General features: G+C 70.7%; 124 protein-coding genes and 5 pseudogenes (2 of these 129 running past the window's edge). 52 read left to right on the forward strand and 77 right to left on the reverse strand.

The window, feature by feature from the left end; genetic code table 11:
• Positions 1-632, forward strand: partial view of a DNA glycosylase AlkZ-like family protein gene (locus ACZ499_RS06885; RefSeq protein WP_468673319.1) — the 3' portion only. Its footprint begins 250 nt before the window's first position; the window shows 632 of its 882 coding nt (coding positions 251-882); its start codon lies off the left edge, out of view; the stop codon is at positions 630-632.
• Between the two features lie 68 nt (positions 633-700).
• Here ACZ499_RS06885 and ACZ499_RS06890 read toward each other — a convergent pair.
• A pseudogene (locus ACZ499_RS06890) lies at positions 701-1,310 on the reverse strand (diaminopimelate decarboxylase family protein); the annotation flags it as partial.
• A 49-nt stretch (positions 1,311-1,359) separates the two neighbouring features.
• Here ACZ499_RS06890 and ACZ499_RS06895 point away from each other — a divergent pair.
• The 3 genes and pseudogenes from ACZ499_RS06895 to ACZ499_RS06905 form a co-directional block, all read left to right on the forward strand.
• Positions 1,360-1,620, forward strand: a pseudogene (locus tag ACZ499_RS06895) (hypothetical protein); the annotation flags it as partial.
• Positions 1,621-1,823: 203 nt separating this feature from the next.
• Positions 1,824-3,512, forward strand: coding sequence for an AMP-binding protein (locus ACZ499_RS06900; protein ID WP_468673056.1), 1,689 nt, complete (start codon positions 1,824-1,826; stop codon positions 3,510-3,512).
• Positions 3,509-5,116 carry an AMP-binding protein gene (locus ACZ499_RS06905; protein ID WP_468673058.1) on the forward strand — a complete coding sequence of 536 codons (1,608 nt, stop codon included), beginning with the start codon at positions 3,509-3,511 and terminating at the stop codon, positions 5,114-5,116. The genes ACZ499_RS06900 and ACZ499_RS06905 overlap by 4 nt, the downstream gene beginning before the upstream one ends.
• Positions 5,117-5,184: 68 nt before the next feature.
• Here the strand turns inward: ACZ499_RS06905 and ACZ499_RS06910 are convergent, their stop codons facing one another.
• Positions 5,185-5,898 (reverse strand): hypothetical protein, encoded by a 714-nt coding sequence (locus tag ACZ499_RS06910; protein ID WP_468673320.1) that lies wholly within the window; start codon positions 5,896-5,898, stop codon positions 5,185-5,187.
• Positions 5,899-6,371: 473 nt separating this feature from the next.
• Here ACZ499_RS06910 and gcl point away from each other — a divergent pair, with 473 nt between their 5' ends.
• Entirely contained in the window at positions 6,372-8,153 is a 1,782-nt protein-coding gene (gene gcl / locus ACZ499_RS06915; RefSeq protein ID WP_468673060.1) for a glyoxylate carboligase, read from the forward strand.
• Positions 8,154-8,443: 290 nt separating this feature from the next.
• Entirely contained in the window at positions 8,444-8,665 is a 222-nt protein-coding gene (locus ACZ499_RS06920; RefSeq protein ID WP_361380240.1) for a hypothetical protein, read from the forward strand.
• A gap of 91 nt (positions 8,666-8,756) precedes the next feature.
• Here the strand turns inward: ACZ499_RS06920 and ACZ499_RS06925 are convergent, their stop codons facing one another.
• Positions 8,757-9,056, reverse strand: coding sequence for a DUF7848 domain-containing protein (locus ACZ499_RS06925; RefSeq protein WP_468673061.1), 300 nt, complete (start codon positions 9,054-9,056; stop codon positions 8,757-8,759).
• Positions 9,053-9,547, reverse strand: a complete 495-nt coding sequence (locus ACZ499_RS06930) for a hypothetical protein (RefSeq protein WP_468673062.1) — start codon at positions 9,545-9,547, stop codon at positions 9,053-9,055. Before ACZ499_RS06930 ends, ACZ499_RS06925 begins: the two co-directional genes overlap by 4 nt.
• An 82-nt stretch (positions 9,548-9,629) precedes the next feature.
• On the opposite strand from ACZ499_RS06930, the pseudogene ACZ499_RS06935 reads away from it, so the two are divergent.
• Together ACZ499_RS06935 and ACZ499_RS06940 are read left to right on the forward strand one after the other, a co-directional pair.
• Positions 9,630-9,838 (forward strand): annotated as a pseudogene (locus ACZ499_RS06935) (transcriptional regulator); the annotation flags it as partial.
• Positions 9,839-10,347: 509 nt separating this feature from the next.
• Complete coding sequence (locus ACZ499_RS06940) at positions 10,348-10,587, forward strand: helix-turn-helix domain-containing protein (protein ID WP_468673063.1); 240 nt, start codon at positions 10,348-10,350, stop codon at positions 10,585-10,587.
• Positions 10,588-10,930: 343 nt separating this feature from the next.
• On the opposite strand, the gene ACZ499_RS06945 is transcribed toward ACZ499_RS06940, so the two are convergent.
• From ACZ499_RS06945 to ACZ499_RS06955, 3 genes are all read right to left on the reverse strand, one after another.
• Entirely contained in the window at positions 10,931-11,143 is a 213-nt protein-coding gene (locus tag ACZ499_RS06945; protein WP_385824778.1) for a hypothetical protein, read from the reverse strand.
• A 180-nt stretch (positions 11,144-11,323) separates the two neighbouring features.
• Positions 11,324-11,524, reverse strand: coding sequence for a hypothetical protein (locus ACZ499_RS06950; RefSeq protein WP_468673064.1), 201 nt, complete (start codon positions 11,522-11,524; stop codon positions 11,324-11,326).
• Entirely contained in the window at positions 11,524-11,769 is a 246-nt protein-coding gene (locus ACZ499_RS06955; protein WP_468673065.1) for a hypothetical protein, read from the reverse strand. Before ACZ499_RS06955 ends, ACZ499_RS06950 begins: the two co-directional genes overlap by 1 nt.
• A 109-nt stretch (positions 11,770-11,878) precedes the next feature.
• Here ACZ499_RS06955 and ACZ499_RS06960 point away from each other — a divergent pair, with 109 nt between their 5' ends.
• Entirely contained in the window at positions 11,879-12,643 is a 765-nt protein-coding gene (locus ACZ499_RS06960) for a GntR family transcriptional regulator (RefSeq protein WP_468673066.1), read from the forward strand.
• Positions 12,644-13,354: 711 nt separating this feature from the next.
• Here the strand turns inward: ACZ499_RS06960 and ACZ499_RS06965 are convergent.
• From ACZ499_RS06965 to ACZ499_RS07075, 23 genes are all read right to left on the reverse strand, one after another.
• Positions 13,355-13,654, reverse strand: coding sequence for a hypothetical protein (locus ACZ499_RS06965; RefSeq protein ID WP_468673067.1), 300 nt, complete (start codon positions 13,652-13,654; stop codon positions 13,355-13,357).
• A gap of 16 nt (positions 13,655-13,670) precedes the next feature.
• Positions 13,671-13,937, reverse strand: a complete 267-nt coding sequence (locus ACZ499_RS06970) for a hypothetical protein (RefSeq protein WP_468673068.1) — start codon at positions 13,935-13,937, stop codon at positions 13,671-13,673.
• Between the two features lie 37 nt (positions 13,938-13,974).
• Complete coding sequence (locus tag ACZ499_RS06975) at positions 13,975-14,904, reverse strand: hypothetical protein (protein WP_468673069.1); 930 nt, start codon at positions 14,902-14,904, stop codon at positions 13,975-13,977.
• Between the two features lie 58 nt (positions 14,905-14,962).
• The gene (locus ACZ499_RS06980) at positions 14,963-15,688 is read right to left on the reverse strand and encodes a hypothetical protein (protein ID WP_468673070.1); all 726 of its coding nucleotides are present in this window, start codon (positions 15,686-15,688) and stop codon (positions 14,963-14,965) included.
• Positions 15,689-16,822 (reverse strand): hypothetical protein, encoded by a 1,134-nt coding sequence (locus ACZ499_RS06985; protein ID WP_468673071.1) that lies wholly within the window; start codon positions 16,820-16,822, stop codon positions 15,689-15,691. It lies immediately after the preceding gene.
• Positions 16,822-17,928 carry a hypothetical protein gene (locus ACZ499_RS06990; RefSeq protein ID WP_468673072.1) on the reverse strand — a complete coding sequence of 369 codons (1,107 nt, stop codon included), beginning with the start codon at positions 17,926-17,928 and terminating at the stop codon, positions 16,822-16,824. Before ACZ499_RS06990 ends, ACZ499_RS06985 begins: the two co-directional genes overlap by 1 nt.
• Before the next feature lie 9 nt (positions 17,929-17,937).
• Positions 17,938-18,723 (reverse strand): phage distal tail protein, encoded by a 786-nt coding sequence (locus ACZ499_RS06995; RefSeq protein ID WP_468673073.1) that lies wholly within the window; start codon positions 18,721-18,723, stop codon positions 17,938-17,940.
• 103 nt (positions 18,724-18,826) lie between these two features.
• Positions 18,827-22,858, reverse strand: a complete 4,032-nt coding sequence (locus ACZ499_RS07000; protein WP_468673074.1) for a phage tail tape measure protein — start codon at positions 22,856-22,858, stop codon at positions 18,827-18,829.
• Positions 22,859-22,875: 17 nt separating this feature from the next.
• Positions 22,876-23,157 carry a hypothetical protein gene (locus tag ACZ499_RS07005; protein WP_468673075.1) on the reverse strand — a complete coding sequence of 94 codons (282 nt, stop codon included), beginning with the start codon at positions 23,155-23,157 and terminating at the stop codon, positions 22,876-22,878.
• A gap of 20 nt (positions 23,158-23,177) precedes the next feature.
• Complete coding sequence (locus ACZ499_RS07010; RefSeq protein WP_468673076.1) at positions 23,178-23,696, reverse strand: hypothetical protein; 519 nt, start codon at positions 23,694-23,696, stop codon at positions 23,178-23,180.
• Position 23,697: 1 nt separating this feature from the next.
• Positions 23,698-24,177 carry a phage tail tube protein gene (locus ACZ499_RS07015; RefSeq protein WP_468673077.1) on the reverse strand — a complete coding sequence of 160 codons (480 nt, stop codon included), beginning with the start codon at positions 24,175-24,177 and terminating at the stop codon, positions 23,698-23,700.
• A 61-nt stretch (positions 24,178-24,238) separates the two neighbouring features.
• Positions 24,239-24,568: a hypothetical protein gene (locus tag ACZ499_RS07020; RefSeq protein ID WP_468673078.1), complete on the reverse strand. Its 330-nt coding sequence runs from the start codon at positions 24,566-24,568 to the stop codon at positions 24,239-24,241.
• Between the two features lie 18 nt (positions 24,569-24,586).
• Positions 24,587-24,997, reverse strand: coding sequence for a hypothetical protein (locus ACZ499_RS07025; RefSeq protein ID WP_468673079.1), 411 nt, complete (start codon positions 24,995-24,997; stop codon positions 24,587-24,589).
• 3 nt (positions 24,998-25,000) lie between these two features.
• Positions 25,001-25,402: a hypothetical protein gene (locus tag ACZ499_RS07030; protein WP_468673080.1), complete on the reverse strand. Its 402-nt coding sequence runs from the start codon at positions 25,400-25,402 to the stop codon at positions 25,001-25,003.
• Complete coding sequence (locus ACZ499_RS07035; protein WP_468673081.1) at positions 25,399-25,806, reverse strand: DUF6093 family protein; 408 nt, start codon at positions 25,804-25,806, stop codon at positions 25,399-25,401. Before ACZ499_RS07035 ends, ACZ499_RS07030 begins: the two co-directional genes overlap by 4 nt.
• The gene (locus ACZ499_RS07040; RefSeq protein WP_468673082.1) at positions 25,803-26,162 is read right to left on the reverse strand and encodes a hypothetical protein; all 360 of its coding nucleotides are present in this window, start codon (positions 26,160-26,162) and stop codon (positions 25,803-25,805) included. The genes ACZ499_RS07035 and ACZ499_RS07040 overlap by 4 nt, the downstream gene beginning before the upstream one ends.
• Before the next feature lie 12 nt (positions 26,163-26,174).
• A complete protein-coding gene (locus tag ACZ499_RS07045) occupies positions 26,175-27,365 on the reverse strand; it encodes an SU10 major capsid protein (protein ID WP_468673083.1) in 1,191 nt (396 codons plus the stop codon).
• A 50-nt stretch (positions 27,366-27,415) separates the two neighbouring features.
• Positions 27,416-28,069, reverse strand: a complete 654-nt coding sequence (locus ACZ499_RS07050; RefSeq protein WP_468673084.1) for a hypothetical protein — start codon at positions 28,067-28,069, stop codon at positions 27,416-27,418.
• A gap of 46 nt (positions 28,070-28,115) precedes the next feature.
• Positions 28,116-29,123 carry a VG15 protein gene (locus ACZ499_RS07055; RefSeq protein WP_468673085.1) on the reverse strand — a complete coding sequence of 336 codons (1,008 nt, stop codon included), beginning with the start codon at positions 29,121-29,123 and terminating at the stop codon, positions 28,116-28,118.
• A gap of 3 nt (positions 29,124-29,126) precedes the next feature.
• Positions 29,127-30,530 (reverse strand): phage portal protein, encoded by a 1,404-nt coding sequence (locus ACZ499_RS07060; RefSeq protein ID WP_468673086.1) that lies wholly within the window; start codon positions 30,528-30,530, stop codon positions 29,127-29,129.
• A gap of 16 nt (positions 30,531-30,546) precedes the next feature.
• Positions 30,547-32,178: a hypothetical protein gene (locus ACZ499_RS07065; RefSeq protein WP_468673087.1), complete on the reverse strand. Its 1,632-nt coding sequence runs from the start codon at positions 32,176-32,178 to the stop codon at positions 30,547-30,549.
• Positions 32,165-32,632, reverse strand: a complete 468-nt coding sequence (locus ACZ499_RS07070) for a hypothetical protein (RefSeq protein WP_468673088.1) — start codon at positions 32,630-32,632, stop codon at positions 32,165-32,167. Before ACZ499_RS07070 ends, ACZ499_RS07065 begins: the two co-directional genes overlap by 14 nt.
• A gap of 169 nt (positions 32,633-32,801) precedes the next feature.
• A complete protein-coding gene (locus tag ACZ499_RS07075; RefSeq protein WP_468673089.1) occupies positions 32,802-33,077 on the reverse strand; it encodes a hypothetical protein in 276 nt (91 codons plus the stop codon).
• A 32-nt stretch (positions 33,078-33,109) separates the two neighbouring features.
• Here ACZ499_RS07075 and ACZ499_RS07080 point away from each other — a divergent pair, with 32 nt between their 5' ends.
• Together ACZ499_RS07080 and ACZ499_RS07085 are read left to right on the forward strand one after the other, a co-directional pair.
• A complete protein-coding gene (locus ACZ499_RS07080) occupies positions 33,110-33,241 on the forward strand; it encodes a hypothetical protein (protein WP_468673090.1) in 132 nt (43 codons plus the stop codon).
• A gap of 268 nt (positions 33,242-33,509) precedes the next feature.
• A complete protein-coding gene (locus ACZ499_RS07085; protein ID WP_468673091.1) occupies positions 33,510-33,737 on the forward strand; it encodes a hypothetical protein in 228 nt (75 codons plus the stop codon).
• Between the two features lie 90 nt (positions 33,738-33,827).
• Here ACZ499_RS07085 and ACZ499_RS07090 read toward each other — a convergent pair whose 3' ends face one another.
• From ACZ499_RS07090 to ACZ499_RS07120, 7 genes are all read right to left on the reverse strand, one after another.
• A complete protein-coding gene (locus ACZ499_RS07090) occupies positions 33,828-33,965 on the reverse strand; it encodes a hypothetical protein (protein ID WP_468673092.1) in 138 nt (45 codons plus the stop codon).
• Positions 33,966-34,041: 76 nt separating this feature from the next.
• Complete coding sequence (locus ACZ499_RS07095; protein ID WP_468673093.1) at positions 34,042-34,302, reverse strand: hypothetical protein; 261 nt, start codon at positions 34,300-34,302, stop codon at positions 34,042-34,044.
• Positions 34,289-35,089, reverse strand: a complete 801-nt coding sequence (locus ACZ499_RS07100; protein ID WP_468673094.1) for a hypothetical protein — start codon at positions 35,087-35,089, stop codon at positions 34,289-34,291. The genes ACZ499_RS07095 and ACZ499_RS07100 overlap by 14 nt, the downstream gene beginning before the upstream one ends.
• The gene (locus tag ACZ499_RS07105) at positions 35,086-35,586 is read right to left on the reverse strand and encodes a hypothetical protein (protein WP_468673095.1); all 501 of its coding nucleotides are present in this window, start codon (positions 35,584-35,586) and stop codon (positions 35,086-35,088) included. Before ACZ499_RS07105 ends, ACZ499_RS07100 begins: the two co-directional genes overlap by 4 nt.
• Complete coding sequence (locus ACZ499_RS07110; protein ID WP_468673096.1) at positions 35,583-36,125, reverse strand: hypothetical protein; 543 nt, start codon at positions 36,123-36,125, stop codon at positions 35,583-35,585. Before ACZ499_RS07110 ends, ACZ499_RS07105 begins: the two co-directional genes overlap by 4 nt.
• On the reverse strand, positions 36,125-36,877 hold the full coding sequence (locus ACZ499_RS07115; protein ID WP_468673097.1) for a DUF2637 domain-containing protein: 753 nt from the start codon (positions 36,875-36,877) through the stop codon (positions 36,125-36,127). Before ACZ499_RS07115 ends, ACZ499_RS07110 begins: the two co-directional genes overlap by 1 nt.
• A gap of 88 nt (positions 36,878-36,965) precedes the next feature.
• Positions 36,966-37,259 (reverse strand): hypothetical protein, encoded by a 294-nt coding sequence (locus ACZ499_RS07120; RefSeq protein WP_468673098.1) that lies wholly within the window; start codon positions 37,257-37,259, stop codon positions 36,966-36,968.
• Positions 37,260-37,426: 167 nt separating this feature from the next.
• Here ACZ499_RS07120 and ACZ499_RS07125 point away from each other — a divergent pair, with 167 nt between their 5' ends.
• On the forward strand, positions 37,427-37,657 hold the full coding sequence (locus ACZ499_RS07125) for a hypothetical protein (protein ID WP_468673099.1): 231 nt from the start codon (positions 37,427-37,429) through the stop codon (positions 37,655-37,657).
• Positions 37,658-37,708: 51 nt separating this feature from the next.
• On the opposite strand, the gene ACZ499_RS07130 is transcribed toward ACZ499_RS07125, so the two are convergent.
• From ACZ499_RS07130 to ACZ499_RS07225, 20 genes are all read right to left on the reverse strand, one after another.
• Positions 37,709-38,395: a hypothetical protein gene (locus tag ACZ499_RS07130; RefSeq protein ID WP_468673100.1), complete on the reverse strand. Its 687-nt coding sequence runs from the start codon at positions 38,393-38,395 to the stop codon at positions 37,709-37,711.
• 288 nt (positions 38,396-38,683) lie between these two features.
• Positions 38,684-39,157 (reverse strand): hypothetical protein, encoded by a 474-nt coding sequence (locus tag ACZ499_RS07135; protein ID WP_468673101.1) that lies wholly within the window; start codon positions 39,155-39,157, stop codon positions 38,684-38,686.
• On the reverse strand, positions 39,154-39,306 hold the full coding sequence (locus ACZ499_RS07140) for a hypothetical protein (protein ID WP_468673102.1): 153 nt from the start codon (positions 39,304-39,306) through the stop codon (positions 39,154-39,156). The genes ACZ499_RS07135 and ACZ499_RS07140 overlap by 4 nt, the downstream gene beginning before the upstream one ends.
• Complete coding sequence (locus tag ACZ499_RS07145) at positions 39,303-39,584, reverse strand: hypothetical protein (RefSeq protein ID WP_468673103.1); 282 nt, start codon at positions 39,582-39,584, stop codon at positions 39,303-39,305. The genes ACZ499_RS07140 and ACZ499_RS07145 overlap by 4 nt, the downstream gene beginning before the upstream one ends.
• Positions 39,581-39,742 carry a hypothetical protein gene (locus ACZ499_RS07150; protein ID WP_468673104.1) on the reverse strand — a complete coding sequence of 54 codons (162 nt, stop codon included), beginning with the start codon at positions 39,740-39,742 and terminating at the stop codon, positions 39,581-39,583. The genes ACZ499_RS07145 and ACZ499_RS07150 overlap by 4 nt, the downstream gene beginning before the upstream one ends.
• Positions 39,743-39,869: 127 nt before the next feature.
• Complete coding sequence (locus ACZ499_RS07155) at positions 39,870-40,820, reverse strand: DNA-methyltransferase (RefSeq protein ID WP_468673105.1); 951 nt, start codon at positions 40,818-40,820, stop codon at positions 39,870-39,872.
• A 63-nt stretch (positions 40,821-40,883) separates the two neighbouring features.
• On the reverse strand, positions 40,884-41,375 hold the full coding sequence (locus tag ACZ499_RS07160; RefSeq protein ID WP_468673106.1) for a hypothetical protein: 492 nt from the start codon (positions 41,373-41,375) through the stop codon (positions 40,884-40,886).
• A complete protein-coding gene (locus ACZ499_RS07165) occupies positions 41,372-41,629 on the reverse strand; it encodes a WhiB family transcriptional regulator (protein ID WP_468673107.1) in 258 nt (85 codons plus the stop codon). Before ACZ499_RS07165 ends, ACZ499_RS07160 begins: the two co-directional genes overlap by 4 nt.
• Entirely contained in the window at positions 41,626-42,177 is a 552-nt protein-coding gene (locus ACZ499_RS07170) for a hypothetical protein (RefSeq protein ID WP_468673331.1), read from the reverse strand. The genes ACZ499_RS07165 and ACZ499_RS07170 overlap by 4 nt, the downstream gene beginning before the upstream one ends.
• The gene (locus ACZ499_RS07175; RefSeq protein WP_468673332.1) at positions 42,174-42,494 is read right to left on the reverse strand and encodes a hypothetical protein; all 321 of its coding nucleotides are present in this window, start codon (positions 42,492-42,494) and stop codon (positions 42,174-42,176) included. Before ACZ499_RS07175 ends, ACZ499_RS07170 begins: the two co-directional genes overlap by 4 nt.
• A gap of 286 nt (positions 42,495-42,780) precedes the next feature.
• A complete protein-coding gene (locus ACZ499_RS07180) occupies positions 42,781-45,318 on the reverse strand; it encodes a phage/plasmid primase, P4 family (RefSeq protein WP_468673108.1) in 2,538 nt (845 codons plus the stop codon).
• Between the two features lie 93 nt (positions 45,319-45,411).
• Positions 45,412-46,236: a phiSA1p31-related protein gene (locus ACZ499_RS07185; protein ID WP_468673109.1), complete on the reverse strand. Its 825-nt coding sequence runs from the start codon at positions 46,234-46,236 to the stop codon at positions 45,412-45,414.
• 127 nt (positions 46,237-46,363) lie between these two features.
• Complete coding sequence (locus ACZ499_RS07190) at positions 46,364-46,951, reverse strand: hypothetical protein (RefSeq protein ID WP_468673110.1); 588 nt, start codon at positions 46,949-46,951, stop codon at positions 46,364-46,366.
• A 9-nt stretch (positions 46,952-46,960) separates the two neighbouring features.
• A complete protein-coding gene (locus ACZ499_RS07195; RefSeq protein WP_468673111.1) occupies positions 46,961-47,767 on the reverse strand; it encodes a hypothetical protein in 807 nt (268 codons plus the stop codon).
• A complete protein-coding gene (locus ACZ499_RS07200) occupies positions 47,764-48,030 on the reverse strand; it encodes a hypothetical protein (RefSeq protein WP_468673112.1) in 267 nt (88 codons plus the stop codon). Before ACZ499_RS07200 ends, ACZ499_RS07195 begins: the two co-directional genes overlap by 4 nt.
• Positions 48,030-48,434, reverse strand: a complete 405-nt coding sequence (locus ACZ499_RS07205) for a hypothetical protein (RefSeq protein ID WP_468673113.1) — start codon at positions 48,432-48,434, stop codon at positions 48,030-48,032. Before ACZ499_RS07205 ends, ACZ499_RS07200 begins: the two co-directional genes overlap by 1 nt.
• Positions 48,431-48,673 (reverse strand): hypothetical protein, encoded by a 243-nt coding sequence (locus tag ACZ499_RS07210; RefSeq protein ID WP_468673114.1) that lies wholly within the window; start codon positions 48,671-48,673, stop codon positions 48,431-48,433. Before ACZ499_RS07210 ends, ACZ499_RS07205 begins: the two co-directional genes overlap by 4 nt.
• Positions 48,670-49,734, reverse strand: coding sequence for a hypothetical protein (locus ACZ499_RS07215; RefSeq protein WP_468673115.1), 1,065 nt, complete (start codon positions 49,732-49,734; stop codon positions 48,670-48,672). The genes ACZ499_RS07210 and ACZ499_RS07215 overlap by 4 nt, the downstream gene beginning before the upstream one ends.
• Positions 49,731-50,123 carry a hypothetical protein gene (locus ACZ499_RS07220; protein ID WP_468673116.1) on the reverse strand — a complete coding sequence of 131 codons (393 nt, stop codon included), beginning with the start codon at positions 50,121-50,123 and terminating at the stop codon, positions 49,731-49,733. The genes ACZ499_RS07215 and ACZ499_RS07220 overlap by 4 nt, the downstream gene beginning before the upstream one ends.
• An 82-nt stretch (positions 50,124-50,205) precedes the next feature.
• Positions 50,206-50,475: a helix-turn-helix domain-containing protein gene (locus ACZ499_RS07225; RefSeq protein WP_468673117.1), complete on the reverse strand. Its 270-nt coding sequence runs from the start codon at positions 50,473-50,475 to the stop codon at positions 50,206-50,208.
• A 563-nt stretch (positions 50,476-51,038) separates the two neighbouring features.
• Here ACZ499_RS07225 and ACZ499_RS07230 point away from each other — a divergent pair.
• Together ACZ499_RS07230 and ACZ499_RS07235 are read left to right on the forward strand one after the other, a co-directional pair.
• Positions 51,039-51,422: an XRE family transcriptional regulator gene (locus ACZ499_RS07230; RefSeq protein ID WP_468673118.1), complete on the forward strand. Its 384-nt coding sequence runs from the start codon at positions 51,039-51,041 to the stop codon at positions 51,420-51,422.
• Between the two features lie 153 nt (positions 51,423-51,575).
• Positions 51,576-51,842: a hypothetical protein gene (locus tag ACZ499_RS07235; RefSeq protein ID WP_468673119.1), complete on the forward strand. Its 267-nt coding sequence runs from the start codon at positions 51,576-51,578 to the stop codon at positions 51,840-51,842.
• 12 nt (positions 51,843-51,854) lie between these two features.
• Here the strand turns inward: ACZ499_RS07235 and ACZ499_RS07240 are convergent, their stop codons facing one another.
• The 4 genes from ACZ499_RS07240 to ACZ499_RS07255 all read right to left on the reverse strand — a co-directional run bounded on the left by ACZ499_RS07240 (position 51,855) and on the right by ACZ499_RS07255 (position 57,112).
• Positions 51,855-53,099 (reverse strand): tyrosine-type recombinase/integrase, encoded by a 1,245-nt coding sequence (locus ACZ499_RS07240; protein ID WP_468673120.1) that lies wholly within the window; start codon positions 53,097-53,099, stop codon positions 51,855-51,857.
• Positions 53,100-53,609: 510 nt separating this feature from the next.
• Positions 53,610-55,067, reverse strand: coding sequence for a catalase (locus tag ACZ499_RS07245; protein WP_468673121.1), 1,458 nt, complete (start codon positions 55,065-55,067; stop codon positions 53,610-53,612).
• 203 nt (positions 55,068-55,270) lie between these two features.
• Positions 55,271-56,185, reverse strand: coding sequence for a 2-hydroxy-3-oxopropionate reductase (locus ACZ499_RS07250; RefSeq protein WP_468673122.1), 915 nt, complete (start codon positions 56,183-56,185; stop codon positions 55,271-55,273).
• Positions 56,186-56,257: 72 nt separating this feature from the next.
• On the reverse strand, positions 56,258-57,112 hold the full coding sequence (locus ACZ499_RS07255; RefSeq protein ID WP_468673123.1) for a TIM barrel protein: 855 nt from the start codon (positions 57,110-57,112) through the stop codon (positions 56,258-56,260).
• 136 nt (positions 57,113-57,248) lie between these two features.
• On the opposite strand from ACZ499_RS07255, the gene ACZ499_RS07260 reads away from it, so the two are divergent.
• The 7 genes from ACZ499_RS07260 to ACZ499_RS07290 all read left to right on the forward strand — a co-directional run bounded on the left by ACZ499_RS07260 (position 57,249) and on the right by ACZ499_RS07290 (position 63,130).
• A complete protein-coding gene (locus tag ACZ499_RS07260) occupies positions 57,249-57,500 on the forward strand; it encodes a hypothetical protein (RefSeq protein ID WP_101392679.1) in 252 nt (83 codons plus the stop codon).
• 26 nt (positions 57,501-57,526) lie between these two features.
• On the forward strand, positions 57,527-57,874 hold the full coding sequence (locus ACZ499_RS07265) for a helix-turn-helix domain-containing protein (protein WP_468673321.1): 348 nt from the start codon (positions 57,527-57,529) through the stop codon (positions 57,872-57,874).
• Positions 57,875-58,031: 157 nt separating this feature from the next.
• Positions 58,032-58,556 carry a 2-oxo-4-hydroxy-4-carboxy-5-ureidoimidazoline decarboxylase gene (gene uraD, locus ACZ499_RS07270; RefSeq protein WP_468407546.1) on the forward strand — a complete coding sequence of 175 codons (525 nt, stop codon included), beginning with the start codon at positions 58,032-58,034 and terminating at the stop codon, positions 58,554-58,556.
• Positions 58,556-58,963, forward strand: coding sequence for a hydroxyisourate hydrolase (uraH, locus tag ACZ499_RS07275; protein ID WP_468673124.1), 408 nt, complete (start codon positions 58,556-58,558; stop codon positions 58,961-58,963). Before uraD ends, uraH begins: the two co-directional genes overlap by 1 nt.
• 5 nt (positions 58,964-58,968) lie before the next feature.
• Positions 58,969-59,892: a factor-independent urate hydroxylase gene (gene pucL / locus ACZ499_RS07280; RefSeq protein ID WP_468673125.1), complete on the forward strand. Its 924-nt coding sequence runs from the start codon at positions 58,969-58,971 to the stop codon at positions 59,890-59,892.
• A gap of 140 nt (positions 59,893-60,032) precedes the next feature.
• Entirely contained in the window at positions 60,033-61,418 is a 1,386-nt protein-coding gene (locus ACZ499_RS07285; protein WP_468673126.1) for an 8-oxoguanine deaminase, read from the forward strand.
• Positions 61,419-61,726: 308 nt separating this feature from the next.
• Entirely contained in the window at positions 61,727-63,130 is a 1,404-nt protein-coding gene (locus tag ACZ499_RS07290; protein ID WP_468673127.1) for a nucleobase:cation symporter-2 family protein, read from the forward strand.
• A gap of 84 nt (positions 63,131-63,214) precedes the next feature.
• Here ACZ499_RS07290 and ACZ499_RS07295 read toward each other — a convergent pair whose 3' ends face one another.
• Entirely contained in the window at positions 63,215-64,063 is an 849-nt protein-coding gene (locus ACZ499_RS07295) for a chitosanase (protein ID WP_468673128.1), read from the reverse strand.
• A 132-nt stretch (positions 64,064-64,195) separates the two neighbouring features.
• Between ACZ499_RS07295 and ACZ499_RS07300 the strand changes: the two genes are divergently transcribed.
• The gene (locus tag ACZ499_RS07300; RefSeq protein ID WP_468673129.1) at positions 64,196-64,813 is read left to right on the forward strand and encodes a TMEM175 family protein; all 618 of its coding nucleotides are present in this window, start codon (positions 64,196-64,198) and stop codon (positions 64,811-64,813) included.
• On the opposite strand, the gene ACZ499_RS07305 is transcribed toward ACZ499_RS07300, so the two are convergent.
• Both ACZ499_RS07305 and ACZ499_RS07310 read right to left on the reverse strand, forming a co-directional pair.
• Entirely contained in the window at positions 64,785-65,174 is a 390-nt protein-coding gene (locus ACZ499_RS07305) for an Lrp/AsnC family transcriptional regulator (RefSeq protein ID WP_468673130.1), read from the reverse strand. The two genes, ACZ499_RS07300 and ACZ499_RS07305, sit on opposite strands and share 29 nt — an antisense overlap.
• Positions 65,175-65,348: 174 nt before the next feature.
• On the reverse strand, positions 65,349-65,945 hold the full coding sequence (locus ACZ499_RS07310) for a TIGR03086 family metal-binding protein (protein ID WP_468673131.1): 597 nt from the start codon (positions 65,943-65,945) through the stop codon (positions 65,349-65,351).
• A gap of 153 nt (positions 65,946-66,098) precedes the next feature.
• On the opposite strand from ACZ499_RS07310, the pseudogene ACZ499_RS07315 reads away from it, so the two are divergent.
• A pseudogene (locus ACZ499_RS07315) lies at positions 66,099-67,061 on the forward strand (fibronectin type III domain-containing protein); the annotation flags it as partial.
• Positions 67,062-67,073: 12 nt separating this feature from the next.
• On the opposite strand, the gene ACZ499_RS07320 reads toward ACZ499_RS07315, so the two are convergent.
• The 3 genes from ACZ499_RS07320 to ACZ499_RS07330 all read right to left on the reverse strand — a co-directional run bounded on the left by ACZ499_RS07320 (position 67,074) and on the right by ACZ499_RS07330 (position 70,831).
• Positions 67,074-68,285, reverse strand: coding sequence for an FAD-dependent monooxygenase (locus tag ACZ499_RS07320; protein ID WP_468673132.1), 1,212 nt, complete (start codon positions 68,283-68,285; stop codon positions 67,074-67,076).
• Positions 68,286-68,365: 80 nt separating this feature from the next.
• Positions 68,366-69,985, reverse strand: a complete 1,620-nt coding sequence (gene aceB / locus ACZ499_RS07325; protein WP_468673133.1) for a malate synthase A — start codon at positions 69,983-69,985, stop codon at positions 68,366-68,368.
• 237 nt (positions 69,986-70,222) lie between these two features.
• The gene (locus tag ACZ499_RS07330; RefSeq protein ID WP_468673134.1) at positions 70,223-70,831 is read right to left on the reverse strand and encodes a nucleotidyltransferase family protein; all 609 of its coding nucleotides are present in this window, start codon (positions 70,829-70,831) and stop codon (positions 70,223-70,225) included.
• Positions 70,832-70,983: 152 nt separating this feature from the next.
• Here ACZ499_RS07330 and ACZ499_RS07335 point away from each other — a divergent pair, with 152 nt between their 5' ends.
• Positions 70,984-71,295 carry a DUF5955 family protein gene (locus ACZ499_RS07335; protein WP_468673135.1) on the forward strand — a complete coding sequence of 104 codons (312 nt, stop codon included), beginning with the start codon at positions 70,984-70,986 and terminating at the stop codon, positions 71,293-71,295.
• Between the two features lie 217 nt (positions 71,296-71,512).
• Here ACZ499_RS07335 and ACZ499_RS07340 read toward each other — a convergent pair whose 3' ends face one another.
• Entirely contained in the window at positions 71,513-72,313 is an 801-nt protein-coding gene (locus tag ACZ499_RS07340) for an IclR family transcriptional regulator (protein ID WP_468673136.1), read from the reverse strand.
• Between the two features lie 298 nt (positions 72,314-72,611).
• Here ACZ499_RS07340 and allB point away from each other — a divergent pair, with 298 nt between their 5' ends.
• Positions 72,612-73,949: an allantoinase AllB gene (gene allB / locus ACZ499_RS07345; RefSeq protein WP_468673137.1), complete on the forward strand. Its 1,338-nt coding sequence runs from the start codon at positions 72,612-72,614 to the stop codon at positions 73,947-73,949.
• Between the two features lie 4 nt (positions 73,950-73,953).
• Positions 73,954-75,069 (forward strand): allantoicase, encoded by a 1,116-nt coding sequence (gene alc, locus ACZ499_RS07350; RefSeq protein WP_468407520.1) that lies wholly within the window; start codon positions 73,954-73,956, stop codon positions 75,067-75,069.
• A gap of 70 nt (positions 75,070-75,139) precedes the next feature.
• Here alc and ACZ499_RS07355 read toward each other — a convergent pair whose 3' ends face one another.
• A complete protein-coding gene (locus tag ACZ499_RS07355; protein ID WP_468673138.1) occupies positions 75,140-75,343 on the reverse strand; it encodes a hypothetical protein in 204 nt (67 codons plus the stop codon).
• 302 nt (positions 75,344-75,645) lie between these two features.
• Between ACZ499_RS07355 and ACZ499_RS07360 the strand changes: the two are divergent.
• Positions 75,646-75,963: pseudogene (locus ACZ499_RS07360) on the forward strand (response regulator transcription factor); the annotation flags it as partial.
• Between the two features lie 28 nt (positions 75,964-75,991).
• Entirely contained in the window at positions 75,992-77,209 is a 1,218-nt protein-coding gene (locus tag ACZ499_RS07365; protein WP_468673139.1) for a cytochrome P450 family protein, read from the forward strand.
• Positions 77,210-77,216: 7 nt separating this feature from the next.
• Here the strand turns inward: ACZ499_RS07365 and ACZ499_RS07370 are convergent, their stop codons facing one another.
• A complete protein-coding gene (locus tag ACZ499_RS07370; protein ID WP_468673140.1) occupies positions 77,217-77,993 on the reverse strand; it encodes a hypothetical protein in 777 nt (258 codons plus the stop codon).
• Positions 77,994-78,088: 95 nt separating this feature from the next.
• Here ACZ499_RS07370 and ACZ499_RS07375 point away from each other — a divergent pair, with 95 nt between their 5' ends.
• Positions 78,089-79,300, forward strand: coding sequence for a cytochrome P450 family protein (locus tag ACZ499_RS07375; protein ID WP_468673141.1), 1,212 nt, complete (start codon positions 78,089-78,091; stop codon positions 79,298-79,300).
• A gap of 18 nt (positions 79,301-79,318) precedes the next feature.
• Here ACZ499_RS07375 and ACZ499_RS07380 read toward each other — a convergent pair whose 3' ends face one another.
• Positions 79,319-80,317: a Gfo/Idh/MocA family protein gene (locus tag ACZ499_RS07380; RefSeq protein ID WP_468673142.1), complete on the reverse strand. Its 999-nt coding sequence runs from the start codon at positions 80,315-80,317 to the stop codon at positions 79,319-79,321.
• 155 nt (positions 80,318-80,472) lie between these two features.
• On the opposite strand from ACZ499_RS07380, the gene ACZ499_RS07385 reads away from it, so the two are divergent.
• The 15 genes from ACZ499_RS07385 to ACZ499_RS07455 all read left to right on the forward strand — a co-directional run bounded on the left by ACZ499_RS07385 (position 80,473) and on the right by ACZ499_RS07455 (position 94,110).
• Positions 80,473-81,192, forward strand: coding sequence for a GntR family transcriptional regulator (locus ACZ499_RS07385; protein WP_385546952.1), 720 nt, complete (start codon positions 80,473-80,475; stop codon positions 81,190-81,192).
• Positions 81,193-81,397: 205 nt separating this feature from the next.
• Positions 81,398-82,402, forward strand: a complete 1,005-nt coding sequence (locus ACZ499_RS07390; protein WP_468673143.1) for a sugar ABC transporter substrate-binding protein — start codon at positions 81,398-81,400, stop codon at positions 82,400-82,402.
• A 98-nt stretch (positions 82,403-82,500) separates the two neighbouring features.
• Positions 82,501-83,514, forward strand: a complete 1,014-nt coding sequence (locus ACZ499_RS07395; protein WP_468673144.1) for a sugar ABC transporter substrate-binding protein — start codon at positions 82,501-82,503, stop codon at positions 83,512-83,514.
• On the forward strand, positions 83,511-84,560 hold the full coding sequence (locus ACZ499_RS07400) for an ABC transporter permease (RefSeq protein WP_468673145.1): 1,050 nt from the start codon (positions 83,511-83,513) through the stop codon (positions 84,558-84,560). The genes ACZ499_RS07395 and ACZ499_RS07400 overlap by 4 nt, the downstream gene beginning before the upstream one ends.
• Positions 84,557-85,402, forward strand: coding sequence for an ATP-binding cassette domain-containing protein (locus tag ACZ499_RS07405; protein ID WP_468673146.1), 846 nt, complete (start codon positions 84,557-84,559; stop codon positions 85,400-85,402). Before ACZ499_RS07400 ends, ACZ499_RS07405 begins: the two co-directional genes overlap by 4 nt.
• 181 nt (positions 85,403-85,583) lie before the next feature.
• Positions 85,584-86,732: an ROK family glucokinase gene (locus ACZ499_RS07410; protein ID WP_468673147.1), complete on the forward strand. Its 1,149-nt coding sequence runs from the start codon at positions 85,584-85,586 to the stop codon at positions 86,730-86,732.
• Positions 86,732-87,322, forward strand: a complete 591-nt coding sequence (locus tag ACZ499_RS07415; RefSeq protein WP_468673148.1) for a hypothetical protein — start codon at positions 86,732-86,734, stop codon at positions 87,320-87,322. Before ACZ499_RS07410 ends, ACZ499_RS07415 begins: the two co-directional genes overlap by 1 nt.
• A 78-nt stretch (positions 87,323-87,400) precedes the next feature.
• Positions 87,401-88,768: a bifunctional 3-oxoadipate enol-lactonase/4-carboxymuconolactone decarboxylase PcaDC gene (pcaDC, locus tag ACZ499_RS07420; protein WP_468673149.1), complete on the forward strand. Its 1,368-nt coding sequence runs from the start codon at positions 87,401-87,403 to the stop codon at positions 88,766-88,768.
• Positions 88,769-88,810: 42 nt separating this feature from the next.
• Complete coding sequence (locus ACZ499_RS07425; RefSeq protein ID WP_468407493.1) at positions 88,811-89,449, forward strand: MBL fold metallo-hydrolase; 639 nt, start codon at positions 88,811-88,813, stop codon at positions 89,447-89,449.
• A 39-nt stretch (positions 89,450-89,488) separates the two neighbouring features.
• Positions 89,489-90,268, forward strand: a complete 780-nt coding sequence (locus tag ACZ499_RS07430) for an exodeoxyribonuclease III (RefSeq protein ID WP_385539468.1) — start codon at positions 89,489-89,491, stop codon at positions 90,266-90,268.
• A gap of 59 nt (positions 90,269-90,327) precedes the next feature.
• Positions 90,328-90,762 (forward strand): DUF6278 family protein, encoded by a 435-nt coding sequence (locus tag ACZ499_RS07435; protein WP_385539470.1) that lies wholly within the window; start codon positions 90,328-90,330, stop codon positions 90,760-90,762.
• Positions 90,763-90,919: 157 nt separating this feature from the next.
• The gene (locus tag ACZ499_RS07440; protein WP_468407489.1) at positions 90,920-91,663 is read left to right on the forward strand and encodes an amino acid ABC transporter ATP-binding protein; all 744 of its coding nucleotides are present in this window, start codon (positions 90,920-90,922) and stop codon (positions 91,661-91,663) included.
• A gap of 19 nt (positions 91,664-91,682) precedes the next feature.
• Positions 91,683-92,588: a glutamate ABC transporter substrate-binding protein gene (locus ACZ499_RS07445; protein WP_468673150.1), complete on the forward strand. Its 906-nt coding sequence runs from the start codon at positions 91,683-91,685 to the stop codon at positions 92,586-92,588.
• Positions 92,589-92,596: 8 nt separating this feature from the next.
• Complete coding sequence (locus tag ACZ499_RS07450; RefSeq protein WP_385539475.1) at positions 92,597-93,241, forward strand: amino acid ABC transporter permease; 645 nt, start codon at positions 92,597-92,599, stop codon at positions 93,239-93,241.
• Positions 93,238-94,110 (forward strand): amino acid ABC transporter permease, encoded by an 873-nt coding sequence (locus tag ACZ499_RS07455; protein WP_468673151.1) that lies wholly within the window; start codon positions 93,238-93,240, stop codon positions 94,108-94,110. Before ACZ499_RS07450 ends, ACZ499_RS07455 begins: the two co-directional genes overlap by 4 nt.
• 35 nt (positions 94,111-94,145) lie before the next feature.
• On the opposite strand, the gene ACZ499_RS07460 is transcribed toward ACZ499_RS07455, so the two are convergent.
• Positions 94,146-95,732, reverse strand: a complete 1,587-nt coding sequence (locus ACZ499_RS07460) for an alpha/beta fold hydrolase (protein ID WP_468673152.1) — start codon at positions 95,730-95,732, stop codon at positions 94,146-94,148.
• Positions 95,733-95,841: 109 nt separating this feature from the next.
• Positions 95,842-97,122 carry a L,D-transpeptidase gene (locus ACZ499_RS07465; RefSeq protein ID WP_468673153.1) on the reverse strand — a complete coding sequence of 427 codons (1,281 nt, stop codon included), beginning with the start codon at positions 97,120-97,122 and terminating at the stop codon, positions 95,842-95,844.
• A 191-nt stretch (positions 97,123-97,313) separates the two neighbouring features.
• On the opposite strand from ACZ499_RS07465, the gene ACZ499_RS07470 reads away from it, so the two are divergent.
• From ACZ499_RS07470 to ACZ499_RS07495, 6 genes are all read left to right on the forward strand, one after another.
• Entirely contained in the window at positions 97,314-98,471 is a 1,158-nt protein-coding gene (locus tag ACZ499_RS07470; RefSeq protein ID WP_468673154.1) for a lipid II:glycine glycyltransferase FemX, read from the forward strand.
• On the forward strand, positions 98,468-100,108 hold the full coding sequence (murJ, locus tag ACZ499_RS07475; RefSeq protein ID WP_468673155.1) for a murein biosynthesis integral membrane protein MurJ: 1,641 nt from the start codon (positions 98,468-98,470) through the stop codon (positions 100,106-100,108). Before ACZ499_RS07470 ends, murJ begins: the two co-directional genes overlap by 4 nt.
• A gap of 98 nt (positions 100,109-100,206) precedes the next feature.
• Positions 100,207-100,890 (forward strand): response regulator, encoded by a 684-nt coding sequence (locus ACZ499_RS07480; protein WP_468673156.1) that lies wholly within the window; start codon positions 100,207-100,209, stop codon positions 100,888-100,890.
• Positions 100,887-102,356 (forward strand): ATP-binding protein, encoded by a 1,470-nt coding sequence (locus tag ACZ499_RS07485; protein ID WP_468673157.1) that lies wholly within the window; start codon positions 100,887-100,889, stop codon positions 102,354-102,356. The genes ACZ499_RS07480 and ACZ499_RS07485 overlap by 4 nt, the downstream gene beginning before the upstream one ends.
• Complete coding sequence (locus ACZ499_RS07490; RefSeq protein ID WP_468673158.1) at positions 102,353-102,844, forward strand: GerMN domain-containing protein; 492 nt, start codon at positions 102,353-102,355, stop codon at positions 102,842-102,844. Before ACZ499_RS07485 ends, ACZ499_RS07490 begins: the two co-directional genes overlap by 4 nt.
• 66 nt (positions 102,845-102,910) lie before the next feature.
• Positions 102,911-104,167, forward strand: a complete 1,257-nt coding sequence (locus ACZ499_RS07495; protein WP_468407469.1) for a cytochrome P450 — start codon at positions 102,911-102,913, stop codon at positions 104,165-104,167.
• Here the strand turns inward: ACZ499_RS07495 and ACZ499_RS07500 are convergent.
• A complete protein-coding gene (locus ACZ499_RS07500) occupies positions 104,106-104,849 on the reverse strand; it encodes a hypothetical protein (RefSeq protein ID WP_468673159.1) in 744 nt (247 codons plus the stop codon). The two genes, ACZ499_RS07495 and ACZ499_RS07500, sit on opposite strands and share 62 nt — an antisense overlap.
• Before the next feature lie 104 nt (positions 104,850-104,953).
• Here ACZ499_RS07500 and ggt point away from each other — a divergent pair, with 104 nt between their 5' ends.
• Both ggt and ACZ499_RS07510 read left to right on the forward strand, forming a co-directional pair.
• Positions 104,954-106,750 carry a gamma-glutamyltransferase gene (gene ggt / locus ACZ499_RS07505; RefSeq protein ID WP_468673160.1) on the forward strand — a complete coding sequence of 599 codons (1,797 nt, stop codon included), beginning with the start codon at positions 104,954-104,956 and terminating at the stop codon, positions 106,748-106,750.
• 168 nt (positions 106,751-106,918) lie between these two features.
• Entirely contained in the window at positions 106,919-107,626 is a 708-nt protein-coding gene (locus ACZ499_RS07510; protein ID WP_468673161.1) for a glycoside hydrolase family 75 protein, read from the forward strand.
• 59 nt (positions 107,627-107,685) lie between these two features.
• Here ACZ499_RS07510 and ACZ499_RS07515 read toward each other — a convergent pair whose 3' ends face one another.
• The 3 genes from ACZ499_RS07515 to ACZ499_RS07525 form a co-directional block, all read right to left on the reverse strand.
• Complete coding sequence (locus ACZ499_RS07515) at positions 107,686-108,360, reverse strand: DUF4360 domain-containing protein (protein WP_468673162.1); 675 nt, start codon at positions 108,358-108,360, stop codon at positions 107,686-107,688.
• A gap of 181 nt (positions 108,361-108,541) precedes the next feature.
• Positions 108,542-109,309 carry a type I methionyl aminopeptidase gene (map, locus tag ACZ499_RS07520; RefSeq protein WP_468673163.1) on the reverse strand — a complete coding sequence of 256 codons (768 nt, stop codon included), beginning with the start codon at positions 109,307-109,309 and terminating at the stop codon, positions 108,542-108,544.
• A gap of 71 nt (positions 109,310-109,380) precedes the next feature.
• Positions 109,381-110,433 carry the 3' portion of a thiolase family protein gene (locus tag ACZ499_RS07525; protein WP_468673164.1) on the reverse strand. The gene runs 117 nt beyond the window's last position, so the window shows 1,053 of its 1,170 coding nt (coding positions 118-1,170); its start codon lies beyond the right edge, outside the window — the gene reads right to left on this strand; its stop codon occupies positions 109,381-109,383.

Raw genomic sequence — 110,433 nt, forward strand, 5'->3', positions numbered from 1 at the left:
CGTGGGGGGGGGGGGGGGGGGGGGGGGGGGGGGGGGGGGGGGGGGGGGGGGGGGAGGGAGGGGGGGGGGGGGGGGGGGGGGGGGGGGGGGGGGGGCGCCCCCCCCCCCCCCCCCCCGACACCGTGCTGCGTTACCTCGGCGCGTTCGGGCCCGCCTCCGTCAAGGACATGCAGACCTGGGCGGGACTGACCCGGCTGGGTGAGGTCTTCGAGCGGCTGCGGCCCGGACTCGTCACCTTCCGTGACGAGAACGGGGTCGAGCTCTTCGACCTGCCGGACGCGCCCCGCCCCGACGAGGACACCCCGGCGCCGCCCCGCTTCCTGCCCGAGTTCGACAACCTGCTGCTGTCCCACGCCGACCGCACCCGGGTGATCCCGGCCGAGCACTGGGGCCGCACCTGGAAGGGCAGCCAGGCCTTCTGCACCCTCCTCGTGGACGGCTTCCTCGCCGGGGTGTGGCGCCTGGAGGAGGGGAAGGGGGCGGGGGAGGGGCGCGCTGTCCTCACCGTTCAGCCGTTCGGGGACCTCGGCCGGGCCCGGCGCGAGGAGGTGGCCGCCGAGGGCGAGCGGCTGCTCGCCGAGATGACCTCGGCCACCTCGTACGACGTCCGGTTCGGGGACGTCTTGGGGTGAGCCCCCCCCGGATCCCCGCAAGGGGTCGTGCCGGAAGGGACCGTCACACCCCCGCTGCCTGGAGGCCGTCACACCCCCACATCCCGCGCCCGCTGGTCCTCGAACGTCTCCCGTCGCAGCAGCAGTCGCGACCGTCCCCTGCGACCGCCACCACGGGCGGGCGGCCGGTCATGTGGTAGCCGGACGCCATCGAGACCTGGTACGCCCCGGACGCCGGTACGGCGAAGACGTTCCCGGGGCGTACGTCGTCCGGCAGTTCGACGTCCTCCGCCAGGATGTCGCCCGCCTCGCAGTGCCGCCCGACCACCGTCGTGGCGCGCATCGGCGACGTCGTACGGCCGACCATGCGGACCGTGTACCGGGCTCCGTACAGCGCCGGACGCGGGTTGCCGCTCATCCCGCCGTCGACCCGCGACGAAGACCTGCGCGCCGGTGCGCTTCACCGAAAGCGCGCGGTACAGCGCGACCCCGGCCGGAGCCGTGATCGAGCGGCCCGGCTCCACCGCGAGCCGGGGCAGTGGAAACGCCAACTCCGTACAGGATCGGGTCAGTTCCCCGGTGATCCGGCGTCCGTACGCGGCCGGGGACGGACGCCGGGTCGCCCGGCAGGTACGCCGCCGCGAAGCCGCCACCGAGGTCCGGCTCGGGGAGGGTGACGCCGTGCCGGTCGCGGGCTCGGCGAGCCGGATCCAGCTCTGGTCGGGCCCGAAAACTGATCGCTGTCGTCGTGGTCTGCTTCTTGGTCGGCGTACCCCGATGGGATGGACTGAGGTCACGCCGGCGAGCGGCCCGGGAGAACCGGGAAGCCGCCACTGACAAGGGAGTCGACCGTCATGCCGATCGTCACCATTCGGCAGGGTCCGCGCGACATCGACCTCAAGCGGGAGCTCGTGAAGGGGGTCCCCCCTGCTCCTCAAGAGCTTGGGCGAGGGTCACGGACGCGTTCGTCGATGCGTACCGGATCCCGGCGGAGACCGTACAGGTCTGGATCCACGAGACCCCCGCCGACAGCTGGGGCGCCGCGGGGAAGCTCACCGCGGACAAGCAGGGGGTGCCTCTCCTCCTGGGCGCCTCCCCCAGGGGGCGGGGGAGTCCGCCGCGCGGACTTCCCCCGCACCCCCCTACGGGGGTAAAGAGGCCTGGTCACGCACCGCAGGGTGGTAGAGAGTGGCCAGGCAACGAGGAGGGCACATGGACGCACGTGACGCCACACAGGAGTTCCGGGCCGGACGGGACTTCCTGCTGGAGCACCGGGAGGACTACGCGACGGCCTGCCAGGGGTTCACCTGGCCCCGCCCCGAGCGGTTCAACTGGGCGCTCGACTGGTTCGACGTCATCGCCGAGGGCAACAACGCCACCGCGCTGCACATCGTCGAGGAGGACGGCCGCGAGATCACCCTCTCGTACGCCGAGATGTCCCTGCGCTCGGACCGGGTCGCCAACTGGCTGCGCGCCCAAGGGGTACGGGCCGGGGACCGCGTCCTCGTCATGCTCGGCAACCAGCAGGAACTGTGGATGACCGCGCTGGCAGCGATGAAGCTGCGGGCGGTCGTCATCCCCGCGACCCCGCTGCTCGGCCCGGCCGACCTGCGGGACCGGATCGAGCGCGGGCGCGCCCGGCACGTGATCGTGCGGGCCGAGGACGCGGCCAAGTTCGCGGACGTGCCGGGGGAGTACACCCGGATCGCCGTCAATCCGCAGGGCGCCGACCCCGTTCCCGGGTGGCTGGACTTCGACGGGGCGTTCGGGGCGGACGCGCGGTTCGAGCCGGACGGTGTCACCCGGGCCGACGACCCGCTGATGCTCTACTTCACCTCCGGCACCACGGCCCGCCCCAAGCTCGTCGAGCACACCCATGTGTCGTATCCCGTCGGGCACTTGGCGACGATGTACTGGATCGGGCTCAGGCCCGGTGACGTGCATCTGAACATCTCCTCGCCCGGCTGGGCCAAGCACGCCTGGTCGAACCTCTTCGCCCCGTGGAACGCCGAGGCCACCGTCTTCATCTACAACTACACACGCTTCGACGCCGCCCGGCTCATGTCCGCGATGGACGCGGCGGGCGTCACCAGCTTCTGCGCGCCGCCCACGGTGTGGCGGATGCTGATCCAGGCGGACCTGAGCGCGCTGCGGAACCCGCCCCGCGAGGTCGTCGCGGCCGGTGAGCCGCTCAACCCGGAGGTCATCGAGACGGTCCGGCGGGAGTGGGGCCGGGTCATCCGGGACGGCTTCGGGCAGACCGAGACCGCCGTCCAAGTAGCCAACACCCCCGGCCAGTTGCTCAAGACGGGATCGATGGGACGACCGAGCCCCGGCTACAAGGTGGAGCTCCTGGACCCGGTGTCGGGCGAGCCGGGCGCGGCGGAGGGCGAGATCGCCCTCGACCTCTCGGCCCGGCCGGTCGGCCTGATGACCGGCTACCACGGCGACCCGGAGCGTATGGCCGAGTCGATGGCGGGCGGCTACTACCGCACCGGCGACATCGGGTCCCGCGACGAGGACGGCTACATCACCTATGTGGGCCGGGCCGACGACGTCTTCAAGGCCTCCGACTACAAGATCTCGCCGTTCGAGCTGGAGAGCGCGCTCCTGGAGCACGAGGCGGTGGCCGAGGCGGCCGTCGTTCCCGCGCCCGATCCGCTGCGGCTCGCCGTGCCCAAGGCGTACATCGTGCTCGCGGCGGGCTGGGAGCCCGGCCCGGACACCGCGAAGGTGCTGTTCGAGCACTCGCGCGCGGTCCTCGCCCCGTACAAGCGCATCCGCCGGATCGAGTTCGGCGAACTCCCCAAGACGGTCTCCGGGAAGATCCGCCGCATCGAGCTGCGCGAGGCGACGGCGGCGGGTTCGAAGGCCGAGTACGACGAGGGGGACCTGCGGTGACGGACCTGTCGTACGCCCACGGCACCAGCGGCACGCCGCTGCTCGGCGACACCATCGGGGCCAACCTGGACCGGGCGGTCGCCGCCTGGCCGGACCGCGAGGCGCTGGTGGACGTGGAGTCCGGGCGGCGTTGGACGTACACGCAGTTCGCTGCGGACGTCGACGACCTGGCCCGCGCGCTGATCGGCAGCGGGGTCCGCAAGGGCGACCGGGTCGGCATCTGGGCGGTGAACTGCCCGGAGTGGGTGCTCGTGCAGTACGCCACGGCCCGGATCGGCGCGGTCATGGTGAACATCAACCCGGCGTACCGGGCGCACGAGCTCGCGTACGTACTGAAGCAGGCCGGGATCTCGCTGCTGGTCGCCTCGCGGACGCACCGGACGAGCGACTACCGGGCGCTGGTGGAGCAGGCGCGTCCGCAGTGCCCGGAGCTGCGGGCGGTGCACTACATCGGGGACGCGTCCTGGGAGGCGCTCCTGGTGGCGGGCACTTCTGTGACATCCAATCAACTGGCCTTGGCGCAGGCCGAGTTGTCGTGCGACGACCCGGTCAACATCCAGTACACCTCGGGGACCACCGGCTTCCCCAAGGGGGCGACGCTCTCCCACCACAACATCCTCAACAACGGCTATTTCGTGGGGGAGTCGATCTCCTACACCGAGCGGGACCGGATCTGTGTGCCGGTGCCGTTCTACCACTGCTTCGGCATGGTCATGGGCAACCTCGCGGCCACCTCGCACGGGGCCTGCGTGGTGATCCCGGCGCCGTCCTTCGACGCGGCGGCGACCCTGCGGGCGGTGGACCGGGAGCGGTGCACCTCGCTGTACGGGGTGCCGACGATGTTCATCGCCGAGCTGAACCTGCCGGACTTCGGCTCGTACGACCTGTCCTCGCTGCGTACCGGGATCATGGCGGGGTCGCCGTGTCCGGTCGAGGTGATGAAGCGGGTCGTCGCCGAGATGAACATGGCCGAGGTGTCCATCTGCTACGGCATGACAGAGACGTCCCCCGTCTCCACGCAGACGCGCGTCGAGGACGACCTGGAGCGCAGGACCGGCACGGTGGGGCGGGTGCTGCCGCACATCGAGGTGAAGGTGGTGGACCCGGCCACGGGCGTCACACTGCCGCGCGGCGAGGCGGGCGAACTGTGCACCCGCGGCTACAGCGTGATGCTCGGCTACTGGGACGAGCCGGAGCGGACCGCCGAGGCGATCGACGCGGGGCGCTGGATGCACACGGGCGATCTGGCGGTGCTGCGCGAGGACGGTTACGTCCAGATCGCCGGCCGGATCAAGGACATGATCATCCGGGGCGGCGAGAACGTCTATCCGCGCGAGATCGAGGAGTTCCTCTACGCCCACCCGAAGATCGCGGACGTCCAGGTGGTGGGCGTGCCCGACGAGAAGTACGGCGAGGAGATTCTGGCCTGCGTGATCCCGCGCGACCCCGAGGACCCGCCCACGCCGGAGGACGTCGCCGCGTTCTGCCGCGACCGCCTGGCGCACTACAAGGTGCCGCGACGGCTGCGGATCCTGACGGAGTTCCCGATGACGGTGAGCGGGAAGGTGCGGAAGGTGGAGCTGAGGGAGGGGTACGGGGAGTAGGGGGCGGGGCCTGGGCGCGGGGGTGCGGTGGGCCCCCGGCTCAGGGGTCCCGGCTTACGGGCTGCGGCTTACGGGCCGGTGGCGACCAGCTCGTCCGCCGCGTCGTTGACCGGCTGGGGCGCGCCCGTCAGGTCCATCACGAACAGCGGTATGGACAGTTCGTCGGCGCGGGCCCGGGCGTCCTTGGTGTACCCGGCGAGTGAGAAGTAGACGCCGACGGCCGAGCTGCTGAGCGCGTTCAGCCACAGGCACTCCACCGCGCGCAGCGACGCCGGGCGCGTCGTCGGGTCGACCTGGGCGACCAGCCCGGGGCCGCGCAGATCGATCCCGGGGGAGGGGCGCGCCTCGGACTGCAGGACATCGCGGAAGCCGAGCCACTTCAGATAGAGCGCCGCGGCGGTCACCGCGTCCCGGGCGGTACGGATGGTCACCGGCCGGAACGCCGGGCGCGGGGGCGCGGCGGTCGGCGGAACCGGGATGTGGACCGGCAGCCGGGCGGGCGGCGCCGGGACCGGCCGGACCGGAATCCGCAGCACCGTGCCGCACGAGCACCCCAGCTCCGGCTGCGGCCACTGGTCCTGCCGCCCGCACGCGTCGCAGCGCACGACGACCCAGTCCTCGGTCCAGGTGCGATGGGTGATCGGCTCGGGAGCGCCCCCGCGCTGCAGCGGCGGCGCGAGCGGGGCGCCGCAGGGGCAGGGGTAGGTGGTCGCGGCGTACCGGTGCTCACGCCGGCACACCGGGCACCGCACGACGAGAGTCTCCCGCCCGAGCCCGGCCATGGGGTACGCGGGTCCGGTGCGGTGGCTGGGGCCGCCCGGGTATCCGGCCCCGCCTGAGCGTCCAGGGCCGTCGGCGTCATCGTGGTGCCCGGCTCCGCTGTGGTGCCCGGGGTTGCCGGGGTATCCGGCGCCGCCGGGACTGTCGGCCCCGCCCGGGTGCCAGGCCCCGCCGAGCCCGCCACCGGGCACCCCGCCGCGCCACTCCGGCCCGCCGGGTCCCTGCGTTCCGCCATTGCCGCCGGCTCCGCCGGTCCCGTCGATGCCCATGTCGTCCACCCCGTGCTCGCCGCCCGTACGGTCCATCGTCCCCCACCCGCGCTCGCCCGGGAGGCGTCTTCGGGGATCCCTTGACGCGCCTGCGTACGCCCCCTATGTTTCTTCCATATAGCAGAACTAAACTTCCGCATTACGGAATCACGGCTCTCAGGTGGCGCGACAGAGCCCGATCCGCCAGGCCGAAGCAGGAGCACTCCATGCCTCGTATGACCGCTGCCCGAGCGGCAGTTGAGATCCTCAAGCGCGAAGGCGTCACCAACGCGTTCGGCGTGCCGGGCGCGGCGATCAACCCCTTCTACGCGGCCCTCAAGGCCGGTGGCGGCGTCAAGCACACGCTGGCCCGCCACGTCGAGGGCGCGTCCCACATGGCCGAGGGGTACACCCGGGCCAATGCGGGGAACATCGGCGTCTGCATCGGTACGTCCGGCCCCGCCGGCACCGACATGATCACCGGCCTGTACTCCGCGATCGCCGACTCGATCCCGATCCTCTGCATCACGGGCCAGGCGCCGGTCGCCAAGCTCCACAAGGAGGACTTCCAGGCGGTCGACATCGCCTCGATCGCCAAGCCGGTGACGAAGGCGGCGACCACGGTCCTGGAGGCCGCGCAGGTCCCCGGCGTCTTCCAGCAGGCGTTCCACCTGATGCGCTCCGGCCGCCCCGGCCCCGTCCTCATCGACCTGCCGATCGACGTCCAGCTCACCGAGATCGACTTCGACCCGGACACGTACGCGCCCCTGCCGGTCTACAAGCCGTCCGCGACCCGCGCCCAGGTCGAGAAGGCGCTCGGCTTCCTCCTGGGGTCCGAGCGCCCGCTGATCGTCGCGGGCGGCGGCGTCATCAACGCCGACGCGTCCGAACTGCTCGTGGAATTCGCCGAGTTGACGGGTGTTCCGGTCATCCCGACCCTGATGGGCTGGGGCATCCTCGCCGACGACCACGAGCTGAACGCCGGAATGGTCGGCCTGCAGACCTCGCACCGCTACGGCAACGCGAACTTCCTGGAGTCGGACTTCGTCCTCGGCATCGGCAACCGCTGGGCCAACCGCCACACCGGCGAGCTGGACGTCTACACCAAGGGCCGCAAGTTCGTCCACGTCGACATCGAGCCGACCCAGATCGGCAGGATCTTCGCGCCGGACTACGGCATCGCCTCCGACGCCAAGGCCGCGCTCACGCTCTTCGTCGAGGTGGCGAAGGAGCTGAAGGCCGCGGGCGAGCTGCCCGACCGCAGCGCGTGGGCGGCCTCGACCCAGGAGCGCAAGGCGCAGCTCCAGCGGCGTACGCACTTCGACAACGTCCCGCTGAAGCCGCAGCGCGTCTACCAGGAGATGAACCGCGCCTTCGGCCCGGAGACGCGGTACGTCACCACCATCGGCCTCTCCCAGATCGCGGGCGCGCAGATGCTGCACGTCTACAAGCCGCGCCACTGGATCAACTGCGGCCAGGCGGGCCCGCTCGGCTGGACCATCCCGGCCGCGCTCGGCGCCGCCACGGCGGACCCGGGGACCCCGGTCGTCGCGCTCTCCGGCGACTACGACTTCCAGTTCATGCTGGAGGAGCTGGCCGTCGGCGCGCAGCACAACATCCCGTACGTCCACGTCCTCGTGAACAACTCCTACCTGGGCCTGATCCGCCAGGCCCAGCGAGGCCTGGACATCGACTTCCAGGTCAACCTGGAGTTCGAGAACATCAACTCCCCGGAGCTGGGCGTCTACGGCGTCGACCACGTCAAGGTCGTCGAGGGCCTCGGCTGCAGGGCGATCCGCGTGACCGAGCCGGACCAGCTGCTGCCGGCCTTCGAGGAGGCCAAGAAGCTGGCCGCCGAGTACCGCGTCCCGGTCGTCGTCGAGGCGATCCTGGAGCGGATCACCAACATCTCGATGGGCGCCAAGATCGACGCGATCAACGAGTTCGAGGAGCTGGCGACGGAGCCGGGGCACGCGCCGACGGCGATCCGCCCGCTGCAGACGTCGTAGGAACCTGTCGTAGGAATCCGTACGACCCGCCCCTGGACTCGCCCCAGGACCGTACGACGCCGCTGAGCGAGCCCGCTGGACCGACGGCTCCGGCGCTTCCCGTGGGGGTGGCGCCGGAGCCGTTGCCGTTCACTCGTTCGAGTCACTCGTACGAGTTCATCCGAGGGCGTTTCTGACGGCCTTCGGACGGCGTTCCGGCAGCGTTCCGACGGGCTCGCGGGGCAATCGTGTCGAATCCGAGACGAGGAGAGGCGGTGCAATGGGCGAGGACGGCGCATACTGGAAAGACCATGACGCAGCCGTCCGCGCCGAGGCGCCACCTGCCCACCAGTCCCTTCAAAGCTCCGGTCGACCCGCAGGCCAAGACCTTCGCCTTGGGCGACCGGGTCTCCCACGACCAGTTCGGCCTGGGCAGGATCGTCGGCGTCGAGGACGGAGTCGCGATGCTCGTCGACTTCGGCTCCCGCCGCGCCCGCATCCTGAGCCCCTACACCCGCATGCACCGTCTCTGACCCAGAGCCGCACGTCCCCACCAAGGCCCTGTCCCGCGCCGAGCGGACGGGGCCTTGATCATGCCTGGCGTGGCGGGACGGGAATGGTCGACTACTGCAAGGAGTCGGCGGCACCTCGGGACGCCGACTCCGTGTACAACTTGTACAAGGAGTTGCCCGGGGCCGGGGTGACCCGGGCGAACGAGGTCACCAGGGCCCGGAAGCCGCCGTGGTCGTGATGCCGGGCGGTGTGCTTGATCACCCAGCCCTCCGGTCCGTCGCTGGTGTCGGAGGGCGGGGAGGCGTCGAGGCACGTCGTGCACTCCATCAGGCAGATCGGGCCGGACACGCCCGGGGCCGTGTCCGTGCCGAGCACCCATTCCGCGTAACGGATCACCGAGCGGGGGCTCACGGCGTCCGCTCCGCCGTCGGCGTCCGCCGCAGCCTGGCCTGCCCGAGCGCCGTCAGGTCGGCCACGCCCCGCGCAGAGCACACGCTGCCCACCGTGCTCGGCGGCAGTGCCCGGTACGGGCCGGGCCGGGCGGTCAGGTCGACGCGCGGCACCCCCAGGCACGTCCCCGGCGCCAGACACTCGACGCCGGGCACCCGCCAGTCGGCGTACGTGTCCGGCGGGACGAGCGCGTAGTACCAGACGCCGACCCCGTACGCGTCGTGGATGACCGCTCCGTCCTCCAGGACCTCGACGAGGAACACGGCGACGGCGTCCGGGTCGTTGCTGCCCGCTGCGGCGTGGACGACGTCGGCGGGCAGGCGAATCGCGTCGAACTTGGTGCCGGTCGGCACGAGCGCGATACCCACATCGAACTCCCGCCGGGCCTGCGCCGGCACGCCGTGCGCGGAGGCGAGCCAGTCCGTGATGGCACTTGCTGCCCGGTCGATCACGGCGAGATCACCCCGGTCCCGGCCGCCTCGGCGCAGTCGGCGTGCGCGTAGCTGGTGTGGTCGCCGCCGTAGTCGGCGACGAACATGCGACCGCCTTCTGTGGCCACAGGAGCTGTTCCACGTCTACGACGACACCCTTGTGTCAGTGGAGCTGTTGTCCGCTCGCGTCCGCGTCACCCAGCCCAGCGAGATCGTTCTGTACCTCAAAGCCTTCGAGCAGCTTCAAAGCATGGCTGTGTACGGAGCTGAAGCGCGCGCCTTGATTGTGCGGCCATCGATGCGCTGCACTGATCCCGAGTTGCGCACGACCCTGTTCCCGCACTGTTCCCACTCCCCGAAACAGATCAAGGCCCCACCTGAAAGCACAGGCAGGGCCTTGATCATCGAGCGCTCGATTCGGGACCGTAACCAGATAATTGACCCCCGTTTGACCTGCGGCGATGCCCAAAACCCGGACAGATGGGTGTAGTTCGGTGACGCTCGATGCGCCCCGATGTCGCTGGATTCCCCGTTCTGTTCCCATGGGAACAGGGGCTCTGAAGATCGTGCAGCCAGGCGCGCTGATGAGTGCAGTCAGGGGCATCCGCACCGATGGGAACATGACGGCGCCCCTCCCGGAGGAGGGGCGCCGCCGACCGCTCCCGGCAGCCTGGGGGGCCAAACCGGAAGGGTCGGTTCAGTGGGTTACTCGGCAGTCATGGGAACACAGATTCGATTGAAGGTACAAGTACTTCTAGATCACAAATCTATGTAGGGTCTGCCCTACATACAATTGATCATGCAGCCGCGAGCGTGGGCAGGTGCCACGCTCCACCCCACCGCCCGACTGGGTACTCACCCGCCGCCGGGCCATCGGGGACCGCATCCGAGCCGCACGGCTCCAACGGAACCTCACGCAGGAGCAGGTGGCCATGCGCACCGGCATCGACCGGGCCACATACAACCGCATCGAGCAGGGACACGCATCGCCCCTCCTCGACTCCCTGCTCCTCATCGCCGACGCGATCGGCGTCCCACTCGCCGAGCTCGTTGGGACGTAGCCCCGGCCGCGCCAGCGACTGGCAGCGACCGAGACAGGCCCATCAGTCCATGGCCCCGCAGTTACCGCTCTCGTCCGTGTTCACTGGGCGTCGCCTGCGGATCGCACGCGAGCAGGCAGTCCACCAGGCCGAGAGCACACTGCGCGGCGCGCCGCGCATGGTCGTACATCCGAGGCAGCACATGCGCATCCGGGATCTCGTCCAGGAAGAGCCGGGCGTCGGTGGTCAGGTACCGGGCGCGAGCCCCCAGTGGCCCCGGCCTGTCCGCGACGGGGACGTAGACAGACCGGGGCTCGGGCCCTGCCCGCACCCGCAGAACGGGGTACTGAGCGCGGGCAGGGGGCTAGCGGGTGCGCTGCCATACGGGCTCAAGGGCCCGTAGTGCGTCGCGCCGTTCCTTGACCCGGGCGAAGAACAGGTCCGGGTCGGAGTCGAACGCGGCGACCAGCTCGAGGTGCAGCCGGTGCGCGTCCTCGGAGATCTCGTATCCGCAGGCGCCGCACCGGTACCAGTCGGAGCCGACCGGGGCAAGCGGAGCAGTGCACTGCGGACACATCACGAATCCTTTATCCGGGCTGGCTGGTGTTGCACGGGTAGCAGATCCACCAGCCGTCTTGCGTCCTGGTCATCGTCTGGCCGCAGCTGGAACACTGCATGATGCCTCCCTCTGTGATGGATGGGTGGTGACCCGTCCCGGCCGGGTTTCCTGGCGAGGTGCTCCGGTCGGGACGGGGGCTCAATGGGCGGCCGTAGCCGCGTAGTCGTAGCGCGGGAAGCCCCAGCTGTCCGCCGGGTGCTGGTCAAGCGGCAGGAGCCGCCGTGACGCCTTGCACGGCGGGCAGGCGTACATGGTCCAGCCGGGGCCGGAGTTCGCGTGGGCGATGCCGATGGCGATCGCCTCGTCGGAGTCGTCGCCGCACCAGTTGCACGTCTGCATTACTGCTCTGCCCTCCGGTCGATCTCGGCCCACACGGTGTCGCCGTCGCCGGTGCGGTTGTGGCCGTACCGGTCGGCGGCGCCAAGGGTGGTGAGGATGGTGCCGCGGATGGTGTTGCTCATCGCGGCGGGGAGGTCGGCCTCGATGCGGATGTGGTCCGCGGTCTCCTCGATGCGCGGCTCGCTCTCGGTGGCAGCGGCGAGCATGCCCGCGAGGGCGACGGCATGTGGAGGCACGGCGGACATAGCTCTCCCCTGGTGATCAGCCTGTCACTTTTCGTGAGGCTGAGTATTCAGCTTTGACCTGATGGGTTAGCTTTGTCAATGTCGACGTACAACGCTCGGAGCTGCGCATATGCCACGCGAAACGCCCTTCCTGCAGGTGGCCGACGCTCTGCGTGACCGCATCAAGGCGGGCGAGTGGAGCGTGGGTGACAAGCTGCCCAGCCGCGCGCGCTTCGCCGAGGAGTACGGCGTCGGGCAGAGCGTCGCCCAGCGCGCCATGGAGCGGCTCATCATCGAGGGACTCCTCGAGGGCCGGGCAGGATCCGGCACCTACGTCCGCCGGCCACGCGAGCGGCTGCGCATGGTCCGCTCCCGGCACCGTGAACGCCGCGGCGGTAGCCCGTTCCGCGCGGACATGAAGGAGCAGGGCCGAGCCGGTACTTGGGAGTCCCGCAGCACCGCGCGGGTGCCCGCTCCGGAGCACATCGCCGAACGGCTCGCCATCGAACCGGGCGACCTCACTGTGCATACGCGCTATGAGTTCCTCGCCGACGGCATGCCGGTCCAACTCTCGGAGTCGTGGGAGCCGATGGCGGTCACGGATGGCACGCCGATCGTGCTGCCGGAGATGGGCCCGCACGCCGGGGCTGGTGTCGTCGAGCGGATGCGGTCCATCGGCGTCCGTATCGAGACGGCCGTCGAGGTGCCACGTCCTTCGAGGGCGACGCAGGAGCAGGCGAACCTGCTCGGCATCTCCGTCGGCGACCTGATCACGGAGATTGAGCGCACGTACTACGACGTGGAGGGGCGGCCGGTCGAGACGGCGGACATCACCGTGGCCGATGTGCGGTGGGAGATCGCCTATGAGATCGGCATTGAGCACCCCGACGACTGACTCCGGACGCACGAAAGCGCCCCCTCCCGCCCGAAGGCGAGAGGGGGCGTCTTCACACGTACTGCCTGCGGTACGGATCCAGACCCAGCGACAACAGGCCCTGCCGCTTCGGGGCGGGTGTCGACGGCGCCGCCGCGTCCCGGCGGCACACCAGCGCATCCGGATCCGACGGCGGCGGCTGGAGACTGTATCCATCCGGGCACGTCTGACCATCCCGGCCGGGAGCGCCGTCGGCGCCGTCGCGGCCATCCTGGCCGTCCGCCCCGGGAGGCCCCGCAGGGCCAGCCGGACCGGCAGGACCAGCCGGGCCCGCGGCACCGACGGCACCGTCCGCCCCGGGCTGTCCCGTCGCAGAGGTGCCCGCGGCGCCCGTCGCGCCGGCCTTTCCCACCAGACCGGGCGGGCCGGTCGCACCCACCGGCCCTGTCGGCCCGACCGGGCCTGGCTCGCCCTGCGGACCCGGCGGCCCCACCGCCCCCTCACCCGCCGGGCCACGACTCCCCGGAGGTCCCGCCACCGGATTCCCACCCATGTGCTGTACCTGCTGCGCCAGAGCGTCCCTGGCCTCGTTCGACGTGCGGAGCTCCGCCCGGAGTTGCACGATCGCCAGCAGAATGCCCCCCAGAACCATCCCCAGGAACAGAGCCCCAGCGACCGTCCAGACGTCGCCGCGCTGTCGCCGCCGCTCTTCGGTACGGATCGCAGACCGCATCACGACGACCCCGCTCCCAGAGTCAGCAACAGGATGACCGGCAACAGAATCCCGATCACAGGCACGATTACCGCGCCGATCAGCCAGCGGCGCGTCGCGACGATCCGCTCGGCGTCCTTCTCGCGGAGCGCTTCCAGCGTTGTCACGCGCGTGGCGAGGGCCTCGTGTCGGAGGTCGTAGACCCGCTGGTCGACTTTCTCGTCCATGCGGCGGCCGAGTTGCTGGATGTCTTCGCGGACGTCGGCGAGCCGGTCCTCGAAGCGTCGGGCGATCTCCCCGAGGGTTGGCTCGTCGGGCACGTGCTACTCCGATCGGTCAGACGCCCGGGAGCGTGCTCGCGCTGTTCTTGTCGCCGAACGCCCTCGCGAGCATCCCCTTCAGCAGCGACCCAGACGCGGCAATCCCCGCCGCGCCCATCGTCTGCCAGAAACTCGCGTGGAACATGTCGGCGGGCCCCGCGGCAATGCCGACGCCAGAGGCCGCGACGACGAAAGTGGCGGCGGTGCGCTCGGCGAGGTCGCGGGCGTACGTGGCGCCAGTGCGGACGATGGCGCCGGCGCCGGGGAACGAAGAGGTGGTCATGGGCAGATCCGTTCTGTGAGGGTGACCGCAGAGCCGGTCAGGCGGTGATGGCGGGCGGGGCGCCCTGGTCATTGGTGATGGCCGGGGTCGCGTCATGCACGGTCACGTCGACGTCGACAACCGCGTCCGCGATGGCCTTCTGCACGGCGGCGACGAGCGTCGCAGTGTCGACCCCGGAGTGCAGATCGCCGACGGCCTTCGTGAGCGCAGTGAGCGCCGCGCCCTGCGCGAGGGCCTGCCGGTACAGCGCATTCAGCAGCGCCCATGCGTCGAAGGCGCCGTCGCCCTTGTAGCCCCACGTCCCGAACTGAACGAGAGACCGGATCTCGGCGAGCATCTTGGCCTGCGCATCAGTCAGTGCCATGTCGTCCTCCTCGGACGTGGTGGTGAAGCCCGGCCACGAGCCGGGATCCTGGTGATCGTTTTCGGGCACGTGGGCGTGGGCGTACCAGCCGCCCTCGGACTCCCACGTCGACTCGCTGCGGTGCGAGGTGAAGTCGACCGGCCGCCCCATGGGCCACACGTCCGGCACGCCCCACGAGCGCACCCACGCGTGCAGCTCCGGCCAGCCCTTGCACGGGGTGTCGACGAGCCGCGGGTAGACCCGGCCGCCCCAGCGCGTGTACGGGAAGAACACAGCTTCGATCTGGATCACGACCTTGCCCGCCCGGTTCGTGCGGGTGCCGCCCGCCGTGTCGACGACGGACTTCGAGCGGGAGTCGGCCGGGACCAGCTGGGCGATCTGGCCCGTGAACGGGTCCCAGATGATGTGCGGGGCGCTACTCGCGCCGCTGCTGGTGAAGTAGTTGACCAGCGACTCGAAGCTGATGTGGTCGGCGGGGGCGGCTGCCGTGGCGTTCTTGTCCCAGGTGATGTGGGCGATCGCCTTCGGTGGATACCCCGAGTCGCAAGGGGCGTGGTCGCCGATGTCGTGGCGCTCGGCGCCCGGCATCCACAGGTCAGGCATGGTCGCCTCCAGGGCAGAGGAAAGCCCCGGCCAGAAACCGGCGCGGGGCGGGAGAGGGTTACGCCTCGGTGGCGTCGTAGGTGTTCGAGCCCCACACGCCGTGGCACCACGACGAGCAGGTGCCTGTGCCAGCAGTCCGCTGCACCTGCGCGAGGATCGAGATCTGGTCCGCGTGCTGGGTTGGCTCCAAGTCGGCACGCACCGCCCGGAAGTACGAGAACTGCTCGGTCGCCGTGGCGGTGACGGTCGGCCCCAGCTGTGTGAGCACCCCGCCAAGCCACGCCATGATCCGCATCTGTGCAGTCGTCGAAGCGGGCGCGGCCACACTGATCGCGAAATCCAACACGGCGTGCTGCCGCCACCACACCCCGGAATGCGTCGTCGACCAGGAGCTATTGGTGAACGCGATGCCCGCGTTCATCGGCACGGGGATGAACGGGCGGCCGAGGAAGTTGTCCGCGTACGCGTCGTCCATGACGATCACGTTGCCGCTGCGCGAGCGGACCCGGATCATGTCGTCGAAGTCAGGGCCCTGCCCGGACACGCTCATCGCGAGCGACCCGTCATGGCGGCGGAGCTCCAGCCCGTACTCCCCGTCCGGCCACTGGCCAACGCCAACGATCGTCGTGCCGTCGGGTTTCAAGACCCTGAACCTGCCGTTGGTGACGCTCGCCGACTCCAGACGCCGCGCGGCCCGCAGCTCCCGCAGCTCGCGCTCCAGCGCCGCCACCCGGCGTGCGAGACCACTCGTGCCGCCCGGCACCATGTCGCCTGCGGTCGGCATCTAGTCCTCCTCGACGAGGATCGGGCGGAGCATGTCCGCGCCAGGGTCCAGCTCCCACGACCACACCCGGGCCGTCACATCCACGCCCTGGGGATGCCGGGGCGAGCGCTCGATGGCCAGGCGGATCGTGTCCCCAATGCCCCAGTCCCGGCCGAGACGTGGCGCGCGCGAAGCGGTGGCCTCGACGGTCCACACCCGCGCCCCGGTCCGCATGAGGGCCAGTGCGGCCGCAGCGTGCGCGGTCAGCTGGTCCGGGTCGGTGATCCCGGACGCCGGGGTGAAGCGGTGCACCCAGCGCGGCCAGCCCGCCGCCTCCAGGTCCGCCGCGATCTGCTCGGCGCCGGACAGTCGCGCCAGGCCTTCGCCCTCCCCGCGCGCGAGCACGACGGTGGCGCCCTTCCCGGACTCGTAGGACTCGCGCAGCCGGTAGTCGGAGACGCTCCCGGGGAAGTCGAACACCGCCTCGGGCAGCGTGCTTTGGATCCCGACCTTCGGGCGGACGCGGACCGGCAGGGTGAATGCCGTGTGCGTGCTGTCCGACCAGGCGACGTCGACGAGCCACTCGGGGCCGCCGTCCATGCTCATGATCTCCTGCATCGCGGACAGCACGGTGCGGTCGTCGGAGTCGAGCGCGCTGAAGTTCATCGGGACCCCGGTGGCCGGGGCGTCCATCACGAACGGCGGCCCGAACGAGGTCAGCGGCGCGTTCATCAGCGATGTGATCACCGTCGCCTGATCCTGCGCGAGCAACGCCTGATCCCCCGTGAACCGGCGATCCAGGTACGCCTCGGGGGTGACCGCGTCCAGCTGCACGACCGTGGAGGAGCCGCCCTCGCGGGGCAGCACGATGCCCGGCCACAGCGGGATTTGCGTCAGGCGGTCCACGCCCACGAGCAGCGTCCGGCCCGGTGTCGTCGCGGCCTCCCAGTCGGCCGGCGCACCCGACAGCGCCAGTTCGAAGCTGGTCTGCGTGTGGGTGCCGAGGCGTCGGGACAGCGTGCCGGACGGTGTGAGGGAGGGCAGTTCCGCGATGATCGCGCCGGTGCGCAGATCGCACGCGTACCAGTCCAGCTCATACGGCGTCTGCGGGATCCCGGACGGCGTCGCCGACAGGGACTCGATAGCGAAGGTCATCAGACGGTCCGCAGCGGGCTGGTGATCCGGATCCCGTCGAAGTAAACGCTCGTCACGGTCTCGGGCGACAACACGTTGAGGGTGACCTTGCCGTCCGGGGTGAACGACATCCGGCACGCGGTCCGGGAGCCGATGCCCGCAGTCATGAAGACGCGCTCCTTGCCGACCCTGTAGCCCGAGTTCAAGGTGACCACCAGGGAGTTGCTGCGCGCTGCGGTGGAGGTGGCAGCGCCCTCGAACTCCCACACCTCGGTGCCGCTTTCGAAGAACTTCCGCATCCTGGCGACGAGGATCGACGATGCCCCGGACCACGTATCCGTCGCGTTGTACGTGCCGATGCTGGTGAGCACGGTCCAGTCCATCGACAGCTCGTTCGCCACCCACGCCGACCCGGACCAGCGGTCCATGCCACCGTCGGAGCGGTCCCGGCGCTGCCCGGTGTAGGACCCGGACGACAGCGACAACGGGGCGATGCCGCCGATCGCCTTCGGGTACGGCACCCACGCGGACGGTGTCCACCGCTCCAACACCTCGTTCGTGGTGTTGTCCCGGTACTGCCCGGTGTACGCGCCGGTGATTGCAGTGTTCGGGTCCGGGAGGATCCCGCCCGGCGCCACCGTGACCGGGCGGACCGCCGTGGACACCGACGGGGAGCCGCCGCCGGACGCCGGGACACTGATCGTGGCCAGCGGGATGTAGATCTGGACCCCGGCCGGGGTCGGCGCCACCCCTGACCCGGCCGTGCCCTGAAGGTAGACGGCCTCGGCCTTGCGCAGGCCGGACGCGTCGACGTCGGTGTCCCACACTCGCAGGTACACAAGGTCGATACGGGCGAGCGTCGCGTGCGCGGCCGCCACAGACCCGGGGCTCGTCGATGTGGGGAGCGCTGCTCGGTACACGCCCTGAGCCGAGTAGGGCACGCCCGCGACGCCCGCGCTCACGTTGATCGTGGAACCGGCCAGCGTCACCGTCAGGCCCGGGTCGCCCGGCCGGACGCCGCCGCGCGAGCCGAGCGCGGTGCCGTCGGACATGAGCAGCATCGCGTCCGAGTTCCTGAGCTCCAGCCCGTCGTAGGTGATCGTGTTCTCCCACGTGGGATCAGCCACGGGTCCTCCTCAGAGCCACGCCGAGCGCCACTGCGCAGTCAGCGATGCGGACGAGTTGTAGACGGCGGCCGCGAACTGGACCGTGGAGGTCGAGAGGGGCGCGATCTCTGGCCAGCCCTGCGGAATCGACAGGTACCGGCGGCGCGAGGCGTTGCCGTTGAGGGTGACTGAGTGCTCCATCGTGTCGATGACGAGCTGCTCGCCCGACAGCAGCGACTGGCTGTACGAGAGAACCCGCACCGAGCCGTCCGGGGCCTGCACCAGCACCTGCGGCTGCGTCACCGGCCCGGCGATGATGAACACCGGCCTGCTCGCGATCGAGCCGAGATTCGGCGCCGGGATCACCCCGGACACCGTGGTCGCCGAGATCGTGAGCGGCGGCGCCGCCGGTAGAACCAGACCGCCCGTCGTCGACGGAAGGCCGGTCGTGCCTGACTGCAAGTTCGCGGCGTAGCGGCGCGGATCCGCAGCCGTCATCAGCACGCTGAACTCCGCGATCCGATCCGACACCGGCCTCACGAGCGCCTTGCCTGACCGGCGGACGGTGGCCTGCTTCGGGATCGTCTCGTACACCGTCAGCGTCGTGTCCGTGAGCGAGACCGCGGCGAGCAGCTGCTCCATCGCCGCATCCAGCGTCGCCAGGTCCGGCGCCTCGATCTTCCCCGCGAGGGTGATCGGCCGGGACCCCAGATACACGGGATCCGCCCACGTCCCGTGGTCCGCCTCACGCGTCTGGTACTCGGCCCGCACTTCCGCGCTGTCCCAGCCCTCCAACTCCTGGAGATGCCAGGCCACCCCAGTGCTGTCCACTCCTCCCAGAGGGACAGCGCCGAGGTCCGCCCGGCGCCCGCCGAGAGTCGCACCCGGGATGTATGCCACTCGCGATCACCCGCCCTTCTCAGCTGACGAACGACAGGTGCCTGGCGACGTCGGCCGCCTGCTCGGCGCTGGACTGCTTCGCCCCGTGCAGGTGCACCTCGATGTGCCGGGTCACGTGCTGCACGACCGGCGCCGCCGAGCCAGCCGCCGCGAAACGACCCGCCGGCCTCGCGTCGTAGCCCATGAGCCGGGCCGTGGCCGCGAGCAACGACCGCGACCGGGCGCTGCTGTTGATGGGGATCCACGACTCGGCGTCCCCGGCCTCCGCCGCAAGGACCGCGGACGGTTGGGTGAGGATGCCGCCGCGTGCCATCGCGACCCCGCCACCCTGCCCCGCCCACTGCTGGAGGAAGCGGCTCTTGTTCGCCGTGGGCAGCGTGTTGATCTGCGCCATGATGCGCGGCACCAGCGCCCGGATCGTCGCCACATCCAGCCCAGCGGCGATCAGGTCCGCGAAGCTCTTGTTCGGACCGGACCGCAGGGTGGTGAGCAGCACCAGCGCGTTGGCCAGGTCCTCGCCGGACAGGGCCGCGGCGTTCTGCTTGACCGCGTTGTTCGCGGCCGTCACCGCGCCCGCCTTCCCAGTAGCGGCCTCGTGGGCGAGCTTCTCGGCGTCCGGGCCGCCCATCGCCGCGAGGGCCTGCGCCAGGTCCCCGTAGCCCTGAGCCGCCAGTTTCTGGAGGTCGGCGGCGAACTGGGCGTTCGTCTTGTTTGCCGCCCCGACCTGCTTGGTGAAGTCGGCCAGGCTCGCCGAGGCAACGCCTGCCGTGGCCTTCAGCTTGGCCACGATGTCCTTGAACTGCTTGTCGCTGGCCCGGGCGAGGGTCTGCACGAGGGCGTACCCGTCCTCACCCATCTGCTCCAGGATGTCCCGGACCTCCGTCCCTCCTCTCGCCTGAATCCGGTCCAGGCTCGCCCGCCACTGGGTCGTCTGCCGCAGGCTGTCGCCGAGGAGCTTCGAGTAAGCCGTCAAGCTGAAGCCGCTCGGGGTCTTCGCCCCGTGCGCGAGCCCGAGCTGCTTGTCGAGGTCGAAGATGCTGTTCTTCGCCCCGGTCACGGCTTGCGTCGCCTTGGTGTTCGCCTCGCGCGCCGAGCGGAGCTTCTTCTCGGCGGCTTCGAGCTGCTTCTCCGTGTGGCGGTGCGAGCGCACCTTGCGGAGATTCGCCTCGGCCTCGCGCAGGTCCCGCGCCCGGTCGCGGGCGGTCGCCATCGTCTTGGACAGCGTCTTCCACGCGTCGTTCAGCTTGCCCGTGAGGTCGTCGTAGCGTCCCTTGGCGTCCGTCGGCGTCCCGAGCATCGGCGCACCGGTCGGCGTGTACGTCACCCCGACCAGACCGCCCGACGCGAACCGTCCGGCGTTGAGCGCGTCGAACATGGGGATTCCGTACTTGCGGACCGCGGCTTCCTTGATCATGTACTCGCCGTTGGACGCCCACAACGGGACGCTGTCCGACGTCCCCGTCCCTGGCCCGTACACCGCCCCGCCGAACGGCATGTACTGGACGACGTTCCCACCGCCCGCGTAACCGCGGATTCGACCGCCGCGGGCGTAGTTGCCGCCCTCGTGCGCCACCGTGCTGCCGGTGCTCGTGTGCGTCGTGACGATATTGACGTACACGCTCTTGCCGCGCACCGAGTCCACGTAGTTCTGGATCGTGCCGACCGCGGCCCGCGGCCCGCCGGTCGGGATCGTGATCTGGACCGTGCCGTCCTTCATGTGCTCAACCTGGAAGCCCAAGTTCACGAGGGCGTGCTCGGCCGCGCGCGTCAACGCGTTCACCGTGACGCTCTTGCCCTTGGTGTTGGCGAGCTTCTTCTGCACCTCGCTGAGGTCTGCGAGCGCACCCTGTGTCTGCGCCTTGACCGCCGTCTCCTTCGAGACGGGAAGCTGCGCGTAGGCAGCCGTCAGTTGATCGATTGCGTCCGTCGAGAAGTGAGCCGCTTCCATGGTGTCGCGCAGAGCCTGGATGTCCTTGGCCAACACCTGGTTGCCCGCGTCCACCGAGTCCTTCTGCTGGGCTACCGCCTCGGCGTGCGCCATGGCGGCCTGGGCCGCGTCCAGGAACGCCGACTTGATGTTGCGGCCCTTCTCGGTAGTGACGTCGAGGCTGTGCCCGTTGTCCTTGACCGCCTCGGTCATGTCAGCCAAAGACTTGCGGAAGCTGATCTCCTTCTCGGCCGCGTCGATGTTGATGCCGTTGAGGCTCTTCAGTGCACCGGTCAGCTTCTCGACGGCCGAGGTCTGGTCCTTGAGCTCCTCCGCGCTCATCTTCGCCGTGTCGGCGAGCTCCTGCTGCGTCTTGCCTGCCGTCTTCTGCTCGACGGACGTGTTGGCCAGCGCGTCCGCGTAGCCCGGGAGCAAGGACCTGAGCTTCTCCACGCCCGTGCCCTGCTCCTCGGCAGCGGTCGTGATCTCCTTGAACGCTTTTGCGGCCACATCCGCATGCCCGCCCGACACGAGCGAGGACAGCGATTCGTCGAGATCTTTGATCCGATTCCGAGCCCGCTCCAGCTCTGGGGCGTCCGACCCCAAGTGCGTGATGGTGTACAGCGAGTCTCCGACCCGGTCCAGGGCACCCGTGTGCGCGATCCGGGCCGCGTCCTCGCCGAGCCCCTTCAGGTCCGAGCCGAACACGCGCGCCGTCTCGCCGCTCGCCTTGCCCTTCTGCGCCAGGTCCACCAACGAGGAGCTCAGCTTGGCCACGCTCGGCGGCGTGTCCTCGAACATCTTGCCGACCCGGCGGCTCGCGTAGGACATCGCCTCCAGCGCACCCACCACGATCGTCAGGCGCCCCAGGCCCATCATCGCCGACCGCGCCGTGGCCGCTGTGACACCCATCGCGGCCAACGCGGTCCGCGTGGCCGCGATGCGCGGCATCAGCAGCAACAGCCCCGTCACGGCGAGGCCGACGGCGCCGCCCACCCCCGCGAAACCAGTCACCGCGTGCTGCAAGCTCGGCGGGAGATTGTTGTAGGCGTTGACGACGTTGGTGGCCCACTGCGCCATCCCCCGGAGGGCCCCGTTCGCAGCCGTCCCGCCCTCGATCAGGGCAACCTGAATGGCACCCCGCAGGCGGGTCAAGTCGCCCTGCAAGTTGTCCATCTGGATGGATGCCATCCGCTGGGCCGCGCCCTGGTCGTTGACCGACGAGACGTACTTGTCGATCCCCTGGGAGCCGAGCTCGTACAGGATCGTCGCCGACCGGACCGCGTCCGAGCCGAAGATGGTCGCCATGGCCGAGTTCCTGGCCTCGGGCGTCAGCTTCGAGAAGCTTGTCTTCATCCGCCCGGCCAACTCCGACAGCCCGACGAAATTGCCCTGCGCGTCGTAGGCCGAGAGACCCACCTTGTCCATCGCGTCCTGGGCCTCTTGGGACTGAGGCACCAGCCGCTGCAACATCGTCTTCAGCGACGTACCAGCGTCCGAACCGATCAGCGCGTGGTCGGCGAACGCGGATAGCACGCCGACCGTGTCCTCCAGCGACAGGCCCGTCTGGTGCGCGAGGAGACCACCCATCCGCAGCGACTCGCCGAGCCCGTGCACGTCCGAGGCCGACTTGTTCGCGCCGGCGGCGAGGACGTCCGCGATGTGTGACACGTCCTCGCCCGCCAGCCCGAACGTGTTCATCGCCTGAGCGGCGATCACCGCCGACTCGGAGAGGTCGATCTGCCCGGACGCGGCCAGGGCAAGGCTGCCTTTCAGGGCGCCGCCGGTGATGTCCGCGACCGAGACGCCCGCGCGCGCGAGCTCGGCCTCGGCGTCGGCCGCCTGCATCGCGGAGAACGCGGTCGACTTGCCCGCGTCGAGAGCCGCCGCGCGCAGCGCGGCCATCTCCTTGGCGCTCGCGCCAGACACCGACCGGACGTTGCTGAGCGCCTTGTCGAACTTCGCGGCCTCGGACGCAGCAGCCGCGAACCCGGCGAGCAGCGCCGCGCTGGCCGCCGCACCCGCATACGTCAGCTTCGACGTGTTGTCGGACGCCTGCCGCATGCTGCGGCTGTACTGGCTGATGTCCGCGCGGAGCCGGACGGTGACGGTACGGGTGACCATGGCGGCTCACCCCCTGTTCAGCTGTGCTTGATGTGGACGTGCAGCCCGTCGCTGGTGCCGCCGCCGTCCTGGTGCGCCCGGACCGCCCGGGCACTGGCCGCGCACGCGTGGCACTTGATCAGCTCGGCGCGGTACGCGAACTCGTTCTTCTGGTCAGTGGCCTCAGACCAGGGCGTTCCACACTCCGGGCACTGGTCGGCCTCCACCTGCGCGAGCGCCAGCGCCCACGCCCGGTCCTCGTCCGTCCACAGCGGCTCACCCTCGGCGACGACCCGGCCCAGGAACACCGACCGGGGCACGCCCCAGGCCCGAGCCGTCTCTACTTCTCGCCGCCAAGGGCCGCCAGGAGTGCGGAGGCGGCGAGCGAAAAACCCGCCGAACCAGCCCCGTTATGGACGTCCCACGCAGCTTCGAACAGTTTCTTGATCTCGGCGCCGTTGATGACCTCGAACAGCTCCTGCGTCTGCTCCAGCGTCATCACCGGGTCGACGCAGCAGGCCGCGATGAGCGCCGGGGTGAAGGTCGTCTCGTCGAAGAGCCGCTCAGCATCCTCCGACGGGTGGGCGGCGACGAGGTCCGTGTACGCCCGGTCCCCGATGTACCGCAGGCGGAACGGTGCCTCAGACTTCCGTGCCCGTTCCGTCGCGGCCCGCAGCTTCTCCGCGACCGCCCGGCCGGGGTGTACCTCGGTCATGTCCGAGGGCTCCCAGTCCGCCGAGACCCGCGCGAGCTGCTCTTGGAGGTCCTCGACTTCACCGGCCGCCGCCCCGTCGAGGCAGACAAGCACCGTCCGCTCGCGGGGCTTCGCGGCTTTCAGGATCTTGTTGATGTCGGGCACGTCAGGCCACCGTCGCGGCGGTCGCGGGCGGGCTGGTGACCTTCATCGGGGACATGAACTTCATGACCTCGTTCGCGGCCGGCGAGACGTTCTGCGGCTCGCCGCAGATCACCGGGTAGACCTCGCACTTCTGGCCGGTGGCCCACGCCGTGGCGTAGTCGATGCCCCGACGCACTGCGAAGTAACCCGAGACGCCGTACTTCAGCGTCGTGTACGGGGCGTCCTCCGTGGGGGTGGAGCCGCGCTTGAAGGTCATCTCGGCGTCGAAGCCCACGCGTCCCACGGTCTTCGTGTCGAAGGTGCTCGCCAGGGACGAGGTGTCGACGTCAGCGGTGGACGGGTCCAGCTTCAGCCCGTCAGGGGTGATGCGGGGGGTGAAGTCGGTACCCGCGTTGAGCTCGCTCGTAGTGGGGGCGTTGATGTTCGCCACGGTCGTCAGCCATACGACCTTGGTCTTGCCGTCGCTGATCAGGTCAGACATGGGGCCCTCCTCGGGGCATGAAAAAAGCCCCTGGCGGGGCGGGCGGTCGGACGGGGGCGGGTCAGATGCGGAGCGCGGCGACGGTCACGGACGTGACGCCGGAGTAGCCGACGGCGCACAGTCCGTCGGACGCACCAGCGAACAGGTCCGGCGTCAGTGGTCCGATCATGCGCTCGCCGGACGCGGGCACCGACACGGTGACGTTGCCGACGGTCTGGCCGCGCACGGCCGCCGTGGTCGTGAGCGTGACCGTGACGGGCGAGCCTCCGCCGTTCTTGACGTGGACGAACTGCCGCTCGCCGCACTCGGACTTGTCGCCGCCACCGGCTGCAGCGCCGTAGGTCGGGGCGAGGCCGGTGAGGGCGACGACCTGGGTGGACAGGGTGGCCATGGGGGTCTCCGATCAGGGTCAGGCGGGGATGGACTTCAGGAAGTACTCGACGGGCAGGAAGTACAGCGGCGGGACCAGGTCGTCGTCGCGCTGGAGCGGCGGGCCGCCGCGGTCCTCGGGCCGCCACGATGCGCGCCCGGCCACCGTGAGCGGCATGGCGAGCGCGGACCGGACCTTGTCGGCCACCCACAGCGCCCGCTCGGGGTCGGCTCCAACGCAGGTGACCGTGACGACGCCCTCGAAGTCGGAGCGGGTGTCAGCGAGGGACTCGCGGACGGCGCGCCCCGGATCGGGGTAGAGGACGGCGAAGCGATCCGGCGGCACCCAACCCGCGCTGGTGGGCGCGCCGCCGACGTACACAGTCAGGCCAGCGCCGGTCAGTGCCGTCTCGACGGCGTCGACGTGCGGCAGGACGGTAGGCACGGTCACCGCTCACCACCACGCGAGCCCGCGAGAGAGGACCTCAGCCATCTGCGCCTCAAAGCGTGGCAGCTCGGCATCGAGCGCACGGCCGCCGTCGCGGTGCGGCGGGTTCTTCGCGCTGCCGTACTCCAGCAGATTGCCGAGCGCGCCCTGCGGGCCGCCCTTGTCGGGGCCGATCTCGGCGAGCAGCTGGTCGGGGCCGAATCTGCGCACGTCGTAACTGATGCTGCGCGGGTACAGCTTGCCGTGCTTGCGGGCCGTGGCGCGCGCGTTGGACCGCCAGTCGTTCTTGATGTTCAGAGCCCCTCGGGTGACGACCGCCCGGGTCTCCCGGCGGACGATCGGGATGGACCGGGCCAGATACAGCCGCAGGCGCCGCACGTCCGTCATGTCAAAGGGATTCGCCGTCATGCCCTGTCCTCCGCTCTGATCCGCCACACGGTCGTCTGCGCCCCGGCCACCGCGTCCAGGACGTACAGCACCAGCCCGACCGCGCGCGGATCGAGCGAGGCCTGCACCTCGACCCGGTCCCCGGGAAGCAGCCGCTGCCCGCCCACGAGGACGGTGGCCCACGGCAAGTCGATCTCGTACTGAAGGGTGCGGACGTCCCGCTCGCCGGACTCGACGTCTTCGCCGACGGTGCCCGCGCCCTTCAGCCGTCCCGGGCCGGTGTACAGCGTGTGCTGTTGGCCCGGCACTGTGGTCCCCGTGGTGCGGTCGAAGCCGCCCTGATCCTGCTTATAGAGCCGCACCGTGTCCCGCATCCGCGCCTCGGCTGCTGCGCGGCCCGCCGCTAGGGCCCCGTCGACGCTCACGACGCCGGCACCGGAGCGTCTGGCACGATCGTGAACGCCGACCGATTCACCGGCCGCAGTTCCTCGGCCTCCGACTCGGACAGGTAGATCTCGCCCGTCGAGCGGGACGAGTCGACCGTGTACGAGTAGTCGTCGATGCCCTCCTGCCGCAGCCCATTCGGGTTGCGCAGCACCCGCAGCACCATCGCGCAGGCCACCTTCGTCGACACCGCCGTCGGCGTGGTGGCGTACTGCGGGAAGCGGTCCAGGATCACGGCTGTCGCGTCGTCGAGGAACGCGGGGGCCTGGCGGGCCTCGACCTCGGTGAGGTCCCGGCCCAGCCGGTTCGTCAGGTCAGTGAGGGTCGCCAGTGCCACCGTCCCTCCCTCCTACAGGCTGGCCACGAGGCCGGTGAGAAGGCCGTGGGTGCGCTCGTTGCCGTACTTGAGGCCGACCTCGCCGTACAGCTGGGTGCGGTCCTTCGCGCCGGTCTTGGCGAGCGGCTCGGCGAAGAAGTGACCCTTGCCCGGCATCTCCAGGTACACCGGCATGCACTCTTCGAGGGACACGACGGCGATCTTGTGCTTGGGCATGTGCCGGTTGAGCATGATGTTCAGACGCCCGAAGTCCGTCTCGATCGTCTGCATGTTCACGCCGCCGACGTTCCGGCTCATCTCCTGGTACTTGCCGTAGGCGTTGGCGTAGGCGTCGGTCACGCCGCGCTTGGAGGTGGAGCCGACCATCAGGGTGGCCGTGTCCTGCTCCATGATCCCGCCGTTGTCGAACACGGCCTGAAGCAGCCCGTCGATCGCGGCCTTGGAGACCGCGGCAAGCTTGGTGACGTTGGCCGTACCGTCCGCGCCGGTGAGGTCGATCGCCGCGCCGCCCTTGGTCGCCGCCAGCTTGAAGGTGTTCGTCGTCGGAGAGACGACGTAGTACGGCGTGTCCGCCGAGATGCCGGTCAGGTTGACGATGGTGTCGAGGGTGACCTGGTCGTTGAGGACCAGGCCGTGCGCGCTGAGCGTGAACGCGTCGGTCGAGATGGCGCCGGCCGCCGAACCCAGCGCGGTGCCCCCGCTCTGCACGTTAGTGCTGATCGCCGAGAGCAGGCCGCGGGTCCGGCGGACCGTGGTGTTGTCGGTCGGCTTCTGGTAGACGCCGTTGATGAACGACCACTCGACGTCCCGGACCATCTGCTTGAGCATGGCCTCGATCTGCCAGTCCAGCTCGTTACGGACCGGGTTGGTGGCCTCGATGTTCAGCCCGGAGTGCGCGCCAACCGCGGCCTGCTTGGTGTAGCTGACGCCCACCGTCTCGTGGTGGATCTGCGTGATGTTGTCCACGGACGCCCGGACGCGGTTCTGGTCGGTGGGCGCGTCCTGCCCTTCCAGCGCCGTGTTCTGACCTGCCGCGCGAAGGTCGAAGACCTGCCACTCGAACTCCTTCGCGGTGGTCTGGCCGCCGCCGGTCAGGCCCCCGATCGCCGAGAAGAACGGTGTGTCGTCGGGGGTGAGCTGGTGCAGGATGCCGGTGTAGTTGGGCAGGTTGTAGGTCGTGCCCAGAGCGGTGATCCCAGACATGGGGTCTCCTTACAGTGCCTTGGGCGCGGCCTCTATGCCTGCCCGGATGGTCATTTGAGGTTGGCGAGCTTCTGGTTCTGGAGAGAGACGACGGTCCGCCAGTCGCCCTTGGCCTGCGCCTCGCGAATCTGCGTCTCAACGTCGCCCGGCTTCCCGTCAGGGCGGGGGCCCTGCGCCGGATCAGGCTTCGGCTGCCGCGGGCCGGTCGCTTTGCCCCAATGCGGCTTGCGCTCCAAGAGCGCGGCGAGCTCGGCCTGGATGGCGTCCCTATCGATGTTGCCGTCCGCGTCGATGAACCTCGACGGGTCCAGCGCGCCGATCGCGTCCTCGGGGTCCTCGAACGTCTTGGCCGCCAGGGCCTCAACCCTCGCGGCCACCGCCATGCGGGTCGCCTTGGTCGCGCGGTCCTCGGCGGCCGCCGCCCGATCGGCGAGCTTCTCCGCCTCGCTCTTCTGTGCGTCCTCGAACTCCTGCAGCTTCGCGGCCTGAGACTTCTGGGTCTCCTCCGCCTCCTTCGCCCGTCGCTTCCACTCCGCCAGCGCCTTCTCCCCGGCAGGTCCGAGCGGCGGATCATCATCGGTCGGGGCTGGCGGGGTGGCCGGGTCGGGCCCGGCTGGCGCAGGGGGCGGCGGGTCGGTGGCGGGGGGCGGCCCGGTTGTGGGCGCTGGGGTCGGCGGGGTGGCCGGGTCGGGGGGTGTGCTCATCAGGTGCTCCCGTTGCAGGAGTCGGGACCCGAGCGTTGCGCCCGGGTCAGGTCAGGTAGCCGAAGCGCCGCAGCATCGCGACCGCCGCGTCCCGGCTCTCGGAGATCCGGTAGATCTCTTCGGGCATGAGCCGCGGGGTGCGGAGCCGGTACTGGCGGCCGATGTTGGCAGGCACCCGGCCGCGCGCGATGTCACGGCGCCGCTCGGAGCGGAAGAACTCGCCACGCACGGTCGTGCCCTCGCGGGTCGCAGCCAGCTGTCGGCCGAAGGTGTCCGCGGTGTACATGCCGCGCCGCGCGTTGACGACGCTGGCCAGGTCCGCGCCGTCTCGGACCGCGCGAGCCCCGGCCGCGGTGAAGATGCGGTCCTGCTCGGCGCGGCTGAGCTGGTTGAAGTAGGACTGCGGGTCGATGAACCCGCGCCGGTCCTGGCGGCGCGCGATCAGCGTGGTCGGCAGGTGGATGCAGTCACAGCGCGGATGCCGCTGGAAGCCCGAGTTCCACCCGAACTCCTTCCCGGCCAGGATGATGCAGCGCGCGCACGCCGGGGGCTGCACCACCCGCACATAGCCCTGGATCGTGCGGCGCCCCGCCATAGCGGCGCCCGTCGCACCGCGCCCGGCGTCCGCCGCCTGCGTCGACGTGATCATCAAGGCACGGGCCAGGGACGACCGGGCGGCGTCCTGCATCGACTGCCCGGCCAGCATCCCCGCTTTCCAGCTGATGAGCGGTTGGTAGAGCAGCGACAGCAGCGGACGCCCGTCCGAGGCGATACCCGCAAACGCGGAGGGAACGACCCGGCCCACCGCCGAGCCCGATGCCCCCTCCGCGTCCGCCACCGCCTCCACATAGGAGTCCGCCAGCGACGCCGACGCCGTCTGCGCCTCGACGACCGCCTGCACGAGGAGCGGCGCCAGCTGCTGCCACGACCCGGTCAGGTCCCCGCGGTCGATCCGCCGCCACAGCTCCTGAACCCGGTTCGCGGCCCGCCGCGTGATGCGTTGCTGACGCCGGTACTGATCGAGAGCGATGTCCCGCGTCTCTGCGGAGACCATCGGCTACACCGTAGGGACCGGTGCCGACGGATCGGCCACGGCGCCCGGCTTCGGCCCGAACCCGGCCGCCAGATCGCCACCGACCGCCCGGTCCAGCGCATCCACATCCATCTGCCGCATGCGCTCCCGCTGCCCGGCGGTGTAGCCCAGGTCCTCGCGGACCTGCTCGGTCGGCACGATCCCCTCCGCGTGCAACTTGACCGCCGCGTCCGCCTTCTGCGCGAACGTGGGGGTCGACGGGTCCCGCCACAGCGTCTCCAACTGGAGCAACTTCGGGTCCCACCCGCCCTCCAGGATCCGCATGATGAGCCGGTTCATCCGCTCGTAGCCACCGCCGAACGGCTTGTGCTTCCGCTCGCAGTGCTTGACCAGCCGAGTCTCCCGGGAGCGGATCGCGTCCGCGCTCGCCGCATCGTCGGCGGCCAGGCCCAGGTAGTTCGGAGGCAGTGCGGCCAGTGCGGCCGTCACGCGCGCCAGCAGCTCGATTGTCTGGTGGAAGTTCGCCAGCTGCGCCTCGGGGAACTGGATGACGTCGGCGCCGTCCTCCTTGCGGCCCTTGGCCGTGGCCCAGATCCGGCCGGCCAGGCGCGACCACACGGAGACCCGGTTGCCGTCCTTGTCGGTGAAGTCCTCCTCGTCGAAGCCGAACGCGACCCTTCTCGGCATCGCGTGGTACTCGGCGGACACCATCATGTCCGTGGCGATCTTGCAGGCGGCATCCGAGATCGGCAGCACGTCGGCCAGCTCGCTCGCGCCGCCCGGCAGCAGCAGCCGCCCCCGGTTCGGAAGGACCGCCACCAACGGGTCGCCCACCATGTGGTCGTCGCGGTCGATGACCGTCCAGGTGCCCGGTCCGGCCGACTTGAAGTGCACCGTCGCGTTTGGCCGGTACAGCGTGGCGTACCGGTCTCGGGTGGCTGCGGTGTACGGGTCGATCTCGTTCCAGCGCTTCAGGCCAGCCCGGACCTGGCGTGTGCCCGGGTCGTAGTCGACGTGCATCTGAAGTGGCGACTCCGCCGTTACCAGCGGCGTGCCGGAGTCGTTCGCGTTCGTGCCGACGATGAGGAATGACCGCTTCATGCCCAGCGCATCGACGTGCGCCTGCTGCGACTTCTCGTCCATGCCGTTGGCCTGCCAGATCCGCCACAGCTCCTTGTCGGCGGTGTCGGACCCCGGATAGCGGAACCCCTCGACGTCGAGCCGCTCCTCAACGGCATCGACCACCAGGCGCGGCCAGTTGATGACGACCTGCTTGATCTGGTCGCCGATCTCCTTCAGCAGCTCCGGGTGCATGTAGGACAGAGGCTGCTTGCCCTCGTAGTAGTTGTTCAGCTGCTGGAGCTCCTGGAGCTCCGCATCGTGGCAGCGAGACAGGTACGTCGCCCATTCCTCTTCGGTGAGGTCCACCGCTGTGCACCTCCCTCTATCCCAGTACGAGCATTCGAGACGGCTTCCGGGGCTTCGCGAGTCCGGCGGCGATGGCGTCGTTGGCGGCCTCATGAGCGATGACCGAGATGACGGCAACGTCGATCTTCAGAGAGGCGGTCGCCTTGCGGAGCACGTACCGTTTCATGGGCCGCGCGGCCTTGCGGGCGTTGCGGACATGGATGGACGTGGTCTCGCAGCCGTCGTGCCGGAACGTGCTGTCCTTCTTGGTGACGTCCGTCAGCAGCTGCTCGCATGCCGCGTGCATCTGCACTACGCGGTACGTCTGCCACTCGGTCACGCGCTTCTCGCCGTAGCGGGCCTGCCAGGCCGCGACCTCGCTGGTCCAGTACGGCGGGTCGCAGTACATGCGCACCACGTTGAAGCGCCCCATCAGCTCATCCACCGCGGCGTCGACCTCCAGCCGCGGCACCTGGCCGTCCCAGTCCTCCGGATCCCAGATGCACGGCAGGCCGTCGCCGTAGGTCGGCGTGAACTGGTAGCCGTCCAGCGTCTCCGCCCGCAGGCCCGTCCAGTCGTCCACGTCACTGCCATCGAAGCCGAGAACGATGGTCGAGCCGTCGGCCACGGTCTCCAGGGCGGCCCGGGCGTCCCAGCGGTCTTGCGGCATCCAGGTGCCCATACCGGCGACGATCCGGTTGCCGTAGAAGCGCTCAGCTTCCGCCGGCTCTTTCTCCATCAGCTCGGCGGCGTCGCCCTCGATGGCGTCAAGGTCGACGTGGTGGCTGCCCGCGTACACAGCGGTGTGGATCTTCCGTCGCTCGGGCTTCTTCGCGTAGTCCAGGTCTTTCGGCGGGAGCCGGTGGTACCGGTAGACGTCCTTGACCTTGGTCTCCGCCGTCTTCTGGGCAACGGAGGTCTCTGTCGGGTCCCAGGCGTTCGTCTGCTCCAGCGAGCGCCCTGACATGCCGCCCAGGCCACGCCGTTGCGTCGTGGCGACCTTGGTCATGCCGTTGTTGTCGTTCCAGATGCCCGTCTCATCCTGGGCGGCGAACGTGATCGGGTTGCCGAGGCGGCTCTGAGCGCTGGCTGTGACGACGTCGATGCGGCCGTCGTTCGGAAGGCGGATGAACTGCTCGCCCACCCGCATGATCTCCGACAGCGGCCCGTTGCGGATCATCTCCTGAAGCGGCCGGTACGTGTTGTCAGTCTGGTCCTCGGACGTCGCCGTGATCTGGATCAACGGCTTGTTCCACGGCCGCCCCATCGGCTCGCCGGGCTCGTACTCGTACACCCAGCCGCAGCCGCAACGGTGATCCGAGCAGCGGTAACGCTCGCCGCCGCGTGCCCACCCGTTGAACAGGACCGGGCCGACGCCCTCAGCGGCCACGATGGACGCTGCCCACGGGCCCTTGCCGGACTTCTGCGGGGCGACCGCCTGCACCCGCCGGTAGTGGAACGCCGTCGACAGCTGGCCGAGCCGTGCTTCCGGCTTGACCCGGTAGAGGTTGGCCGTGATCCGCAGCTGCCAGTCGTACATCTCGAACGGCTTCGGCTCCGGGTCGATGCCGCCGACCGACTGGAGTCGGCAGTGCCGGGTGATCCAGTCCGGGACGACGAACAGGGTGGGGAAGCCGAGCGACCAGGTGCCGTCGTCAGCCGCTACCACCGGCCACCGCCCTCAACCGGGCACGCGCCGAAGTCGGCGCGATGGTCGGTGTAGAGCTTGCTGCTGTCTCGTCGTCCTCGGCGGGCCGCTCGATACGCCACCGGTTCGCCCGCATGCCAGGCGTGGTCAGCCCAAGGCTGTCGGACATCTGCCTCACCAGCGTGCCCACCGCCACCGAGGCGTCCGGAGACTCCGCCTCAGCCAGTCGCCGCACGTACAGCGCCACCTCGATCTCCTGGCTGCACCTCTCCCACATGAACGCCTGGGGCATCCCCCAGAGCCGTTCCCACAGTTCGGCCTCGCGGTCGGTCTGCTCAGTGAGCGGCCACTCGGGCGTTGCACCCTCGTGTCCCTCAGCGGGCAGGATCGTCCACTCGCCGGCGTCGCGCTCGCGTCGCAGCGCCTCGGGGTCGGGCGCCGGGCCGGACCTCGAACGTGCACCGCCTTTCGGCATGTTGATCACCTCGGATGGCCGCGTTGCGCGGCGTCAATGCCGTCACCTTGCGTGGCGGCGGAGCATGATCACCGGGGCTCTGAACCCGGCAAACCTGGGAGCCACCTCCCCGGCGGTCCTGGCGGCGATCATGGTCGGGGGTCTCCCCCCTGGGTGGCGGCCAGGATCGTCACTCTGAGCTACTGGTGTCCGGTGCCGTGGTCAGTGGCTCGGCTGGTGACTCTGGAGGGCCGAGTGCGCCGGTCGTGTCTGGCCCGGAGATCGACTGGGGCCCGGCGACCGCAGCGAGGTCGATGTCACCCTGGAACGCGGCGACGCCTGCCAGGCGGAGGGTGGTCTTGATCTCCTCCATGGCCTTGAGCGCGGTTGCTGTGTCGATCGAGCCGAGGTTGCCGAGGACGAGCACGTCACCGGGCTTGAGCAGTACGACTCGTGCGTCGCTCACTGGTTCCATCCTCCGGGCTGTGCGCTGGCGGTGTGGCTGCTGTGGCATGGGCCGCAGAGTCCGCGTCCGTGCTGCGGGTCGTCGGGGTCGAGGCCGCGTGCGACGAGCTCGCGTCGGTCGAGGGGCCAGTGGTCTGCGTGCTTGGAGGGCTGGCCGCACGGTGAGCTGTGCGCGTGGCCCTGCTCAGTGCAGACGCAGGCCGGGTCTCGTGCGAGGACACCGGGCCGGAAGCGGCGTTCGTGTCCGCGTCCGTATCCGCGTTGGCGTGCGGTGCCGCGTCGCTGTTCTGCCTCGGCTCGGTGCTCGGGGCAGCGGCCACCCTGGTCCGTGAACTCAGGGCAGCCGGGTGTCGAGCACACCTTCCACGCTGTACGTCTGGGCATGGCGTCCTCCCGTCCGTACCGTGTGCGCCCTGAGCTCAAGGGGGTTGTGATGGCGGAGCGTGAGTCGGGCGCGGCGGTCGGGGTGTTCGCTGCGGGGATGGTGCTGGTGTTCGCCGCAGTGATCAAGGGCTGGTGGTGGCTGCTGCTACCGGCCGCGTGTCTGATCGTGGGCGCGGTGGCGGCGACGTCTCGGCGTCGGCGGACGGGTCCGGATCCGGATGTGGTGCTGCGGCCTGGCGGTGAGGGTCGGCCGTGGCGTCGGGGGCCTGGCGCCTGACACGGCAAAGCCCCGCGCGGTGGCGGGGCTTCTGTTTCCGGGCACGCCGGATCTGCGGCCCATGATGGGGCCTGATCGTCCGTGATGCAACTACGTGGTGCGCGGCTTGCCCGGTACCGGCTTGTCCTGCGGCGGGTAGTGCCCGCCCCTGCTCGCCTGGTAGGTCGTCTCGTGCTTCGGGTCGGGGCGGGTCTCGGGGGCTGCGGGCATGGTCTTGCGCAGTGCCATGATGACGGTCCTGTCTCGTGTGTGGGATAGGGACCGGGGCGGCCGGGATGCCTGGCAGCTGTCGGCCGCCCCGGGGTCAGTGGGTCGGCGTGTAGCGGATCAACCCGCCGACGGGGTAAGGGCTCTGGATGATCACCGCGCCGTCGCGGCATTCCACCGAGCAACCGGCGATGAGGGCTTCCGTCATGTCGAGCCGCAAATGCTCGCCCGTCATCTCGCGCGGGAACTCCCACGTGGCCCCGTCGTAGCTGGTCTCCTTGCGGTACGGCGCGCTGGTGTTGACGTCGGCCACGGGGCTGCTGTCGTAGATCCGGAGCCAGTCGTCATGACGGACCACTGGCCCTCCTGGAGTCCGGGGTAGCCGTGCGGCGGCCCGCTTTGATCACTCGGACGTGCGTGCGCGCGGGCTGCTCGGGGTCGTTACGGATCTCCATCCGCACCCCCGCGACCTCGCGTAGCTCGGCTGTAGCTGTAGTTGTAGCTGCGCCTGTAGCTGGATCCTGACCTGCATCAACTACAGCTACGGGCCCGGCTACAGGCGGGGCCGGAGAGGGGTCGGGGAGGGCGTCGAGACGCACCCCGGTGGACACCCGGCGGTCGGCGCCCCGGACGCTGCCGGACACGGGCACCTGCGCCCGGTCGAGGGCGGCCCGTACGTCGGCCGTGGTCCAGCCCCGACCGGTGGTCGCGGTGAGCCGCTCGGCGAGGGTGGAGAGGTGGGCGCCTTTCCCGCGCCCGGCGACCTCCCGGATCAGGTCGTACAGCTCGGTGTCGGAGATGACCGGCGGCGCCCCCTTCTCTGCCTCGGGCAGGGGCTCCTCGACGGCGGCAGCCGCGGGTGCCGGGCCGGGGCGCAGTGGTCGGCCGGAGCGCCACGCGGCGACGCTGAGGAGCACGACCAGTCCCCACAGGACGGCGGGCGCGGCGCGGATGATCCGCCACAGGATCCACAGTCCGGCGAGGAGCAGTGCGGCGCGGAGCCAGACGCCGAGCTCGGCCTGCCATCCGGTGAGATCCCGGCGGCGCCCGGCGCGCACCCACGCGGCAGCGCGGTCGGTGATACGGCGGGCGAGGAGCGCGGCGCCGCGCACGAGGCGGGACGCGGCGCGTTCGAGGCGGCTCACACTGCCCCCTGGATGGCTGCGGCGAGTTGGGCGCCGCTCTCGTTGACGAGGCCCGGCAGCCAGTCGAGCAGGCTTGCTGCAGCAGCGGTGACGCAGAACGCCGAGCCGCAGAACAGGCCGCCGATCGAACGCTTCTTGTCGTTCTTGCCGTACGCCTTGAACGCGAGGATGGCAGCAACGGTGGCGAGGAAGACCACGCCGCCTCCCTCGGGGGTGAGGTCACCGAGGTGTGCAGGGGCGACGGGCTGTGCCGCACTGGCGCCGGTGATCGCGCCGACGGACTTCGCTCCGGCCCGGTTGGCGATCGCGGGTGAGTGGCCGGTGAGCCAGCCGAGGAGCCCGCCGGAGCACATGGTGCCCAGGGCGCCGAGGAAGAAGTTCGAGCCGAAGGGGATGAGCGCCTTGGGGTCGCGTGATCCTCGGTACCAGGTGCGGAGGTTGATGTAGGCGACCGCGAGCACGAGGAGCGCGCCCGCGAAGGTGAGTCCGGTCCTCATGGCCGCACCCCCGTGACCAGGGTGATCGGGTCGTACCAGCCCATCGCGCCGGTGCCGCCGATGAGGGCGGTCAGGAGCAGTAGGCGCGCCCACCAGCCGTGCGAGCGCTGGTGTACGAGCAGGGCGATCCCGAGGCCGAGCCCCGCCAGGACGTACGCCCCGCCGATGCTGGCCTCGGTCCGGCAGGTGTCCAGCACGGTGGACCAGGTGGCGACGGGCCCGTGTCCGTCGGGCGGGAGTGGCAGGAGGACGGCGGCGGCACCCGCGGTGAGGGTGCGTACGCCGAGCAGCCGTGTGAGCCACGACCAGTCCCAGCGCGGCGGCGCGGGCGGCACGACGAGCGGCGCCTGCTCGCGCTGGAGGACGTCGACGACGATGCGCATCTCGACGGGGCCGGGCTGCGGGGCGGGCGGGTCGGGCCACGGCCAGGGTGCGGCGACGAACGGCGGCGGGGGTGGGGCTGCGGGCGGTGCAGCCGGTACGGGCAGCGGGGTGCCCGCCGGGATCACTCGGCCGGTGAGCGGCTGCGGGTCGGCCATCATGCACTCCTCGGGAGGGCGGCTTGGATGCGCTGCGCTCGGCGCTGGCCGATGCGTAGCTCGGCCTGAAGCTGGCGTAGCGAGGCGGGTCGGCCGGTCTCGGCGAGCGCGGCTGCGTTGATTGCGAGTGCGGATGCGAGCAGCTCGGCGTCGGCATCGGGGGTGTGGAGCTCGGCAACGTCGGTAGCGGGCTGGTCTGCAACGGATGCGCATTCGGCTGCGGTTGCGGCCCCCGCTGCGGGCGGGAGTGCGGGCAGTGGCGGTGCATCCGGCAGGGCAAGGTCGACAGCTTCGGCGGCGGCCCGCTCGAACGTCACGGATGCAGGCTCGGCGACGTGCGCAGTCGCGCTCGGTGCGCGCAGAGCTTCGTGCACTTGCCGCATGAGTGCGCCGAATGCGATCAGTGCAGCCGTGGGCGGGATGGCTGCGACGACGTATTCGAGGACGGATGCGCCCCGGCCGACTCCGGCGACGTTGAGTGCGATGGAGCCGAGGGAGCCGACTGCAGCGAGTGCGACTGCCCACCAGTCGACTGCACCGCGCAGCGAGGCGCGCAGGACGAGCAGCTCCCCCGCGACGATGAACAGGTCGATGGTGGCGGGCCACGCCCATGCGCGGGAACCGGTGAGCCCGTTGAGGCCAGCGATGTCGTGCAGGTGCTCGTAGGAAAGCCAGAACGCGGCTGCGGTGAGGGCGACGGTGACGAGGGCGGCGCCGGCGGCGAGAGCCGTTGAGGCGTCGAGGCGCTTCATGAAGGTGCTCCAGGGGTGGCCCGGCCGCCGGTGTGCTGGCGGCCGGGTCGGTCGGCGGGTCAGCGGGCGGCGGTGGCCGTGGGCTGGATCATCGGGGGCCGCCCGGGACCGGGATCTTGCGGAGGCGCAGGGCGTACTCGGCGCGGGTGATCGGCGCGCCGACGCGCGGCATGACCGCGAGGAGCTGACGCTCCAGCGTCTCCGCCGCAGGGCCGAAGCCGAACTGTTCGACGCTCTGCGCGCAGGCACGGGCGAGGCGGGTGTCCTCGGTCATGGGCGCGGAGGGCCGGACGCGGGTGAGGCGGTCAGCGATGGCGGTGAGCGCGGTGGTCACGGCCTGTGCGGGGGGTGCCTCGGGGATGGTGCGCTGGGTAGGCTCCATGTCGCCTGCTCCTGTGATCGCTGGGGGTGGGCACCCCCGGCCATATGGAGCTGCAACTCCGGCCGGGGGCTTTGTTGTTGCCCGACCCACGGTAGTGACCTCGTTGCCATATGGCAATGAGGTCAGGGAAGATGGTGCCCATGGCCGAGCCCGAAGGAGGGCCAGACATGGTGTCGTTTCGTGAGCTGGCGCGGCGATTGGTCGCGGACGGGGTGGTCGAGAGGATCACCCATCAGCGCGTCTCGAAGATCGCCGAGACTGATCCGGATTTCCCGCCGGTGGTCCCCATCGGCCGGTCGAAGGCGGTGGACTACCGGCTTGCCCGGCCGTACTTCGCCACGCGGAGGTCCCGGCAGGGGCAGCGCACGGATCTGATGCGACCGCCAGTCGAGGAGTAGCCGCGCACACCCGAGCCCCCGCCCGAGGATGGGCGGGGGCTCTGCGCTGCCCTACGCGGCGACGGGGCCCGCGGTCCACGAGGCCCGGCATCCGCCGCAGGCCGCCCGGACGCCTCGCATGGTGACCTGGCCGCCGCACTGCGGGCACGGCTGGGCCAGCGTGAGCGAGACGTGTACGCCCCGGTCGAGGGCCTGCTCTGCCCGCCACAGGGCGGTCCGCAGGTAGCCGCAGACGATCTCGTGGTCGCGGTGGTCGAGGAACCGGAACGGGCCCGGCGCGCCGCTGACCCGCGCCGCGATCCAGGCCGTGGCGGTCTCCATGGGGAGTGGGGCGCCGATCGGCCACCGGCGCGGGTCGGCAGCGTCCCGGGCTGCCTCGGCAGCACGGCGGGCGGCCTTGGCCGGCGGGAGGACGAGCCCGTAGGGCGCGGCGACGATGGGCGCGACCTGGATGCGGGTGGCGAGGACGTCGGCGCACTCGCGCATGTCGAGGGTGATCTCCTGCATCGCCTCGTACACGTCGAGGCGCATGGGGGTGGGCCGGGCGCCGATCTGCTCGGGGGAGCGCTCCAGGGCGCGGAGGGCTGCCGCGTCGTCCCGGTCGGTGCTCTCGGCCTCGGCGAGGTGGGCGCGGATGCCGGTGCCGTACCAGGCGTGGGAGCTCGGGGTGCCGAGCGTGTTGGCGAGGTCGGCCCAGCGGAGGGCGAGGAGGTAGAGGGCGGCGCGGGTGGTGGTCATCGTGTGCTCCGGGTGCGTGGGGCGGTACGGTGATCGCACCGGATGGGGCGCGCCTGGCCTGGGGAGGTCGAAGAGGCGCGCCCCTCGCGTGTGTTCAGCTGCGGCTTCTGCTGCCTGGCCGGTGGCCGATGTGCCACAGGCTGCAGAACGGACACGCGTAGGGCGCCATGCGTACAGCGGCGTCGGCGCGCTTCAGCGAGTGGAGCTGCGCGAGGGCGGCGCCCCTGTCGGCGTGGGCTTGCTTGCCGGTGCAGGCGCGGGCGCGGGTGGGCCGGTAACGGCGGCGGCTCACGAGTCGGCCGCCGGATCAGCGAGGTGGTGGCGGATGAGGACGGCTACGGGGTGCTGTGCGGTCGGTTCAAGTGTGATCTTCCGCATGGTTGCGTCGAGCTCGTCGCACCAGGCGAGGAGCCGGGCGACGGCGATCTCGGCAGCGTGCGCGCGGTCGCGCTCTTCGGCGGCGAGCTGCGCGGCTTCCGTCAGCCGGGCGAGGTACTGGTTCCGCTCGGACTCCATGCGGCGGGCGTACTCGACGGCTTCGGCGCGTTGCGCCAGCGCCTCGCGCTTCTCGGCGATCTTCGTTGCCAGCTTGGCGACGGTGACGTGGCCGACGTTGTGTCCACAGAACGTAAACGCGCCGTGCTGGCGCGCCTTGGTCAGCTCGGCCAGGTCGGACGCGAGGACGTCTCGCTCGGCGTACAGCGCGTCGAGGGCGGCGTCGTTGATGGTGTCGGCGGTGTACCGCCGCTGGGTCTCGGTCACAGGTACTCCCCGGTTGGGACGTCGACCATGGGTCGGGTGGGTGGGATGTCGGGGTCGAGGTCGTCGTCGAAGCAGAGGCAGTACTGGTCTGCGTCGGACCAGTAGCAGCCCTCGTTGGCCCACAGGCAGGGCGGGGGCTGGCCGGTCACCGTCCCTCCGGCGGGCAGCACGGGCAGTCCGGGACCGCCGCGTCGAGTTCGGGCAGCAGCACCATCCGCCCCAGCTGCGCCGCCTGTTGGGCCCATGCGGCCCGCTCGCTGGCCGCGTGATGGACGTACAGCGCGGTGTTGACGCAGAGGACCGCCCCGAGGGCGAGAGCGGCCGAGAGGGGCCACAGGGCCATCTGGGCGTAGAGGGTGGCGAGGGACAGGAGTCCGATCCCGAGGAGCCACAGGGCAGCGGAGCGGGCGTACTCGGCGCGCGTCACGGCGACACCTCGATCTCGCCGAGCGGCACACCGGCCACCAGCTGCGAGTGCAGCTCGCGCAGTCGGGCCATAGCGCGGCTGTCGCGCTGGTTCAGGGAGCGCCGGGTGCCGCCGGGGATCTTGCGCCAGCACGCGGGGCAGAGGTACCTCCCAGGCACGCGCTGGCGTCCGCAACGGGCAAGGCAGGGAGTGTTCATCGGTCCCTCCAGGGGGCGTTGTGGTGGCCGCAGCCGAGCCCGGTCACGGTGGCGACGAGCAGGACGTAGGCGAGGAGCGGGAGCCAGGTCACGCGATGCCTCCCAGGTCGAGCACGCCCTGCGCGAACCGCTCTCGGGCGAGGTCGTGGTAGGCGGGGTTGAGGTCGATCCCGATGTACCGGCGGCCGAGCTGCCGGGCGGCGGCTCCCGTCGTACCCGACCCGGAGAACGGATCGAGGACCGTGCCGCCCGGGCGGCAGCCGGCCTTGATACAGCGCAGCGGCAGCTCGATCGGGAACACCGCGAAGTGCGCCGCCGGGTACGGGCGAGTGGCCACGGTCCACACGTCGCCGGGGTTGCGTCCGCGACCGTCTGGCCCGGTGTATACGCCGGTGCTTGTCCGTTCGTGGCTGAGGTCCCGAGCGCGGAACGCCCGGGCCCCGGCCTTGCGCGTAGGGGCTGCGTGCGGCTCGCGGATCGAGTCAAGGTCGAAGTGGTAGCGCTGGCTCTTGGTGAGCAGGAACAGGTGCTCGTGCCTGTTGCTGAGGCGGTCACGCACAGACTCGGGCATGGCGTTGGGCTTGTGCCAGACGATCTCGTTGCGGAGGATCCACCCGTCATCCTGGAGGGCGAAGGCCACCCGCCAGGGAATGCCGAGCAGTTGCTTGGCGACCAGCCCGCCCCCGCCTTTCCCGCCGCTCCCGGCGGGCGTGGTCAGGTGATTGCTACGGCCGCGGAGCCCGTGTGTCTTGGACTCGCTGCCCTTCGGGCTGCACACGTAGCTGTCGCCAAGGTTGAGCCACAGCGTCCCGTCGTCAGCCAGGACGCGGCGCGCCTCGGCGAACAGGGCGCGCATCGTCTCGACGTAGGCCGCGGGCGTGGCCTCCAGCCCGTACTGGCCCGGGGTGCCGTAGTCGCGGAGTCCGTAGTAGGGCGGGCTGGTGGCGATGCAGTCGGCCGCACCGTCGGGCAGGGTGCGCAGGACGTCGAGGGCGTCGCCGAGGAGGAGGGTGACGTGGTCGTCGGAGTAGTAGCTCATGGCAGGTCGTCCGGGTCGATGGGCCACGGCGGGCGCGGCGGCGGGGCGGGCGGGGTGCTCATGTCAGAGCGCGTCGGCGATCGCCTTGCCGACACCCTCGACGAGAGCGGCACGCATTTCGTCGGGCATCCCGGGCTCGAACGCGAAGTAGATGCGCGCGATCGGCTTGTCGCTGCCCTTCAGCGAGAGGCATCCGTCGCTGGGCTCCAGGCCGTCCGCGCCAAGGTCGATGGCCCACTCGGACACGTCGGCGGCCTTGCCGAGCAGGTCGTCGATGGCACGCTGCGCCTTGTCGAACTCGTCCTCGTCCAGTTCGTCCCAGCGGGGCGTTCCGGGCGGCGGCATGAGACCGCCGTGCTCGGGATCGACGACCTCGTACCGGACGTACCGGCCTTCCATCTGCTCACCGATGCCCATGAAGTCGGCGTCGGTGGTGGCGTTGTAGTGCTGACGGGCGGCCTCGGCGCGGAGGTCGGCATCGGTGTACGGACGGTCGGTCATCGGGGTCTCCTCGTGTGCGGGGTCGGGTGGAACCGAGTCGGGTTGCGTGGTCACGCGGGATCGCTCCTCTGCTGCCGGTCCAGGGCGTACCGCTCGTTCGGACTGAGCCCGCCACGCACGCCGTAGCGGCGGCTGACCTCGTGGCCGCGCTCCTCGGCCATGGCCGCGTCGAGGCATGTCGGCCGGATCGGGCATGTGGCGCAGATGCGCTTCGCCGCGCTGGCGCCTGCGCCGCCGACTTCGGGGTAGAACAGCTCGGGATCGGTCTGTGCGCATATCGCTCCGTCGTGCCAGTCGAATGCGCTCATGACGCGACCGCCGACTGCGGCCACGTTGCCTTCTCGATGGCCTTCCGATTGGCCTGCGGCATTGCCGCCAGGGGCTGGCCGAGCCAGTCGCGGCCAGCAGCCATGAGGACCACAGCGTCGGCGGCGTTGTCGTCGCCGCTCGTTACCCATTCCGGCCAGCGCCGGGCAACAGCATCCACAACTACGTTCTTGGGGGCATTGCCCTTTCCCGTGGCGTAGAGCATTCGCTGATTGGTGGACATCAGGCCGACCGGAATTCCGATGTACAGCAGGTACTGATAGATCTCCCACCACAGCCAGGCCCGCTCATGCGCACCGCCACCGGAACGGGAAGGGGCTGGGAGTTCCAGCACAGCAAGGTCCGGCTCGCCGATGTGAGCGATAACGCCATTGCGTACGGCGCACATTGCGCTCAGTCGCTGGTCGTGCGGGAGGCCAGTGATGGGCTTCTTCTTATCGGTGTGCCCGACTACTCGACACCAGCCCTGCGAACTGGCAATGCCGGTTGCGGTAAGGCTCGTGTCGAGTCCGATGACAGTGAAGGTCACGTGTTCTCCTTGCAGCGGTGGTCTTGCAGGACCGTGGTGGTGTGGTGGGGGATGAGCTGGGGTTCGCGCCAGGCGATGCGCCGGACGCCGAGGGTGGTGGTGATGAGCCGCCAGGTGAGGCGTCCCTCTAGGCGGGCCTGGATCTCGCCGAGCGCGTCGACGGGCTCGGGGTCCGCGGTCACGTCGAGGGCGGCGACGCGGCCGGCTCGTGCGCACAGCACGGGCGCGCCGCAGCGGGGACAGACGCGTTCGCGGATCTCGTCGGACTGCGCGGCGATCTTCGCCGCGACACCGGGGTGGATCTTGCGCGTCGTCATCGGGACCTCCGGGGCGCCTGTGACGCATTGAGGGCCCGATGACGCTTGTGACGCGTAGTTCGGCATGAGCGGCTCGTGGGCGTGCGCGCGCCCGCGTGGTGGTGGAACCGGCGGCAAAGCGTCACAAGCGTCACAAGCGTCATGACCTGCTGCTTTGCCTGCTTCAATGCGTCACTCAATGCGTCATTGAGAGCAGCCGATGCGTCACTGCCGACGAGGAACAGCGAGCTGCGGTGGCTGATCCGATGACGGATCGGTGTGACGAATGCGGTCTGCTGTGACACATTCACCACCCGCTCTCGGACGCGTCGCCGGTCTCGTTGAGGCGGATTCCGTCGAAGTAGCGGAAGCGGCTGTTGCGGCTCGACTGGACGTTGTGGGGCGGCTTCTGGAGCGTCGCCGCGAACTTCTTGGCGGATACGGCTTCCTCGCCCTCCTGCTGGCACCAGCGCTCGTACGCGGTGCGCAGGATGCTGCTGGGTGTCTGCATCGTCATCGCGCCGGGCTGGCCGAGGGTGCACATGTCGGAGAGGAACCGGGCCACGGTGTCCTGGTCGCCCTGGTACTCGTCGGTCGCGCTCTGCACGGAGGCCGGGGTGGTGAGGCCGTGTGCGGTGTAGTCCGCGGCGCCTTGGATCAGCCATGCCAGGATGGACGGGGCTTCTTGGTCAACGAGGAATTCTTCAAGGTGCGGGTCGCGCAGGTGTTCCGGCACGGTGTGTAGGAATGGCACGAGACGCAGGCGACGCCAGAATGCCGGGCCTCCGGTGCGCACCGCAGGCTTGTGGTTGCCCAGGAGCCAAAGCGTGTGGGTGGGCGCGAAGGAAAAGAAGTCCTGCCGCATAAAGCGACCGGTGATGATGTCGCGTCCGGTGAACAGCTTGATCCGGGCCTCAGCGAATCGCTGCCCGTCGTCGAGTTCGGATGCCACGACCATGCGGGCCCCGGCCAGTCGCGCAATCTCGGTGGGGTGCGAGTTCTGGGACGAGGCGAGCAGCATTTCGGAGGGTGCCGAGATGGCGTAGCCCGTTTCCCCGATGCCGATGACCCGCATCACCGTGTCGGCAAGGGTCGACTTTCCGTTTGCTCCGTCACCGAATGCGAAAGGGAGGATCTGCTCAAGGACGGTGCCGATCAGGGAGATCCCGAGGAGCCGTTGGGTGTAGGTGATGAGCTCGGGGTCGCTGTTGAAGGTGTCGTCGAGGAAGCGCAGCCAGCGTTCGGCGGGCTTCTCGAAGTCGGGGCCGACCGTGGTGGTGCGGGTGTGCAGTGAGGCAGGGTCGGGTGAGGAGATCTTGCCGGTGCGAAGGTTGATGACGCCGTCGGGGGTGTTGAGCTCCCACGGGTTTGCGTCGAGGGTGGCGAGCGGGGCGACGATGCGGGGGTCGGTGCGTGCGACCTTGACCATGGAGTCGAGGCCTCGGGAGGAGAGCGACCGCGTGCGGTGCTGTGCTTCGCCTTCCCCGTTGGGTAGGGCGCGCGCGATGGCGCGGGCCAGTTCGTACACGGCGCCTGTGTCGTCCCAGGTCCAGCGGTGCCCGTCCCAGGTGAGCCAGCCGCGCTGCGGGACGTAGCGGATCTCGTCGGCGTGCTCGTCGACGAGGCGCAGCGCGTTCCCGTCGTCGGTGCGCGTGTACGTGGCCGGGCCCTGTTCGGCGCTCGGGTGCTGCACCACGTTGAGGGCGGCTGTCCCGTCGACTGAGGGCGCGGCCGGGACGGCGGACAGGTGTCGTACGGGCTCGGCCGCGGGCGCTCCGTAGCCCTGGGCGCGTAGTGCCCGTGCGGCGGCGGAGTGGTCGCCGCGGTGTTCGAGGAGCGCGTACGCGCCGGCCTTGGTGTAGGGGCGCTCGGGGATGAATTCCGTTGATGTGGTGAACACGTACAGCCGGTCGCGGTCCACGGCGCGGCCGGTGGTGGCGCTGGGTTCGCGGCCGTCCTTGCCGGGGCGCTGCCAGTACGAGGTCTGGCCGCTGGTGAACATCAGCTTCCAGCCGTGGGGCTTGAGGATGTCGGCCCAGGTGGTGCGCTGCTCGTAGTCGTCCAGTGGTGACAGCCCACCGGGCTCGACGGTCGGCCGGTCGGTGCTGAAAAGGAACACGGCTGCCTCGTCGAGCGGTTCGGCCGCTGGTGCCGCTGTGGGTTCCTCGGCCGCGGGGATGCTGTCGACCATGCGGCACACCGCGTGGAGCGCCCGGTGCTCTTCGGCGCTGATCGTCGGGGTGGTGGCCGGGCCCCCGGCGAGGAGCTCGTAGGGTCTCCCGGACGCGTGCACCGGGCCGTAGGAGGGCGCGGTGACGACGAAGCCGCCTTCGCCGCGGGTTTCGATCAGGGGCCGGATGATGCGCTTGTCGGGCCGCCGGGTGAGTAGCTCCTTCTCGGCCTCGGTGAGTTCGTCCTCGCGGGCCAGCCGGGAGGCGAGCTTGGTGTTCCCGGGGACGGCGCCGCCTTCGACGCGGTAGTGGAGGTGCAGGCCGCCGGACGGGCTGCGCTCCAGCCATCCGGTGGCGATGCGCTGCCACAGTTCGGCGAGCCCGGATCCGGCGAGGATTTCGACGAGCTGGTCGAGGACGCCCTCGTCGACGGCGCGGCCTTCGAGCTCCAGCATTTCCAGGCCGCCGGATACGGCGCCGCAGACGATGCCGACTCCGGGGTGCCCGTGGGTGAACCAGGCATGAAGCGTTTCTTCGCTGGCGCGTTCGGACTGGAACGCCTTCCAGCTTCCCTGTGGGTGCTTGGTCCCGTCCGCACGGACGGCGACCACCGAGCAGCCAGCCGCGTGCAGCGCAAGCGCTGCGGCCAGCGTGTCTGGTGTGGTGTCGCTCAAGATGGCTCTCCTCGTGCGTGCGGTGGTGCCATGGGGAGTGCCTCGGGCCGGATCCGATCCGGCAGCATCACGCGGGGGCCGAGGCGGGGAGGGTCAGGACGAGATCGAGAACAGCGGCCCGTACTCGGCGATCAGCCGGTCGAGAGGGTGTGCGTCGTCCGTGATCCCGTTGAGGACCATCAGCGGCATCCCGTCCGAGTGGTCACGCCCGGCGTAGCTCCATGGGTCGCCGTCCCGGTCGCGCCACGTCTTGTCGAGGTCGTAGGTCATGCCGTTGACGGTGGCCGTGCGGGCTGTCGCTTTGAGCCAGCTCGGGGTCACGTCCTCCCGCGTCAGCTCCGACCGGACAGGCATGTGCAGTCCGGCAAACAAGCCGCCCTCATCCAGGAGGACCATGGGCTTCCCGGGCGCTTCTTGCCAGGTAGTGAGCACTGTGGCCGCGTGCTGCCACCGGGCGAGAAAGCGGGTCGTGAACCCGGTGATGGGCACGAGGCTGGGCTCAGCGGTCAGCGCGCCCCGCAGGATTCCGCGCCACTGCGGGTAATGCTTGTAGTCCTCGGAGTCGTACTCGGCGGTGATGCGGCCGTGGCCGGGTACCTCGAAGGTGAGTGGGGCGGGACGGTCTTCCGTGGGCAGGGACAGGAGTACCGTCTTGGCGCTGTCGGCCGGGCCGTCCAGCCACGCGGTGAGGGTGGGGACGAGTTGCGCGGGGATGTGACCGACCCGCTTGTCGTTCGGGGTGATCTCACGCCGAGCGATGGCGATCGTGTACCTGTCGGACGCGATCGCGTACAGCCATTCTCCGTTCACCTCCAGGCGAATGGAGTTGAGGGCCGGCACGTAATCCTCGGGGGCGGGCATGTGCGGGGTGACCTGCTGGAGCATGTTGTGCAGGTCGTATGCAGCGATGCTGATCACGTTGTCTCCGTGGGATGCTGAATGCGATCCCCGCCCGCTAACCCCGGGCGGGGCTTTCTGCTGGTTGGGCCGCCCGCCGACGCGGCACAGGGGGTCTCGCGTCGGCGGGCGGGGCTGGCGGGACGGTCTAGAACGGCGGCGGCGCGGTGGCCGCGGTCGCGGCCTGCTGCTGCGCGAGGAGCGCCGCGGTGGCCGGGTTCTGCTGCGCTGCCGCGACCTGCTGCGCGGTCAGCCCGGGGACGGCGGCCGGTGCCGGGTCCGGGGTGTGCAGCTCGCTTGCCGCTGCGGCGACGTACACCGCGTCGAAGTTCTTCGGCGCGTTGAAGCGGGGGTTCGTCTTCTGTCCGTCGCGCGAGTACGTCACGGTGAGGATGCCGCCGACCTCCAGGCCGTTGGCTCCGACGGCACGCACGGCCGCGGCGACGGCGTTCTTCATCTGGCCCTTGACGTACAGGCGCCGGGTCCCGTCGTCCTCCGGGTTCTGCGGGTCGCGCTCGGCCGTGGCGAGGGTGACGACGAGCTGCATCTGCGGCTTCCCGTCGTCCCAGAACTTGAGCTCGCCCGTGGTGAAGTCGCGCTGCTGCTCGACGGTGGGGCGCTCGGTGATCCGCCCGGACACAGTGGCTCCGATGATCGGGAACTTCGCGGAGGGGACACCCCCGCCCATCAGGAAGTCCTCGGCGCTCGGGGCCTGGTTCTGCTGCGGTGTCGTCATGTCGTGCTCCTATGCGATGAGTGCTTCGAGCTGGCTGCTCTTGGCGTCGGCGAGGACTCCGGGGCACCCCTCGGCGAGGTTGGTGCTGCCAGGCTTGAGCCACGGGCAGAAGCGGCAGGTGGCCGTCCGGTCCGTGGGGATCTGGGTCCAGCGCTCGGGGTTGGCTTCGACGTCGAGGTCGAGGACGCGCTGGCGGATGCGGTCGAGCCGGGCGAGCGCGGCCTCGGCCACGCTGCGGTCGTATGGCTCGGACCAGACGTGGACTTTCAGCTCGTGGTAGCGGGCCACGAACGCGACGACCACGCGCGCCGGGGGGTAGCCGGCGTTCTCCTGCCCCAGCCCGTACAGGTGCGCCTGGATGCGGTACTTGTCCCCCGGGCCCTGGCGCCGGTACTTGTCGAGGCTGGACGTTCCGACGAGCTTCCAGTCCCAGTTCAGCCGGGCCAGCCGGTCGAACAGGTCTGAGCTTCCGCCGAGCCGTGCGGTCTCGATGGGGCTGTCCCGGACGGTGACGCGCTCCTCGATGCGGTAGCGCAACACCCCGGGGGCGATCTCGGACTGCCGGGCCTCGAACTTCTCGGCCATCCACATGTGGAACCCGGTGCCGATGATCGCCGCGATCGGGTCGCGGCTGTCGTTCGTCTCGGGCCAGTCGAGGAGCTTGTACGAGAGCAGCCGCTCGCACGGCTCACCGACCTCGCTGGGGCCGATGGCCCGCTGCCGGGAGCGGTCGCTGCCGGCGTCCGCGTCGATGATGAACTGGCCGATGCGCTCGGCGAGCTGCTCGCTGTACTCGTCGTTGCCGGTGGTGATCACGAGGCGTCCTCGCGGTGGAGGATCCCGGACGCGGTGACAGCCTCGCGGCACATCGAGTCGTTCGCAGCCTGCACGGTGGCGAGCTGCTCGGTGAGGGACCGGATCGTGCGGTCCTTCAGCTCCAGCTGGCGAGCCATCGCGCACTTCGCAGCGCGGTCTACCTTCGCGGCGGCCTCGGCCTTCTCAGCGCGGGCCACGTAGTGCTCCATGCGCACTTCGAGTTCCGTGCGCCGGGGGAACATCATTTCGGTGAGCCAGGACATCAGGCACCGTCCTTCTTGCTCGGCGTGCTGCACACCGGGCAGACGTGAAATGCATCGGTGGACTCGTGGCACCGGTCGACGCAGCGGCGGCAGAACGGCGTACTGCCGTGCTGTGCGCGCCCGTCGAACGCGGTGTCCTCGGGGTCGAACGGCAGGTGGCAGCCGCCACAGGCGGCATCCCCGGCGCCGCTGTCCGGAGTCGGCGCGCCCTCACTGGCGGCCCTCTCCAAGCCGTCGGCGCGGCGCCGCAGTTCGTCGGCTGCGCCGGCGCCGCGCTCCTCGGCGATGTCGGCCGCCGTGCGGAAGTCGGCGGCGCGCATGCGGTCCAGAGCGGCCGTACGGACCGGGTGGTCGACCGGTCCGTCCTGGCCGAGCAGCAGGTACAGCTCGTAGCGGGCGGTCACGGAAGCCTCCGGCGGCGCTGCATCGGCAGCGGGTGAGCGGCCAGGTACGCGCGGGTCGTGACCATGGCCGGGTGACGGATGTCGGCTGCGGCTCGGCCGTCGAGCTCGCCGTCCCGGCGCAGCTGCGCGGGCAGGTGGTCGTACACGGCCCGCGCGAGGGCGGGGAGGATGCGGAAGATCAGCGCGATGCCGAGCCCGTACAGCAGGAGCGCGATCGCGATCCAGCGGAGGACCATCACGACGACACCTCCGGGAGGTCCCGGGGCACGGCGTACGAGTGGTGCAGGGGCGAGTCGTGCGGGTCCTCGACGGCGGCACGCATTCGGGCGAGGGCGCCACCGAGCCGGGCGCCGTCGGGCGTCACGTCCAGCACGGCGGTGTGTCCGTCGTCGGTCAGCTCGTACGCGATCGGGTCCTCGTCGACCGTGCGCGTCCCGCCGTCACCGAACCGGGCCCGCAGCTGGGCCAGTTCCCGCGTCGCGGTGCGGGCCTCGTCCTCCGCCCGGAGCCGCGCCTTACCCGACTCCTCGACCCGGGCCAGCAGCCGTGCGTTCGTCGCGAAGACGTCGTTCCGCTGGTCCCGCCACGCGTCCCGCTCGGCCTCCGCCGACCGCAGCGCGATGGTGATCTCGGCGAGCGCGGCGTTCGTCGTGTGCCGCTCGGCCCGCAGACGGTCCAGCTCGTCGCGCTGCTCCTGGTAGACCGTGACGCCGGTATTCGCGATCTTCCGACGCTCAATGAACTCGGCCATGATCTGTTCGGCCTGCGCGAGCATCTCGGCCGGGACCGCCGCGAGCATCGCGTCCGCCAGCGGCTCCCGGAACGTGTCGCCCATCCCGGCACCCCAGAGCGACCAGTCGAGGAGCGACCACAGCGGGCCGCGCTTCGGGGCAGCCCCAGGCAGGGGCATCCGTGCCGCGCGGCGGGCCAGCATCCGCCCCCATACCTGCTCGTTGGACGGGGCCTCCCAGGAGTGCACGCCCACCCCGGTCATCCACCGGCGGCCGTGCGAGCGCTTCGCCTCGCCGCAGTGGGTGCAGCCGTACGGCTCCGACACCCGCTCGCGTAGCAGGACACACTCGCGGCGGGCCTGGAAAGCCGCCTGCTGCTCGTCGGCCAGGGCACTTTGCGCCTGCACGAGCTCCGTTGCCAGGCGCTTCAGCTCGGCGGCCGACTCCGGCGACTGGAGCATCCCGGCCGAGTCCAGCGCGTACGCCAGAGTCGCGGGCAGGCTCTTGCCCTGCTGCATCGCGCGCCAGATCACGTCCGCCGCCGCGTTGATCGCCCGTGTCTGCGTCATGACGCCACCACCACGTCAGCGACCGGCACCTGCTCGACAGCTGCCACCTCAGCGGTCAGCGGCACGCCGTACCCCGTCAGCGCCACCCGGACGCCGCAGAACACCGCGTCGACCGAGAGCCACACGCTGCTCTCAGAGGCGTGCAACCGGACCGTGTGCGGCGAGGTCTGGAGCGCCGTCCGCCACAGCTCGAAGTCCGCGGCGGCGTCCAACTGGAGCCCCACGTACACGTCCTGGGCCGCGCCGGTGTGGATCGTGATGTAGCCACCCGGCAGATGGCCGAACATGTCGGCGAGCGCCCCCAGCGTGGCGACAGCGGCCGCCTGTTCCCGAAGCGGGTAGGCCGAGCCCCGGCTCAAGGCCTCGGGGTCGGTAGTCTTGATGTTCACGGTGTCCTCGATTTCTCTGCTGGTTGAGGTGCCGAGGGGTCGCTCTGGACCGGCCGGGTCCGGGCGGCCCCGCATTTGTTGATCAGCCGACGCGCTGAGCCGCACCGCGACGCGGCAGCGGACGCAGGGATGTCAGCGGGTGTGCGCCGGGCGACGGCGCGGGGACGACGGCCAACGAGCCCGTCGTCGGCTCGTGGTGGTGCATCGCGTCGATGCGCTCCAGGTCCGCGTCGCTGAAGGTGACGACGCGCCCCTTCTTCGAGTGCGGGAGCCGCTTGATGTGTCGGCGGAGCCACGACTCCTCGACGCGCAGCTGAGCCGCGGCCTCGGGGTACGTGTAGCGCCGAGTCATGACGCGACCGCCGCGAGTGCGCCGGTGTCATCCGGTGCCGGGGTCGTGCGCCCCGTGGGCGCCCATAGGACGAGTTCGTCGACTCCCAGCCGTCTGGCAATTGCCAGGGCGACCCGCCGAGGGGCGGTGCACTGAGTGCCGGTGCGAAGGAAGCCGATCTTGCTGGGGTGCACGCCAGCCTCTGCGGCGAGGTCCCGGACCGTGATGCCGCGCCCGTCGCCTGTCCGCTGCATGAGGAGTACGAGCAGGTCAGGGCTGACGAGGAGCATCTGACCGTCAGCAGTAGGCACTGTTCACCTCCGTGTTCAGAGTGTCTATGTTCGTGAACAAGGACGACAGTACACAGGCGTAGACATGATGTCTACGATCGTGAACAAGAAATCTGGTGGGCGGGAATTGGTCAATACCGGGTCGCGCCCTATCGTGGCCGTCTACGAACGTAGACACTCTGTGGTGGCCCGTGAACAATGCGGGCGCCTGATCAGGGGAAAAGCTCGGCTCTCCCGATCAGTCACATAGACATCAGGTGTGCGGCTGGGGAGCGAGCAGGCAGGATGACCACTATGGCTGAGCAGCGAAATACCGAGCTGAGCACGCTCGTCCGCGATCGGCGGGCTGAGCTAGGCCTCAGCGGGCGGGCAGTAGCTGAGCGATCCGGCGGGGGAGTGAAGTCCGGGTGGCTCAACAAGTTGGAGCACAACACCGCGGCCGCCCCGACCCCGGAGCAGCTGCGCGGATTGTCGCTCGCGCTGGACCTCCCCCTACGCCTCCTCCAAGAGGCCGCCGCTGCCCAGTTCCTCGGCATGGGCGAGGTCTGGTCCGGCGACCACCGCGTGCGCGTACTCGTCGCCCGCATCGAGGAGATGTCCCCCGAGGACGTCGAGCACCTTGCCCAGATCGCCGACACCTTCTCGCGCGCACGCGGACCCGCCAAGTCCTCGGAGTAGTACTACTTTCGACTACTCTCCGGTTCTCTCTGGTCACAGTCGTACGGCTGTGGCATTGTCTGTGATCCGCCTGGGGGGCGAATCTGGAAGCTCACGCTCACATGCTCGAACATTGAGGCTATATGTGGGCGGCGACACAGGGAGCTCGATTCGATGGCAGACGCAGAAGGTGAAGACAAGCAGGAAGAAGCAGGCGGCGAGCGGCCAGCCGCCCGCTTCGAGATCAGAGACGAACTCCCAGGCGGGCGCCTCGTCTACCCACTGATCGTCGACGGAGAGATGGTGTGGCTCGTACTCAAGGGCCACATGACAGAGGAACTGTGCGCCAGCGTGAACGAGTACCTACGCCACATCGTGGACTCGGGCATGTGGGACCAGCAGGACGGGGGCTTCACCAACGACCCGCCCGACGCCGGATAACCCCCGCTCCCGCTACACCACCCGGCGAAGGCCGCTCCCACTCGGAGCGGCCATCGCCGCTTCTACGGCTGCCGAGATCTCCGTGTCGAGCTCACGCACCAGGTGCCCGTACCGGTCAACGGTCGTGGTGATCGACTCATGGCCGAGCCTTGCCTGAATCGCGGGAAGCGGGATCTTCGCAGCGATGAGCCACGACACGTGCGTGTGCCGCAGATCGTGCACCCTGGGGCGCTTGGGCAACCCCTTCTCGATCGCCGCCGCTACCGCCGGTTTCCAACAGCGCTCGAAGAAGTTCGACTGGCGCCAGTGCTTCCCCGTCGGGGTCAGGAACACGAACATCTCGGGCGTCTTGCCCGCCATGAGCCGACGAGCCATGGCCACCTGCGCGGGCGCGAGCGCGACGCGTCGGCGGGATTTCCGTGACTTCGGCGGGCCCAGGACGTAAGGCGTCGTGCTGCCCTTCTTGGCTCGCTTCCACGCACGCTGCACCGAAGCCGTGGGGTGGGCAGAGTTCAACGCCAGGTCGCGCACCTGTAGGGCGGTCGCCTCGCCCCAGCGCATGCCCGTGCCGACAAGCCAGTCGGCGAGGTCCCGAGCTCGCGGATCGTGCATCTCCTGAACGATGCGCGCGTATTCGTCGCGCTCCAGGAACGTCATCTCCTCCTCGGTGCCGCTGTCGACCCGCGGCAGCCGTGTGCCCTTGCAGCAGTTCGTGGTGCGCAGCTGGGGTGTTGCCTCGATCGCGGCCTGCACGATGGAGAAGAGGAGTCCGTGACGATTCGCGATCGACTTGGCCCCAGCCGGACGCCGGATCCACCGACTGCCGTCCTCTGGGTCGGGCTCGCCCGACTCTTCGGTGCGGATCCAATCGCGTACGTCCGCAGCTGTGATGTTGCAGATTGTCGCGGGGACGATCTCGCCGCGCTGAGTCTTGTGCCGGATCAGTGAGAGGTGGAGCCGGATTTCGCTGGCGTAGTCGTCCCGGGTGCGGTCCTCAATACCCGTGAGGTCGGCGACGTACTGATAGGCCCAGTCGGTGAAGGGCATGTCGTCGGGGTTGGAGGGCGCTTCCACGAAGCCCTGCCCGCGCACCCAGCCGTACGGCCAGCGGCCGCGGTGACCCTCGACGAGGTCGCGGAACTGGCCGGCGGCGTCCGGGTCGCCGAAGTTCTCGGTCTGCCACTTGCCGCCCTGGCGCCACTTCACCTGATAGGTGATCACGCCGCTCTTCTGAACGCGCTCAACGATGCTCGCCATGGCGTGAAGATAGGGGAATTTCCCATGATCGTGTTCCCATGATGTTCCCACGGCCCCAAAAAGGATCAAGGCTCCACCCATAAGTACAGGTGAAGCCTTGATCATCGAGCGCTCGGTTCGGGACCGTAAACCGAACCCGGCGCCCGGGCTCTGAAGTGGTGACCGCCCGACGGAACGAGGCTGGCGCGACAGGTCGTTCGCACCGCCGGGCGGAGTCGAGTGGGGGAGGGGGCGCGGGCTCCCCACAGCCCGTGCCGGGATTGTTACGGGCCCCCAAGCCCGTGGTGCGGGATCGCGGCGGCGGGGCGATTGGTGTGGCCCGGCGTGCCTTCTTTCAGGTCAAGAAGGGGCCGGGGCAGACCTTGACCACCGCACTGGCATCGTCTCGCCGCCGCGATCACCGAGTCGTCCGAAGCCGTCGGCCGCCCCTCATCCGGGTCGGCGGTTCGGACAGCGTACGAGACCTGACCTCCCGTCAAATCTCGTACGCGGTCTGGGAGGAGAAGGTTCTCAGTCCTCGCGCAGGGCGCGGACCGCTTCCTCCACGCGCTTGCCGTACTCGGCGTCCGCCGCGTGGAAGTGGGCGAGGTTCTTCTCGATCACGTCGTCGCGGGAGACCTGGGAGAGGCCGCCGGCGATGTTGGCGATCAGACGGGACTTCTCGTCGTCCGACATCAGGCGGTACAGCTCGCCCGCCTGGAAGAAGTCGTCGTCCTTGACGTGGGACGCGGCCGCGTGGGTGCCGGTCCAGCCCGCGATCGCGAGCGGGGCGGAGAGTGCCGCGTCCGTCTGGGACGGGCCCGCGTAGGAGTTGGGCTCGTAGTTCTTGTCCGAGCGGCGGCCGTTGCGGGTCGCCATCAGGCCGTCGCGGCCGTAGTTGTCGGCCTCCGTCGCCTTCGGGGCGTTCACGGCGAGCTGGGTGTGGTTGACGCCCAGGCGGTAGCGGTGCGCGTCCGCGTACGCGAAGAGGCGGCCCTGGAGCATCTTGTCGGGGGAGGGGCCGATGCCGGGAACGAAGTTGTTCGGAGAGAAGGCCGCCTGCTCGACCTCGGCGAACACGTTGTCCGGGTTGCGGTCCAGGACCAGGCGGCCCACCCGCTGCAGCGGGTAGTCGCTGTGCGGCCACACCTTCGTCAGGTCGAAGGGGTTGAAGCGGTAGTCCGCGGCCTCGGCGGCCGGCATGACCTGGACGTACAGGGTCCAGGACGGGTTCACGCCCCGCTCGATCGCCTGGAGGAGGTCGGTCTGGTGGCTGTTCGCGTCCTTGCCGACCAGCTCGGCGGCCTGCTCCGACGACAGGGAGCGGACGCCCTGGTTCGTCTTGAAGTGGTACTTCACGAAGAAGGCCTCGCCCGCCCCGTTCGTCCACTGATAGGTGTGCGAGCCGTAGCCGTTCATGTGGCGGTACGACGCGGGGATGCCGCGGTCGCCCATCAGCCAGGTGATCTGGTGCGTCGCCTCGGGGGCGTGCGCCCAGAAGTCCCAGACGTTGTCCGGCTCCTGCCTGCCCGTGAACGGGTCGCGCTTCTGGGAGTGGATGAAGTCGGGGAACTTGATGGGGTCCTTGATGAAGAAGACGGGCGTGTTGTTGCCTACGAGGTCGTAGTTGCCCTCCTCCGAGTAGAACTTCAGCGCGAACCCTCGCGGGTCGCGGACCGCGTCCGCGCCGCCGAGCGAGTCCGCCACGGTGGAGAAGCGGATGAACGTCTCGGTGCGCTTGCCGACCTGCGAGAGGAAGTCGGCCTTGGTGAAGCCGGTGACGTCGTCGGTCACCTCGAAGTAGCCGTACGCGCCGGAACCGCGGGCATGGACCACGCGCTCCGGGATCCGCTCACGGTTGAAGCGCGCGAGCTTCTCCAGCAGGTGCTGGTCCTGGAGGAGGATGGGGCCACCGACGCCGGCGGTGGCGGAGTTCTGGTTGTCGGCGACGGGGGCGCCGGACTCGGTCGTAAGCACGCGCTTCGACATCGTGACCTTCCGTACGGGAGCTGCACTGCTGAGCGGTCTGCGGTGTCTGGAGCGTAAGTACGCCCCGAAGCGAACGTCAACAGTTTGTTGAAAACGGGGTGGGGGTGTTCCGGGCGGCGGTGGCGCCTGGGCGCGACAGGACAGGTGTCGGCGCCACCGCCGCCCGGAAGTCGACAGGAGCCCGAAGGCTCAGACCTGGGCGCTCAGACCTGGGCGCCCGAGAGGCGCTCGACCGCGCGCAGCAGCGCCGAGTGGTCGAGACCGCCGTCGCCCTGGGCGCGCAGCGAGGCCACCAGCTGGGCGACGACCGCGCCGACCGGGAGCGCCGCACCGACATTGCGGGCGGCGTCGGTGACGATGCCCATGTCCTTGTGGTGCAGGTCGATGCGGAAGCCCGGCGCGAAGTCCCGGTTGAGGAAGTTGTCCTTCTTGCGGGTCAGTACGGTCGAGCCGGCCAGACCGCCGTTGAGGACGTCGAGCGCCGCGGCGAGGTCCACCCCGGACTTCTCCAGGAAGACCACGGCCTCGGCGCACGCCTGGATGTTGACCGCCACTATCAGCTGGTTGGCGGCCTTCACCGTCTGGCCGGAGCCGTGCGGGCCGCAGAGCACGATGGTTTTGCCCAGCGCGTCGAAGATGCCCTTGGCCTCGTCGAAGTCGGCCTTCTCGCCGCCGACCATGATGGAGAGCACGGCCTCGATGGCGCCGGCCTCGCCGCCGGAGACCGGGGCGTCCAGGACGCGGACGCCCTTCTCCTTGGCGTTCTTGGCCAGGTCGACCGAGGTCTGCGGGGTGATCGAGGACATGTCGATCAGGAGGGCGCGCTGCCTGGCGTTGGCCAGGATGCCGGCCTCACCGTAGGCGATCGCCTCGACCTGCGGGGACGCCGGGACCATGGTGATGATCACGTCCGCGTCCTTGACCGCGTCGGCGATCGAGGCGGCCGCGGTGCCACCGGCGGCGGTGAGGCGGTCCAGCTTGTCCTGCTCCAGCGTGAAGCCGGTGACGGAGTAACCCGCCTTGATCAGGTTCTCGGCCATGGGGGAGCCCATGATGCCGAGGCCGATCCACGCGATCGCCGGGCGGGCGGGCTGGGAAGAACCAGCAAGGTTGCTCATGGGGGTGCCTCTCTGACTGCTGTGGTACGTCAAGAAGTTCAGGGGGCCGCCGGAAACCAGGAGCCCACGGCCTCAGCGGGCCGCGCGGGCCTCGGCCGGGAGCCATTCGAAGGAGGCCGCGGCGTCGGCGGCCTTGTACTCCAGGCCCACCCAGCCGTCGTAACCGGCCTTCGCGAGCTGGTCGAGGAGCGCCTCAAGGGGCAGCGAGCCGGTGCCCGGCGCGCCGCGGCCCGGGTTGTCGGCGATCTGCACATGGCCGGTCTTGTCCGCGTAGGCCTCGATGACCTGGGAGACGTCCTCGCCGTTCATCGACAGGTGGTAGATGTCGAGGAGGAACTTGGCGTTGCCGAGTCCGGTCGCCGCGTTGACCTTGTCGACGACCTCGATCGCGGACGGGGCGCTCACCAGCGGGTAGAGCGGCGACTCCGGCTTGTTGAGCGCCTCGATCAGGAGGATCGCACCGATGCGGTCGGCGGCGCGGGCGGCCGGCACCAGGTTCTCCAGCGCGAGCGCGTCCTGCACCTGCGGGTCGGCCCCCTCCACCCGGTTGCCGTACAGCGCGTTGAGCGCCTTGCAGCCCACCGAGGCGGCGAAGTCCGCCGCGACCTCGATGTTGGCGCGGAAGCGGTCCGACTCCTCGCCGGGTACGGAGAGGGCTCCGCGGTCGGGGCCCGGCAGGGCGCCCGCGTAGAAGTTCAGGCCCACCAGCTGGGTGCCGGCCTCGTCGAGCGCCTTCTTCAGGGCGTCGAGCTCGGCCTGCGCCGGGGTGGGGGTTTCGATCCAGGGCCACCACAGCTCGACCGCCGTGAAGCCCGCCGCGGCGGCGGCCGCGGGGCGCTCCAGGAGCGGGAGTTCCGTGAAGAGGATCGAGAGGTTCACATCGAAGCGCTGGTCCGAGCCGCGTCCATGCTCAAGAAAAGGGGCCATGAGGGTCGATGCTCCTTCCGTATTGCGGAAGTTAGTTTCTGCTTGATGGAAGGTTGCAGGGAGGGTGGCGGGCTTGTCAAGGGGCCCCCTCCGATTGGCCTGCCGGATTTCCGAATCCGCGCAGTAGGTTGTGCGCGTGCGATTGAGAGTGGAGTTCACGACCGAGCCCTTCGACCTGGACGAGGCGCCCCCGCATGCCGTGGCCGCCCGCGAGGTCCTGCAGACGGCGGCGCTCGACGCCGTGGACGTGGGCCCCTTCGGCAACACCGCCGAGGGCGGCGCCGACCAGGTGCTCACCGCCGTCGACGCGCTGCTGCGCAAGTCCCTGGCGGCCGGTGCCACCCGGGTGTCGCTCCAGGTCAACGTGGTGGGGGAGGGCGAGAAGTGACCGAGCCTGCCGACCACCCGCTGGTCATGGCGGTCAAGCCGCTGGTGGACGCCATGGGGGCGGAGATGCTCGGGCCCGAGCAGGCCCAGCCCGACGACGTGGTGCTCAGCTGGGAGGGCGAGGACGTCATCGCCGTCCGGCTGCCGCAGCTGTCGGACTCCCTCGACCACATCCTGGCCGCCATGGAGCGCCGCCACGGCAGGCCGCTGGCCGAGCTCGACCGCAAGGCCAAGCAGTCGGTCGTACGGACCCTGGAATCGCGCGGAGCCTTCTCCGTACGCCATGGGGTGGAGACCGTCGCGTCCGCCCTCGGGGTGAGCCGGTTCACCGTGTACAACTACCTGAACAGGGAAAACGCCGCGAAAGGCGAGTGAGAACGACCGCCCGCGAGCTGTGCTCGCGCAGCCGCCGTCCGGATCCCCGGGCGGCGGCTTTTTGTTGCTCCAAGTTTTCAACAAAGTGTTGACGGGGTGTTTCCGAGGGCGTTAGCTATCCGCAGCCCGTACAGCACCAAGGCCACGGAGGCCGTTCGTGACTTCGACCTCGACGCCGGGCCTCGCCCGGTTCAACACCTCCGACGACAGCACGGCGCTCGCCGCGCTCCACGAGGTGTGCGCCAGCTCGGTATGGGCGAGCAAGCTGCTCGCCCGGCGCCCGTACGCCACCGCCGACGAGCTCTTCACCGCCGGCGACGCCGCCATGGCCGAGCTGACCGCGGCGGACCTCGAAGAGGCGATGGCCGGGCACGCGCCGATCGGGCGGCCGAAGCCGGGCGATCCGACCTCCGCCCGCGAGCAGCGGGGGATGGCCGGCGCCACGGAGGAGCTCAGGGCCGAGATGCTCGAACTCAACCTGGCCTACCAGGACAGGTTCGGCCATGTCTTCCTGATCTGCGCCACCGGGGCCACCGGTGAGCAGATGCGCGACGCGATGAAGGCCAGGATCGGCAACACCGCCGAGGCGGAGCGCGAGATCGTGCGCGCCGAACTCGGGAAGATCAACCGAATCCGGCTCACCCGTCTCGTGGAAACAGCAGAAGAAGAGGACAGGGACTGATGAGCGCTGTGAGTTCTGCGAACTCCGCTTCGGTGTCGACGCACATCCTGGACACCAGCATCGGGCGCCCCGCCGAGGGCGTCGCCATCTCGCTCGCCGCCCGCTCGGGCCGCGACGCCGGGTGGGTGGCGCTCGGCGGTTCCGCGACCGACGCGGACGGGCGCTGCAAGGACCTGCCGGCGCTGCCGGAGGGCACGACCCACGTACGGCTCGACTTCGAGGTCGAGCAGTACTTCGACAAGGACGACAAGAAGCAAGCCGAGGCGCAGCAGGACGCCCCCCGCGTAAGGGACAGCGGTGCGTTCTTCCCGGAGGTGGCGATCACGTTCGCCGTCGTGCCGGGCGAGCACTTCCACGTACCGCTGCTGCTCAACCCGTTCGGCTACTCCGTTTACCGAGGGAGCTAGCAGACATGCCCACGATTCTCGGCCAGAACCAGTACGGCAAAGCAGAGAACCGCGTCGTCAAGATCACGCGGGACGGCGACACCCACCACATCAAGGACCTGAACGTCTCGGTCGCCCTCTCCGGCGACATGGACGACGTCCACTACTCCGGCTCGAACGCGAACGTCCTGCCGACGGACACCACCAAGAACACGGTGTTCGCCTTCGCCAAGGAGCACGGCATCGAGTCCGCCGAGCAGTTCGGCATCCACCTCGCCCGTCACTTCGTGACGTCGCAGGAGCCGATCCACCGGGCGCGCATCCGCATCGAGGAGTACGCCTGGGAGCGGATCGCCACCTCCGACGCCAACTCCAAGTTCATCGGCTCGGACGAGGTACGCCACTCCTTCGCCCGCAAGGGCCAGGAGCTGCGCACCACCCAGATCACCTTCGACGGTGAGAACTGGGAGGTCATCTCCGGCCTCAAGGACCTCACGGTCATGAACTCCACCAACTCGGAGTTCTGGGGCTACGTCAAGGACGAGTACACGACGCTGAAGGAGGCGTACGACCGCATCCTGTGCACCGACGTCTCCGCCGCCTGGCGTTACCACTGGACCAGCGACGCGGACCGGATGCCCAACTGGGAGAAGTCGTACGAGCAGGCCAAGAAGCACATCCTGCAGGCCTTCGCCGAGACGTACTCCCTCTCCCTCCAGCAGACCCTGTACCAGATGGGTTCGCGGGTGATCAACAGCCGCAGCGAGATCGACGAGATCCGCTTCTCGCTGCCGAACAACCACCACTTCCTGGTCGACCTCGAACCGTTCGGGCTCAAGAACGACAACGAGGTCTACTTCGCGGCCGACCGCCCCTACGGTCTGATCGAGGCCACCATCCTGCGGGACGGCGTCGAGCCGCGGATCCCGGTCGACATGACCAACCTCTGACGCGGAGCTCCCCCGGACCCCGCCGCCCGGGGGCGCCTTCCCTCTCTCGGCACCCGTGGGCCGCCCGGCCCACGGCACTCAAATCCTCCAGGGTCCTGCCGTGCCCACTCGTTTTTTCAGTGAAAGAAAGAGGAAGCACGATGGCACCATCGGCAGTCCAGCGCATCGTCATCGAGAACTGCGCGATCGCGACCGTAGACGCCGACGACACCGAGTACGCCTCGGGTTACCTCGTCGTCGCCGGCAACACGATCGAGTCGATCGGCGCGGGCAGGGCCCCGGAGAGCCTTACGAGCGTGGTCCGCCGCATCGACGGCACCGGCCATCTGGTGACCCCCGGTCTGGTCAACACGCACCACCACTTCTACCAGTGGATCACGCGCGGCCTGGCCACCGACCACAACCTCTTCAACTGGCTCGTGGCGCTCTACCCCACCTGGGCGCGCATCGACGAGCAGATGGGCCGCGTCGCCGCGCAGGGCTCGCTCGCCATGATGGCCCGCGGCGGTGTCACCACCGCGATGGACCACCACTACGTCTACCCGCGGAACGCGGGCGACCTGTCCGGCGCGATCATCGGCGCCGCCTCCGAGATGGGCGTCCGCTTCACGCTGGCCCGCGGCTCCATGGACCGCAGCAAGAAGGACGGCGGTCTGCCGCCGGACTTCGCCGTCGAGACCCTGGAGGGCGCGCTCGCCGGGACCGAGGAGACCGTCGACCGGTTCCACGACGCCTCGTTCGGCGCGATGACCCAGGTCGCCGTCGCCCCCTGCTCGCCGTTCTCGGTCTCCACCGAACTCATGAAGCAGGGCGCGGAGCTGGCCCGCCGCAAGGGCGTACGGCTGCACACCCACGGCTCGGAGACCGTGGAGGAGGAGCAGTTCTGCAAGGAGCTGTTCGGCATGGGCCCCACCGACTACTTCGAGTCCACCGGCTGGCTCGGCCAGGACGTGTGGATGGCGCACTGCGTCCACATGAACGACTCGGACATCGCCGCGTTCGCCCGCACCGGCACCGGCGTGGCGCACTGCCCGTCCTCCAACGCGCGCCTCGCGGCGGGCATCGCCCGCGTCCCCGACATGCTGAAGGCGGGTGTCCCGGTCGGTCTCGGTGTCGACGGCACCGCCTCCAACGAGTCCGGCGAGCTCCACACCGAACTGCGCAACGCGCTCCTGATCAACCGCCTCGGCGCGCACCGCGAGGCCGCCCTCAACGCCCGCCAGGCGCTGCGGCTCGGTACGTACGGCGGCGCCCAGGTGCTCGGCCGCGCGGCCGAGATCGGCTCCCTCGAAGCGGGCAAGCTCGCCGACTTCGTGCTCTGGAAGCTCGACACCCTGGCCCACGCCTCCATCGCCGACCCGGTGGCCGCCCTGGTCTTCGGCGCCGCCGCCCCGGTGACGGCGTCGTTCGTCAACGGCAAGCAGATCGTCGAGGACAACCGCCTCCTCAACGTCGACGAGGACGCCATCGCCCGCGCCACGCGGGACGAGGCGCAGCGCCTCGCGCGGATCGCCGCGCAGGGCTGATCCCGGCCCGGGATTCCCGCCCAGGAGTCCGGCCGAGGGGGACGGCCCTCGGCCGGTCGCCGTGGACCCGAGCGGGGTCCGCGGCAGCCGCGCCCGGGGAGTGCGCACCACATGGACGTGTGCACTCCCCGGGACGGTGACCCGTGCCCACCCCCGCACGGGGCACCGCCGTTCCGCCGCACCCGTATTCCGTACGAGACCCTGCCGTACGGGATACGTAACACCGCCGCATCACGCACGCGTCACACTGCACCACCTCCCTGACACCCGCGTCACCGCCGACGCGTAACCGACCGGAGGAACCGCCCGTGGCTCCGCAGCCCAGGTTTCGCAACGATGCAGTCACTCCCGACCCCGCCAGTCAGAAGCACCCGGTCGACGAGACCCTGCCCCCACTGAGGATGTTCACCAGCGGCCTCCAGCACGTGGCCGCGATGTACGCGGGCGTGGTGGCCCCGCCCATGGTCGTCGGGCCCGCCGTAGGGCTCACCCCCCAGGAGACCGCGTTCCTGATCGGCGCGAGTCTCTTCACCGCCGGGCTCGCCACCCTGCTCCAGACCCTCGGGTTCTGGAAGGTCGGCGCCCGCCTGCCGTTCGTCAACGGGGTCTCGTTCGCCGGTGTCACCCCGATGATCGCCATCGGCAAGGACCGCGGCCACGAGGGCATGGCCGTCATCTTCGGGGCGGTGATCGTCGCCAGTGTGCTCGGCTTCGTGCTCGCCCCGTACTTCAGCAGGCTGCTCCGCTTCTTCCCGCCCGTGGTCACCGGCACCGTGATCACGCTGATAGGCGTCTCCCTGCTGCCGGTCGCCTTCCGCTGGGCGCAGGGCGGCAACTCGGCCGCCCACGACTACGGTTCGATGAAGAACATCGGCATGGCCGCGCTCACCCTGGTGATCGTGCTCGCGCTGCGCAGGCTGCTGCGCGGGTTCCTCCAGCAGATCGCCATCCTGCTCGGCCTGGTCGTCGGCACCCTGGTCGCCGTGCCGTTCGGCATGACCGGTCTGGACGCGATCCGCGGCGCGGACGCGGTCGGTTTCCCGACGCCGTTCCACTTCGGCGCCCCGCACTTCGAGGCCGCCGCCATCGTCTCCATGTGCATCGTGATGCTGGTCTGCATGACCGAGTCGACCGCCGACATGCTGGCGCTCGGCAAGATCGTCGGGCGGCCGGCCGACGAGCGGACCATCGAGGGCGGGCTGCGCGCCGACACCCTCGGCAGCGCGCTCAGCCCGCTCTTCAACGGCTTCATGGCCAGTGCCTTCGCGCAGAACATCGGCCTGGTCGCGATGACCAAGGTGCGCAGCCGCTTCGTGGTCGCCACCGGCGGCGGCATCCTCATCCTGCTGGGCCTGTGCCCGGTGGCCGCCTCAGTGATCGCGCTGGTGCCGCTGCCGGTGCTCGGCGGCGCGGGCATCGTGCTCTTCGGCTCGGTCGCGGCGAGCGGTATCCAGACGCTGGCCACGGCGGCCCTGGATCAGGGCGAGAACGCCCTGATCGTCGCGGCCGCGCTCGGCATAGGGCTGATCCCGATCGCCGCGCCCACCTTCTACGACGCCTTCCCGGAGAACGTCCGGGTGGTGCTCGACTCCGGCATCTCCACCGGCTGTGTGGTCGCGATCGTGCTCAACCTGGCCTTCAACCACCTTGGCAGGAAGGCGAGTTCGCAGAGCTCCGCCGTGCTTACGGAACCCGTGGTGGCCGCGCACTGAGCCCGCCGGACAGGCCCTGGCCCGCGCGAGCGGCGCGTACGACACCTACCCGTGCCGTACGTGCCGCTCTGGCGTCCGGCCGGATCAGCCGATGTGGTACGGGTCGCCGTAGACCTTCCAGTCAAGCGGCGTGTTCAGGTTGAGGTTGCCCTTCTTCAGGAACACCCGCTGCTCGGTGTCGACGCGGCTGGTGTCGCTGTGCGCCTCCTCCTGCTTCATCGCCCAGACGCGGGCGTCGAGGAAGGCGCCCAGGTACTTCGTCTCGTCGCCGCCCTGGGACGGCGGCTTCGCCTTGGCGAGCGCCTTCTTGCGGATGCTGCTGAAGCTGGTGGGGTCGGTGCCGTCGCCGTGCATGACGATGGCGTCGTAGTACATGAACTGTCCGAGCGTGCCCACTCCGTCGGCCTTGCCCTGCTTGACGGCGGGGTTGAAGTAGACCCGGTCCCGCTCGTCGTTCTGGGCGTTCTTGAAGGCGGTCTCCGAGGAGGCCGTCTTCCAGTCCTTGGTGAAGTTGGGGTCGAGCCCGGCGTGCGAGTCGCTCCCGTTCACCTTGCGCAGCGCGGGCAGGTACTTCTGGAGCACGTTCCCGGGCTCGCGGGCGGAGTAGAGCTCGACGAGGTCGAGCATGTCGCCGGTGCCGGAACAGAATCCGATGATGCCGGCGGTGTAGCCCCGGCCGTCGTCGATGTCCTCGATGTACTTGTACTGGGCCTTCCAGTTCAGTGAGGAGTTCTCCGCGCTGGAGACGAGCCCCATCGCTATTTCCTTCTTGGCCGGGTCGTCGAGCCCGGTCGCCGCTGCTGCCATGGGGGCATTGTGGCTGGTCGCGGCGGTGGCCGTGGCCGCGGGTACGGCGATCACGGCGGCGCCGAGCACGGCGGACGCGGTGATCCTGAGACGACGTGTGAGGGCGCTGTGGTGGGGGGTGAGCACCAGACCTCCTGAGGGGAGTTCGTCGTTCGCTGTTTTGTTAGGAAACTTTCCTACCACTGGCCGGGCGGAGGCGTACAGCCTTGTGTCACAAGGAAGTTGAAGAATCCGGCCGCGTCGGGTTCAGTTCACCCGGTGAATGAATCGAGCCGGGTCGAGGCGTTCAGCGACGGCGTTTTCGCCATCGCGATCACCCTCCTGATCCTGGAAATCAAGGTGCCCCCGCACGCGGGCGACCACCTCTGGAGCGATCTGGGCCACCAGTGGCCCTCGTACGCCGCCTATGTGGTGAGCTTCCTGGTCATCGGCATCATGTGGGTCAACCACCACACGCTCTTCAGCTACGTGGTACGTGTCGACCGCACGCTGATGTTCCTCAATCTGCTGCTGCTCATGACCGTCGCGGCGATCCCCTGGCCGGCAGGGCTGATGGCCGAATACCTCAGGGAGGACAACGCGTCACACGTGGCCGCCGCCGTCTACAGCGGGCTCATGGTCGTCGTGGCCCTCAACTTCCAGGCGCTGTGGTGGCATGTGACCCGGAGCGGCCATCTCTTCGACGACCGCGTCGACTCCGCGGCCGCCCGCGCCACCCGCGCCCGCTTCGCGCTCGGCTCGCTCGCCTATCCGGCGACCGTGCTGCTCGCGTTCGTCTCGGCGCCGCTGACGCTCGCCGCGCACGGGGTGCTCGCGGTGTACTACGGCTTCAACCAGCTCAAGATCCCTACGAAGGAGGCGCAGGAGGCCGGTTGAGGTGTCCCGGCCGCGAGGCCGCGGGCACGAGCGGGCCCGCGGCCTTCACCGTGCGCAGCACCGGGGCGGTCTCCAGGGTGCGGATCGCCTCGAACGCGCCGAGCCGGTGGGTGAGGTAGTGGTGCAGCGCCGCCGGGTCGGGGCAGAGGGCCTGGGCGACCAGGTTGCTCGGCCCGGTGGTCGCGGCGACGAAGGCGAGCTCGTCGTGGCGGGCGAGCTCCCGGGCCACCTCGTCGAGGTGCGCCGGGGTCACCGACATCCACAGCAGCGCCTGTGTGGTGGCGCCGAACAGCGTGCCGTCGATCTCCACGTCGAAGAACAGGGCCCGGTTCGCCCGGAGTTCGGCCAGCCGCCGTGCCACGGTCGCGGGCGACCAGCCGGTGGCGTCGGCGAGCTCGGGCCAACGGTGCCCGGCCGTCCCGCCGGCTCGTCAGCGTCTTCCTGGCCGCGGCGGACCCGGCCGACGGCGCCCAACGGGCTTTCTGGGCAGCCGGGTTGCTGCTTCTCGCGACGGCTGCGGCCGTGGCCGCCGGGCTCAGGCGGCCCAGCCCGGATCCCGCCCGCTGAGCCCGACCACCCGGTCGAGCAGCGGGGCCTCCTCCGGCACCTCGACGACCGGCCCGAACGCGGGGGCGCGCAGCGTGTCGTCCCGGCTCGCCTCGAAGAAGCCCTGGGTCACCTCCAGGCTCGCGGCGCCCGGGTCGTACGGCTGGCCGGTGGCCCGGGCCAGGTCCCATCCGTGGACGACGAGTTCGTTGAGCGCGACGACGCCGGCGATCGCGGCGGGGAAGGTGACGCCGCCCGCCTGGGTGTCCCCGTCCCAGGCGTCCGGCGCGCGCCACGCCTCGGCCAGCGCCGCCAGCCGCCCGGGCAGCCCGGTGCGCCAGCCATCGGGCAGCACGGGCGTGACGGACCCGGGGTCGGTGGCGGTCGAGGGTCCGAACTCCTTGCGGGCGGCCGAGTCGAAGGCGGCGGTGAGCCCGGCGATGTGGCCGAGGAGCTCGCGTACGGAGTACTTCGGGCAGGGCGTCGGCGCCCCGAGCTGCTCGTCCCGTACGCCGTCGAGCAGGCCGGCCACGGCGCGGGCGGCGGGGCCGAGGTCGGGCCGGGGGGTCTGTGTCTGGGTATCCATGACAGTGCAGACCGGCCCGGCGGCCGGAACTCATCGCATCCGGCGCAACTTCCTCTACGGGGACGGCGCGACCGGAGTCGTCCGCCCTCTTGCCGAGCGCCGCCACCTGTGCGATATAGGTCTGGACCATCTCGTAGGAGGGAGGGCCCGGCTGTGCGACGCCCCAGCGGATACGCCGTGTTGGTCTGCGCCGCCCTCTTCCTCGCCGCCTGCTCGGCCACCGCCGACGAGCGGGACGGACGGGCGCCGACGGTGCCGGGCGGGGTGACCGCGCAGGCGAGCAGTGCCGCCTCCGTGCACGTCATGTGGGAGGCGTCGGCCGACGACAGGGGTGTCACCGGGTACGAGGTCCTCCTGCGGGGCACCCGGATCAAGGCGGTGCCGGGCGAGAAGCACATGATCGACGTGGCCGGCCTCGCCCCGGCGACCGCCTACAGCTTCACCGTGCGCGCCCGCGACGCCGCCGGGAACCTCTCCGCCCCCAGCGCCCCCGTGGCCGTCACCACGCCCGCGCCCGGTCCCGCCGACCACGGCCCGCCCACCGCGCCGGGCGGGCTGCGGGGCCGGGCCGACGGGAGCCGCGCGGTGACGCTGAGCTGGCTGCGGGCCACCGACGACGTGGGCGTCACCTCGTACGACATCTACCAGGAGGACGTGCGGATCCACAGCGTCTGCGGCCGCGCGACCGGAGCCCGGGTCACCGGACTGCGGCCCGGGACCGTCTACACCTTCACCGTGCGGGCGCGCGACGCCGCCGACAACTCGTCGCCGGACAGCGCCGCCGTGGACCTCACCACGGCTTCGGCGCCGGGCGCGCCCGCCAGTACGGCGCCCACCGGGCTGGGTGCGCGCTACGGGAAGGCGGCGGGGGTGCCGACCGTCGAGCTGTCCTGGCACCCGCCGGCCACGGGCGGCCCGGTCACCTCGTACCAGCTCTTCCTCGACGGACGCCTCACCACCACGATCGTGTTCGGCGCGGCGCCGCCCCCGGGCCGGGCGTCGTACAGCCTCACCGTCTCGGCCGAGAAGCCGGGCACCCGCTACAGCGTCAAACTCCGCGCCCAGCTGCCCGACGGGAAGTGGGGCGACTTCTCGGCTCAGCGCACGGTCGTCATCGCGGCCCGGCGTCTACGAGTTGAGCCGGCGCCCGCCGAACGCGCCCGAGCCGTCGGCCTGTTGCCACCACTTCTCCAGGCCGCTCTGGTCCATCGCGCTCCAGTCCGGCGTCCGCTCCACGAGGCCGAGGCCGAGCTGTCGGCCCAGCTCGACCATGGACCGGCCGGTCGCCGCGCGGCCCGTGTCGTACGCGCTCAGCGCCGCCCGCCAGTCCGGTGCGGTGGTGAGGCACGTCTCCAGGGCGGTGGCGTCCTGGAGCGCCTTGACCGCGCCGCCGCCGGTGTGCGGGCGGGCCACCGTCGCCGCGTCGCCCGCGAGGACCAGCCGGCCGGTGGCGTAGTGCGGCGCGGTGAAGTCGTACATCGGCTGGACGAGGAGCTCCTCGGCGGTGGTCGTGCGCACCAACTGGCCCCAGTAGGGCGCGAGTCGAGTGTTCGCGATATGGGCGAGCCCGGCGTGCAGGGTCGCGGCGAGGGTGCCGGGCGGCAGGCTGGTCGGATTGTCGAAGCGCAGATCGAGGTCCGGCGGAGGGGCGGTGTACAGCACCCAGTTGACCCGCAGCCCGCCCCGGCCGTCGGGGATGCGGTAGATGATGACGTGCCCGCCGGGGAACACGGCGTACACACAGTCCTCGTCCGGCCACAGCTCCGGGGCCGGCAGCCGCTCGGCCGCGAAGGCGCCCCGCCAGGCCAGATAGCCCGCGTACTTCGGGCGCACCTCGGGGCACGCGGCCGTGCGCACCGCCGAGCGGTAGCCGTCGGCGCCGACCACCACGTCGAACCACTCACTGCCGCCGCCGGACCCGGTCGCCAGCTCCACGCCGTCCGGGGTGACCTCCACCGCGGTGACGGCCGTCCCGGACCGGAAGTCGGCCGACTCGGGCACCCGGTCGCGCAGTTCGTGCCACAGCGGGCCCCAGTTGTACGTACGGAAGGGGAACGGCAGCACCCCGATCCGCCGGCCCAGCGGCGCCGAGCCGTCCTTCACGTACCAGCACCGCCGGCTCAGCTGGAGCCACGGCATCGCGGCTTCCATGTAACCGGCCGCCTCCAGCTCCGCGTACCGGTCGTTGTGCATGGCGAGTCCCACGCCCCGGTCCGCGAGACGGCCCGAGGCCCGTTCGAACACGGTGACTTCCGCCGCGCCGCCCCGGTGTGCGGCCAGCGCCGCGGCACACCCGGCGATACTGCCGCCGACTACGGCGACCCTGCCTCCACGTAACATCCGCTCATTCTGGCAGGGCGGACCCGGCGCGGGGCCGGGGGCGAGGGATTCGCCCCGCCCCCGCGCGGAGTGACGTCGAGTCAGCCGACCAGCTGCTCGTACGCGGGCAGCGTCAGGAAGTCCGCGTAGTCCGCGTCGAGGGAGACCTTCAGGAGCAGGTCGTGGGCCTGCTGCCAGCGGCCTGCCGCGAAGGCCTCCTCGCCGATCTCGGCGCGGATGGCGGCCAGTTCCTCGGCCGCGACCTTGCGGGCGAGGTCGGCGGTGGCGAGCTCGCCGTTCTCGAACACCACACCCGCGTTGATCCACTGCCAGATCTGCGAGCGGGAGATCTCGGCGGTGGCCGCGTCCTCCATGAGGTTGAAGATGGCGACGGCGCCGAGGCCGCGCAGCCAGGCCTCGATGTAGCGGGTGCCGACCTGGACGGCGTTGCGCAGACCGTCGTAGGTGGGCTTGGCAGCGAGGGAGTCGATGGCGATCAGGTCGCCCGGCGCCACCGAGACGTCCTCGCGCAGCCGGTCCTTCTGGTTCGGCTTGTCGCCGAGGACCGCGTCGAAGGAGGCCATGGCGATCGGGACCAGATCCGGGTGGGCGACCCAGGAGCCGTCGAAGCCGTCGCCCGCCTCGCGGTCCTTGTCGGCCTTGACCTTCTCGAACGCGACCTTGTTGACCTCGGCGTCCTTGCGGGAGGGGATGAAGGCCGCCATGCCGCCGATGGCGTGCGCGCCGCGCTTGTGGCAGGTGCGGACGAGCAGTTCGGTGTACGCGCGCATGAACGGGGCCGTCATGGTCACCGCGTTGCGGTCCGGCAGGACGAACTCGGCGCCGCCGTCACGGAAGTTCTTGACGATGGAGAAGAGGTAGTCCCAGCGGCCCGCGTTGAGCCCGGCGGCGTGGTCGCGCAGCTCGTAGAGGATCTCCTCCATCTCGTACGCGGCCGTGATCGTCTCGATCAGGACGGTCGCGCGGACCGTGCCCTGCGGGATGCCGACGTAGTCCTGGGCGAAGACGAAGACGTCGTTCCAGAGGCGGGCCTCCAGGTACGACTCGGTCTTGGGGAGGTAGAAGTACGGGCCCTTGCCGAGCTCGATGAGGCGCTTGGCGTTGTGGAAGAAGTAGAGGCCGAAGTCGACCAGGGCGCCGGGGACCGGGCGGCCGTCGATGCGCAGGTGGCGCTCCTCCAGGTGCCAGCCGCGCGGGCGCATCACGACGGTGGCCAGCTGGTCGGCGTCCTTCAGCGCGTACGACTTGCCCGACTTCGGGTCGGTGAAGTCGATCCTGCGCTCGTACGCGTCGATCAGATTGAGCTGGCCCAGGACGACGTTCTCCCAGGTGGGGGCGGAGGCGTCCTCGAAGTCGGCGAGCCACACCCTCGCGCCCGAGTTCAGCGCGTTGATGGTCATCTTGCGGTCGGTCGGACCGGTGATCTCGACCCGGCGGTCGTTCAGCGCGGCCGGGGCCGGGGCGACCTTCCAGTCGCCCTCGCGCACGGCGGCCGTCTCGGGGCGGAAGTCGAGCGTGCAGGTGCGGGCGATCTCCTCGCGGCGTTCCCGGCGGCGGAGCAGAAGCTCGTCACGGCGGGGCGTGAACAGCCGGTGCAGCTCGGCCACGAAGGCGAGGGCCGCGTCGGTGAGCACCTCGTCCTGCCGGGGCAGGGGCTCGGCGTCGACGATGGCCAGCGGGGACGGCGCTGGTGCGGACATGTGCTGTCACTCCTTCGCGGGCGGTGCCCTGACCGGCCGCCGGGAGGCAGAAATGGCACTGAGTGCCAGGCCCCGGAATGCGACTGGGGGCGCCGTCTCAATCAATCGGGCGCTTCTGAACAGTGGATACTAGTTTCCTCATAGTGGAAGTTCAATGGTTTGTTGATATCGAGATTCTCCGGGTCGACAGACCGTGGCGCTCGGTGCCATCGCGTTCACTCCAGGTGTACCGGAGGATCAGGCCAGGTGCCCGAGATCCGCCTCCGTGTCGATGTCGTACGGCTCGGCCACGTCCCCGCACTCGACGAGCGTGATCTCCGGCTCGTGCGCCGCGAGATAGGCGCGCGCCCCGCGGTCGCCCCACGCGCTCGTCGCCACCCGCTGCCACCGGTCGGCGCCGAAGAGGACGGGATGGCCGCGCCTTCCCTCGTACGCGGCTGCCGCGAGCGAGGCCGGTGAGCGGTACGCGGCCCTGACGCGGCCGATCGCCACCGCGCCGATGCCGGGCTGGTCCACCAGGCTCACCAGGGCGGCCCCGGCCCCCGTGCCGGCCAGTGAGGCGAGGCCCGTGCGCAGGGAGGAGCCCATGCCCTCCGCCCACTCCGGGTTGTCGACCAGCACGCAGCCGTCGAGGCGGGCGCGGGCCCGCACCTCCTCCGCGGCGGCGCCGAGCACCACGTGCACGGTGGTGCAGCCGCCCTCGCGCAGCACCCGTACCGCGTGCTCCACCAGCGGGCGGCCCTGGTGCATCAACAGGGCCTTGGGCCTGCCGCCGAGGCGGCGTCCGCCGCCCGCGGCCAGCAGCAGGCCCACGACCTGCGGTTCATCTTTCGTCGGTTGTGTCATGGCACCACGTATACCGAATGCTCCCCCCGAATTCCGTCCACACGGTGGCGCGCGCCGGGCGCGATGGCGTTAACTGGCCCGCAACTCCCGTCGGTTGACCTTCGTTGACGGGCTGTGAGCGCCGGCACGAAGATGTGCGTGGGGAAGGAATTTTGTTGCGACGCGTGGAGCAGAGGCCCGTGACCGGCAGTGCGGATCCCAGGGTGGCGGGGCTGCGGGTTGCCGTGGCGCGGCTGCGGCGGGAGCTGGCGGGGTATCCGGGGGAGTTTCCGGACCGGGCCGTCGCGGAGGACGAGCTTGCGGCGCTGGACGCGATGGCGGTGTCCGGCGCACCGGAGGTCTTGCGGCTGCGCCGCTCGCTGCTGTTGATCGCGGGGTCGATAGGGTCGGTGAGTGCGCTTTCTGTGGCTGTGAAGGGGGTCCGGGAGGCGGTCGACTTATTCGGCGAGCCACCGCGGGGCTAGGGCGTGTCGTCGAATTCCCGCCTGTCGCGTGACGCCTGGCGCGCTCCCCCGAGCTCTTCGAGCAGGGGGGACCCCCGGAGCACGCACCAGACGCCGCGGACCGCCCTCGGGCGACGACGGGAATGTGACGACAGGCCCCAGGGGGCGCGGCGCCCCGTGTTACCCGGGGGCGCGGGGAACTGCGCGACCAGCCCCCACCGGCCCGCACCCGAAGCGCTCAGCCCTGTCCCGTGTTGGCCAGCGCAGCGGACAGCTCCTCCGCGATCCCCTGGAGGATGGGGACGATCCGATCCGTGGCCGCCTCCGTCACGCGGCCCGCCGGGCCCGAGATGGAGATGGCGGCGGCCGTGGGGGAGTTCGGCACCGACACCGCGAGACAGCGGACTCCTATTTCCTGCTCGTTGTCGTCGATCGCGTACCCCGCGTGCCGCACCTGCTCCAGCGCGTCGAGGAAGCCGTCCGGGGTGGTGATGGTCTTCTCCGTCGCGGCGGGCATACCGGTACGGGCGAGCAGCGCCCGGACCTCCTCCGGCGGGGTGTGCGCGAGGAGCGCCTTGCCCACGCCCGTGGAGTGCGGCAGCACCCGTCGGCCCACCTCGGTGAACATCCGCATCGAGTGCTTCGAGGGCACCTGCGCCACGTACACGATCTCGTCCCCGTCGAGCAGCGCCATGTTCGCCGTCTCGCCGGTCTCCTCGACCAGACGGGCCAGATACGGCCGCGCCCAGGTGCCGAGCAGCCGCGACGCGGACTCGCCGAGGCGGATCAGGCGAGGGCCGAGCGCGTACCGCCGGTTGGCCTGCTGGCGTACGTAGCCGCAGGCCACCAGGGTGCGCATCAGGCGGTGGATGGTCGGCAGGGGGAGGCCGCTGCTGGCGGAGAGCTCGCTGAGACCGACCTCGCCCCCGGCGTCGGCCATCCGCTCCAGAAGGTCGAAGGCGCGCTCAAGGGACTGGACGCCACCGCTTGCGGCGGATGGCTTGGAGGCGTCGGTGGTGCTGGCGCTGGACGTCGGCACGGGCGCGGTCCTTTCAGCTGGCAGGCGAGGCAGCAGCCTACCTGTGTGTTCTTCGCCGTACAGTGCGTACGTAGGGCGTCCTTGCCGGTCAGAGTGGGTTTGTCCGTTCCGGCGGGGCACCCCGTGGTGATAGCTACATTCTGGGAAGCGGAAGTCTAATTCCATTCTGTGGAAACCTCCAGACCCACGCCGTCGGCCGTCACCCGGACCCGGAACGCCCTTGACGGCTCCCTGATCGGCGTGAAGACTCCTTCAACAGTTCGTTGAATTTTTTCTGCCGCGGAAGTGAGGGGCTCGGGTGTCCGACGTCAACCTGGTACTGCGCTCGTCGCGCGTCATCACCCCCGACGGCACCTGCCCGGCCTCCGTCGCCGTCGCGGGCGGCGTGATCGACGCCGTGCTGCCGTACGACGCCGAGGTGCCCGCCGGGGCGCGCCTGGAGGACTTCGGCGACGACGTGCTGCTGCCGGGCCTCGTCGACTGCCACGTACACGTGAACGACCCGGGCCGCACCGAGTGGGAGGGCTTCTGGACCGCCACCCGGGCCGCTGCCGCGGGCGGCATCACCACCCTCGTCGACATGCCGCTCAACTCCCTGCCGCCGACCACCACGGTGGCCAACCTCCGCGTCAAGCAGGACGTCGCCCGCTCCAAGGCGCACGTGGACGTCGGCTTCTGGGGCGGCGCGCTGCCGGACAACGTCAAGGACCTGCGGCCGCTCCACGACGCCGGCGTCTTCGGCTTCAAGGCGTTCCTCTCGCCCTCCGGCGTCGCCGAGTTCCCCGAACTCGGCCAGGACCAGCTGGCCCAGTCGCTCGCCGAGATCGCGGGCTTCGACGGGCTGCTGATCGTGCACGCCGAGGACCCGCACGAGCTGGCGGCCGCGCCGCAGACGCCCGGCCCCAAGTACGCCGACTTCCTGGCCAGCCGCCCACGTGTCTGCGAGAACACCGCCATCGAGTCCCTGATCGCCGCCGCCAAGCGGGTCGGCGCCCGGGTGCACATCCTGCACCTGTCGTCGTCCGACGCGCTGCCGGTGATCGCCGCCGCCAAGCGCGAGGGCGTCCGGCTCACCGTCGAGACCTGCCCGCACTACCTCACCCTCACCGCCGAGGAAGTACCGGACGGCGCGAGCGAGTTCAAGTGCTGCCCGCCGATCCGCGAGGCCGCCAACCAGGACCTGCTGTGGGCGGCGCTCGCCGACGGCACCATCGACTGCGTCGTCACCGACCACTCGCCGTCCACCGCCGACCTCAAGACGGAGGACTTCTCGACCGCCTGGGGCGGGATCTCCGGCCTCCAGCTGAGCCTCTCGGCCGTCTGGACGGAGGCGCGCAGGCGCGGCCACACCCTGGAGGACGTGGTGCGCTGGATGTCCTCCGCCACCGCGGGCCTGGTCGGCCTGGAGCGCAAGGGCGCCATCGAGGCCGGCCGCGACGCCGACTTCGCCGTGCTGGCCCCCGACGCGGCCTTCACCGTCGACCCCGCGGAACTCCAGCACCGCAACCGCGTCACCGCGTACGCGGGCAAGACCCTGCACGGTGTCGTCAAGTCGACCTGGCTGCACGGTGAGCGCATCCAGGAGAACGGCACCCTCACCGAGCCCACCGGCCGCCTGCTCGAAAGGAACAACTGAAACCGTGAGCGAGATCCCCACTTTCACCGGTGACGCCAGCCCCTACGGCGGCGGCGACCCGTACGCGGACTACCGCACCGCCGACTTCCCGTTCACGCGGTACGCGGACCTCGCCGACCGGCGCCTGGGCGCGGGCGTCACCGCCGCCAACGACGAGTTCTTCGCCGAGCGCGAGAACCTCCTCAAGCCCGACGCCGCCGAGTTCGACCCCGAGCACTTCGGCCACAAGGGCAAGATCATGGACGGCTGGGAGACCCGCCGTCGCCGTGGTGTCTCGGCAGCTCAGCCGCACCCCGCCGACGACGACCACGACTGGGCCCTGGTACGCCTCGGTGCCCCCGGCGTGGTGCGCGGCATCGTCGTCGACACCGCCCACTTCCGCGGCAACTACCCGCAGGCCGTCTCCGTCGAGGCCACCTCGGTGGCGGGCTCCCCATCGCCCGAGGACCTGCTCGCCGACGACGTGAAGTGGGTGACCCTGGTACCCCGTACGGCGGTCGGCGGGCACGCGGCCAACGGGTTCGCCGTCGACGTCGAGCAGCGCTTCACGCACCTGCGCGTCAACCAGCACCCCGACGGCGGCATCGCCCGGCTGCGCGTGTACGGCGAGGTCGCCCCGGACCCGGAGTGGCTCGCCGTCCTCGGCACCTTCGACCTCGCGGCGCTGGAGAACGGCGGGCAGGTCGAGGACGCCTCCGACCGCTTCTACTCGCCCGCCACCAACACCATCCAGCCGGGCCGCTCCCGCAAGATGGACGACGGCTGGGAGACCCGCCGCCGCCGAGACAAGGGCAACGACTGGATCCGCTACCAGCTGGCGGCGCAGTCCGAGATCCGCGCGGTCGAGATCGACACGGCCTACCTCAAGGGCAACTCGGCGGGCTGGGCGGCGCTCTCGGTGCGCGACGGCGAGTCGGGCGAGTGGCGCGAGGTCCTGCCCCGCACCCGTCTGCAGCCCGACACCAACCACCGGTTCGTGCTGGACGCCCCCGCGGTCGCCACGCATGTGCGCATCGACATCTTCCCCGACGGCGGCATCTCCCGCCTGCGTCTGTTCGGCTCGCTGACGAGCGACGGCGCGGCGCGGCTGGGCGCCCGCCACCAGGAGCTGGGCGGCTGACGGCACCCGCCCCCGCGCGGGGCGCTCCGGCCCGACAGCACCGGAGCGCCCCGCGATACAGCGTGTACGCCTACCGCGGCGCGCGGTCCGAGGCGATCAGCAGGGCCGCGCCCAGGACCGCCGCCACCACGCTCGCGAAGATCTCGTGTCCGGCCAGGAAGTCCGGCCGGTGGAGCACGCTCCAGGGGCTGAACCAGCCGGTCCACTCGTGGACGAGTCCGCCGACCCCCTGGACCAGGAGCACGAACCCGGCGACTTCCAGGACTTTCTTCATACGCCGAGCCTGGCCCCCGCGCACGGGCCCCCGCGTCGGCCTTCGGGCTCGCCCGCCGCGGCGAAAGTCCCGGGCCCTGCGACTTTGGTAGCGCACCCCGGCCGGAACCCGCCGGGCCGCCCGTGGCCTGCGTAGCTTGGGTGGCATGACACGCGCTGGTCCCGAATACCGCTGGCTGCTGCCGTCCGCCGTCGTCGCCCCCGAGCTGCCGGGCGTGCACCGGCCGCTCAAGCCCGCCGTCGCGGTCGTCGGCGCCGCCGCCGTGGCCGGCTCGGTGCTCCAACCGGTGATCCGCCCCGAACCGAGCACCGGCTTGGTGGCCAATGTCGTCGCCGGTGCTGATGCACCAGGTCGCGGGCGTACCGGAGGGATCCGGCAACCGGGCCGCCCGGGCCCGGACGAAGATCGGCCAACTCGCCGAGCGGGAGCGGGAGGTGGCCGTCGCCGTCGGCCGCGGCCAGTCGAACGCGGAGATCTCCGCCGCCCTCTTCCTCAGCGCGCCGACCGTGAAGACCCATGTCTCGCGCGTGCTGGCCAAACTGGGCCTCAACAACCGTGTCCAGATCGCGCTGCTCGTCCACGACGCCGGACTTCTCGACGAGGACGGCGACGTACGCTGAACCGGACCACCGGAGGGGGAACAGCGCCATGCCGCTCGTCGATCTGCGCGAACACGAGGACTTCACGGCCAACCCGTATCCGTACTACGCGAAGCTGCGCGCGGAAGGGCCGGTGCACCGCGTTCGCACCCATGAGTCGGACGAGGTCTGGCTGATCGTCGGACACGACGAGGCGCGGGCCGCGCTCGCCGACACCCGCTTCTCCAAGGACTGGCGGGCGATCGCCGCGGGGGACTACGAGTTCACCGCGGTCAGCGCCAACATGCTGGACTCGGACGCGCCGCAGCACACCCGGCTGCGCAAGCTGGTGGCGCGCGAGTTCACGCCGCGCCGGATCGAGGCGCTGCGCCCGCGCGTGCAGGAGATCACCGACGGGCTGCTCGACACCATGCTGGCCGCCCCCGGCCGCACGGCCGACCTGGTCGACTCGTTCGCCTTCCCGCTGCCGATGACGGTCATCTGCGAACTCCTCGGCGTGCCGGACCTGGACCGGGAGACCTTCCGCAGACTCTCCAACGAGTCCGTCGCTCCCACCCAGAACGACGGGACGAACACCTCCGCACTGGAGATGAGCGCCTATCTGGTGGAGCTCATCGAGGACAAGCGCGCCACCGCCCCCGCCGACGACCTGATGAGCGCGCTCATCCGCACACGCCCCCACAGCCCTACAGGCACGGGAGGCGCCCCCCTTGAGGACGGCGACAAGCTCTCCCCGGACGAGCTCATCGGCATGGCCTTCCTGCTGCTCGTCGCGGGCCACGAGACCACCGTCAACCTCATATCCAACGGGGTACGGGCGCTGCTCGCGCACCCGGAGCAACTGGCCGCGCTGCGCGCCGACTTCGACGGTCTCATCGACGGGGCGATCGAGGAGATGCTGCGCTACGACGGCCCGGTGGAGACGGCCACGTACCGGTTCACGCGCGAGAGCGTCGAGTACGGCGGCACGGTCATCCCGGCCGGTGCGCCCGTCCTCGTCGCCCTCGCCTCCGCCGGACGCGACCCCGCCCGCTACCCCGACCCGGACCGCTTCGACATCCGCCGCGCCCCGCAGAGCCACCTCGGCTTCGGGCACGGCATCCACTACTGCCTGGGCGCCCCGCTCGCGCGGATGGAGGGCCGCATCGCGGTCCGTACGCTCCTGGAGCGCGCCCCCGGCCTCGAACTCGCCCCGCACCAGGGCCCGTTGGAGTGGCTGCCGGGGATGCTCATCCGGGGAGTGCGCCATCTGCCGGTGCGCTGGTGAGCGGTCCTCACGCCTTGCGGGCGGCCGCCGCCCTGCGGCGGTGCTCGCCGCGCAGCACCAGGCCCGGCCACTCGTCCCCGTACGCGCCGCACGCGGAGACCGACCACAGCGACCACTGCTGCGGCACCGAGTAGTACGGCACCAGCATCCGCGCGGTGCGCAGCCGGGACACCTTCACCGGGACGAGCGCGGGCAGTACGTCCGGCTGCTGGCCCGCCAGGATCGCCTTGCGGCAGGACGGGCAGGCGGGACGGCGGTCGGCCGCCGCCTCGCGCGGTCCGGTCCGGCGCCGGGCCCGTTGCCGGTGCTGCTTGCGCGCGGGCGGCCCGTTGCTCCCGGCCGCCGCGTGCAGCGGGTTGTAGTAGCAGCGCTCGGGCGGCCTCGGCGCCTGCTGCCCCGCGCGGCGGGCGTGCAGCGCGGCGAACCGGACCAGGGCGCGCTCGGCCAGGACCGCGGCGGCGGCCAGGTCCGGCAGGTCGGCCGCCTCGTCCAGGAGCTTGCCCGCGGCCTGGAAGGCGTCGAGGACCCACGCGTAGTCGCGCTCGTCCTGAGCGTCCCCGCCGGGCCGCGGCGCGTCCGCGTCGCCCCGCGCGACCGGGAGTTCGGCCGCGCGCAGCACGTCACCGACGGCCGTGACCCGGGCCGACACCAGCCGCTCCAGGCGCTCGCGGGCAGTCTCCCACTCGTCGAGGACCCGCTGCTGCTCCTCCTTCGACGGTTCCCACGTCCGCTCTGCGGGCATGCCCGGACGGAGCGCCCCCATGAACCACCAACGCTTCAGCACCGAGCCTCCCCTCGCTGCGACCAGGGTAGAAGCCCCCGAAGCTACTGGGGAGTTAGGGTGAGCCGCTCCGTCACGACGCCCTGAAAGGAACCGCGTTGACCAGCGATGCCATAGAGGACGCCGTCGTCGACCTCGCCGCTCTCGGTGACGGCTTCACCCGCGACCCCTACCCCGTCTACGCCGGGCTGCGCGAGCGTGGCCCCGTGCACCGCGTCCGGATGCCCGAGGGCGCCGACGCCTGGCTCGTCGTCGGCTACGAGGCGGGCCGCGCCGCGCTCGCCGACCCGCGCCTCTCCAAGGAGTGGCGCAACGCCGCCCCCGACCTCGGGGTGAAGCACATCGCCGCCAGCACCACCATGCTCAGCTCCGACGCCCCCTCCCACACCCGGCTGCGCAAGCTGGTGACCAGGGAGTTCACCCCGCGCAGGGTCGATCTCCTGGCCCCGCGCGTCCAGGAGACGACCGACGCGCTGCTTGACGCCATGCTGAAGCGGCCGGACCGCAGGGCGGACCTCGTCGAGGCGCTCTCCTTCCCGCTGCCGATCACCGTCATCGGGGATCTGCTCGGGGTGCCGGACTTCGACCAGGACAGCTTCCGCCAGTGGTCCAACACCGCGGTCTCCGCGCCCGCCCTCGCGGACCGGATGGCCGCGGCCGGGGCCATGAAGGAGTATCTGACCGCGCTCCTGGAGAACAAGCGCGAGCAGCCCGGCGACGACCTGATGAGCGCGCTGATCAGCACGGCCGACGAGGACGGCGACCGGCTCTCCGGCCCCGAACTGCTCGGCATGGCCTGGCTGCTCCTGGTCGCGGGCCACGAGACGACCGTCAACCTGATCTCCAACGGCGTCCTCGCGCTGCTCAGCCACCCCGAGCAACTGGCCGCGCTGCGCGCCGACTTCGACGGACTGATCGACGGGGCGATCGAGGAGGTGCTGCGGTACGACGGCCCGGTGGAGACCCCGACGTACCGCTTCACCACCGAGCCGGTCGACATCGGCGGCACGGTGATCCCCGGCGGCGGCCGGCTCGTGCTGGTCGCCATGTCCGACGCCAACCGCGACCCGGCCAAGTACGCCGAGCCGTCCCGCTTCGACATCCGGCGCGACGCCCGCGGCCATGTGGCCTTCGGTCACGGCATCCACTACTGCCTGGGCGCGCCGCTGGCCCGTCTGGAGGCGCGGATCGCCATCCGCTCGCTCCTGGAGCGGTGCCCCAACCTGGCGCTCGACATCCATCCCGCGGCGCTGACCTGGCGTTCGGGGCTGCTGGTGCGCGGCCCGGAGTGCCTGCCGGTCAGCTGGTGAACGCCGGCTCGTACCGCGTCAGCCGGTGAACTCCGCGACGGCGACCGGGCGGCGCTCGTGCCGCGAGCGCTCGCACGCCTCCGCGACGCGCAGCGCGTGCAGCGCCTCCCGGCCGTCGCAGGGGTTCGCCAGCTCGCCCCGAACGACCCGTACGAAGGCGTCGAGCTCGGCCCGGTAGGCGGGGCCGAACCGCTCCAGGAAGCCGGGCCAGGGCTTCGCGGCGGGCGCGGGTGCCCCCGGCTCGGCCGAGGTCATCGGCGTGCGCTCGCCGAGCCCCACGGCCAGCTGGTCGCGGTCCCCGGCCAGTTCCATCCGTACGTCGTACCCGGCGCCGTTGCACCGGGTCGCCGTCGCCGTGGCGAGGGTGCCGTCGTCGAGGGTGAGCAGGGCCGCGGCCGTGGCGACGTCCCCGGCCTCGCGGAACATCGCGGGCCCGGCGTCCGAGCCGGTCGCGTAGACCTCGGTGACCTCACGGCCGGTCACCCACCGCAGACTGTCGAAGTCATGGACCAGACAGTCCCGGTAGAGGCCGCCGGAGAGCGGCAGATACGCGGCGGGCGGCGGCGCCGGGTCCGAGGTGATCGCCCGTACGGTGTGCAGCCGCCCGAGCCCGCCGCCGTGTACGCGCTCGCGGGCCGCCGCGTACCCGGCGTCGAAGCGCCGCATGAACCCGATCTGGAGGACCGTTCCCGCGCTCTCGACCTCGTCGATGGCCGCCAGCGTTCCGGCCAGGTCGAGGGCGATCGGCTTCTCGCAGAAGACGGGGAGCCCGCTGCGGGCCGAGCGGGCGATCAGGCCGGCGTGCGCGGCGGTCGCCGAGGCGATCACCACCGCGTCCGGGCCGGCCGCGAAGAGCTCGTCGACCGTGGCGGCCGTGGCCCCGGTCCGCGCGGCTGCCCGGGCGGCCCGCGCGGGGTCGGCGTCGGCGACGACGAGTTCGGTGACCGAGGGATGGCGGGCCAGCACTTCCGCGTGGAAAGAGCCGATACGTCCCGTTCCGATGAGTCCGATACGCATGGCCAAAAGGTGACGGTGCCCGGACCTCCTGTCAAGAGTTTGTCCTGACAATCAGACTTCACGACTTCCCGTCAACATGGCCCGAGCACTACGCTCACCCCGTGTCCAAGCAGCCCAGAACCGTGCCGGATCCCGCCGTGCCGCTCCAGCTCAGCGTGGACCGCACCAGCCCGGTCCCGCTCTACTTCCAGCTGTCCCAGCAGCTGGAGGCAGCCATCGAGCGGGGCACCCTCACGCCCGGCAGCCTCCTCGGCAACGAGATCGACCTCGCGGGCCGCCTCGGCCTGTCCCGCCCCACCGTCCGCCAGGCCATCCAGGCCCTGGTCGACAAGGGCCTCCTGGTGCGCCGCAGGGGCGTCGGCACCCAGGTGGTGCACAGCCAGGTCAAGCGCCCGCTGGAGCTGAGCAGTCTCTACGACGACTTGGAGGCGGCCGGGCAGAAACCCGCCACCAAGGTGCTGCGCAACACCGTGGAACCGGCCACCGCGGAAGTGGCGGCGGCGCTCGGCGTGCCCGAGGGCGGCGACGTCCATCTGGTGGAGCGGCTGCGGTACGCCCACGGCGAGCCGATGGCCGAGCTGCGCAACTACCTGCCGCCCGGGCTGCTCGCGCTCGACACCGCGCATCTGGAGGCCACCGGCCTGTACCGGCTGATGCGCGGCGCGGGGATCACGCTGCACAGCGCCCGGCAGTCGGTGGGGGCGCGGGCCGCCACCGCCGCCGAGGCCGAGCTCCTCGCCGAGGCCGAGGGCGCGCCGCTGCTGACCATGCAGCGCACCACGTTCGACGACACCGGGCGGGCCGTGGAGTTCGGCACGCACATCTACCGGGCGTCGCGGTACGCCTTCGAGTTCCAGTTGCTCGTACGGCCGTGAGCGTGCGGCTCGTGCACCGCGCTCGTACACCCCGCTCGTACACCGCGTAAGAATGTTCGGACAAAGTATTGACGGGTGCGCACGCCCGCCGCTACTGCTATCTCCCGGGGGATACCCCCCGGACCCCCAGCCGGAAAAGCAAGCCATCCCACCGGAGCGGAAACTCACCTGCCGCGCAGCGCGGCCGGGACGGAAGGCGGACCCCATGCGCATACCCCGCACGGCAGCCACGGCGACAGCGGTCGTCGCCGCGCTCGCACTCGCGGTCGCCGGATGCAGCAGCTCGGGCGGCAAGAGCTCGCAGGACAAGGCCGACGACGGCGCCTCGGGCGGCAAGGGCGTCTCCACACCCCGGATGAAGATCGCGATGATCACCCATTCGGGCGAGGGCGACACCTTCTGGGACATTGTCCAGAGCGGCGCGAAACAGGCCGCCGCCAAGGACAACGTCAACTTCCTCTATTCGGCCAACAAGGAGGGCCAGCAGCAGTCGCAGCTGGTCCAGGCGGCCATCGACCAGAAGGTCGACGGGATCGTGGTCACCCTGGCCAAGCCCGAGGCGGTCCAGGACGTCGTCAAGAAGGCCGTCGCGGCGGGCATCCCGGTCGTCACCATCAACTCCGGCGCCCAGTACTCCAGACAGCTCGGCGCGATCGGCCACATCGGACAGGACGAGGGCGTCGCCGGCGAGGCGGTCGGCGAGCAGCTGAACGCGGGCGGCAAGAAGAAGGCCGTCTGCGTGATCCACGAGCAGGGCAACGTATCGCTGGAAGAGCGCTGCGCCGGGGTGAAGAAGACCTTCAAGGGCTCGGTCGAGAACCTGAACGTCGACGGGACCAACACGCCCGCCGCCACGTCCTCCATCGAGGCGAAACTCCAGGCCGGCAAGGACATCGACGCGGTGGTCACGCTCGGCGCGCCGATGGCGGCCGCGGCGGTCAAGGCCAAGGCCGACGCGAAGAGCTCCGCCGAGGTCGACACCTTCGATCTCAACGCGGCCGTGATCAAGCAGTTCAAGGGCAAGGAGATCGGCTTCGCGGTCGATCAGCAGCCCTATCTCCAGGGGTATCTGGCGGTCGACGAGCTGTGGCTCCGAAAGACCAACGGCAATGTCGTCGGCGGCGGCAGGCCGGTCCTCACCGGCCCCGCGATCGTCACCGAGAAGGACGTGCCGGCGCTGGAGCAGTACACCGCTCGCGGTACCCGATGATCCGCCGCCGACCTCACGTGACCCATACTTGGGCGGCCGGGGCAGGTCCGCACCAGTCCCGGACGCACCTGGGAGTACAGCAAGAGGAGCACGGCGTCGTGGCAAGGGTTCGGACAGGGGTACGCGCGATCGGCGCGGTGCTGGCGGCGGTGCTCGGAGCTTCCCTGGTGGGATGCAGCAGTACCGGGGGCAAGCGCGCCGAGGACGCGCGCAAGGCCGCCTCGGCGCAGGGCAGGGCGGCGGTGAACACCCCCCGCTGGAAGATCGCCATGATCACCCACTCTGGCGACGGCGACACCTTCTGGGACATCGTCCAGAGCGGCGCCAAGCAGGCCGCCGTCAAGGACAACATCGACTTCCTGTACTCGCACAGCGACCAGGGCCAGCAGCAGGCGCAGTTCGTGCAGGCGGCCATCGACCAGAAGGTCGACGGCATCGTCGTCACCCTCGCGAAGCCGGACGCGATGAAGGACGTCGTCGCCAAGGCCACCAAGGCCGGCATCCCGGTGATCACGGTGAACTCCGGCTCCGAGAAGTCCAAGGACTTCGGCGCGCTCACCCACATCGGGCAGGACGAGACCATCGCGGGCGAGGCCGTCGGCGAGGAGCTCAACAAGCGCGGCAGGAAGAAGGCGCTCTGCGTCCTGCACGAGCAGGGCAACGTCGGCCACGAGCAGCGCTGCGCGGGCACCAAGAAGGCCTTCAAGGGCGACCTGCAGAACCTCTACGTCACGGGCACCAACATGCCCGACGTCCAGTCCTCCATCGAGGCGAAGCTCCAGGCGGACAAGTCCATCGACGCCGTGGTCACCCTCGGCGCGCCGTTCGCGGACACCGCCGTCAAGGCCAAGGACTCCGCGGGCAGCTCCGCCGAGGTCGACACCTTCGACCTGAACGCCAAGGTCGCCGCCGAACTCAAGGACGGCACCCTCGGCTTCGCCGTCGACCAGCAGCCCTACCTCCAGGGGTACGAGGCCGTGGACCTGCTCTGGCTCTACAAGTACAACGGCGATGTGCTCGGCGGTGGGCTGCCGGTGCTGACCGGACCCCAGATCATCACGAAGGACGCGGCCGCCGAGCTGGAGGAATACACGAAGCGGGGGACCCGATGACCGCCACCGCACCAGCGCCGGCGTCCGCGAAGGACGAGCGGCTGATCCACCGTTCGGTGCTGCGCAAGCTGCTCGGCCGCCCGGAGCTCGGCTCGGTCGTCGGCGCCATCGCCGTCTTCGTCTTCTTCTCCGTCGTCGCGGACAGCTTCCTGCGGGCCTCCAGCCTCTCGACGGTCCTGTACGCGGCGTCGACCATCGGCATCATGGCGGTGCCGGTGGCGCTGCTGATGATCGGCGGCGAGTTCGACCTGTCGGCCGGTGTGCTGGTGACGACGTCGGCGCTCGTCTCGTCGATGTTCAGCTACCAGATGACGGCGAACGTCTGGGTGGGCGTCGGCGTCTCGCTGCTGACCACGCTCGCGCTCGGCGCCTTCAACGGCTTCATGCTGACCCGTACCAAACTGCCCAGCTTCATCATCACGCTCGGCACCTTCCTCATGCTGACCGGGCTCAACCTCGGCTTCACCAAGCTGATCAGCGGCACGGTCTCCACGAAGTCCATCGCCGACATGGAGGGCTTCGCCTCCGCGAAGAAGGTGTTCGCCTCCCAGCTGACCATCGGCCCGGTCGACCTCAAGGTCACCATCCTGTGGTGGTTCGGCCTGATCGCGCTCGCCACCTGGATCCTGCTGCGCACCCGCTTCGGCAACTGGATCTTCGCGGTCGGCGGCGAGGCCGACGCGGCCCGCGCGGTCGGCGTGCCGGTCTACAAGACCAAGATCGGCCTGTACATGGGCGTGGGCTTCGCCGCCTGGATCTCCGGCCAGCACCTGCTCTTCTCGTTCGACGTGGTCCAGTCCGGCGAGGGCGTCGGCAACGAGCTGATCTACATCATCGCGGCCGTCATCGGCGGCTGTCTGATCACCGGCGGCTACGGCTCCGCGATCGGCTCCGCGGTCGGCGCGTTCATCTTCGGCATGACCAGCAAGGGCATCGTCTACGCCGAGTGGAACCCGGACTGGTTCAAGTTCTTCCTGGGAGCGATGCTCCTTCTGGCCACCCTGCTCAACGCATGGGTGCGCAAGCGGGCGGAGGCGACGGCATGACGGACACGACCCTGGCCGAGAGCACCGAGAGCGCCCTCGTGGAGCTCGACGACGTCAGTAAGTACTACGGCAACATCCGCGCCCTCGAAGGCGTCTCCCTGGAGGTCCACGGCGGCGAGATCACCTGTGTGCTCGGTGACAACGGCGCCGGCAAGTCCACCCTCATCAAGATCATCGCGGGGCTGCACCGGCACGACTCGGGCGCCTTCCGCATCGAGGGCGAGGACGTCTCGCTCAGCAACCCGCGCGAGGCGCTCGACCGGGGCATCGCCACCGTCTACCAGGACCTCGCGGTCGTCCCGCTGATGCCGGTGTGGCGCAACTTCTTCCTCGGCTCCGAGCCGACCAGGGGCGCGGGCCCCTTCAAGCGCCTCGACGTCGATCTGATGCGCCGCACCACCCGCGCGGAGCTGCTGCGCATGGGCATCGATCTCCGCGACGTGGACCAGCCCATCGGCACCCTGTCCGGCGGCGAGCGCCAGTGCGTGGCGATCGCGCGTGCCGTCTACTTCGGCGCCAAGGTCCTGGTCCTGGACGAGCCCACGGCGGCGCTCGGCGTCAAGCAGTCCGGCGTCGTGCTCAAGTACGTGGCGGCCGCCCGGGACGCGGGCCTCGGCGTGGTCCTGATCACGCACAACCCGCACCACGCCTATCTGGTCGGCGACCGCTTCGTCCTGCTCAAGCGCGGCATGATGACCGGCAGCCATCTGCGCACCCAGATCACCCTGGACGAGCTCACCCGCCAGATGGCGGGCGGCAGCGAGCTGGAGGAGCTCAGCCACGAGCTCCGGCGGGCCCCGGAGCCGCACCTCGGCGGCCGGGCCGCCGACACCGCCGAGTAACGGCCGGGGCCGCGGGGGCGGCAAGGGCACACGAGGTCGGGTCCCGGCCGGGGTGGCAGAATCGGGCACGGCGGGCGCCGTCCGCCGCCGGTCACCCCGGCCCCCCGAGACCTCCAGGGACGACACCAGTCGTGCGAGCACTCCAGGACACCCCTCTCCCTCCGCGAAGGGGTGCGGCCCGATGAACACCTACCGAGGCTCCGCCCGGGCCACCGTCCTGCGCACCGTCGGCACCCGCGAGCGCCGCTCGCACCTGACCGCACCCCGTGTCCCCACCGTCGGCATCGACATCGGCGGCACCAAGGTGATGGCGGGCGTCGTCGACGCCGACGGCAACATCCTGGAGAAGATCCGCGCCGAGACGCCGGACAAGTCCAAGAGCCCCAAGGTCGTCGAGGACACCATCACCGAGCTGGTCCTGGACCTCTCGGACCGCCACGACGTGCACGCCGTCGGCATCGGCGCGGCCGGCTGGGTCGACGCCGACCGCAGCACCATCCTCTTCGCCCCGCACCTCGCCTGGCGCAACGAGCCGCTGCGGGACGCCCTGCAGTCCCGGCTCGCCGTCCCGGTCATGGTCGACAACGACGCCAACACGGCCGCCTGGGCCGAGTGGCGGTTCGGCGCGGGCCGCGGCGAGGACCACCTCGTCATGATCACGCTCGGCACCGGCATCGGCGGCGCCATCCTGGAGGACGGCCGGGTCAAGCGCGGCAAGTTCGGCGTGGCCGGCGAGTTCGGCCATATGCAGGTCGTGCCCGGCGGCCACCGCTGCCCGTGCGGCAACCGCGGCTGCTGGGAGCAGTACAGCTCGGGCAACGCCCTGGTCCGCGAGGCCCGCGAGCTCGCGGTCGCCGACTCCCCGGTCGCGTACAACATCCTGGAGCGGGTCAAGGGCAACATCCCGGACATCACCGGGCCGCTGATCACCGAGCTCGCGCGCGAGGGCGACGCCATGTGCGTCGAGCTCCTCCAGGACATCGGCCAGTGGCTCGGCGTCGGCATCGCCAACCTGGCGGCCGCCCTCGACCCGTCCTGCTTCGTCGTCGGCGGCGGTGTGAGCGCGGCCGACGACCTGCTGATCGGCCCGGCCAGGGACGCGTTCCGGCGCCATCTGACCGGCCGCGGCTACCGTCCCGAGGCCCGCATCGCCAAGGCGCAGCTGGGTCCCGAGGCCGGCATGGTCGGCGCCGCCGATCTGGCCCGCCTCGTCGCCCGCCGCTTCCGCCGCGCCAACCGCCGCCGCGTCGAGCGCTACGAGCGGTACGCCCAGGTCGCCGAGGCCGTACGCAAGTCGGGCTCCACCCGCACCACCCAGGGATCGCCGTGATGACCCCCGCAGACCGGCCCGCCGTGCCGCGCCAGTCCCCGCCCCCGGACCAGCCCCCGGCCCCGGAGGACCGCCGTCACATGATCCGCCGCCGCTGGCTCACCGCGGTCATCATCGTGCTGCTCATCGGGGTCCCGGCCGGGTATCTGGCCATCTCCGCCGGGCAGAGCCGCGACAGCGGGCGCGACAAGGAGAGCGAGGCCTCGGCGACCGGGCTGCAGAACGACTGGCCGTCCAAGACCCAGCGCCGCATCTACGACGTACCGGTCCCGTCGTCCGCCGCGGACGTCAAGTACTACGAGACCAACAGCTGGGCGGTCAGCAAGCTGTACGTGCAGTTCAGGACCACCGCGGCCGGTCTCGCCGAGTTCCTGAAGGACTCCGGCACCGGTACGGCGGCGCTACGGCCGGGTTCGGTGGCGATCGGCGCGTCCGACGCGAAGAAGGTCGGCTGGTCGTTCCCGTCGGGCCACGACTGGGCGGGCACCCGGCACGCCCAGAAGGACCCGCTGCCCACGCAGGACATCACGGTGGACGAGAGCGACCCGGACAACCCGGCCGTCTTCGTGGTCTCCACGGCGACGCCGTAGGGCGGTGGCGCGACCGGAAAGGGGCCTGTCGCGACCCCGTGACCGGAGCATGCCGGTCCGCTCACTAGTCTGGAGCGAGTGAGCGACGTGACTGAGACGCCTGTGACCCAGACGGCCGAGCCGGTGAAGGCCCCGACCCTGCAGTACCGGATCGACGGCCCCGACGACGCGCCGGTACTGGTGCTCGGCCCCTCGCTCGGCACCACCTGGCACATGTGGGACCGCCAGATACCCGAACTCGCCGGGAGCTGGCGGATCGTCCGCTTCGACCTGCCCGGCCACGGCGGTGCCCCGGCCCTCCCGGCGGTCTCGGTCGCCGAGCTCGCCGACCGGCTGATCGCCACCCTCGACGAGCTGGGCGTACAGCGCTTCGGCTACGCGGGCAGCGCGATCGGCGCGGCCGTCGGCGCGGACCTGGCCCTGCGCCATCCGCAGCGGCTCGCCTCGCTGGCGCTGATCGCCGCCTCGGCCCGGTTCGGCACCGCCGACGAGTTCCGCCAGCGGGGCGTGGTGGTGCGCAGCAACGGCATGGACCCGATCGCCCGCGGCGTGCCCGAGCGCTGGTTCACGCCCGCGTACGCGGCGGCCCAGCCCGCCATCGTGGAGTGGGCCGTCCAGATGGTCCGCACCACCGACCCCGGCTGCTACATCGCCGCCTGCGAGGCGCTGGCCGCCTTCGACATCCGCGCCGACCTCGCCCGTATCGGCGTCCCCACGCTGGTGCTGGCCGGCGCCGAGGACCGGGTGACCGGGCCCGGCGACGCGCGCACCCTGGTCGCCGGGGTGCCCGACGCCCGGCTCGCGGTGGTGCCCGGCGCCGCGCACCTGGCGCCGGTGGAGCAGCCCGCCGCCGTCACCGATCTGCTCGTCCACCACTTCTCGACGGCCTGGCACGAGACGCTCCCGGCGATCCCGGCCCCGGCCCCGGCCCCGGCCCCGGCCCCGGCCCCGGTCCCGGCCGCGCCGCCGGTCGCCGCCGCGCCGCAGTCGCCGCAGACCCTGCACGTCCCCGTCCCCATGGCCGCCGAGCCCGTACCGTCCCCGGCGCCCGAGGGCCCCGCGCGGCCCGACCCGTACGAGCGGGGCATGAAGCTGCGGCGCGAGGTCCTCGGGGACGCGCGCGTGGACGCCGAGACCGCCGACGCCGACGGCTTCACCGGCGACTTCCAGGAGCTCGCCACCCGCTACGCCTGGGGCGAGGTGTGGGCCCGCGACGGGCTCGACCGGCGCACCCGGGCGGTCGTCGCGCTCGCCGCGCTGGTGGCGGGCGGCCACCTCGACGAGGTCGCGGCCCACACCCGCGCCGCACTGCGGGCCGGGCTCACCCCCGACGAGATCAAGGAAGTGCTGCTCCAGACGTCCGTGTACTGCGGCCTCCCGGCAGCGAGCGCGGCCTTCCGGGCGGCCGCCGTGGTCATCCGCGAGGAGACCACCCCGCAGCCCTGAGCCGTCCGGGCGACACGGCGTCCGCCGTAGCAGGATGGGGGCATGAGCCTGAAACTGACCAAGAAGACCCACGCGTGCGTCCGGCTGGAGAAGGACGGCCGGACGCTGGTCATCGACCCCGGCGCCTTCAGCGAGGCGGACGCCGCGCTCGGCGCGGACGCCGTCCTCGTCACCCACGAGCACCCGGACCACTTCGCCGAGGACCGGCTGCGGACCGCTCTGGAGGCCAACCCGGCGGCCGAGATCTGGACCCTGCGCAGCGTCGCGGAGAAGATCTCGGCGGCCTTCCCCGGCCGCGTCCACACCGTCGGGCACGGCGACGCCCTCAGCGCGGCCGGGTTCGACGTCCAGGTCCACGGCGAGCTGCACGCGGTGATCCACCCGGACCTCCCGAGGATCACCAACATCGGCTTTCTGGTGGACGGTTCGCTCTTCCACCCCGGCGACGCGCTCACCGTCCCGGACCACCCGGTGGACACGCTGATGCTGCCGGTGCAGGCGCCCTGGAGCAAGATCTCCGAGGTGATCGAGTACGTACGGGAGGTCGGGCCGCGCCGCGCCATCGACATCCACGACGCGCTCCTGACCGACCTCGCCCGGCCGATCTACGACACCCACCTCGGCAATCTGGGCGGGGCCGACCACGCCCGGCTGAGCCCCGGGGACTCGACTGACCTGTGACAGCGGTGACTGTCAGACCCCGCCGTTAGGCTGTCGGACATGCGCATCGCGACCTGGAACGTCAACTCGATCACCGCCCGGCTGCCCCGTCTCCTGGCCTGGCTGGAGAGCACCGGCACGGATGTGCTGTGCATCCAGGAGACCAAGACCACCCTGGAGGGCTTCCCCGCCGCCGAGCTCCGCGAGCTGGGTTACGAGTCGGCGGTCCACGCGACGGGGAGGTGGAACGGAGTGGCGCTGGTCTCCCGGGTCGGCCTGGACGACGTGGTGCTCGGCCTGCCCGGCGACCCCGGCTTCGAGGACACCCTGGAGCCCCGCGCGGTCTCGGCGACCTGCGGCGGTGTCCGCCTGTGGTCGGTGTACGTGCCGAACGGCCGGGAGGTCGGCCACGGTCACTACGCGTACAAGCTGGCCTGGTTCGAGGCGCTGAAGGCGGCCGTCGCCCAGGACGCGGCGGGGGAGCGGCCGTTCGCGGTGCTCGGTGACTTCAACGTCGCCCCGACCGACGAGGACGTCTTCGACGTGGCGTTCTTCGAGGGTCAGACCCATGTCACCCCGCCCGAGCGGGCCGCGCTCGCCGCGCTGCGCGAGGCGGGCCTGTCCGACGTGGTGCCCCGCCCCCTGAAGTACGACCGGCCGTACACGTACTGGGACTACCGCCAGCTGTCCTTCCCCAAGAACCGGGGCATGCGCATCGACCTGGTGTACGGCAACGGGCCGTTCGCCAAGGCCGTCAAGGACAGCTATGTGGACCGCGAGGAGCGCAAGGGCAAGGGCGCCTCCGACCACGCCCCGGTCGTCGTCGACCTGGAGATCTGAGAATCGCACTCCGCGTGCCCTGTGGTGCGCAGGTCTGTGCGAATGGGACGCTTGCCGCCATGAACATCCTGGACAACTGGCGCAAGCGGCACGGCTCGCAGCGGACGGCGGCGCTCGCCGAGGCGGTGGAGACCGATCCGGAGGGCGTGGGCGAGCTCCTCGCGGAGTGCGAGCTGCTCCGGGTCAGGGCGCAGCAGGCGGGGCTCGAACTCGACGACAGTCCCGCGTCGTTGGCGGCGCTCGACCAGCTGCCGCCGCACTGGCGGGACGACCCGGAGGAGCTGCCCTGGCTGGGCAACGACGCGGGTCTGTATCTGGGGACGGTGCTCGTACGGACGGTCGAGGGCGCGTCCTGGCAGGTGTGGCCGGGCGGGCAGCCGGTGGTGCGGCTCGCCTCGGGGCGTGAGATCGACGTGGTGGGCGCCGGGGTCGAGTGGGCGGAAAGCGGCACGCCCGAGCTCTCGCAGGTGTACGCGGAGGCCTCCGAGGTCTGAGCCGTTCCGCACGCGGAAGCCCCCGCGTCGGCGCCTCAACTCACCGGTAACCCAAAATACGGTTTATGTCCTGTTCGTGCGTGTCGAGGTGAAGTCCCTTTCCGGGCTGGATAGTTTGCGCTGACCTCGACACCGCGATGAGTGGGCAGGACAGTGTATGGCCGTCGATCCGTTGATCGAGCTGCGTGACGTCAACAAGCACTACGGGAAGTTGCACGTCCTCCAGGACATCAACCTCACCGTCGGACGCGGCGAGGTGGTGGTCGTCATCGGCCCGTCCGGCTCGGGCAAGTCGACGCTCTGCCGGACGATGAACCGCCTGGAGACGATCGAGTCGGGGTCGATCTCCATCGACGGCAGGCCACTGCCCGAGGAGGGCAAGGGGCTCGCGGCGCTGCGCGCCGAAGTCGGCATGGTCTTCCAGTCCTTCAACCTCTTCGCCCATCGGACCGTCCTCGCCAATGTCTCGCTCGCCCAGATCAAGGTCCGGGGCCGCAAGAAGGAGGAGGCCGACCAGCGCTCGCACGAACTCCTCGACCGGGTCGGGCTCGCCTCCCAGGCCGACAAGCTGCCCGCGCAGCTCTCCGGCGGCCAGCAGCAGCGCGTCGCCATCGCCCGCGCGCTCGCCATGAGCCCCAAGGTCATGCTCTTCGACGAGCCCACCTCCGCGCTCGACCCGGAGATGATCAACGAGGTGCTCGAAGTCATGCAGCAGCTGGCGCGCGACGGCATGACGATGGTCGTCGTCACCCATGAGATGGGCTTCGCCCGCTCCGCCGCCAACCGCGTCGTCTTCATGGCCGACGGAAAGATCGTCGAGGACCGCACCCCCGACGAGTTCTTCACCAACCCGCACAGCGACCGGGCCAAGGACTTCCTCTCCAAGATCCTCAAGCACTGAACGGGGAGTGGACGCAACCATGAGGCGTACGCGACGCGCGTTGGCCGCCCTTGCACTGGTCCTGGCCGCCGCCGGGTGCGGCAAGTCGGGCAGCCCGCCGGTCAAGGGGCCCCAGTCCGACCAACTGCCCCACTACCAGGTCATGACGGGCTTCTCGCTGCCGGACTCCGCGGTGTGGCGGCGGGCGAAGAACCGCGGTCACCTGGTGGTCGGCGCCAAGGAGGACCAGCCGTACATGGGTGAGAAGGACCCGGCCACCGGCGTCTACTCGGGCTTCGACATCGAGATCGCCAAGATGATGTCCGCCTCGATCGGCTTCGACCCCAAGACGATCGCCTTCAAGACCATCGCCTCCGCCAACCGCGAGACCGCCCTTCAGAACGGCCAGGTCGACTACTACGTCGGCACCTACACCATCAACGACAACCGCAAGAAGCTCGTCGGCTTCGCCGGGCCGTACTACATGGCCGGCCAGGGCCTGCTCGTGCGCACCGACGAGGACGACATCAACGGGCCGCAGGACCTCAGCGGCAAGCGCGTCTGCTCGGCCGCGGGCTCCACCCCGTACCAGCGCATCCAGAAGGACTACCCGAAGGCCGACCTCGTCGCGTACGACACGTACTCCGTCTGTGTGGACAACCTGCTCACCTTCCAGGTCGCCGCCGTCACCACCGACGACACCATCCTCAGCGGGTACGCGGCCAAGGTGCCCGACGAGCTGAAGGTGGTCGGCAAGCCCTTCTCGAAGGAGCCGTACGGCGTCGGTGTGCCGCGCAGCGACAACGCCCTGCGCTTCGCCCTCGACAACGCCATCGAGACCCACGAGAAGAACGGCGACTGGCAGAAGGCGTACAACGCGACGCTCGGCCTGTCGGGACGCAAGGCCGCGCCCGCCCCGCCCATCGACCGCTACCCGGCGAGCTGAGGCCCCGCATGGACGTACTGACCAAGAACTTCTCGCTGTACGCCAAGGGCTTCCTCGGCACCGTCGAGCTCACCGTCTACGCCTCGGCCGTGGCGCTCGTGCTCGGCTTCCTGATGGCCTCCTTCCGGGTCTCGCCGGTCGGCTCGTTCCGGGCGCTCGGCACCGTCTGGGTCAACGTGCTCCGCAACACCCCGCTCACGCTGCTCTTCTTCGCGGTGCTGCTCGGGCTGCCGCGTTTCGGTCTGGTGCTCCCCTTCAAGCTGTTCGCGGTGATCGCGCTCGGCTGCTACACCTCGGCGTTCATCTGCGAGGCACTGCGCTCGGGCATCAACACCGTGCCCACCGGCCAGGGCGAGGCGGCCCGGAGCCTGGGGATGACCTTCGGCCAGACGCTCTCCGGGGTGGTCCTGCCGCAGGCCTTCCGCTCGGTCATCCCGCCGGTCGGCTCCACGCTCATCGCGCTCGCCAAGAACTCCGCCATCGCGGGCGCCTTCAGCGTCATCGAGCTGCTCGGCACGTACAAGACGCTCAGCGAGCTCGGCTACGACATCATCTGGACGTTCATCTGGATCGCCGTCGGCTATCTGATCATCACGCTCACCATCAGTGCCGTCTTCAACCTCCTGGAGAAGTACTGGGGAGTCGCCCGATGACCGCACAGCTGTCCAGAGAAGCCACCGCCCTCTACGACATCCCCGGCCCGAAGACCCGGCAGCGGCACCTGCTTTACGGGGTCGTCTCGACGGCCCTGATCCTCGCCCTGCTCGGCTGGATCCTCTATCTCCTGTTCGACACCGACCAGTTCACCTCCACCAAGTGGACGCCCTTCGAGTACAAGGGGATCCAGCGGCTGCTGCTGCGCGGGCTCGGCAACACGCTCAAGGCGTTCGGGTTCGCGGCACTGTTCTCGCTGGTGCTCGGCGCGGTCCTGGCGACCGGGCGGCTCTCCGACCACCGGGCGGTCCGCTGGCTCGCCACCCTGCTGGTCGAGTTCTTCCGCGCCATGCCCGTCCTGGTCATGATCTTCTTCATCTTCGTGGCGCTGAAGGTGCAGCCGTTGCCGGCGCTGGTGGCCGGACTGACGCTCTACAACGGCTCGGTGCTCGCCGAGGTGTTCCGCTCCGGCGTCAACTCCGTGGAACGCGGCCAGAAGGAGGCGGCATTCTCGCTCGGGATGCGCAAGACGCAGGTCATGACGTACGTGCTGGTCCCCCAGGGGATCCGGGCGATGCTGCCGACCATCATCAGCCAGCTGGTGGTCGCGCTGAAGGACACTTCGCTCGGCTATCTGATCACCTATGAGGAGTTCCTGCACGCGGGGAAGCTCATCGCCTCGAATCTCGACTACGATTTGCCGTTCATCCCCGTGGTGATGGTGATCTCGCCGATCTACATCGGGATGTGCATGCTGCTCTCCTGGTTCGCCACCTGGATGGCCAGGAGACAGAAGCGCAATCCCAAGACGGAGGCCGTGGAAGTCGCCCCGGCCGAACCAGGGACGCTGCTGCCAGGTGCGCAGTAGCAAGGGGGCAAGGCCCACCCGGCAGCAGCCGGTGATCACTCCTCGCGGAGAGGGACCGTCAGATACGACGGGTCTGACGCGGGTGAGGAGAAGGTCAGCTGCGCGCCGGTCGGGTTGTGCTCGATGTAGAGCGGGTCGACGGTGTCCACCACCAGTGCCAGACGGTGGCCGGCCGGTACGTCGTACGACGTGGAGAACAGCTCCAGGTCGACGGCGAACGGGCGGCCGGGCGTTCGGCCGTGGAAGGTGTAGGGGGCGTTGCTGACCAGCTTGCCGAGGCCGAGCGGGCCCACGTCGTACAGGTATGCGACGAGGGTGCCGCTCTCCTTGGTGGGAGTGACGGTGGTGTGCAGCGCGGCCGTGCCCCGGATGCGGTGCGGCGTGTCGTACCGCTCCGACTGCCAGACCGCCGCGAACGCGCGCGGCAGCAGCGGGATCGAGGCCATCGGCGGGAGCTTGGTGAACTGGTCCAGGATGTTCGACAGGAACAGGATGCCGCCGTCGGCGCCCGAGTCGACGTTGGCGAAGATCCGCTTCGAGCCGCCCAGCGGCAGCTTCTCCTTGGCCGCCCCGACCGCCTGCCAGCTCGGATAGCCCTCGTAGGACCCGTCGGTGCGGGACTTGAGCTGGACCGGCTGCTCCTTGTCGATGCCGTTGGCGTCGCCCTTGAGGTAGTGGTCGAACCAGCGGTGGGCGTCCGTCCAGACGTCGTTGGGCAGGCCGAGGAGGCCGGTGGCCTCGGCGGTGGCGTGGTCGCCGGGGCGGAACTCCAGGCGCTTGGGGCCGGTCAGCTTGGTGTAGAAGTCGGCGTACTGGTTGGGCGGGAAGAGCGTGTCGCCCCAGGCGTTGCCCAGCATGATGGCGGCGCCGTTGCGGTTGATGTCGTCCAGATAGGTGATCGGCGAGCGCTTGCGGCCCCACTCGATCATGTCCTGTTCCTTGGCCAGGTTCGAGCCGAGGAAGTCCTTGAGGGTCTGCTGGAGTTCGGGCCCGGGGCGGCCGGTGAGGGCACCGGTGACGCCCAGCATCGCGGCGGCCTGGCGGTGCTGGGTGCGGCCGCTGTAGATCGACTGGATGAGGTCGGCCCAGCCGCTCATCGCGACGACGGCCTTGACGCGCTTGTCGTGCGCGGCGGCGAGGAGGCTGATGCCCGCGCCGTAGGAGACGCCGCCCAGGCCGATGCGGTCCGGGTCGGCGGGAGTGTGGGCCAGTGCCCAGTCGATGACGGCCGAGACGTCGGCGCTGTCCTTCGGGCTCGCGACCTCGATCTCGCCGCCGGAGAGCCAGAAGCCCCGGGAGGTGTAACTGACCACGGTGTAGCCCGCGTCGGCGAGCTTCTGGGCCTGGGCGATGTATTCGATCTGCGGCGAGGCCCAGCTGGCCGGGAAGACGACCAGCGGGTAGCGCTCACCGGCCCTGGCCCCCGCGGGTGTGAAGACGTTGCCCTTGAGGGTGATCCCGTCCGACCCCGGGATGTCATGGAAGGAGACACCGGTGGCGGCCGCCACCGGCGCGGCCTTCACCGGCGCGGCCTGGGCCGATGGGGCGAGGCCGAAGGCGGCGCCGGCGAAGAGGGCCGCCGCCGTGACGGCTGCGGCGGTGGCCTTGCGCGGATGTCCCATGAGTAGCTCCCCGTTGCGTCGTTGCAAACTAAACTGACGCTAACCGGGAGCCTTACCGGAAGTAACCGGTCGGTAAGTTACGCGTGGGTAACGATTATTGGACGAGTTGTCAGTTGCTCGCGGCACCAGCGGCGCTTGAGGTGCCTGCGGTAGAAGCGCTGGTCAGGGCGCTCTTCTTCTGCCACTGCTCCCAGCTGAGGTTCCACTCGCCGTAGCCGTTGTTGAGCGCCTGGGTGCCCTTGGCGTCGTCGCCGGTGATCTCGAACGGGTCGCCGATCTGCACCATGCCGTACACCTCCTTGGCGTTGGCGTCGCTCATGCCGATGCAGCCGGAGCTGTGGTTGGTGTTGCCGAAGTACGCGGCGTTCCAGGGCGCGGCGTGCGCGTACATCCCGGACCAGGTCAGGCGCATCGAGTAGTCGACCATCTTGTTGTAGGCGTCGCCCAGGCCGACCGTCTCGGAGTTCATGTTGATCGTGCCCTCCTTCGCCATCAGGACGGCCTTGCCGCGCCAGGAGGCCTTCTGGCCGCCGGGTGTACCCGCCGACATCGGGATGTCCTTGACCAGGCCGCCGTCGCGGTACAGCTTGAGGCGGTGGTTGTCGAGGTCGACCTTGATGACCTGGTTCTTGCCGACCGTGAAGCCGGTCTTGTAGTCCTTGACGAACCAGCCGCCGCCCGAGTCGACGCCGTTGAGGTCCGCTTCGAGGGTGACCTTCGTCCCGGCCTTCCAGTAGTCCTTGGGCCGCCAGTCGGCCCGGGACTTGCCCGAGTAGTCCTCCATCCAGCCCCAGGCCCCCACGGTGTTGTCCGAGGTGGTCACCTTGAGCTGCTTCTCCACCGCCGCCTTGTTCTTCACCGGGTGGTCGAAGACGATCGACAGCGGCTGGGCGACGCCGACCGTGGTGTCCTTGCCGGGTGCGAGGGACAGCTTGTTCACCTTGTCGGCGGCGACGGTCGCGAAGCCGGCCTTGGCGGTGGAGCCCTTGTCGTCCTTGGCCTCGATCGCGTACGTACTGCCGGGTGCGGCCACCCGGTCCGAGGTCCAGGTCCTGCCGTCGGCGGCTATCTTCCCCGCCAGCTTCCCGCCCTTGGCGTCGGTGACCGTGACCTGCTGGAGCTTCCCGGAGGCCAGCGTGACCTTCACCGGCTCGCCCGCCTTCGCCTGCTGCCCCGTCAGGCTCACCGAGATCTGGGCCTTCTTGGCGCCCGCGAGATCGGCGCCCCCCTTGCCGTCGCCGGAGCCGCCCGAGCCGCCGGAGCAGGCGGTGAGAGCTGCGGCGAGGACCGCGGTGCCGGCGATCGCGGCGTTACGGACCGGGCGGCGGCGGAGCGGGGTGTGGCGGCGTATGCGGCTCAACTGGAAAACCTCCGTAGCAATCTTCTCCATAGGAGAGAGTCGGTAACTCGACTCTAGGTTGCGGAAAGCGCGGGGAATCTCGGGATTTCCTTTGTGACGAGGACCGCAGAGGAACTGTCACCGTCCGGTCACATGCGCCGCGCGGCCCCGTCATGGACCGCTGTGAGCATCCTGTGCATCCCCGCGGCACCGAACGCGGGGCGTACTTGGAGGTCACCCACGTGTCCGCACTGCTCGTGACCGGCGACCGCGACCAGGATCTGCGGGTGCGCGGTCTCTCCGTCGCCGAGTACCGGTCCTATCTGGCGGGCCACACCGGCGTGAGTTTCCTGCAGCTCCCCTCGTGGGCCGAGGTGAAGGACCAATGGTCTGCGGAAAGGGTCGGCTGGCACCTTGACACGGGTGAATTGAAGGGTGCGGCCCTCGTGCTCTACCGGCAATTCCCGGGTACCCGGAAATACTTCGCCTACCTCCCCGAGGGGCCGGTCGCGGACTGGGCCGACCCCGAAATCGACCGCTGGCTGGGGCCGTTGCTGCGCCATCTGCGCCGGGCGGGCGCCTTCGCCGTACGCATCGGACCCTCGCCCGCCTACCGGCGCTGGGACGCCGCCCTGCTGAAGTCCGCGACCGGGCCGGGCCGCAAGGTCGGCGATGTGCTCGCCACCGAGGTGGACCCGCTCGGCTCGGCCGTCGCCGAGCGGCTGCGGGCGCGCGGCTGGCGGCGCTGCGGCGGCGACGACGGCGACGCCGACGCCCAGCCGCGCCATGTCTTCCAGGTGCCGCTGGCCGGACGGACCCCCGACCAGCTGTGGTCCGGGCTCAACCAGGAGTGGCGCCGCAATGTGCGCACCGCCAAGAAGGCGGGCGTCGAGGTCGTCACCGCGGGCGCGGCCGACCTGCCCGAGTTCTACCGGCTGCTGCGGATCACCGAGGAGCGCGACGGCTTCCGGCTCGGCCGGTCCCTGGCGTACTACGAGCGCCAGTACGCGGTGCTCAACGCCGAGCAGCCGGGCCGGATGCGCCTCTACCTCGCCGTCCACGGCGGCGAGGTGCTGGCCGCCCACACCATGATCACGGCCGGCCGGCGGGTCTGGTACCAGACCGGCGCCTCCGCCGACCACCGCCGCGAGGTGCGCCCCAGCAACGCCCTGCAGTGGCAGATGATGCTCGACGCCCACGCGCTCGGCGCCGACGTCTACGACATGCGCGGGGTACCCTCCACCCTTGATCCACAAGATCGCCCGTTCGGTCTGCTGCGCTGGAAACTCGGCACCGGCGGGCAGGTGGTCGAGACCCTGGGGGAGTGGGAGACACCGATGAGCGGCACCGCCAACCACGCGCTCTACCGCGCCTTCCAGGCCTATCTGGCGCGCCGGTGACCGCCCCCGTCCACGCCGGGCCCCGCCACGCGGCCAAGGCGTCCCTGGCGCGCAGCGGCGCGGTGATGGCCGCCGGGTCGATCGTCTCGCGGGCCACCGGCTTCGTGCGGTCGGCGGTCGTGGCCGCCGCGCTCGGCGTCCAGCTCGTCGGCGACGGTTTCGCCGTCGCCAACAACATCCCCAACATCCTCTACACCCTGCTCATAGGCGGCACGCTCAGCGCGGTCTTCGTACCCGAGCTGGTCCGCGCCGCCAAGGAGCACACCGACGGCGGCGCCGCCTACACCGACCGGCTGCTCACCGCGTGCACCGCCGCCCTGGTGGCCATGACGGCCCTCGCGGTGTTCGCCGCACCGCAGATCGTCGACTTCTACACCGACTACACCGGCTCCCAGCGGGACCTCACGGTCGCCTTCGCCCGCTACTGCCTGCCGCAGATCCTCTTCTACGGCCTGTTCACGCTCTTCGGACAGGTCCTCAACGCGCGCGACCGGTTCGGCGCGATGATGTGGACGCCGGTCCTCAACAACCTCGTCGTGATAGCGGTGTTCGGCCTCTATCTGGCGACCGCCGGGACCTCCGGCGCCACCCTGAGCGCCACCGACACCAAGATCCTGGGCTGGGGCACCACCGCCGGGATCGCCGTCCAGGCGCTCGCCCTGGTCCCCGCGCTGAGCGCGGCCCGGTTCCGCTGGCGGCCGCGGTTCGACTGGCGCGGCACCGGCATCACCCGCCCGCTGCGCTCGGCGGGCTGGCTGATGCTCCTCGTCCTGACCAACCAGCTCGCGTACTGGGTGGTGACCCGGCTCTCCACCACCGCCGGGCAGCGCGCCCACGACCAGGGCGTCGCCGGCGGCGCGGGCTACACCGCGTACACCAACGCGTACATGCTCTGGGTGGTGCCGCACGGCATCGTCACCGTCTCGATACTCACCGCGCTGATGCCCCGGATGAGCCGGGCCGCCGCCGACGAGGACCCGGCGGCGGTGCGGCGCGACCTCTCCCACGGGCTGCGCACCAGCGCCGCGATGATAGTCCCGGCCGCCTGCGCGCTGCTCGCGCTGGCGCCCTGGCTGATGGGCGCGGCCTTCGGGTACGGCAGGACGTCCCCGGCCGACGTGGCGGTGATGGCGGGGATGCTGATGGCGTTCGCGCCCGGGCTCATCGCCTTCTCCGGGCAGTACGTGCTCTCGCGCGGGTTCTACGCGATGAGCGACACCCGTACCCCGTTCGTCCTCAACCTGGTGATCGCCGGGTGCAACGCGGGCCTGTCCGCCCTCGCCTATGTGCTGCTGCCCGCGCGCTGGGCGGTCACCGGGATGGCCGGGGCGTACTCGCTCGCCCTGTTCGCCGGGTGGGCGGTCACCGCGTACACCCTCGACCGCAGGCTCGGCGGCGGCGCCGGGCTGCTGCGCTCGCCCACGCTCGCCGTCCACGGCCGGCTGCTCCTCGGCTGTGTACCCGCCGCGCTGCTCGGGTACGCGGCGGCCCGCGCGGCCGAGGGGCTCGGCGACTTCGCGGCGACCGGGGCCGGAGCGGCCGTGCTGCTCGTGACGGTCGCGCTCCTCGCGCGGCCGCTGCGGCTCGACGGGATCAACGACGTGATCGGAAAACTGCGGGGCGGCCGGAAACGCTGACCGGCCCCGCGACCGCCCGCACATCCTCCGAGACCTCTGTGACAAGTGATACCCCTGCGACATCCGAGACCCCTGAGACTGCTGGGATACTGACGCTCATGCCACGCGTGCTGCTCATAGAGGACGACCCCTCCGTACGGGAAGGGGTCGAGCTCGGTCTGCGCCGACGCGGTCACGAGGTGCGCGCGGCCGAGACGGGCGAGGCGGGGCTCGCGGCGCTCAAGACCTTCCAGCCCGAACTCGTCCTCCTGGACCTGATGCTGCCCGGCATCAACGGCGTCCAGGTCTGCACCCGCATCCGCGAGACCAGCCAGCTGCCGATCATCATGCTCACCGCCCGCGGCGACGACTTCGACGTGGTGGTCGGGCTTGAGGCGGGCGCCGACGACTACATCGTCAAACCTGCCCGCACCGACGTCATCGAGGCCCGCATCCGGGCCGTGCTGCGACGCCTCACCGACCCCGGCGGCCGGCCCGGACTGGAGTTCCACGGCGAACTCGCCCTCGACCGGGCCGGCCTCACCGCCGCCAAGTCGGGCGAGCGGCTGCCGCTCGCCCCCTCCGAGCTGAAGCTGCTGCTGCACCTCGCGGCCTCGCCGGAGCAGGTCTTCAGCCGCCAGCAGCTCCTGGAGTCGGTGTGGGAGCACAGCTACCACGCCGACGCGCGGCTGGTGGACGCGTGCGTACGGCGGCTGCGCCACAAGATTGAGGACGTGCCGGGCAGCCCCCGCTACATCCAGACCGTCCGCGGCTTCGGCTACCGCTTCGGTCCGCTGCGGTGATACGCGCGCTCAAGCGGGCCGGGCGGCTCGGTCTGCGGGCCCGCCTCGTGGGTGCCTTCCTCCTGGTCGCCGTGATCGCCGCGGGCACCACCGCCACCCTCATCTACCAGGAGGCCCGCTCGGCCATCCTCCAGCAGGCCCAGGACACGGCGGTCGCCCAGCTGCGCGACCAGATCGCCGCCCAGACGGTCAAGCTGCCGATGAGCCGCACCTCGCTGCGCGAACTCAGCCTCACCGTGGGCCGCCAGGGCAAGCCGCGCCCCTGGTTCGTGTACGCCGAGTACGGCACGCTGCGCGCCTCCAACGTCAGCCAGACCACGTCCGGCATCCTCACCGAAGACCTGCGCCGCCGCGCCCACGCCAATCCGCACGGCACCTTCCAGCGGGTGGTGAAGGACGGCCAGCCCTGGCTGACCGTGGGCATGCCGGTGATGGTCGGCGTGGAAGGGCAGCAGCCGGGGCAGCCCAGCGGGATCACGATGTACGTGGTGATGCCGCTCAGCGCCGAGGACGACAACATCCAGGCGATGGTCAGCGCCGCCCGTGACGGCGCGCTGCCCGCGCTCGCCATCGCCCTGGTGCCCGCGCTGCTCGCCGCGCGCAGCGTGCTGCGGCCGGTGCGCGATCTGCGCCGGGCCGCCAGCAGCATGGGCAAGGGCCGCCTCGACACCCGCATCGAGGTGAAGGGATCGGACGAACTGGCCGATCTGGCCTGGACGTTCAACGAGTCGGCCAAGGAGCTGGAGCGGTCCGTCGAGGAGCTCCAGAAGGCCGAGGCCAGGGCCCGCCGGTTCGCCGCCGACGTCTCGCACGAGCTGCGCACCCCGCTCGCCGGGATGCTCGCTGTCACGGAGGTGCTCGACGAGGACGCCGACCGGCTCGACCCCGACACGGCCGCCGCCGTGCGGCTCGTCTCCGCCGAGACCGGCAAGCTCGCCACGCTCGTCGACGACCTGATGGAGATCTCCCGCTTCGACGCCAAGGCCGCCGAGCTCAACCTCGACGAGGTGGACGTGGCCGAGACCATCGCCAAGACGCTCCAGCGCCGGCGCTGGGAAGAGCAGGTCACGGCCGAACTGCCCACCGGGATACGGGCGAATGTCGACCCCCGGCGCTTCGACGTGGTCGTCGCCAACCTCGTCGGCAACGCACTGCGGCACGGCGCCGCGCCGGTCCGGGTGACCCTGCGCGTCGAGGACCGGCCGGAGGGCGTACGGGTGGTGACCGAGGTCCACGACGGCGGACCCGGGATCGCCCCGGCCGTCCTGCCGCACATCTTCGACCGGTTCTTCAAGGCCGACGCCGCCCGTACCCGCTCGGTGGGCAGCGGCCTCGGCCTCGCGATCACCCAGGAGAACGTACGGCTGCACGGCGGCACGGTCCGGGCCGCCAACCACCCTGCGGGCGGCGCGGTGTTCACCGTCGAGCTGCCGCTGCGGCCGCCCGTCGCGGAGCCGGTGTCATGAGGCGGTCGAGGACCGGCGCGATCGCGCTGCTGCTGCCCGCCGTGCTGGCGCCGGCCGGATGCGGGGTGCGGCCCTCCGAGGTCGTGGAGGTGGGCGACCCGGCGACCGTGAAGACGGCACCGGACGCCGCCCATGGCGGCGCGGCTGTCTACCTCAAGGGCCCGGACGGAGTGCTGCCCGTCATCCGGGCCACCGACAAGAAGGAGACCCCGGGCGCGGCGGTCCTGATGCTCCTCGACGGCCCCACGGACGCCGACCGGGACGCGGGGCTGACCTCCGACGTGCCCAACTACTACGGCGGAGTGGCGATCAACGTGGACGACACCACCGTACGGGTCACGCTGACCCGCCCCGTACGCGACTTCTCCGCCGTGGCCCGGCAGCAGCTGGTGTGCACCGCGGCCCACGCGACGGCGGAGAGCCGTGCGGTCACGGTCGTCCTGCGGGGCAGCGACACCAGTCTCGCTCCCGAGCGCTGCCGGTTCTGACCGGTCGGGCGCCCGCCCGGCGGGGCGGCCTTGCCGCGGGCGTCCGGTTGCCGTCACCTTGGTGCGATGAGTGATCTGCCGGACGTCTTCGACCCGCGCCGGTACGCCGCCGGGCCGCCCCACGACGACTACCGGGAGCTGCGCGAGCGGCACCCGGTGGCCTGGCAGGAGGAGTACGAGGTACTGGGCTGGCCCGCCGGACCCGGCTTCTGGGCGGTCACCCGGCACGCCGACGTCGTACGGGTGCTGAAGGACCCGGTCACCTACTCCTCCCTGCTCGGCGCCACCCAGATCCGCGACCCCGACCCCGACGACCTGCCGTTCATCCGGCGCATGATGCTCAACCAGGACAGACCCGACCACGGCAGGCTGCGGCGCGTGGTGAGCCGCGCCTTCACACCCCGCCGCACCGACCGGTTCGCGGCGGCGACAAGAGCCCGGGCGCGCACCCTGCTCGGCGCGGCCCGCGACGGCGCCGAGGACGGGGTCTTCGACCTGGTCACCGAGGTCACCGACGACTACGCGCTGCTCAACCTCGCGGATCTGCTCGGGGTGCCCGGCAGCGACCGGGGGCTGCTCCTCGAATGGACCGAGCGGGTCATCGGCTACCAGGACCCGGACGAGCCGCCGGTGCTCGGCCCCGACGGGCGGCCGGTCAACCCGCGCTCGCCCGCGATGCTGCGCGAGATGTTCGGGTACGCCCAGGAGCTCGCCGCGTACAAGCGGCGCGAGCCCGCCGACGACATCATGACCGCGCTGGCGCACTCCGAACTGGCCGACGCCGAGCTGGAGATGTTCTTCTTCCTGCTGACCGTGGCGGGCAACGACACCGTGCGCAGTGCCGCGCCCGGCGGCTTCCTGACGCTGGCCGAGCATCCGGAGCAGTGGAGGGCGCTGCGCGAGGGCGAGGCGCCCCTGGGCGCGGCCGTGGAGGAGCTGCTGCGGTGGCACCCGCCGGTCCTCACCTTCCGCCGCACCGCCGCCCGGGACACCGTGCTCGCCGGGCAGCGGATTCGCGCGGGCGACAAGGTGGTGGTCTTCCACGCCTCGGCCAACCACGACGAGCGTGTCTTCACCCGCCCCCAGCGCCTGGACCTGAACCGTACGCCCAACCCCCACGTCTCGTTCGGGGAAGGCCCGCACATCTGCCTCGGCGCCCACTTCGCCCGGCTCCAGCTGCGCGTCCTGCACGAGGAGGCGCTGCGGCTGCTGCCCGGCCCTGCGCTCGCCGGGCCGCCGCGCAGGCTGGTCTCCAACTTCATCAACGGGGTGAAGTCGCTGCCGCTCCGGCTGTCGGGGCCGGGGTCAGGGCCGCGCGGGTGACGTCGGCGACGACCTCCACCACGTCCGGGCCGTACGCAAGGGAGTTGACGACCTTCAGGAGCAGGCAGAAGGTGCCGTTGCCGTGCTTGCGGGCCAGTTTCTCCTGGTTGCGGACGAGATAGCGGGTGGCCGCCTGGTTGGTTATCGCGCGCTGGCCGCAGAAGAGGAACACCGGCCGCTGGCCCTGGCCCGCGGTGACCCGGGCGAGGATCACGTACTCGGTGACCCCGCCCTCCACCCGGTACTTCTCGCCGCCGATGGTCAACGAGCCCCGGTCCGGGCCGGGTTCGGTGTCCACGTTCATCGTCACTCCGGGCAGCAGCGCGGAGAGGTGCGCCGCCATACGGCGGTTGGAGTACGGGCCGCCCAGACAGAACTCGGTGCGTTCCCCGAAGCCCTGCTGTGTCAGATCGTGCTGGACGATCCGGGCGTGGGCCCCGCAGTCCGTGATGAGCGAGGCGAGTTCGAGGAGCGCGAACACGTCGAACCGGTGCACCGCCCCCTCCGCCCCCGCGTCCCGGTTGACGACGAGCAGGCACTCGGAGTGGGTCGGCAGACCGAAGAAGGCCTGCTTGCGGCGGAGCCTTCGGTTCCAGAGATAGGTGCGGGTGAGCCAGCCCAGGGCGGCGCTGATGCCCGCGGCGACCACTCCCAGCACGATGTTGCGCACGTCGTCGTTCATGGGCGGGCATGTTAGCGGGAGTCCGGCGCGCTGTTCGAGACGGTCCTGACGCGACGGCGGGTGCGGCGTTACGCTGCGCGGACATTCGCACCCAGGAGGTACCCATGCGTCGCTCCGCCGTCCGCAGTCTCTCGTTACTCGCCGTCGCCGCGGCCGTGGCGACCTCGGTCGCGGCCACCCCGCCGAGAACCGCGCCACCGCCCGTCAAGACGCCAGAGGCGATCGGCTACGGGGGCGCCGTCGCCAGCGTCGACGTGGACGCCACCGCCGCCGGCATCGACGTCCTCAAGCACGGCGGCAACGCGGTGGACGCCGCCGTCGCCACGGCCGCCGCCCTCGGCGTCACCGAGCCGTACTCGTCGGGCATCGGCGGCGGCGGATACTTCGTCTACTACGACGCCAAGTCCCGGACCGTGCACACCATCGACGGCCGCGAGACCGCGCCGCACTCCGCCACCTCGTCCCTGTTCCTGGAGAACGGCAAGCCGCTCCCTTTCCCGGACGCGGTGACCAGCGGGCTCAGCGTCGGCACCCCCGGCACCCCGGCCACCTGGGACGCGGCCGTCGACGCCTGGGGTTCCAAGCCGCTGAGCCGGCTCCTGGAGCCCGCCGAGCGGATCGCGCGCGACGGCTTCACCGTCGACGACACCTTCCGCCAGCAGACCGCCGACAACCAGGCGCGGTTCGCGGACTTCCCGGACACCGCGAAGCTCTTCCTGCCCGGCGGACAGCTGCCGGTGGTCGGATCGAAGCTGAAGAACCCCGATCTTGCCCGCACCTACCGGCAGTTGGCGCGCGAGGGCGTTGACGCCGTCTACCGCGGCGACCTGGGACGCGACATCGTACGGACCGTCCGCAAACCCCCCGTCGCATCCGGCTCGACCCGCCTCGCGCGCTCCGGCGACCTCACCGAGAAGGACCTGCGGTCGTACGCGGTCAAGCGCCAGGCCCCGACGAAGGTGGACTACCGCGGCCTGAAGGTCTACGGCATGGCGCCCTCGTCCTCGGGCGGCACCACGGTCGGCGAGGCGCTCAACATCCTTGAGCACACCGACCTGTCGAAGGCGTCCGAGGTCCAGTATCTGCACCGCTACATCGAGGCGACCCGGGTGGCCTTCGCGGACCGGGGCCGCTGGGTGGGCGACCCGGCCTTCGAGGACGTGCCGACCAAGGGGCTGCTCTCGCAGAGGTTCGCGGACGCGCGGGCCTGCCTCATCAGCGACACCAAGGCGCTGACCAGCCCGCTGGCGCCCGGCGACCCCCGCCACCCGGCGCCGTGCGCCACCTCAGGACAGGCCTCGCCCACCACGTACGAGGGCGAGAACACCACGCATCTGACGGTGGCCGACAAGTGGGGCGACATCGTCTCGTACACGCTCACCATCGAGCAGACCGGCGGCAGCGGCATCACCGTCCCCGGCCGGGGCTTCCTGCTCAACAACGAGCTGACGGACTTCTCGTTCGCCCCGGCGAGCCCGGCCGTCCACGACCCGAACCTGCCGGGCCCGGGCAAGCGGCCGCGCTCCTCCATGTCGCCGACGATCGTCCTCGACGGGCACGGCAGGCCGGTGCTCGCACTCGGCTCGCCGGGCGGCGCGACCATCATCACCACGGTGCTCCAGTCGCTCGTCGGGCACCTCGACCGGGGCCTGTCGCTGGTCGACTCCATCGCGGCCCCGCGCGCCAGCCAGCGCAACGCGGCGAAGACGGAACTGGAGCCCGAGCTCTACAACGGTCCGCTCCGGGCCCAACTGGAGGCGCTGGGGCAGGCGTTCTCGCTCAACCCGGTGATCGGCGCGGCGACCGGGGTGGAACGGCTCAGTGACGGCCGCTGGGTGGCGGCGGCCGAGAAGGTCCGGCGCGGCGGCGGCTCGGCGATGGTGGTGCGCCCAGCTGGGTGACACACCGTCAGAATCCATCCGCCGGGCGGGTGAAGCGGGCGCGGCCCTCGTCCCTCAGGGGGCGGGGGTCGCGTTTCATCTGATGTGACCGGGGTTGAAGCGCTCATGCAAACGGACCAGATTGCTCGCGTCAGGTAAGGAAACTTTCCTAACAGAAGGGTCCCCCACGTGCGTACTCGAACGCTCGCCCTCGTCGTCGCATCCGGCGCCGCCCTGCTCGCCACCGCGGCCCTCCCCGCCACCGCCCAGGACGCGGCCCGCGCCGCCAGCGCCCCGACCCGTACCGAGGAGGGCTCGGTCAGTGCGGCCGACCTCCTGTCCAAGGTGACGAACTGTTCGCAGATCTCCAGCGGCAAGTACAGGACCGACAGCGAGACCGCCGCGACGGTCCCGGTCTGCGGAAAGAACGGCGCCGTGTTCTGGAAGGCGGACCTGGACGTCGACTGCGACGGCCAGGCCACCGCCTCCTGCAACCACGGCACCGACCCGTGGTTCCAGGGCGACACCGCCTTCCATCAGTCCAACGGCAGACCGCTGAGCGCCGAGAAGCTGCCCTATGTCGTCGTGCCGAGCTCCAGCTCGATCTGGAACTACTCCTCGGCCGGGATAGAGGGCGGTGGTGTGGTCGCCGTCATCTACAACAACAAGGTCGAGTACGCGGTGGTCGGCGACACCGGCCCCTCCGAGATCATCGGTGAGGCGTCCTACGCCACTGCCAAGGCGCTGGGGATAAACCCCGACCCGGCCACCGGCGGCGCCGAGTCCGGAGTCACGTACATCCTCTTCAAGAACTCGCAGACGAAGCCGATCGAGAGCCACGGTGCGGCGGTCTCCCTCGGCGACGATCTCGCCAAGCAGTTCATCGCCGACAACTGATCGCCGACAACTGGCGGGGTGCGGGCCGCCCGCCTTGCGCCGGGCGGCCCGCGTGCGCGCTACTTGGGCGGGCACACCTTCCACGAGAAGTGGTAGATGGTGTTGATGCTGGCGTCGGTCGAGTCCATGCTGATGAAGCTGGTGGTGTTGACCGTGTCGGAGGTGCCGGCCCCGGTCCGCAGTTCGGTGTTGATGTTCAGATAGCGCTCCTCGCCGCAGGGCTTGTAGACGAGGGCGGAGACGTCCGTGGTGTCATTGGTCTGCCAGTCGTCGGAGAACGGCCCCTTGAACGGGTGCGTGGCGTAGACCGTCTGGGACATGCCCTGGAAGTAGTAGTTCGCCCGCTCCTGCGCCGTGGCGCCCTTCTCCAGATGGGCGAAGCCGCGGTAGTCGGCCGAGGCGATCGCGTAGGTGAAGCCCTGCGGGACGTGGACGTTCAGCGCGAGCTGGCAGTTCTTCCTCATGTCGGTCGGCGAGGCACCCTTGCCGACCTGTGCCAGGTAGGCGCTGTACGTGACAGTGAAGGCGGTGTTGTCGGGTGAGACCGCGACGGCCGCCGTACCCGCCGGACACCCCGAGCCGTTGACGGTCACGAGGTCGATCACGATCTTGTCGGGCGGCGGGGTGCCCCAGCCGCCGGGGGTGTGGCCGGTTGCGCTGAGCGGGGCGGCCAGAAGGACGGCGGCCGCGCCGCCGATGGCCAGTGCGTTGAACATGACGCTCCCTTCGGTCATGTCGCCAGCCCGGTTCTCCTGTGGGGGGTTGGCGGGACCATGACAGCAGAACGTCACCTTCCGGGACAGGTACGGACCAGCCAGGGTGCGGCCGTTCCGGGCCCCTCCCGGTGGCCCGAAGAGGGCGCCGACTTCCGGTCACGGCAAGGAAGTTGACGCCCTCGGCCGACCGGCCGACTCTCTAGAGCTGAGTGAGGATCCGCGGGCCCTTCTCCGTCACGGCGACCGTGTGCTCGGTGTGCGCCGCGCGGACACCGGTGAGCGTGCGCAGGGTCCAACCGTCCGTGGCCGGGTAGTACCCGTCGGTGCCGTCCGCGATCAGCATCGGCTCGATCGCCAGGACCATGCCGTGCCGCAGCGCCATGCCCCGGCCCGGGCGGCCCTCGTTGGGCACCCCCGGGTCCTCGTGCATATGGCGGCCGATGCCATGGCCGCCGAAGTCCTCCGGGATGCCGTATCCGGCGCCCCGGCACACCTTGCCTATCGCGTGCGCGATGTCACCGATGCGGTTGCCCACGACCGCGGCGGCGATGCCCGCCTCCAGCGCCTCGTACGCCGTCGAGATCAGCCGCACGTCCTCGGCCCGCGCCCGGCCCACCGTGAAGCTGATCGCCGAGTCGCCGGCCCAGCCGTCCAGGATCGCCCCGAAGTCGACGCTGACGAGGTCGCCGTCGCGCAGCAGGTAGCCGTCCGGGATGCCGTGCACGATGGCGTCGTTGACGGACACGCAGGCGACGGCCGGGAACGGCACCGGGGCGAAGTCCGGGTGGTAGCCGAGGAACGGCGAGGAGGCGCCCGCCGTGCGCAGCACCTCATGGGCCGCCGTGTCGATGTCCAGCAGGCTGACGCCGACGCCCGCCGCGTCCCGCGCCGCGGCGAGCGCCCGCGCGACCACCCGCCCGGCCTCGCGCATCGCGTCCATCTGTGTGTCCGTCTTGATCTCTACCATTCCAATTACTATACCGGTCGGGTGGAGTGGTCACGCAGGCGGCCGCACGGGCGACCCGGGCTGAGAGGACATCAGAGGGTTTCCAGAATCGTGGCGTTGGCGAGCCCTCCCGCCTCGCACATGGTCTGGAGGGCGTAGCGCGCCCCGCGCCGGCGCATCGCGTGCACCAGCGTGGTCATCAGCCGGGTGCCGCTGGCGCCCAGCGGGTGACCGAGTGCGATCGCGCCGCCCTGCACATTGACCTTCGCGAGATCCGCGCCGGTCTCCTGCTGCCAGGCGAGCACCACACTCGCGAAGGCCTCGTTGACCTCGAAGAGGTCGATGTCGGAGAGGCCGAGTCCCGCCTTGCGCAGCACCTTTTCTGTGGCGGGGATGACTCCGGTGAGCATCAGGACGGGGTCGGAGCCGGTCACCGCGAAACTGTGCAGCCGGGCGAGCGGACGCAGCCCGAGCCTCGCCGCGGTCTCGCTGGAGGTGATCAGGACGGCGGAGGCGCCGTCGTTGGTGGGGCTGCTGTTGCCCGCGGTCACCGACCAGTCGATCTGCGGGAACCGCTCGGCGAAGTGCGGGTCGACGAAGGACGGCTTCAGCCCGGCGAGGACCTCCGGGGTCGTCGTGGGGCGTACGGACTCGTCCCGCGTCAGCCCGGCGATCGGCGCGGTCTCGGCGTCGAAGAGTCCGGCGTCCCAGGCCGCGGCGGCCTTCTGGTGCGAGGCGGTGGCGAACTCGTCCATCCGCTCCCGCCCGATCGACCACTTCGCGGCGATCAGCTCGGCGCTGATGCCCTGAGGGACGAGGCCCTCCGGGAAGCGGGCGGCCACCCCCGGGCCGAACGGGTCCTTGCCGGCCGGCACGTTGGACCACATCGGCACCCGGCTCATCGACTCGACCCCGCAGGCCACGACCAGGTCGTACGCCCCCGAGAGCACGCCCTGGGCGGCGAAGTGGACGGCCTGCTGCGAGGAGCCGCACTGGCGGTCCACGGTCGTCGCGGGGACGGTGTCCGGGAATCCGGCGGAGAGCCAGGCGTACCGGGTGGTGTTCATCGCCTGCTCGCCGACCTGGTCGACGGTGCCGCCGATCACGTCGTCGACCAGCGCCGGGTCGACACCGCTGCGCTCGAC

The organism is Streptomyces sp. NPDC031265 (assembly GCF_055570295.1).

Bases quoted from the DNA above. Each gene is read 5' to 3' on its own strand.
- ACZ499_RS06985 (WP_468673071.1), bottom strand. From the start codon at position 16,822: ATGACCTTCGCTATCGAGTCCCTGTCGGCGACGCCGTCCGGGATCCCG.
- ACZ499_RS07235 (WP_468673119.1), top strand. From the start codon at position 51,576: ATGGCAGACGCAGAAGGTGAAGACAAGCAGGAAGAAGCAGGCGGCGAG.
- ACZ499_RS06955 (WP_468673065.1), bottom strand. From the start codon at position 11,769: ATGTCCGCCGTGCCTCCACATGCCGTCGCCCTCGCGGGCATGCTCGCC.
- ACZ499_RS07175 (WP_468673332.1), bottom strand. From the start codon at position 42,494: ATGACGACGCGCAAGATCCACCCCGGTGTCGCGGCGAAGATCGCCGCG.
- ACZ499_RS07285 (WP_468673126.1), top strand. From the start codon at position 60,033: ATGGCACCATCGGCAGTCCAGCGCATCGTCATCGAGAACTGCGCGATC.
- ACZ499_RS06950 (WP_468673064.1), bottom strand. From the start codon at position 11,524: ATGCAGACGTGCAACTGGTGCGGCGACGACTCCGACGAGGCGATCGCC.
- ACZ499_RS07425 (WP_468407493.1), top strand. From the start codon at position 88,811: ATGAGCCTGAAACTGACCAAGAAGACCCACGCGTGCGTCCGGCTGGAG.
- ACZ499_RS07465 (WP_468673153.1), bottom strand. From the start codon at position 97,122: ATGGAGAAGATTGCTACGGAGGTTTTCCAGTTGAGCCGCATACGCCGC.
- ACZ499_RS07020 (WP_468673078.1), bottom strand. From the start codon at position 24,568: ATGGCCACCCTGTCCACCCAGGTCGTCGCCCTCACCGGCCTCGCCCCG.
- ACZ499_RS07115 (WP_468673097.1), bottom strand. From the start codon at position 36,877: ATGAAGCGCCTCGACGCCTCAACGGCTCTCGCCGCCGGCGCCGCCCTC.
- ACZ499_RS07255 (WP_468673123.1), bottom strand. From the start codon at position 57,112: ATGGCCCCTTTTCTTGAGCATGGACGCGGCTCGGACCAGCGCTTCGAT.
- pucL (WP_468673125.1), top strand. From the start codon at position 58,969: ATGCCCACGATTCTCGGCCAGAACCAGTACGGCAAAGCAGAGAACCGC.
- ACZ499_RS07190 (WP_468673110.1), bottom strand. From the start codon at position 46,951: ATGACGACACCGCAGCAGAACCAGGCCCCGAGCGCCGAGGACTTCCTG.
- ACZ499_RS07310 (WP_468673131.1), bottom strand. From the start codon at position 65,945: ATGGATACCCAGACACAGACCCCCCGGCCCGACCTCGGCCCCGCCGCC.
- ACZ499_RS07365 (WP_468673139.1), top strand. From the start codon at position 75,992: ATGCCGCTCGTCGATCTGCGCGAACACGAGGACTTCACGGCCAACCCG.
- ACZ499_RS07085 (WP_468673091.1), top strand. From the start codon at position 33,510: ATGGCGGAGCGTGAGTCGGGCGCGGCGGTCGGGGTGTTCGCTGCGGGG.
- ACZ499_RS06960 (WP_468673066.1), top strand. From the start codon at position 11,879: ATGCCACGCGAAACGCCCTTCCTGCAGGTGGCCGACGCTCTGCGTGAC.
- ACZ499_RS07215 (WP_468673115.1), bottom strand. From the start codon at position 49,734: ATGACGCAGACACGGGCGATCAACGCGGCGGCGGACGTGATCTGGCGC.
- ACZ499_RS07450 (WP_385539475.1), top strand. From the start codon at position 92,597: ATGGACGTACTGACCAAGAACTTCTCGCTGTACGCCAAGGGCTTCCTC.
- ACZ499_RS07050 (WP_468673084.1), bottom strand. From the start codon at position 28,069: ATGAGCACACCCCCCGACCCGGCCACCCCGCCGACCCCAGCGCCCACA.
- ACZ499_RS07125 (WP_468673099.1), top strand. From the start codon at position 37,427: ATGGTGTCGTTTCGTGAGCTGGCGCGGCGATTGGTCGCGGACGGGGTG.
- ACZ499_RS07070 (WP_468673088.1), bottom strand. From the start codon at position 32,632: ATGCCGAAAGGCGGTGCACGTTCGAGGTCCGGCCCGGCGCCCGACCCC.
- aceB (WP_468673133.1), bottom strand. From the start codon at position 69,985: ATGTCCGCACCAGCGCCGTCCCCGCTGGCCATCGTCGACGCCGAGCCC.
- ACZ499_RS07435 (WP_385539470.1), top strand. From the start codon at position 90,328: ATGAACATCCTGGACAACTGGCGCAAGCGGCACGGCTCGCAGCGGACG.
- ACZ499_RS07480 (WP_468673156.1), top strand. From the start codon at position 100,207: ATGCCACGCGTGCTGCTCATAGAGGACGACCCCTCCGTACGGGAAGGG.
- ACZ499_RS07400 (WP_468673145.1), top strand. From the start codon at position 83,511: ATGACCGCCACCGCACCAGCGCCGGCGTCCGCGAAGGACGAGCGGCTG.
- ACZ499_RS07030 (WP_468673080.1), bottom strand. From the start codon at position 25,402: ATGACGGCGAATCCCTTTGACATGACGGACGTGCGGCGCCTGCGGCTG.
- ACZ499_RS07500 (WP_468673159.1), bottom strand. From the start codon at position 104,849: ATGAACGACGACGTGCGCAACATCGTGCTGGGAGTGGTCGCCGCGGGC.
- ACZ499_RS06920 (WP_361380240.1), top strand. From the start codon at position 8,444: ATGACGCAGCCGTCCGCGCCGAGGCGCCACCTGCCCACCAGTCCCTTC.
- map (WP_468673163.1), bottom strand. From the start codon at position 109,309: ATGGTAGAGATCAAGACGGACACACAGATGGACGCGATGCGCGAGGCC.
- ACZ499_RS07355 (WP_468673138.1), bottom strand. From the start codon at position 75,343: ATGAAGAAAGTCCTGGAAGTCGCCGGGTTCGTGCTCCTGGTCCAGGGG.
- ACZ499_RS07330 (WP_468673134.1), bottom strand. From the start codon at position 70,831: ATGACACAACCGACGAAAGATGAACCGCAGGTCGTGGGCCTGCTGCTG.
- ACZ499_RS06975 (WP_468673069.1), bottom strand. From the start codon at position 14,904: ATGCCTGACCTGTGGATGCCGGGCGCCGAGCGCCACGACATCGGCGAC.
- ACZ499_RS07515 (WP_468673162.1), bottom strand. From the start codon at position 108,360: ATGACCGAAGGGAGCGTCATGTTCAACGCACTGGCCATCGGCGGCGCG.
- ACZ499_RS07240 (WP_468673120.1), bottom strand. From the start codon at position 53,099: ATGGCGAGCATCGTTGAGCGCGTTCAGAAGAGCGGCGTGATCACCTAT.
- ACZ499_RS06970 (WP_468673068.1), bottom strand. From the start codon at position 13,937: ATGACCACCTCTTCGTTCCCCGGCGCCGGCGCCATCGTCCGCACTGGC.
- ACZ499_RS07110 (WP_468673096.1), bottom strand. From the start codon at position 36,125: ATGGCCGACCCGCAGCCGCTCACCGGCCGAGTGATCCCGGCGGGCACC.
- ACZ499_RS07415 (WP_468673148.1), top strand. From the start codon at position 86,732: ATGACCCCCGCAGACCGGCCCGCCGTGCCGCGCCAGTCCCCGCCCCCG.
- ACZ499_RS07000 (WP_468673074.1), bottom strand. From the start codon at position 22,858: ATGGTCACCCGTACCGTCACCGTCCGGCTCCGCGCGGACATCAGCCAG.
- ACZ499_RS06900 (WP_468673056.1), top strand. From the start codon at position 1,824: ATGGACGCACGTGACGCCACACAGGAGTTCCGGGCCGGACGGGACTTC.
- gcl (WP_468673060.1), top strand. From the start codon at position 6,372: ATGCCTCGTATGACCGCTGCCCGAGCGGCAGTTGAGATCCTCAAGCGC.
- ggt (WP_468673160.1), top strand. From the start codon at position 104,954: ATGCGTCGCTCCGCCGTCCGCAGTCTCTCGTTACTCGCCGTCGCCGCG.
- ACZ499_RS07230 (WP_468673118.1), top strand. From the start codon at position 51,039: ATGGCTGAGCAGCGAAATACCGAGCTGAGCACGCTCGTCCGCGATCGG.
- ACZ499_RS07490 (WP_468673158.1), top strand. From the start codon at position 102,353: ATGAGGCGGTCGAGGACCGGCGCGATCGCGCTGCTGCTGCCCGCCGTG.
- ACZ499_RS07495 (WP_468407469.1), top strand. From the start codon at position 102,911: ATGAGTGATCTGCCGGACGTCTTCGACCCGCGCCGGTACGCCGCCGGG.
- ACZ499_RS07225 (WP_468673117.1), bottom strand. From the start codon at position 50,475: ATGACTCGGCGCTACACGTACCCCGAGGCCGCGGCTCAGCTGCGCGTC.
- ACZ499_RS07430 (WP_385539468.1), top strand. From the start codon at position 89,489: ATGCGCATCGCGACCTGGAACGTCAACTCGATCACCGCCCGGCTGCCC.
- ACZ499_RS07130 (WP_468673100.1), bottom strand. From the start codon at position 38,395: ATGACCACCACCCGCGCCGCCCTCTACCTCCTCGCCCTCCGCTGGGCC.
- ACZ499_RS07265 (WP_468673321.1), top strand. From the start codon at position 57,527: ATGGCGGTCAAGCCGCTGGTGGACGCCATGGGGGCGGAGATGCTCGGG.
- ACZ499_RS07390 (WP_468673143.1), top strand. From the start codon at position 81,398: ATGCGCATACCCCGCACGGCAGCCACGGCGACAGCGGTCGTCGCCGCG.
- ACZ499_RS07105 (WP_468673095.1), bottom strand. From the start codon at position 35,586: ATGAGGACCGGACTCACCTTCGCGGGCGCGCTCCTCGTGCTCGCGGTC.
- ACZ499_RS07245 (WP_468673121.1), bottom strand. From the start codon at position 55,067: ATGTCGAAGCGCGTGCTTACGACCGAGTCCGGCGCCCCCGTCGCCGAC.
- ACZ499_RS07165 (WP_468673107.1), bottom strand. From the start codon at position 41,629: ATGAGCGCATTCGACTGGCACGACGGAGCGATATGCGCACAGACCGAT.
- ACZ499_RS07055 (WP_468673085.1), bottom strand. From the start codon at position 29,123: ATGGTCTCCGCAGAGACGCGGGACATCGCTCTCGATCAGTACCGGCGT.
- ACZ499_RS07445 (WP_468673150.1), top strand. From the start codon at position 91,683: ATGAGGCGTACGCGACGCGCGTTGGCCGCCCTTGCACTGGTCCTGGCC.
- ACZ499_RS07045 (WP_468673083.1), bottom strand. From the start codon at position 27,365: ATGTCTGGGATCACCGCTCTGGGCACGACCTACAACCTGCCCAACTAC.
- ACZ499_RS07250 (WP_468673122.1), bottom strand. From the start codon at position 56,185: ATGAGCAACCTTGCTGGTTCTTCCCAGCCCGCCCGCCCGGCGATCGCG.
- ACZ499_RS07320 (WP_468673132.1), bottom strand. From the start codon at position 68,285: ATGTTACGTGGAGGCAGGGTCGCCGTAGTCGGCGGCAGTATCGCCGGG.
- ACZ499_RS07460 (WP_468673152.1), bottom strand. From the start codon at position 95,732: ATGGGACATCCGCGCAAGGCCACCGCCGCAGCCGTCACGGCGGCGGCC.
- ACZ499_RS07015 (WP_468673077.1), bottom strand. From the start codon at position 24,177: ATGTCTGACCTGATCAGCGACGGCAAGACCAAGGTCGTATGGCTGACG.
- ACZ499_RS06945 (WP_385824778.1), bottom strand. From the start codon at position 11,143: ATGTGTCCGCAGTGCACTGCTCCGCTTGCCCCGGTCGGCTCCGACTGG.
- uraH (WP_468673124.1), top strand. From the start codon at position 58,556: ATGAGCGCTGTGAGTTCTGCGAACTCCGCTTCGGTGTCGACGCACATC.
- ACZ499_RS06910 (WP_468673320.1), bottom strand. From the start codon at position 5,898: ATGGCCGGGCTCGGGCGGGAGACTCTCGTCGTGCGGTGCCCGGTGTGC.
- ACZ499_RS07440 (WP_468407489.1), top strand. From the start codon at position 90,920: ATGGCCGTCGATCCGTTGATCGAGCTGCGTGACGTCAACAAGCACTAC.
- ACZ499_RS07405 (WP_468673146.1), top strand. From the start codon at position 84,557: ATGACGGACACGACCCTGGCCGAGAGCACCGAGAGCGCCCTCGTGGAG.
- ACZ499_RS07155 (WP_468673105.1), bottom strand. From the start codon at position 40,820: ATGAGCTACTACTCCGACGACCACGTCACCCTCCTCCTCGGCGACGCC.
- ACZ499_RS06980 (WP_468673070.1), bottom strand. From the start codon at position 15,688: ATGCCGACCGCAGGCGACATGGTGCCGGGCGGCACGAGTGGTCTCGCA.
- ACZ499_RS07380 (WP_468673142.1), bottom strand. From the start codon at position 80,317: ATGCGTATCGGACTCATCGGAACGGGACGTATCGGCTCTTTCCACGCG.
- ACZ499_RS07410 (WP_468673147.1), top strand. From the start codon at position 85,584: ATGAACACCTACCGAGGCTCCGCCCGGGCCACCGTCCTGCGCACCGTC.
- ACZ499_RS07200 (WP_468673112.1), bottom strand. From the start codon at position 48,030: ATGTCCTGGCTCACCGAAATGATGTTCCCCCGGCGCACGGAACTCGAA.
- ACZ499_RS07120 (WP_468673098.1), bottom strand. From the start codon at position 37,259: ATGGAGCCTACCCAGCGCACCATCCCCGAGGCACCCCCCGCACAGGCC.
- ACZ499_RS07455 (WP_468673151.1), top strand. From the start codon at position 93,238: ATGACCGCACAGCTGTCCAGAGAAGCCACCGCCCTCTACGACATCCCC.
- ACZ499_RS07090 (WP_468673092.1), bottom strand. From the start codon at position 33,965: ATGGCACTGCGCAAGACCATGCCCGCAGCCCCCGAGACCCGCCCCGAC.